This is a genomic window from Paraburkholderia tuberum STM678 (assembly GCF_902833905.1).
Taxonomy (GTDB): Bacteria; Pseudomonadota; Gammaproteobacteria; order Burkholderiales; family Burkholderiaceae; genus Paraburkholderia; species Paraburkholderia tuberum.
This window is the reverse complement of sequence record NZ_CADFGP010000002.1, coordinates 113,187-228,529: the sequence shown is the minus strand read 5'-3', so window position 1 is coordinate 228,529 and position 115,343 is coordinate 113,187. Positions and strand designations below refer to the sequence as shown.

General features: G+C 64.0%; 101 protein-coding genes and 3 pseudogenes (2 of these 104 cut by a window edge). 45 read left to right on the top strand and 59 right to left on the bottom strand.

The window, feature by feature from the left end; translation table 11 throughout:
* From HWY30_RS02670 to HWY30_RS02655, 4 genes are all read right to left on the bottom strand, one after another.
* On the bottom strand, positions 1-673 hold the 5' portion of the coding sequence (locus tag HWY30_RS02670; RefSeq protein ID WP_090807956.1) for an ROK family protein. Its footprint begins 128 nt before the window's first position; only the first 673 of its 801 coding nucleotides appear in the window; its start codon is at positions 671-673; the stop codon falls past the left edge of the window.
* An 87-nt stretch (positions 674-760) separates the two neighbouring features.
* Positions 761-2,380 carry a glucose-6-phosphate dehydrogenase gene (zwf, locus tag HWY30_RS02665; RefSeq protein WP_090810314.1) on the bottom strand — a complete coding sequence of 540 codons (1,620 nt, stop codon included), beginning with the start codon at positions 2,378-2,380 and terminating at the stop codon, positions 761-763.
* Between the two features lie 110 nt (positions 2,381-2,490).
* Positions 2,491-5,313, bottom strand: a complete 2,823-nt coding sequence (locus HWY30_RS02660) for an MGH1-like glycoside hydrolase domain-containing protein (RefSeq protein WP_090807958.1) — start codon at positions 5,311-5,313, stop codon at positions 2,491-2,493.
* Positions 5,314-5,364: 51 nt separating this feature from the next.
* A complete protein-coding gene (locus HWY30_RS02655) occupies positions 5,365-7,335 on the bottom strand; it encodes an amylo-alpha-1,6-glucosidase (RefSeq protein WP_090810316.1) in 1,971 nt (656 codons plus the stop codon).
* Positions 7,336-7,535: 200 nt separating this feature from the next.
* Here HWY30_RS02655 and HWY30_RS02650 point away from each other — a divergent pair, with 200 nt between their 5' ends.
* Both HWY30_RS02650 and HWY30_RS02645 read left to right on the top strand, forming a co-directional pair.
* Positions 7,536-7,889 (top strand): hypothetical protein, encoded by a 354-nt coding sequence (locus tag HWY30_RS02650; protein ID WP_090810319.1) that lies wholly within the window; start codon positions 7,536-7,538, stop codon positions 7,887-7,889.
* A 99-nt stretch (positions 7,890-7,988) separates the two neighbouring features.
* Positions 7,989-10,142, top strand: a complete 2,154-nt coding sequence (locus tag HWY30_RS02645) for a phosphocholine-specific phospholipase C (protein WP_090807960.1) — start codon at positions 7,989-7,991, stop codon at positions 10,140-10,142.
* Between the two features lie 109 nt (positions 10,143-10,251).
* On the opposite strand, the gene HWY30_RS02640 is transcribed toward HWY30_RS02645, so the two are convergent.
* From HWY30_RS02640 to HWY30_RS02630, 3 genes are all read right to left on the bottom strand, one after another.
* Positions 10,252-11,169 (bottom strand): dihydrodipicolinate synthase family protein, encoded by a 918-nt coding sequence (locus tag HWY30_RS02640; RefSeq protein WP_090807963.1) that lies wholly within the window; start codon positions 11,167-11,169, stop codon positions 10,252-10,254.
* Positions 11,170-11,426: 257 nt separating this feature from the next.
* On the bottom strand, positions 11,427-12,542 hold the full coding sequence (locus HWY30_RS02635) for a succinylglutamate desuccinylase/aspartoacylase family protein (RefSeq protein ID WP_090807965.1): 1,116 nt from the start codon (positions 12,540-12,542) through the stop codon (positions 11,427-11,429).
* 37 nt (positions 12,543-12,579) lie between these two features.
* Complete coding sequence (locus HWY30_RS02630; protein WP_090807967.1) at positions 12,580-13,347, bottom strand: transporter substrate-binding domain-containing protein; 768 nt, start codon at positions 13,345-13,347, stop codon at positions 12,580-12,582.
* A gap of 114 nt (positions 13,348-13,461) precedes the next feature.
* Here HWY30_RS02630 and HWY30_RS02625 point away from each other — a divergent pair, with 114 nt between their 5' ends.
* A complete protein-coding gene (locus tag HWY30_RS02625; protein WP_090807969.1) occupies positions 13,462-14,382 on the top strand; it encodes a LysR substrate-binding domain-containing protein in 921 nt (306 codons plus the stop codon).
* Positions 14,383-14,411: 29 nt separating this feature from the next.
* On the opposite strand, the gene lysA is transcribed toward HWY30_RS02625, so the two are convergent.
* Complete coding sequence (gene lysA, locus HWY30_RS02620) at positions 14,412-15,668, bottom strand: diaminopimelate decarboxylase (RefSeq protein WP_090810321.1); 1,257 nt, start codon at positions 15,666-15,668, stop codon at positions 14,412-14,414.
* Positions 15,669-15,788: 120 nt separating this feature from the next.
* On the opposite strand from lysA, the gene HWY30_RS02615 reads away from it, so the two are divergent.
* Positions 15,789-16,727: a LysR family transcriptional regulator gene (locus HWY30_RS02615; protein WP_090807971.1), complete on the top strand. Its 939-nt coding sequence runs from the start codon at positions 15,789-15,791 to the stop codon at positions 16,725-16,727.
* A gap of 132 nt (positions 16,728-16,859) precedes the next feature.
* Here HWY30_RS02615 and HWY30_RS02610 read toward each other — a convergent pair whose 3' ends face one another.
* From HWY30_RS02610 to HWY30_RS02545, 14 genes are all read right to left on the bottom strand, one after another.
* Entirely contained in the window at positions 16,860-17,150 is a 291-nt protein-coding gene (locus HWY30_RS02610; RefSeq protein WP_090810323.1) for an H-NS histone family protein, read from the bottom strand.
* A gap of 491 nt (positions 17,151-17,641) precedes the next feature.
* A complete protein-coding gene (locus HWY30_RS02605) occupies positions 17,642-17,998 on the bottom strand; it encodes a hypothetical protein (protein WP_090807973.1) in 357 nt (118 codons plus the stop codon).
* A gap of 448 nt (positions 17,999-18,446) precedes the next feature.
* Positions 18,447-19,337: a peptidylprolyl isomerase gene (locus HWY30_RS02600; protein ID WP_090807975.1), complete on the bottom strand. Its 891-nt coding sequence runs from the start codon at positions 19,335-19,337 to the stop codon at positions 18,447-18,449.
* A gap of 19 nt (positions 19,338-19,356) precedes the next feature.
* Complete coding sequence (locus tag HWY30_RS02595; protein WP_244144751.1) at positions 19,357-21,177, bottom strand: ShlB/FhaC/HecB family hemolysin secretion/activation protein; 1,821 nt, start codon at positions 21,175-21,177, stop codon at positions 19,357-19,359.
* A complete protein-coding gene (locus tag HWY30_RS02590; protein WP_090807977.1) occupies positions 21,162-23,231 on the bottom strand; it encodes a two-partner secretion domain-containing protein in 2,070 nt (689 codons plus the stop codon). The genes HWY30_RS02595 and HWY30_RS02590 overlap by 16 nt, the downstream gene beginning before the upstream one ends.
* A 166-nt stretch (positions 23,232-23,397) precedes the next feature.
* Complete coding sequence (locus tag HWY30_RS02585; protein WP_090807979.1) at positions 23,398-24,006, bottom strand: tetratricopeptide repeat protein; 609 nt, start codon at positions 24,004-24,006, stop codon at positions 23,398-23,400.
* Positions 24,007-24,224: 218 nt separating this feature from the next.
* Positions 24,225-24,839: a tetratricopeptide repeat protein gene (locus tag HWY30_RS02580; protein WP_143037233.1), complete on the bottom strand. Its 615-nt coding sequence runs from the start codon at positions 24,837-24,839 to the stop codon at positions 24,225-24,227.
* Between the two features lie 5 nt (positions 24,840-24,844).
* On the bottom strand, positions 24,845-32,254 hold the full coding sequence (locus HWY30_RS02575) for a beta strand repeat-containing protein (protein ID WP_244144750.1): 7,410 nt from the start codon (positions 32,252-32,254) through the stop codon (positions 24,845-24,847).
* A 421-nt stretch (positions 32,255-32,675) separates the two neighbouring features.
* Positions 32,676-33,110: a rubredoxin gene (locus tag HWY30_RS02570; protein WP_090807985.1), complete on the bottom strand. Its 435-nt coding sequence runs from the start codon at positions 33,108-33,110 to the stop codon at positions 32,676-32,678.
* Positions 33,111-33,180: 70 nt separating this feature from the next.
* Entirely contained in the window at positions 33,181-33,306 is a 126-nt protein-coding gene (locus tag HWY30_RS42425) for a hypothetical protein (RefSeq protein WP_260321012.1), read from the bottom strand.
* Between the two features lie 225 nt (positions 33,307-33,531).
* Positions 33,532-34,722: an aromatic ring-hydroxylating oxygenase subunit alpha gene (locus HWY30_RS02560; protein WP_090807989.1), complete on the bottom strand. Its 1,191-nt coding sequence runs from the start codon at positions 34,720-34,722 to the stop codon at positions 33,532-33,534.
* A gap of 213 nt (positions 34,723-34,935) precedes the next feature.
* Positions 34,936-36,387, bottom strand: coding sequence for a glycosyltransferase family 2 protein (locus HWY30_RS02555; RefSeq protein ID WP_090807992.1), 1,452 nt, complete (start codon positions 36,385-36,387; stop codon positions 34,936-34,938).
* 77 nt (positions 36,388-36,464) lie between these two features.
* Entirely contained in the window at positions 36,465-37,064 is a 600-nt protein-coding gene (locus HWY30_RS02550; protein WP_090807993.1) for a cytochrome b, read from the bottom strand.
* 357 nt (positions 37,065-37,421) lie between these two features.
* Positions 37,422-38,336, bottom strand: coding sequence for a LysR substrate-binding domain-containing protein (locus HWY30_RS02545; RefSeq protein ID WP_090807995.1), 915 nt, complete (start codon positions 38,334-38,336; stop codon positions 37,422-37,424).
* A 100-nt stretch (positions 38,337-38,436) separates the two neighbouring features.
* Between HWY30_RS02545 and metC the strand changes: the two genes are divergently transcribed.
* From metC to HWY30_RS02525, 4 genes are read left to right on the top strand one after another with little or no spacing between them, the layout of a single operon-like run.
* Entirely contained in the window at positions 38,437-39,600 is a 1,164-nt protein-coding gene (gene metC, locus HWY30_RS02540; protein WP_090807998.1) for a cystathionine beta-lyase, read from the top strand.
* Between the two features lie 38 nt (positions 39,601-39,638).
* On the top strand, positions 39,639-40,478 hold the full coding sequence (locus HWY30_RS02535; protein WP_244144749.1) for an ABC transporter substrate-binding protein: 840 nt from the start codon (positions 39,639-39,641) through the stop codon (positions 40,476-40,478).
* A 2-nt stretch (positions 40,479-40,480) separates the two neighbouring features.
* A complete protein-coding gene (locus tag HWY30_RS02530) occupies positions 40,481-41,131 on the top strand; it encodes an amino acid ABC transporter permease (protein ID WP_090808002.1) in 651 nt (216 codons plus the stop codon).
* Positions 41,128-41,898, top strand: a complete 771-nt coding sequence (locus tag HWY30_RS02525) for an amino acid ABC transporter ATP-binding protein (protein ID WP_090808004.1) — start codon at positions 41,128-41,130, stop codon at positions 41,896-41,898. The genes HWY30_RS02530 and HWY30_RS02525 overlap by 4 nt, the downstream gene beginning before the upstream one ends.
* A gap of 129 nt (positions 41,899-42,027) precedes the next feature.
* Here HWY30_RS02525 and HWY30_RS02520 read toward each other — a convergent pair.
* Positions 42,028-42,816 (bottom strand): annotated as a pseudogene (locus HWY30_RS02520) (LysR family transcriptional regulator substrate-binding protein); the annotation flags it as partial.
* 93 nt (positions 42,817-42,909) lie between these two features.
* On the opposite strand from HWY30_RS02520, the gene HWY30_RS02515 reads away from it, so the two are divergent.
* From HWY30_RS02515 to HWY30_RS02505, 3 genes are all read left to right on the top strand, one after another.
* Entirely contained in the window at positions 42,910-43,065 is a 156-nt protein-coding gene (locus tag HWY30_RS02515; protein ID WP_244144748.1) for a hypothetical protein, read from the top strand.
* Between the two features lie 187 nt (positions 43,066-43,252).
* Positions 43,253-44,515, top strand: coding sequence for a multidrug effflux MFS transporter (locus tag HWY30_RS02510; RefSeq protein WP_090808007.1), 1,263 nt, complete (start codon positions 43,253-43,255; stop codon positions 44,513-44,515).
* A gap of 55 nt (positions 44,516-44,570) precedes the next feature.
* A complete protein-coding gene (locus tag HWY30_RS02505) occupies positions 44,571-45,980 on the top strand; it encodes a DHA2 family efflux MFS transporter permease subunit (protein WP_090808009.1) in 1,410 nt (469 codons plus the stop codon).
* A 23-nt stretch (positions 45,981-46,003) separates the two neighbouring features.
* Here HWY30_RS02505 and HWY30_RS02500 read toward each other — a convergent pair whose 3' ends face one another.
* Positions 46,004-46,723: an SDR family oxidoreductase gene (locus HWY30_RS02500; RefSeq protein WP_090808012.1), complete on the bottom strand. Its 720-nt coding sequence runs from the start codon at positions 46,721-46,723 to the stop codon at positions 46,004-46,006.
* Positions 46,724-46,805: 82 nt separating this feature from the next.
* Here HWY30_RS02500 and HWY30_RS02495 point away from each other — a divergent pair, with 82 nt between their 5' ends.
* Together HWY30_RS02495 and HWY30_RS02490 are read left to right on the top strand one after the other, a co-directional pair.
* Positions 46,806-47,756, top strand: coding sequence for a LysR family transcriptional regulator (locus HWY30_RS02495; RefSeq protein ID WP_090808014.1), 951 nt, complete (start codon positions 46,806-46,808; stop codon positions 47,754-47,756).
* An 83-nt stretch (positions 47,757-47,839) separates the two neighbouring features.
* Positions 47,840-48,244 (top strand): DUF3224 domain-containing protein, encoded by a 405-nt coding sequence (locus tag HWY30_RS02490; RefSeq protein ID WP_090808016.1) that lies wholly within the window; start codon positions 47,840-47,842, stop codon positions 48,242-48,244.
* Positions 48,245-48,324: 80 nt separating this feature from the next.
* Here HWY30_RS02490 and HWY30_RS02485 read toward each other — a convergent pair.
* From HWY30_RS02485 to HWY30_RS02470, 4 genes and pseudogenes are all read right to left on the bottom strand, one after another.
* Positions 48,325-49,608, bottom strand: a pseudogene (locus tag HWY30_RS02485) (glycoside hydrolase family 3 C-terminal domain-containing protein); the annotation flags it as partial.
* A gap of 26 nt (positions 49,609-49,634) precedes the next feature.
* Positions 49,635-50,189, bottom strand: coding sequence for a hypothetical protein (locus HWY30_RS02480; protein ID WP_143037234.1), 555 nt, complete (start codon positions 50,187-50,189; stop codon positions 49,635-49,637).
* Positions 50,190-50,685: 496 nt separating this feature from the next.
* Positions 50,686-52,011: an MFS transporter gene (locus tag HWY30_RS02475; RefSeq protein ID WP_090808020.1), complete on the bottom strand. Its 1,326-nt coding sequence runs from the start codon at positions 52,009-52,011 to the stop codon at positions 50,686-50,688.
* A gap of 177 nt (positions 52,012-52,188) precedes the next feature.
* Positions 52,189-53,283, bottom strand: coding sequence for a tartrate dehydrogenase (locus HWY30_RS02470; protein WP_090808021.1), 1,095 nt, complete (start codon positions 53,281-53,283; stop codon positions 52,189-52,191).
* Between the two features lie 124 nt (positions 53,284-53,407).
* Here HWY30_RS02470 and HWY30_RS02465 point away from each other — a divergent pair, with 124 nt between their 5' ends.
* The 6 genes from HWY30_RS02465 (at position 53,408) to HWY30_RS02445 (ending at position 58,443) form a co-directional block, all read left to right on the top strand.
* Positions 53,408-54,334: a LysR substrate-binding domain-containing protein gene (locus HWY30_RS02465; RefSeq protein WP_090808023.1), complete on the top strand. Its 927-nt coding sequence runs from the start codon at positions 53,408-53,410 to the stop codon at positions 54,332-54,334.
* Positions 54,335-54,557: 223 nt separating this feature from the next.
* A complete protein-coding gene (locus HWY30_RS02460; protein ID WP_090808025.1) occupies positions 54,558-54,944 on the top strand; it encodes a BPSL0067 family protein in 387 nt (128 codons plus the stop codon).
* A complete protein-coding gene (locus HWY30_RS42860) occupies positions 54,913-55,275 on the top strand; it encodes an STY0301 family protein (protein ID WP_410452549.1) in 363 nt (120 codons plus the stop codon). Before HWY30_RS02460 ends, HWY30_RS42860 begins: the two co-directional genes overlap by 32 nt.
* Before the next feature lie 826 nt (positions 55,276-56,101).
* Complete coding sequence (locus tag HWY30_RS02455) at positions 56,102-57,400, top strand: TAXI family TRAP transporter solute-binding subunit (RefSeq protein WP_090808027.1); 1,299 nt, start codon at positions 56,102-56,104, stop codon at positions 57,398-57,400.
* 235 nt (positions 57,401-57,635) lie between these two features.
* The gene (locus HWY30_RS02450) at positions 57,636-57,839 is read left to right on the top strand and encodes a DUF3562 domain-containing protein (protein ID WP_090808029.1); all 204 of its coding nucleotides are present in this window, start codon (positions 57,636-57,638) and stop codon (positions 57,837-57,839) included.
* Positions 57,840-57,981: 142 nt separating this feature from the next.
* A complete protein-coding gene (locus HWY30_RS02445; protein WP_018423974.1) occupies positions 57,982-58,443 on the top strand; it encodes a GNAT family N-acetyltransferase in 462 nt (153 codons plus the stop codon).
* 98 nt (positions 58,444-58,541) lie between these two features.
* Here the strand turns inward: HWY30_RS02445 and HWY30_RS02440 are convergent, their stop codons facing one another.
* From HWY30_RS02440 to HWY30_RS02375, 14 genes are read right to left on the bottom strand one after another with little or no spacing between them, the layout of a single operon-like run.
* A complete protein-coding gene (locus HWY30_RS02440; RefSeq protein ID WP_090808031.1) occupies positions 58,542-59,945 on the bottom strand; it encodes an MFS transporter in 1,404 nt (467 codons plus the stop codon).
* Between the two features lie 25 nt (positions 59,946-59,970).
* The gene (locus tag HWY30_RS02435; protein WP_090808033.1) at positions 59,971-61,236 is read right to left on the bottom strand and encodes an NAD(P)/FAD-dependent oxidoreductase; all 1,266 of its coding nucleotides are present in this window, start codon (positions 61,234-61,236) and stop codon (positions 59,971-59,973) included.
* Positions 61,229-62,194: a VOC family protein gene (locus HWY30_RS02430; protein ID WP_090808035.1), complete on the bottom strand. Its 966-nt coding sequence runs from the start codon at positions 62,192-62,194 to the stop codon at positions 61,229-61,231. The genes HWY30_RS02435 and HWY30_RS02430 overlap by 8 nt, the downstream gene beginning before the upstream one ends.
* A 21-nt stretch (positions 62,195-62,215) precedes the next feature.
* A complete protein-coding gene (locus tag HWY30_RS02425) occupies positions 62,216-63,706 on the bottom strand; it encodes an aldehyde dehydrogenase (protein ID WP_090808037.1) in 1,491 nt (496 codons plus the stop codon).
* 52 nt (positions 63,707-63,758) lie between these two features.
* Positions 63,759-64,589: an aspartate dehydrogenase gene (locus tag HWY30_RS02420; RefSeq protein WP_090808039.1), complete on the bottom strand. Its 831-nt coding sequence runs from the start codon at positions 64,587-64,589 to the stop codon at positions 63,759-63,761.
* The gene (locus HWY30_RS02415) at positions 64,582-66,240 is read right to left on the bottom strand and encodes a thiamine pyrophosphate-binding protein (RefSeq protein WP_090808041.1); all 1,659 of its coding nucleotides are present in this window, start codon (positions 66,238-66,240) and stop codon (positions 64,582-64,584) included. The genes HWY30_RS02420 and HWY30_RS02415 overlap by 8 nt, the downstream gene beginning before the upstream one ends.
* Positions 66,233-67,042, bottom strand: a complete 810-nt coding sequence (locus tag HWY30_RS02410) for an SDR family oxidoreductase (RefSeq protein WP_090808043.1) — start codon at positions 67,040-67,042, stop codon at positions 66,233-66,235. The genes HWY30_RS02415 and HWY30_RS02410 overlap by 8 nt, the downstream gene beginning before the upstream one ends.
* A complete protein-coding gene (locus HWY30_RS02405; protein ID WP_090808045.1) occupies positions 67,042-67,926 on the bottom strand; it encodes an IclR family transcriptional regulator in 885 nt (294 codons plus the stop codon). The genes HWY30_RS02410 and HWY30_RS02405 overlap by 1 nt, the downstream gene beginning before the upstream one ends.
* Positions 67,923-68,828, bottom strand: coding sequence for an alpha/beta fold hydrolase (locus HWY30_RS02400; RefSeq protein WP_090808047.1), 906 nt, complete (start codon positions 68,826-68,828; stop codon positions 67,923-67,925). Before HWY30_RS02400 ends, HWY30_RS02405 begins: the two co-directional genes overlap by 4 nt.
* Positions 68,829-68,877: 49 nt before the next feature.
* Positions 68,878-69,408 (bottom strand): cupin domain-containing protein, encoded by a 531-nt coding sequence (locus tag HWY30_RS02395; RefSeq protein WP_090808049.1) that lies wholly within the window; start codon positions 69,406-69,408, stop codon positions 68,878-68,880.
* 26 nt (positions 69,409-69,434) lie between these two features.
* On the bottom strand, positions 69,435-70,202 hold the full coding sequence (locus tag HWY30_RS02390; protein WP_090808051.1) for an SDR family oxidoreductase: 768 nt from the start codon (positions 70,200-70,202) through the stop codon (positions 69,435-69,437).
* Complete coding sequence (locus HWY30_RS02385) at positions 70,195-71,280, bottom strand: aromatic ring-hydroxylating oxygenase subunit alpha (protein ID WP_090808053.1); 1,086 nt, start codon at positions 71,278-71,280, stop codon at positions 70,195-70,197. Before HWY30_RS02385 ends, HWY30_RS02390 begins: the two co-directional genes overlap by 8 nt.
* Before the next feature lie 48 nt (positions 71,281-71,328).
* Complete coding sequence (locus tag HWY30_RS02380) at positions 71,329-71,640, bottom strand: recombinase-like helix-turn-helix domain-containing protein (protein ID WP_090808055.1); 312 nt, start codon at positions 71,638-71,640, stop codon at positions 71,329-71,331.
* A gap of 1 nt (position 71,641) precedes the next feature.
* Positions 71,642-71,956: a non-heme iron oxygenase ferredoxin subunit gene (locus tag HWY30_RS02375; protein ID WP_090808057.1), complete on the bottom strand. Its 315-nt coding sequence runs from the start codon at positions 71,954-71,956 to the stop codon at positions 71,642-71,644.
* A 441-nt stretch (positions 71,957-72,397) separates the two neighbouring features.
* Here HWY30_RS02375 and HWY30_RS02370 point away from each other — a divergent pair, with 441 nt between their 5' ends.
* A complete protein-coding gene (locus HWY30_RS02370) occupies positions 72,398-73,471 on the top strand; it encodes a porin (protein ID WP_090808059.1) in 1,074 nt (357 codons plus the stop codon).
* A 107-nt stretch (positions 73,472-73,578) separates the two neighbouring features.
* Here HWY30_RS02370 and HWY30_RS02365 read toward each other — a convergent pair whose 3' ends face one another.
* Positions 73,579-74,553, bottom strand: coding sequence for an IclR family transcriptional regulator (locus tag HWY30_RS02365; RefSeq protein ID WP_090810327.1), 975 nt, complete (start codon positions 74,551-74,553; stop codon positions 73,579-73,581).
* 160 nt (positions 74,554-74,713) lie between these two features.
* Between HWY30_RS02365 and HWY30_RS02360 the strand changes: the two genes are divergently transcribed.
* The 12 genes from HWY30_RS02360 (at position 74,714) to HWY30_RS02305 (ending at position 85,070) form a co-directional block, all read left to right on the top strand.
* Entirely contained in the window at positions 74,714-75,010 is a 297-nt protein-coding gene (locus HWY30_RS02360) for a hypothetical protein (protein ID WP_090808061.1), read from the top strand.
* A gap of 101 nt (positions 75,011-75,111) precedes the next feature.
* Positions 75,112-76,824 carry an acid phosphatase gene (locus tag HWY30_RS02355; protein ID WP_090808063.1) on the top strand — a complete coding sequence of 571 codons (1,713 nt, stop codon included), beginning with the start codon at positions 75,112-75,114 and terminating at the stop codon, positions 76,822-76,824.
* A gap of 217 nt (positions 76,825-77,041) precedes the next feature.
* Positions 77,042-77,401, top strand: a complete 360-nt coding sequence (locus HWY30_RS02350) for a DUF3564 domain-containing protein (RefSeq protein ID WP_090808065.1) — start codon at positions 77,042-77,044, stop codon at positions 77,399-77,401.
* A 321-nt stretch (positions 77,402-77,722) separates the two neighbouring features.
* Entirely contained in the window at positions 77,723-78,472 is a 750-nt protein-coding gene (locus tag HWY30_RS02345; RefSeq protein ID WP_090808067.1) for a DNA/RNA non-specific endonuclease, read from the top strand.
* The gene (locus HWY30_RS02340) at positions 78,465-78,725 is read left to right on the top strand and encodes a hypothetical protein (protein ID WP_090808069.1); all 261 of its coding nucleotides are present in this window, start codon (positions 78,465-78,467) and stop codon (positions 78,723-78,725) included. The genes HWY30_RS02345 and HWY30_RS02340 overlap by 8 nt, the downstream gene beginning before the upstream one ends.
* Before the next feature lie 310 nt (positions 78,726-79,035).
* Positions 79,036-80,151, top strand: coding sequence for a SpoIIE family protein phosphatase (locus HWY30_RS02335; RefSeq protein ID WP_090808071.1), 1,116 nt, complete (start codon positions 79,036-79,038; stop codon positions 80,149-80,151).
* 12 nt (positions 80,152-80,163) lie between these two features.
* Entirely contained in the window at positions 80,164-80,727 is a 564-nt protein-coding gene (locus tag HWY30_RS02330; protein ID WP_090808073.1) for a SiaB family protein kinase, read from the top strand.
* 19 nt (positions 80,728-80,746) lie between these two features.
* Entirely contained in the window at positions 80,747-81,142 is a 396-nt protein-coding gene (locus HWY30_RS02325; RefSeq protein WP_090808074.1) for a DUF1987 domain-containing protein, read from the top strand.
* 1 nt (position 81,143) lies between these two features.
* A complete protein-coding gene (locus HWY30_RS02320; RefSeq protein WP_090808076.1) occupies positions 81,144-81,869 on the top strand; it encodes a GGDEF domain-containing protein in 726 nt (241 codons plus the stop codon).
* Between the two features lie 136 nt (positions 81,870-82,005).
* Positions 82,006-84,000 carry a putative bifunctional diguanylate cyclase/phosphodiesterase gene (locus tag HWY30_RS02315; RefSeq protein WP_244144747.1) on the top strand — a complete coding sequence of 665 codons (1,995 nt, stop codon included), beginning with the start codon at positions 82,006-82,008 and terminating at the stop codon, positions 83,998-84,000.
* 148 nt (positions 84,001-84,148) lie between these two features.
* A complete protein-coding gene (locus HWY30_RS02310; protein ID WP_090808080.1) occupies positions 84,149-84,511 on the top strand; it encodes a hypothetical protein in 363 nt (120 codons plus the stop codon).
* A 241-nt stretch (positions 84,512-84,752) separates the two neighbouring features.
* Positions 84,753-85,070, top strand: a complete 318-nt coding sequence (locus HWY30_RS02305; RefSeq protein ID WP_090808082.1) for a hypothetical protein — start codon at positions 84,753-84,755, stop codon at positions 85,068-85,070.
* On the opposite strand, the pseudogene HWY30_RS02300 reads toward HWY30_RS02305, so the two are convergent.
* A pseudogene (locus tag HWY30_RS02300) lies at positions 85,067-85,375 on the bottom strand (Crp/Fnr family transcriptional regulator); the annotation flags it as partial. The gene HWY30_RS02305 and the pseudogene HWY30_RS02300 overlap by 4 nt on opposite strands.
* Positions 85,376-85,411: 36 nt before the next feature.
* On the opposite strand from HWY30_RS02300, the gene HWY30_RS02295 reads away from it, so the two are divergent.
* Positions 85,412-85,939, top strand: a complete 528-nt coding sequence (locus tag HWY30_RS02295) for an Mpo1 family 2-hydroxy fatty acid dioxygenase (RefSeq protein ID WP_090808084.1) — start codon at positions 85,412-85,414, stop codon at positions 85,937-85,939.
* Between the two features lies 1 nt (position 85,940).
* Here the strand turns inward: HWY30_RS02295 and rarD are convergent, their stop codons facing one another.
* Positions 85,941-86,837: an EamA family transporter RarD gene (gene rarD / locus HWY30_RS02290; protein WP_090808085.1), complete on the bottom strand. Its 897-nt coding sequence runs from the start codon at positions 86,835-86,837 to the stop codon at positions 85,941-85,943.
* A 560-nt stretch (positions 86,838-87,397) separates the two neighbouring features.
* Here rarD and egtD point away from each other — a divergent pair.
* Positions 87,398-88,381 (top strand): L-histidine N(alpha)-methyltransferase, encoded by a 984-nt coding sequence (gene egtD / locus HWY30_RS02285; protein ID WP_090808087.1) that lies wholly within the window; start codon positions 87,398-87,400, stop codon positions 88,379-88,381.
* A gap of 103 nt (positions 88,382-88,484) precedes the next feature.
* Here egtD and HWY30_RS02280 read toward each other — a convergent pair whose 3' ends face one another.
* Complete coding sequence (locus HWY30_RS02280) at positions 88,485-88,778, bottom strand: acylphosphatase (protein WP_090808088.1); 294 nt, start codon at positions 88,776-88,778, stop codon at positions 88,485-88,487.
* A gap of 138 nt (positions 88,779-88,916) precedes the next feature.
* Here HWY30_RS02280 and hpnA point away from each other — a divergent pair, with 138 nt between their 5' ends.
* Both hpnA and HWY30_RS02270 read left to right on the top strand, forming a co-directional pair.
* Positions 88,917-89,927 (top strand): hopanoid-associated sugar epimerase, encoded by a 1,011-nt coding sequence (hpnA, locus tag HWY30_RS02275; protein ID WP_090808090.1) that lies wholly within the window; start codon positions 88,917-88,919, stop codon positions 89,925-89,927.
* Between the two features lie 134 nt (positions 89,928-90,061).
* Positions 90,062-90,628, top strand: coding sequence for a hypothetical protein (locus tag HWY30_RS02270; protein ID WP_090808092.1), 567 nt, complete (start codon positions 90,062-90,064; stop codon positions 90,626-90,628).
* A 92-nt stretch (positions 90,629-90,720) separates the two neighbouring features.
* Here HWY30_RS02270 and HWY30_RS02265 read toward each other — a convergent pair whose 3' ends face one another.
* Positions 90,721-91,893, bottom strand: a complete 1,173-nt coding sequence (locus HWY30_RS02265) for a glycosyltransferase (protein WP_090808094.1) — start codon at positions 91,891-91,893, stop codon at positions 90,721-90,723.
* Positions 91,893-92,759 (bottom strand): squalene synthase HpnC, encoded by an 867-nt coding sequence (hpnC, locus tag HWY30_RS02260; RefSeq protein ID WP_090808096.1) that lies wholly within the window; start codon positions 92,757-92,759, stop codon positions 91,893-91,895. Before hpnC ends, HWY30_RS02265 begins: the two co-directional genes overlap by 1 nt.
* A 376-nt stretch (positions 92,760-93,135) precedes the next feature.
* On the opposite strand from hpnC, the gene ispH reads away from it, so the two are divergent.
* A complete protein-coding gene (gene ispH, locus HWY30_RS02255; RefSeq protein WP_090808097.1) occupies positions 93,136-94,080 on the top strand; it encodes a 4-hydroxy-3-methylbut-2-enyl diphosphate reductase in 945 nt (314 codons plus the stop codon).
* A 10-nt stretch (positions 94,081-94,090) separates the two neighbouring features.
* The gene (gene hpnH / locus HWY30_RS02250) at positions 94,091-95,245 is read left to right on the top strand and encodes an adenosyl-hopene transferase HpnH (protein WP_090808099.1); all 1,155 of its coding nucleotides are present in this window, start codon (positions 94,091-94,093) and stop codon (positions 95,243-95,245) included.
* A gap of 142 nt (positions 95,246-95,387) precedes the next feature.
* On the opposite strand, the gene HWY30_RS02245 is transcribed toward hpnH, so the two are convergent.
* A complete protein-coding gene (locus tag HWY30_RS02245) occupies positions 95,388-95,990 on the bottom strand; it encodes an MlaC/ttg2D family ABC transporter substrate-binding protein (RefSeq protein ID WP_090808101.1) in 603 nt (200 codons plus the stop codon).
* A gap of 211 nt (positions 95,991-96,201) precedes the next feature.
* Here HWY30_RS02245 and hpnN point away from each other — a divergent pair, with 211 nt between their 5' ends.
* A complete protein-coding gene (hpnN, locus tag HWY30_RS02240) occupies positions 96,202-98,817 on the top strand; it encodes a hopanoid transporter HpnN (RefSeq protein ID WP_090808103.1) in 2,616 nt (871 codons plus the stop codon).
* Positions 98,818-98,819: 2 nt separating this feature from the next.
* Positions 98,820-99,839 carry an MlaA family lipoprotein gene (locus HWY30_RS02235; protein ID WP_090808105.1) on the top strand — a complete coding sequence of 340 codons (1,020 nt, stop codon included), beginning with the start codon at positions 98,820-98,822 and terminating at the stop codon, positions 99,837-99,839.
* A 126-nt stretch (positions 99,840-99,965) separates the two neighbouring features.
* On the opposite strand, the gene HWY30_RS02230 is transcribed toward HWY30_RS02235, so the two are convergent.
* The gene (locus HWY30_RS02230; RefSeq protein WP_090808106.1) at positions 99,966-100,451 is read right to left on the bottom strand and encodes an acyl-CoA thioesterase; all 486 of its coding nucleotides are present in this window, start codon (positions 100,449-100,451) and stop codon (positions 99,966-99,968) included.
* A 296-nt stretch (positions 100,452-100,747) separates the two neighbouring features.
* Here HWY30_RS02230 and HWY30_RS02225 point away from each other — a divergent pair, with 296 nt between their 5' ends.
* Entirely contained in the window at positions 100,748-101,206 is a 459-nt protein-coding gene (locus HWY30_RS02225) for a hypothetical protein (RefSeq protein WP_176078835.1), read from the top strand.
* A 273-nt stretch (positions 101,207-101,479) separates the two neighbouring features.
* On the opposite strand, the gene HWY30_RS02220 is transcribed toward HWY30_RS02225, so the two are convergent.
* The 7 genes from HWY30_RS02220 to HWY30_RS02190 all read right to left on the bottom strand — a co-directional run bounded on the left by HWY30_RS02220 (position 101,480) and on the right by HWY30_RS02190 (position 108,600).
* Entirely contained in the window at positions 101,480-102,238 is a 759-nt protein-coding gene (locus HWY30_RS02220; RefSeq protein WP_090808111.1) for a phosphorylase, read from the bottom strand.
* A 3-nt stretch (positions 102,239-102,241) separates the two neighbouring features.
* The gene (shc, locus tag HWY30_RS02215) at positions 102,242-104,320 is read right to left on the bottom strand and encodes a squalene--hopene cyclase (protein WP_090808112.1); all 2,079 of its coding nucleotides are present in this window, start codon (positions 104,318-104,320) and stop codon (positions 102,242-102,244) included.
* Positions 104,317-105,585, bottom strand: coding sequence for a hydroxysqualene dehydroxylase HpnE (gene hpnE / locus HWY30_RS02210; protein WP_090808114.1), 1,269 nt, complete (start codon positions 105,583-105,585; stop codon positions 104,317-104,319). Before hpnE ends, shc begins: the two co-directional genes overlap by 4 nt.
* Before the next feature lie 4 nt (positions 105,586-105,589).
* Entirely contained in the window at positions 105,590-106,438 is an 849-nt protein-coding gene (hpnD, locus tag HWY30_RS02205) for a presqualene diphosphate synthase HpnD (protein ID WP_090808116.1), read from the bottom strand.
* Between the two features lie 233 nt (positions 106,439-106,671).
* Positions 106,672-107,622 carry a sensor domain-containing diguanylate cyclase gene (locus HWY30_RS02200; protein WP_090808118.1) on the bottom strand — a complete coding sequence of 317 codons (951 nt, stop codon included), beginning with the start codon at positions 107,620-107,622 and terminating at the stop codon, positions 106,672-106,674.
* On the bottom strand, positions 107,619-108,242 hold the full coding sequence (locus HWY30_RS02195; RefSeq protein ID WP_090808120.1) for a chemotaxis protein CheC: 624 nt from the start codon (positions 108,240-108,242) through the stop codon (positions 107,619-107,621). The genes HWY30_RS02200 and HWY30_RS02195 overlap by 4 nt, the downstream gene beginning before the upstream one ends.
* Positions 108,235-108,600 carry a response regulator gene (locus tag HWY30_RS02190; protein ID WP_090808122.1) on the bottom strand — a complete coding sequence of 122 codons (366 nt, stop codon included), beginning with the start codon at positions 108,598-108,600 and terminating at the stop codon, positions 108,235-108,237. The genes HWY30_RS02195 and HWY30_RS02190 overlap by 8 nt, the downstream gene beginning before the upstream one ends.
* Before the next feature lie 606 nt (positions 108,601-109,206).
* Between HWY30_RS02190 and HWY30_RS02185 the strand changes: the two genes are divergently transcribed.
* Together HWY30_RS02185 and HWY30_RS02180 are read left to right on the top strand one after the other, a co-directional pair.
* On the top strand, positions 109,207-111,501 hold the full coding sequence (locus tag HWY30_RS02185) for a hybrid sensor histidine kinase/response regulator (RefSeq protein WP_090808124.1): 2,295 nt from the start codon (positions 109,207-109,209) through the stop codon (positions 111,499-111,501).
* A 235-nt stretch (positions 111,502-111,736) separates the two neighbouring features.
* Entirely contained in the window at positions 111,737-112,906 is a 1,170-nt protein-coding gene (locus HWY30_RS02180; RefSeq protein WP_090808126.1) for a hypothetical protein, read from the top strand.
* A gap of 104 nt (positions 112,907-113,010) precedes the next feature.
* Here HWY30_RS02180 and HWY30_RS02175 read toward each other — a convergent pair whose 3' ends face one another.
* Positions 113,011-113,565, bottom strand: coding sequence for an NADPH-dependent FMN reductase (locus HWY30_RS02175; protein ID WP_090808128.1), 555 nt, complete (start codon positions 113,563-113,565; stop codon positions 113,011-113,013).
* A gap of 291 nt (positions 113,566-113,856) precedes the next feature.
* Here HWY30_RS02175 and HWY30_RS02170 point away from each other — a divergent pair, with 291 nt between their 5' ends.
* Positions 113,857-114,072, top strand: a complete 216-nt coding sequence (locus tag HWY30_RS02170) for a hypothetical protein (RefSeq protein WP_013092833.1) — start codon at positions 113,857-113,859, stop codon at positions 114,070-114,072.
* A gap of 153 nt (positions 114,073-114,225) precedes the next feature.
* Here the strand turns inward: HWY30_RS02170 and HWY30_RS42420 are convergent, their stop codons facing one another.
* Positions 114,226-114,360: a hypothetical protein gene (locus HWY30_RS42420; protein WP_018424013.1), complete on the bottom strand. Its 135-nt coding sequence runs from the start codon at positions 114,358-114,360 to the stop codon at positions 114,226-114,228.
* Between the two features lie 441 nt (positions 114,361-114,801).
* On the opposite strand from HWY30_RS42420, the gene HWY30_RS02165 reads away from it, so the two are divergent.
* Positions 114,802-115,343 carry the 5' portion of an RNA polymerase factor sigma-70 gene (locus HWY30_RS02165; RefSeq protein ID WP_090808130.1) on the top strand. 67 nt of this gene lie beyond the right edge of the window, so 542 of the gene's 609 nt are visible here — the first part of the coding sequence; the start codon lies at positions 114,802-114,804; the stop codon falls past the right edge of the window.

Genomic DNA, 115,343 nt, shown 5'->3' with positions numbered 1-115,343 from the left:
TCGCCGGCAGCGAAAACTTGATGCGCGCCGCGTTGCCGCCGCCGATCCACAGCTTGTCGTAATTGACCAGTGACTCGAGAATGCCGATCACCTTCTCGACACGCCGGCTCCAGCGCTTGTTGCCGATCTGCTCGCGCGCGGCCTCGCCGATGTATTCGTCGTACGCCACGCCCTTCTTGCTGACCGGATGATGCGCGAGCTCCAGATGCGGCATCAGTTCGCCATCGCGAAACATCGCGGTGCCGGCGCCGGTGCCGAGCGTCAGCACGAATTCGAGGCCGTGGCCTTCGATCGCCGCGAAGCCTTGCATTTCGGCGTCGTTGATCATCCGCACCGGCAGTCCGCCCAGGCGCTGCGCGAGCGAATCCGCGAGCGCAATGTCGTGCCATCCTTCGATGCCGAAGTGCGGCGCGGTCAGAATGCGGTTGTTGCGCACGACACCCGGAAACCCGATCGAGATACGGACGGGCCGCACCTGCTCGATGAGCGGAGCCACGAGTTGCGCGAGCGCGTCCACCAGTTGATCCGGCGTGCACGGATGCGGCGTCGCAACGCGCACGCGCTCGGTTTTCATCTGCCCGTCGGCGTCGATGATCGCGGCCTTCAGGCCGGTGCCGCCGACATCGATCGCGAGGATGTGCTCGCTGCCGCTTGTCGGCGCATTCCGTTTCATTGCGTTCTTGTTGCGTGTTGCCACGATGTCTCCCGATTGTGTTGAGGCGGTTGTGACGCGGGTCTGCGGGTTGGTTCAAAGTTGCCGCTACGACTTGCCGCCGGGCGCTTTCTGCTGCAACGGGCGCCACGCGTGGCCATCGCGCGCGAGCAGCGCGTCGGCTTCGGCCGGCCCGTCGCTGCCGGCCGCATAGCCGCGCACGGCAACCGCGCCGCCACTCCTCGGATGCAGCACGTCGTCGACCGCGCACCAGCTCGTCTCGATGCTGTCGGCGCGCTGAAACAACGTCGCGTCGCCAAACATGCAGTCGTACAGCAGCGTCTCGTAGCCGACGTTCGCGCTTTCCGCAAAGAAGTCGCCATAGTTGAACGACGACTGTACCGGACCGACCTGCATCACCGGCCCCGGCACCTTCACGTTGAAATCGAAGCTCGAGCCGTGCTCGGGATCGATGCGAATGGTCAGCACGTTCGGCGTCAATGCGTTGACCGGCGTATCGCGGAACAGGCGGAACGGCACCGGCTTCAGCTGCACCGAAACCTCGGTGCGGCGCACCGCGAGCCGCTTGCCGGTACGCAGATAGAACGGCACGCCGGCCCAGCGCCAGTTCTCGACGAACACGCGCGCCGCCGCGTAGGTTTCCGTCGTGCTGCCGGGCGCGACGTCGGGCTCCTCGCGATAGCCCACGCCGGCTGGCCCTTTTTCGTACTGGCCGAAGACGACGTCGGCGGACGTCAGCGGCTGGATTGCGTCGAACAGCTCGGCCTTCTTGTTTCGCACGGCTTCGGCCTCGAACGAATTCGGCGGCTCCATCGCGACGATGCCGAGCAGCTGGAACAGGTGGTTCGGCACCATGTCGCGAAACGCGCCGGTCTGCTCGTAGAACCTGCCGCGCCCCTCGACGCCGATCGTTTCCGCCGCCGTGATCTGCACGCAATCGATGTACTCGCGCCGCCAGATCGGCTCGAACATCGCATTCGCGAAGCGCACCGCGAGGATGCTCTGCACGGTGTCCTTGCCGAGAAAATGATCGATGCGGTACACCTGCGACTCCCGCGCATACGACAGGATGTGCGCGTTCAGATCGCGCGCCGATGCGAGATCGGTGCCGAACGGCTTCTCGATCACGAGACGCCGAAAGCCGCCGTTCGCGCCGTCGCCTTCCTTCAGCAGGCCGGCTTTGCCGAGCCGGTCGGTGATCGGTTTGAAAAAACGCGCGCCGACCGCGAGGTAGAAGATCGCGTTACCGCCTTTCGACTGATCGAGCTTCTGCTTCAGCTTCGCGAACGTATCGTCGGATTCGAACTCGCCCGCCATGTATTCGAGGCGCTGCGCGACCCAGTTCCACGCGTTGTCGTCGAGCTTGCCGGCGTGAAAGGTGCTGGCCTTGTCGGCGGCGAACTTCTGCAGCGAGGTATGCAGTTCGTCGCACCATTCGCGCGTTTCGCGCTCGCCGTGATTGACGCCGATGATCTTCATGCTGTCGTCGAGCAGGCCATCGACCGCGAGGTTGTAGAGCGCCGGCATCAACAGACGTTTGGTCAGATCGCCGCCTGCGCCGAAGATCACGAGCGTGCACGGCGGCGCGGGCTTCTTGCCGGCCGGCGACGACAAGGCGTCGTACCGGTCCGCGCTGAGCTTGCAGCTCAGGGCGGGCGTTGCGTTGGGTTGATCGGGAGAAGCGGAAGGGTTCGGTGTGGTCGACATGGGATTCACTTGGACCTCGGTAAGCCAATAGAACGAACGCGGCAATACATGAAAGACCACGGGCGCTGCCGCACAGTTCAATCGCGTTCGCGCGTGAGCGCGCGGCGTGCTTATTTCGTCGTCGTGGCCGCGAGCGACGGTACCGGTTCTTTCGCCACCGCCGGCGTTACCGCGGAGGCAGAAGCCGCCGGCACCGGAATCGGCGCGGGTGCGGGCGCGGCCACCGGCGCCGGTTCCCCCGCCAGCGGCACGTTGCCCGATGCCGCCATCGCGCGCGGCTGCAACAGCAACGCGACGAGCCCGGTCCAGCCGGTCTGATGCGAAGCCCCGACGCCACGACCGTTATCGCCATGAAAATACTCATGGAACAGGATCAGATCCTGCGAACGCGGGTCCGCCTGCAGCAGCGGATACGCACCCATCACCGGCCGCTCGCCGTTTTTGTCCTTCAGGAACAGCGTGGTCGCGCGGCGCGCGAGTTCGTCGGCGATTTCGCTCAACGAGAACTTCTGGCCCGACCCGGTCGGATACTCGACGCGGAAATCATCGCCGTAATAGCGATGAAACTCGTACAGCGATTCGATCAGCAGATAGTTGACCGGCATCCACACCGGCCCGCGCCAGTTCGAATTGCCGCCGAACACACGGGTATCGGATTCGGCCGGCAGATACTTGACGCAGAAGCTGTTGCCGTTGTGCTGGTACACGAACGGATGATCGCGATGGCAACGCGACAACGCCCGCACGCCGTGATCGGAAAGAAATTCACTTTCGTCGAGCGTGCGCCGTAACAACGCCTTCATCCGATGCCCGCGCAGCAGCGACAGCAAAAGCGCGTTGCCCTTGCCGGGCTCGTTCCAGCGCGACACCAGCTTCGCGAGATCGGGCCGATGCTCGAGAAACCACACGAGGCGCTCGCGCAAGCTCGGCAAGCCGCCGTGCAGACGCTCCTCGAGCACGTGCACGGCGAACAGCGGTATCAGTCCGACGATCGAGCGAACACGCATCGGCATGCTGCTGCCGTCGGGCAGGCGCAGCTTGTCGTAGAAGAATTCGTCCTCGCTGTCCCACAGGCCCGTGTCGCAGCCGTCGTCGCAACTGACCGCTTCCGCGATGTACAGGAAGTGCTCGAAGAACTTCACACCAATATCGACGAACACATGATTCGCGTAGGCGAGTTCGAGCGCGATACGCATCAGGTCGAGCGCATACGCGGCCATCCACGCGGTGCCGTCGGCCTGGTCGATGTGGCCGCCGGTGGGCAGCGGCGACGAGCGGTCGAAGATGCCGACGTTGTCGAGCCCGAGAAAACCGCCCTGAAAAATATTGTGGCCGTCGGCGTCCTTGCGATTCACCCACCACGAGAAATTCAGCAGCAGCTTGTGAAACATGAGCTCCAGAAAATCGCGGTCCGCCTTGCCGGTCAGCGCGCGGTCGATCTCGTACACGCGCCACGCGGCCCATGCATGGACCGGCGGGTTCGCGTCGCTCAACGCCCATTCGTAAGCGGGCAACTGGCCGTTCGGGTGCTGATAGCGGTCCTTCACGAGCAGCAGCAACTGCTTCTTGGCAAACGCCGGATCGATCAGCGCGAACGCGGCCGCATGAAACGCGAGGTCCCACGACGCGTACCACGGGTACTCCCACTTGTCCGGCATCGACACGATGTCCGCGTTGCACAGATGCCGCCAGTCGGTGTTGCGGCCGTGCTTGCGCGCGGCGGGCGGGCTCGGTTGCAGCGGATCGCCGTCGAGCCAGCGCTGCACGTCGTACTGGTAGTACTGCTTCGACCACAGCATGCCGGCGAGCGCCTGACGTTGCACGAGACGCGCATCGGGGTCGGTGATCTCGTGTTGCAACGCGCCATAGAATTCGTCGGCTTCGGCGCGGCGGCGCGCGATCAACGCGTCGGCATCGAATGGCGCTTCATCGGTCGCCGATTGCGGGTGCCAGCGCAGATACACGACCGCGCGTCCGTGCGGCCCGAACTCGAGCGCCGCATGCGCGGCGGCCCGGGTGCCCGCGTCGTGACGGATCGCGTTCGCGTCGCCGTGCACGAGGTAGTCGTTGAAGCCGTCCTTGAACGGGCCCGCGCCGTCCATGCCGAACAGCCGCTTCACGTTGGTGTCGTTCTCGCAGAACAGCCATGCGAGTTGCGGCGCGTCCTTCGACCACGCGGTCACGACGATCGGTTCGTGCACATGGTGATGGCCCAGCAGACGCACCGCGCCGTCATGACCGGTACCGGCGACGAGCTTCGGCTTGTCCTTGTTCTCTTTCCACGACCACGAGTTGCGCGCCCAGATCTGCGGCAGCACATCGAGCGACGCCGCTTCGTCCGCGCGATTTTCGATCGTCACACGCATCACGATGTCGTCGGGCGTGTGCTTCGCGTATTCGATCTGGACTTCGAAATAGCGCTGATCGTCGAACACGCCGGTATCGAGTACTTCGTACTCTGGCATATCGCCGCCGCGGCGCGCGTTTTCGTCGATCAGGTCCTGGTAGGGATAAGCCGCATGCGGGTACTTGTACAGCATGCGCATGTAGGAATGCGTGGGCGTGCCGTCGAGATAGAAGTACAGCTCCTTGACGTCCTCGCCGTGATTGCCCTGCGAGTTGGTCAGGCCGAACAGGCGCTCCTTGATGATCGGGTCCTTGCGGTTCCACAGCGCGAGCGACACGCACCAGCTGAGCCGGTCGTCGCCGAAACCGGCGATGCCGTCTTCGCCCCAGCGGTAGGCGCGGCTGCGCGCATGGTCGTGCGGAAACGAGTCCCAGGCGGTGCCGTTCGCGCTGTAGTCCTCGCGCACCGTGCCCCACTGGCGCTCGCTCAGATACGGCCCCCAGCGCTGCCAGTGGCCGCATTCGGGCGAATGCAGCCTGGAACCTTCGATCGTGGCGAGCAGATTGGCAGCGCGCAGCGGTGGCATGAAAACGTCCTTGCAACAGGCCCGGCGGTGGGACCCACATCGTAGCGCGGTTTACGCGCCGTTGTGCTCGAACCGGGCAAGCAGACTTTCGACGCGCAGCAATTCGCCTAGCGACCAGGCCTGGAACGGCGTGCCGGCGGGCGCGTGCGGCGCGTCGCCGGCGGCGATCTCGGACAGGTGATCGAGGCCCGCGTGATCGAGATGCGCGTACAGCGGGGCGAGAAAGCGCGCCCTCGCCTGCGCGAGATTATCGGCACTCGCGCCATTCACTCGCAGCCACGCTTCGACGAACGGGCCGATCAGCCACAACCACGCGGTGCCCTGATGATAGGCGCCGTCGCGTTCGCGCGGCGCGCCGCCGTAGCGGCCGCGATACGCGGGATCGGACGGCGCGAGCGTGCGCAGGCCGAGCGGCGTCAGCAATTGCGCTTCGACCTGACCCACCACCGCGCGCGCCGCCGCGCCTTCGAGCAGCGGAAACGGCAGGCCACCGATCGCGAAGATCTGATTCGGCCGGATCGAGCGGTCGACCGTGCCCGGCACATGATCGACGTCGACGTTATCGAACAGCGCCTGGGTGGCCGGATCGACGAAGCGCCGGCGAAACGCGAGCGTCGCGCGCTCGGCAGCTTGCCGCCACTGCGGGTTCCATGCTGACGCGATTCGCAGCGCGTTGATCCACAGCGCCTGCACTTCGACCGGCTTGCCGATGCGCGGTGTGACGACCCAGTCGCCGACTTTCGCATCCATCCACGTCAGTTGCACGCCGGGCATGCCGGCGCGCAGCAGGCCGTCGTCCGCGCACACGCCGATGTTGAAGCGCGTGCCGTTCGTGTAGCCGGTCAGGATCGTTTCGGCGGCCTGCTGCAGATGCGCGCGCGTTTGCGCGCCCGCATGCGGCGTCGCCAGATAGTCGTGAACCGCGACGATGAACCATAGCGACGCGTCGACCGAGTTGTATTCGGGCGCGTCGCCGTAGTCGGGGAAGCGGTTCGGCAGCATGCCTTCGGACAGCGTGCCGGACCATTCGAGCAGGATCGCTTCGGCATCGTCGAGACGGTTCGACTCGATCAGCAGGCCGCGCATCGCGATGAACGTGTCGCGGCCCCAGTCGGTGAACCACGGAAAGCCCGCGAGGATCGTGCGGCCTTCGTTGCGCGTGACGACGTAGGCGTCGGCCGAGCGTTGCAGGCGCGAGCCGAGTGCGGCGCGGCGTTGTTGTTCGGTGTGGGCGAGTTGGGCGGCGTGGGCGGTGGTTTGGGCTTTATCGTTCGCGCATTCGGTGGCGGACGTGCTCGACGCGCTCAGAATCATCACGGCGTCGCCCTCCGCGAGATCGAAGCTGAACACGCCGGGCGTCGCGAGATCTTCGCTGCAATCGAGACCGCGCTCCTGCTCGCGCACGTAGCAGAAGTTGCGATACCAGTCGGGCGCATGCGTATAGGCACCGTTCGTCGCCGCTCGCACGACCGGCAGTCCGCCATACGGTTGCCAGCTCGCGCACGATTGATCGGCGCTGACTTGCACGCCGAAGTTGAAGGCCGGATTCTCGTGATGCAGCGCATGATAGTCACGGCCCGACAGCAGCGGTCTGATCTTCAGCACGGGCGCATCGAGTTCGCCGCCTTCGAGCCGCCAGCGCAATACCGTTTCGCACGTCGCTTTGCTGACGAACACGTCGGCGATCATCGCCGCGTGCGCACCGAGTTGAATGCGCCACGTCGGCCACGGCGCGGTGTCGAAGCCGGCAAGGCGGCCGCGCAGATCCGGATAGATCACGTCAGGCCCATAGCGTTGTATGGTCAACGCGAAGCGCTCGCCGCCCGCCTCGACCCACGCCTTGATACCGTTGACGAGCACCATGCGCCCGCCCGGCGCGCGCGTCGCGGCTAGCAGCAGCGCATGGTAGCGGCGCGTGCGCAACATGCCGAGCGTGCCCGAAGCAAAGCCGCCGAAGCCGTCGGCTTCGAGCCATTCGTCTTCGAGTTGCGAGATGTCGATGGGTGAATCGATGCGAGTCATTGGATCGTGCCCATGCGCGAACGATAAAGCAGCAAACATAGCGCAGATGGCAGCGCCATGAACATTGACCTTCCCGATACTTTCCATTTTCTTTCGATCAACCGACGATTTATCGAAAGTTATGCCGGGCGCAAACGTTTCACAATTATTTCTTGAAAGGAATGGAGACTGCACCCGCTTTCATCGAACCGGATGCAGACATGAGAACAATCAGTTGCATCGCGAGCGCCGCATTGCTGGTGCTTGCCACGATAGCGTTGAACGGTTGCGGCGCGGACGACTCCTCTTCCACGAGCATCGCGACGACCACGAGCCTTGCGCCGAACGACGCGGCGCAACGACCCGCAATGGCGGCAGCGGCAGCGGCAGTGGCGACTCCCAACGCCTCAGCGCCATTCGCGGACAACGCGGCGAACAACACGGCGAGCAACGCGGCAAGTGGCGCAACCGCCACCGACGCGATCACGCAAAACATGCAGGCCAGTCTCGCGGCCGACAGCCAGCAGGTCGCGCCGGTCATGCGCTACGCGCCCGGCGACAGCGCGAACAACTAGTTCGCAACTGATCAGCAAGAGCAACGCGTAACCGACCACGAAACACCCCAAGGCACGCTCACGCGCGCTATTCTTCCCCTACGCAGAAGGTGATATTCGATGACATCAACTAGCCGTCGCCGTTTCCTGCAAACCGTGGCTTCATCCGCGGGCGCCGCCGCCGCGATGACCGCATTGCCCGAGTCGATCCGCAACGCGCTCGCCGTGCCCGCGTTTTCGCGCACGGGCACGATTCGCGATGTCGAGCACATCGTCGTGTTCATGCAGGAGAACCGCTCGTTCGACCACTACTTCGGCCACCTGCGCGGCGTGCGCGGCTACAACGACCGCTTCCCGATTCCGCTGCCGAACGGCCTGCCGGTGTGGAATCAGCCGTCGAAGGAAGATCCGACCAAGCCGGTGCTGCCGTTCCATCTGGACACCGCGACGACGAGCGCGCAGTGCGTCGGCGATCTCGATCACTCGTGGTACAAGACCCAGTACGCGATCGACGGCGGCCGCTACGACCAGTGGCCCGCCAATAAGACCGACATGACGATGGGCTACCACCTGCGTAGCGACATCCCGTTCCACTACGCGCTCGCCGACGCCTTCACGATCTGCGATGCGTACTTCTGCTCGTTGCCGGGACCGACGCACCCGAACCGCGCGTATCTGATGACCGGCATGGTCGACCCGACCGGCACGATGGGCGGTCCGCTGCTCGACAACAACGACTGGGTCGACGGCGACGGTCCGCCGAACTATCAGTTGCTGTCGTGGACCACGTACCCGGAGCGTCTGCAGGCCGCGGGCATTTCGTGGCAGATCTATCAGCAGGGCACGTCGGGCGCCGATCCGCTGAATGGCAATTACGGCACCAACATCCTGCAGAACTTCACGAACTTCATCAACGCGCAACCGGGTTCGCCGCTCTACGAGCGCGCGCAAACCGTGCGCACGATCGACGACCTGAAAGCCGACGTGCTCGCGAACCGGCTGCCGCAGGTGTCGTGGCTGTGCCCGCCGGCCGCCTACTCGGAGCATCCGAGCTACACGCCCGCGTACGGCGCCGAATACACGTCGCAGATTCTCGACGCGCTGACGTCGAACCCCGAGGTGTGGAGCAAGACCGTGCTCTTCATCATGTACGACGAGAACGATGGCTTCTTCGATCACCTCGTGCCGCCGCAGCCGCCGACGACCTCCACCCAGGGCAAGTCGACGGTGACGACCGACGGCGAGATCCACAATGTCGTCAATCCGCTGCGCGGCGGCAGCTACACCGCCGACGGCTATCCGTACGGCCTCGGCCCGCGCGTGCCGATGACGATCGTGTCGCCGTGGACCAAGGGCGGCTTCGTGTGCTCGCAGGTGTTCGATCACACGTCGGTGATCCGCTTCATCGAAACGCGCTTCGGCGTGCATGAGCCGAACATCACGGCATGGCGTCGCGCGGTGTGCGGCGACCTGACCACCGCATTCGACTTCCGCACGCCGGATGCGAAGATGCCGTCGCTGCCGGACACCAGCAACTACACGAGCATGGCCGACAACCAGTGCAAGACGCAACCGAAGCCGACCGTGCCGACGACGCCGACTCCGGTCGATGCGCAGGAAGCGGGCATCCGTTTCGCGCGCGCGTTGCCATACGAACTGCATGTGAACGGCGCGGCGAACGCGGGCAACGACACGTTCGAAATCACGATCGGCAACACCGGCGACCAGGGCGCGCACTTCTACGTGTACGCGACGAATCGCACCGACGGTCCGTGGCGCTATACGGTCGAAGCGGGCAAGTCGCTCAGCGACACGTTCGACCTGAGCACGACGAACGGCGTGTATGCATTCGACGTGTTCGGCCCGAACGGCTTCGTGCGCAAGTTCGCGGGCAACACCCAGGCGAGCACGCAAAGCACGCAGAATGGCCATGGCAACGGTCATGGCGACAACCAGCCGGCGCGGCCTGAAGTGAGCGCGCAATACGACGTCGCGAACGGCAACGTGTTCCTGAAGTTCACCAATAGCGGCGGCATCGCGCATCTGACGGCGATCGACAACGCGTACGGCGCGCGCCCGCGCACCGTGGTCGTGCCGGCCAATGCGCGTATCGAAGAAGGCTGGGTGCTTGCGTCGAGCCATCACTGGTACGACCTGACGGTGACGAGCAGTGACGACGCAAGCTTCTCGCGCCGCTTTGCCGGTCACGTCGAGAACGGCCGGCCGAGTATCAGCGATCCGGCTGCGGTTGCGCCGGTGCTGAGCGCGAGTTGAGGCAACCACCGCCAGCGCCGCTTACTCGCAGCAAGATTCGGCATCCTGTCCCGCCAACGTGGCGGACAGGGTGCCGATGTTTTTTAAGGCTCGTATTGAAACGCGGTGCTTAGAGACCGACGTCCGGCAGCGCCGGACGCGTGGCGAGCGCCTTGGCGACGATGTCTTTGACTTCGGCGAGCGCGTCGCCTTGCAGCGCGAGGCGCGGCGGACGCGTGACGGCGCTGCCGCGGCCGAGCAGTTCCTCGCACAGCTTGATGCATTGCACGAGGTCGGGGCGCGCGTCGAGGTGCAACAGCGGCATGAACCAGCGGTACAGCGACAGCGCTTCATCGAAACGCTTCTGCGTGGCGAGGCGAAACAGCGTCTCGCCCTCCTTCGGGAACGCGTTCGACATGCCCGACACCCACCCTTGCGCACCGACCGCGATGCTTTCGACGACGACGTCGTCGAGGCCGGCGAACAGCACGAAGCGGTCGCCCACCGCGTTGCGCAGATCGATGAAGCGTCGCGTATCGCCCGACGAATCCTTGAAGCAGACGATGTTCTCGCAGTCCTGCAGTGCGATCAGCACGTCCGGCGTGACGTCGTTCTTGTAGATCGGCGGGTTGTTGTAGATCATCACCGGCAGATCGGTGCTGGTCGCGACCGAGCGGAAATGGGCGGCAGTTTCGTGCGGCTTCGCGGAATAGACGAGCGCCGGCATGACCATCACGCCATCGACGCCGACACGCGCGGCTTCACGCACCGTCTGCCGCGCGAACTCGGTCGTGAACTCGGCGACACCCGCGACGACCGGCACCTTGCCGCCAGCCGCGTCGCGCGCGGCCTCGATCACCTGCAGTTTTTCCGACGTGCTCAGCGAGGTGTTTTCGCCAACCGTGCCGCAGACCACCAGACCCGACACCCCGTCCTTGACGAGATTGCTGACCACGCGGTGCGTCGCGTCGATGTCGAGCGAAAAATCCGGCTTGAACTGGGTGCTGACGGCGGGAAACACCCCGCTCCATTGGATAGCCTTGCTCACTTTGTCCGTCTCCTTCAAAAAGCCGGCCGCGCCGACACACGTTGAGTATGACGACGAGTATCGGCCTTTATCCAGAGGCGGGCTTGGGCTTTTTCGTGGCTGAAAGAGATTAAATCCGCACAACAGGCGAGGCGCCGGATCGCCGGCCGGGCGGCGCCGGCTACTTCGCAGCAAGGCGGCTGAGGCGCACGTCAGCACCGTCGCGTGAGGCTTCGAGGCGGCCCCTGGATGCCGAGTCCGGCATAGCCGCTACGCGATCAGGCGCCCAGCAACACGCCCGTTCGGATCGGCCGTGTGCCGGTCACGCGACCGAGCGGCGCACCGGCCGTCGCGAAACGGATCGCGCGCCGCATGTACAGCACCCCTTCGGTCTGGCTCGCGATCGTGGTCGTCTCGTCGGTCAGCGGATCGACGATATCGAACAGCGGCTGGCCGACGCGGATCTTGTCGCCGATCTTCGCGCGGTGCACGAGAATGCCGCTCACCGGCGCATAGAACTGCTCGCTGCCCGCGAGCGGCGTCGCCGGCGACAGCAGCGGCGGCAACGGTTTGGCCTCGCCCCGAATCGCGCCGCGCCACACCAGATAGTCGACGAGCGCGTCGGCATCCTGCTGCGCGACTTCATACGACACGTCGCGCTGGCCGCGGCATTCGACCGTCACCGCGATCGAGCCGGTCGGCACCGGCTTGCTCGCCGGCATCTGCTGCTGCAACGTCCACCACAGCAGGCTGTGGGTTTCGTCGAATGCGCCGCCGCCCGAATCGGTCGCGAGCAACGACGCCTCTGCACCGAGATAGCGCGACAGCGGCTCGAACTCGGCCCAAGCGGATTCGCTCGTGTACACATGCATCGCCGCTTCGAGCGAGCAATGCAGATCGATCACGACGTCCGCGTCGCACGACAACTTCAAGAGCGCCAGTTGCAGCGACTCGAATTCGGTCAGCGGCTTCTGTTGCGCGAGTTCGGCCGCGAGCAGCTCGCGCACGATGCGGCGGTTCTGGTTCGCGTCGGCGCCGAGCGCCTCTTTCGCATTCGCGACGAGCTTTGCGAACTGCACGAAATGCCGGTTGAAGTTCTTGCCACTGCCGAGATCGAAGCGGCCGATGAACTGCCCGAGCACGTATTGACTGAGCCCGACCGGATTCGACACCGGCACGAGCACGATTTGAGCGCTCAGCGCGCCGGCTTCCTCGAGCTCCCGCAGACGCCGCTTCAGCAGCACCGTGGTCAGCATCGCGGGCGTTTCGTCGGCATGCAGCGACGCCTGGATGTAGATCTTCTGCCCGCTATTGGCCGGGCCGAAATGAAACGACACCAGTTCGCGGTGCGTGCCGATGGCTGGCGACACAAGCGGAATCGATTGCCTGTTCATGAATGGAAAGCCGTGAAGATAATGTTGGAAATCTGCATCAATTGCCGTACGGATCGAAGTCGAAGTACTTCTTCGCGATCCGTGCATAGGTGCCGTCTTTGCGCATCGACGCGATCGCCTCGTTGATCGATGCCTGCACCGCGGTTTCGTCCTTGCGCAAGCCGATGCCGACGCCGCGATCTCCCATCGAAAGCGGCTCGCCGACAAACGCGAAGCCCTTGCCCGCGGGCGTGCGCAGGAAGCCATAATCGGCCTCGACGGTGCCGAGCAACGCGCCGTCGAGCCGGCCGTTCTGCAGATCGGCGAACACCTCGTCCTGGCTCTTGTAGGCGACCACGTTCGCGCCGAGCGGCGTCCAGTTCTTCAGTGCGTAGCTCTCGAACTGCGTGCCCGACTGCACGCCGATCTGCTTGCCGGCAAGTCCGCTCGCCGTAGGCGCGAGCGACGAGCCTTGCCGCGCGATCAGCCGCGACTTGAACTGGAACAGCTTCGACGAAAACAGAATCTGCTGCTCGCGCTTCTCGGTGATCGCCATCGACGACAGCACCGCGTCGATCTTGCGCGCCTGCAGCGCCGGAATCATGCCCGAAAACTCGAGTTCGACCCACTGACAATGCGCGTGGATGCGCCGGCAAATCTCGTTGCCGAGATCGACGTCGAAGCCCTTCAGGCTGCCATCGGGCGCCTTCGAGTCCATCGGCGGATAGGTCGGGTCGATGCCGAGGCGCAACGTGGTGGCGTCAGCGGCGAACGCGCCGCTGCTGAAAGCCAGCGCGGCGCAGAGAGTCATCAGTGGAGTTTTCATGGAAGGCGACGATGAGCGGATCAGGACAGCGTGATGGTAAACCGCTGTGGCGCCTCAAAGAAGTCCCGTTCGGACTATCATGATCACTTTTACCGATCAGCAAACCCTGTCGCCATGGCATTGACGATTTCCCAGCTGCGCGCGTTCACGGCGGTCGCCGAGCATGGCAGCATCCGCGCGGCCTCGCGCGCGCTCGGCATCGCGCAAAGCAGCATCACGCAGCAGTTGCAGAACCTCGAATCGATGCTCGGCGCGACGCTGTTCACGCGCACGAATCGCGGCATTGCGCTGACCGCGCTGGGCCAGCGGCTGCTGCAGCGGGCCGGCGCGATCCTCGGTGAATGCGAGCGTGCCGAGGAGGACGTGCGGCAACTGCGCGGCGACTACGTGGGCGAGGTCACGTTCGGCATGACGACAGAGCCGCTCGTCGACGCGTTCGCGCCCGTGTTGATGGAATTTCGTGCGCGCTTCGAGCGCGTCGCCGTGCATCTGCGCACGGGCACGTCGCGCATGATGATTTCGTGGATCCGCGAAGGCACGCTGGATTTCGCTGTCGCGCTCGTATCGAAGCAGACCGACACCGCCGATCTGTCCGTCACGCCGCTCTATCCGTCCGACCCGGTGATCGTGTGCCGGCGCGGTCATCCGAAGGCGCGCGCGAAGTCGCTCGCCGAACTCGTCGATTGCACGTGGGTGACGACGCGCTCGCCGAATCTGACCGAGGAGCCGCACGTCAACCGGTTGAGCCATCTGTTCGACAGCTACGGCTTGCCGCCGCCGAAGATCGTCGCGACCGTCGAGGGCTTGTACGAGACGCTGCACCTGGTAGCCGCGACTGATTGCCTGTCGCTCGAATCATCGGTCATCGCGAAGCGCGGGCCGTTCGCGGACGTGCTGACGACGATCCCCGTGCGCGAGCGCGCGTTGCAGCAGAACGTCTGTCTGCTGCAACGCGCCGCGATTCCGCTGACCCCAGCCGCGCAGGAGTTCGCGACGATGATGGCGTCGTACACGCGCGCGGTGCGGGCGCATTGAGCGTTGAGTGTTGAGCTCCAATGCGCCGCTCAAGCCGCCGTTGCTTCGAGCGCTATCAGTTCTTCGATGCGCTGCCTGCGCCGGATCAGCCGCGCGTTGCCGCGCTCGATCAGCACCTCGGGCGCGAGCGGCCGGCTGTTGTAGTTCGATGACATCGACGCGCCGTACGCGCCTGTGTCATGGAACACGAGCAGGTCGCCCACTCGAGGCGCGGGCATCGACCGGCTCGTGACGACACCGCCTTGCGCCTGCGTGAACACGTCGCCGGCTTCGCACAGTGGCCCCGCCACGCTGAACGAGCCGGCCGGCGCATCGCTCGGCGTGCCGTTGCGCCGAAGCACGCTGATCTCGTGATAACTGCCGTAGTACGACGGCCGCACCAGGTCGTTGAAGCCCGCATCAAGCAACGCGAATTGCCGCGACGGCCGCCGGTTCAGCGCGTGCACTTCGGCGACGAGTACACCTGCCTGCGCGACCAGAAAGCGCCCCGGTTCGATTTCGAGTCGCACGCGATGCCCGACGCGTGCTTCGATGCGGCGCCGCGCGTCGTCCCACAGCCGGAAATAATGCGCGGTATCGACACTCAGCTCACCATCGCGATACGGCACCGACAAACCACCACCCGCGGAAATCGCCTCGATATCCTGATCGAGTTGCGACACCGCATCGACCATCGCATCGCACACTTTCGCGAGATGCGCGTAATCGACACCCGAGCCGATATGCATATGCAGCCCGACGAGCTTCAGCCGATAGCGCCGCACCAGTTCGAGCGCGCGTGGCAGTTCATCGCGCCAGATGCCGTGCTTGCTGTGCTCGCCGCCTGTGTTGGTCTTGCTGCTGTGGCCGTGACCGAAGCCGGGATTGATCCGCAGCCACACGCGATGGCCTTCGCTGGCGTGTCTCCCGAGCCGTTCGAGCATGTCGGGCGAGCCGGCGTTGACCGTGATTCGCTCGTCGAGCACGGTGGCCAGCGTCGCGTGGTCGAGCACGTCGGCGGTGAAGACGACGCCTTCGGGCCCACCGTTCGATGCGGGTTGAGCCGCATAACCCGCGGCAAAACCGCGCGCGAGTTCACCCAAAGAGACCGCATCGACCATCACGCCTTCGTCGCGCATCAGCTTCAGGATGTGCACGTTCGAACAGGCCTTCTGCGCGTAGCGGACCGTGTCGAAACTGCGCAACTGCGCGATGCGCCGGCGGATCGTGTCGGCGTCATAGACCCATAGCGGCGTGCCGTGCTGGCGCGCGAGGTCGGCGAGTTGATGGGAGTCGAATGGCGTCATGGTCGGTTGCATGTCGAAGCTTTGCGAAAGCGATAGCCGACATGATGATCCGTGGCGATCATTCAGTAAAATACCAATCTATTGCTCGACTATTCACTTTTGATATAGCACGGACCCACCATGGCGCTCACGCACCGGCACATCGAAATCTTCCGCGCGCTGATGACGGCCGGCAGCGTGACCAAGGCAGCCGAGATGCTGTTCACGTCGCAGCCCACCGTAAGCCGCGAACTTGCGCGCATGGAACAGAGCATCGGCTTCGCGTTGTTCGAGCGAGTGCAGGGCCGGCTGCGTCCCACGCAATCCGCGCTGACGCTGTTCGACGAGATCAAGCGCGCGTATGTCGGGCTCGAACGCGTCGCGTCGACCGCGGCCGCGCTGCGCGAATTCAAGGGTGGCCAGCTGTCCGTGATCGCGCTGCCGGTGTTTTCGCATTCGATCCTGCCGGGCGCCGTCAAACGCTTTCACGATGTGCAGCCGGGCGTCAGCGTATCGATCGCGACGCAGGAGTCGCCGTTTCTCGAAGAATGGCTGAGCGCGCAGCGCTACGACCTCGGCCTCACCGAGCACGACGCGCCGCCGCCCGGCACGCGGCTCACGCCGCTCATCGCCGTCGATGAAGTGTGTGTGCTGCCCGACGCTCACCCGCTGCTCGCGAAACGCGTGATTGCATTGAAAGATTTCGCCGATCAGGCGTTCATCAGCCTGTCCGCGAACGATCCATACCGGCTGCAAATCGACGAAGCGTTCGCGCGAGCCGACATCGCGCGCCGCCTGCTGATCGAAACGCCGACCGCGGTGTCCGTGTGCAGCTTCGTGCGGCAAGGGCTCGGCATTGCGATCGTCAATCCGCTGACCGCGCTCGATTTCGCGGGCCACAATCTGCATATCCGGCCGCTCGCGTCGTCGCTGCCGTTTCGCGTCAGCGTGATCCGTCCCGAGCACCGGCCCGCGCATCCGCTCGCGGACGCGTTCGTCGGCGCACTGCAAAGCGAAGCCGCCGCGCTGCGACTACAATTGAAGCGCCGCACCAGCCCCAAGCGGTCATCGCATTCATAGCAGTCACGGCGGCGTCCCCGCTTCATCGCCGGGCGAATCCGCGCAGCGCCACGCGCGTTCGCGCGGGGCCATCGCCGCCCGGTGGAGGCTCGGCTGGGGGCCACTGCGCCGCCGTGAGAATGGGGCTGGCGTTCAGCCTTTGATCTCGAAGCGCTCCCGCGTCTTCCCCCTGATCCACGCCGGCGGCCTGCCGCGGCCCGACCAGGTGGCACCGGTCTGCGGATCGCGGTATTTCGGAGGCCGAGGTTGATGTTTTCGCGGCCGGCCGCGGTGAGCGGGGAAGATGTCCTTCTCCGTGATGCCGTACTCGGCCACCATCGCCCGGATTTCATTCACGACACTCAGGAATTCCGTCGCGCGCACGGCGTTGGCATGGTCTGTGAGTGCAGCAATCTGCTTCTTGAGTTCGCGATATGTTGTCATGATGTGCCCTCGTCTAGCGTAATACGAGTCGCGGCCGCGCCGGGAGATCCCGTAGATGAACACGGCTATCAGGATCGACTCGACACTCCAATTCAGCCAGCCGCTGGCCATGAACGTATTCTCGTATGGCATCAACGGCCAGTCTTCTCCCTCGTGGCCGCCTGCGGCGATGCTGTCCAGCACCGGCCACACAACGCGCCAGCCGACCACCAGATAGAACGCCGCACCGATGAAGAAATAGTCCTTCAGCCACCACAGGGCACCGCCGACCACGACAGCCAGCCCGATCAGCCCAAAGGCGGACTTCATCACCGAGGCCAGACTGGCACCGGAAATCTGCGCGATCCAGAAGCAGAAACCAAGAAACGCGGCGGCACCTGCCAGTATCGGGACTTCAATTCCGTTCGACGGCGAACGGTGAGACGACATATTTTGGTTTCCTCCTCTGGTTGGCATCCGGTTCTGCATCGGTGCTGGTCAGCAACGCGGTCTCAGGCGTCCGCCTCATCCGGACGGACCGGAGCCTTCTGCATCGGCCCGATCACAGACCGGATGGTCTGACCCGCCGGGCGCGGCGGCCGCGTCGCCATGCAGAGATCCTGAAACCGGCGCATCGTCGCCTCGTATCCTTGGAGGGTCGCCTGCGGCGACGCATACCGCTTCGCGTCCGGCTGTTCGTTCTGGATTTCCTCTTCCGTGGGAACCCAGTAGACGGCGCGCTTGCCGGACATCGCTTTCCTGAGTACTCCTCGCGCGACGCAATCTGCCAGTGCTGCCTGGACATTGGGAATACTGCCGTCGACGCGCTTCGTGATCTGGTGCAGCGCGTAGCGCGTGCCGGGCACCATGCTCCCGATTACGGCGGCCCGGCTCACTGCGGTTGGGCGACGTGCGTTTGTCATTTCATCTACCGGCTGGGCTGGCGATTCACGGCAAAAGCCGCAATCGGGTCGGACGAGGCTGATCGTGGCTGATGATTCGACCGCCCTGCCGCACTGACGGCGGTCGATCTGGACCGGCCCTGCACACCATGATTGGGCACCCGCGCGGCAGACCGCGCGTGGACTGCCGCCGCGTCGGTCTGAGCCAGTTGGCGTGCGTTCAGCCATTCTTCCCGGTAGACGGCGAGCGCAGCGGTGCCCGGGTCCAGCAGGACAATTGCGCCACAGATTGCCGGCAGGGTTCGTCGTATCAGCATGTTGTTCCAACGTTTCCTGAACGTTGATCGCGCTGCAGCGACGTGGAGGGAATTGTTCCCTCCCGACGCTGCATGACGCTTCTGGCGCTTACCGGACTTCACTGCTGGATCGTCGCGTTCTTCATCAGGCTACCGGTGAACTGCGCAGCGGCCTTTTCCAGCGCCAGCGCCTGCAGTTGCTGCCGGATCGTCTCTTTCGCCTGATCGAACGCGGGCACCTGGGTGGGCCGCTTCGCCTCAAGCTTCACGATCACACGCGCATTGCCTGCCGGGATCGCTGCCGGTGTGACGCCGCCCGCAGGCAACTGCGTGATCGCCTGCGCGACCGGCAGCGGCAGCCCCTGCGTGTTGCCCTCGGTCAGGGGTGTCTTGAAGCCGACCCACGGCAGCTCGCCGCCTGCCGCCTTGCTCGGTGCCACGCTGTACTGGCGCGCCAATGCGTCGAACGCTGTGCCGGACTTCAGCGCCGCCAGCACGGTTTTCGCGGTCGCGTCGTCCGCCACCGCGATGAGGCGCGGCTTGTATTCTTCCTTGCCGAGCGACGCGACGATCGCGTCATAGCGCGCTTTCACCTGCGCATCCGTGACGGGCTCGGGGTGAATGTTGTCCCTCAGATAAAGCTGCGTTTCCGCGTTGAGCTTCGCGGCACTCATCGCCTGCAGGACTTCGGGCTTCGTATCGTAGCGCCCCTTCTCGGCACCCTGGCGGAACAGTTCACGCGTAATCAGTTGCGCCTTGAGCGCCTGCCGCAGTTGCGGCGTATCAGGCTGGCGTGATGTCTGCACGGCGACGCGCACTACCTCGTCGAGCTGCGCCTGCGGGATCGCCACGCCGTTGACGATGGCCACCGTGCCGGCAGGCAGTGCACTGCTGGCCGACGGCGCAGCCGCACCGGCAGCGTGCACCAGTGTCGGCATGGCCGTGCCCAGCGCGACGGAGGCGAAAGCGGTTACGCACAGCGCGCGGATCGTGGTGGTCGTGAAAGACATAGGATTTCCTTTTCCATCTTCAGAAGTTGAGATTGGCGGTGGCCAGCACGAGCGTCGCACGCGGCCCCAGGCTGGCAGGCTGGCTCAGGGCGCGGCCGACGGTCACCTCGCCCGACACCATCCGCGCATGCCATTGCCACTGCGCGCGCAGACCGGCGCCGACACCGGCCAGCGTCGGGAAGCCCGGCACCGCGATGAGGCTCGCCTTGCCCGCGTCGAGAAACACGTACGGCTCGATCCGTCCGTCGTGCCAGGCCGGTGTGTTGACCCACGCGATCTCGTTGCGCGAGTAAAAGCCCCGGTCGCCGACGATCTCGCCGGAACGGAACCCGCGAATGGTGTCCATGCCGCCCAGATAGAGCTGCTCGGAGCCGAACAGCGCCATATTCGTGTACTGGCCACCCAGCACGCCACGATAGGCGAACGCCGCACTGCCCATCTTCGGCAGCGGCACCGTGAAAGTCGCGGTCGCATCGAATTTGGTGAACTGGCTGTGCGCGTCGTCGCGCGTAATGTCATGTGCGTCGTGGTCCGCTTCGAGCCACGGCAGGCCCTGCGAAATACCCGCATCGAGCGTGACGTTGCCCGGTGCGTCGTTCAGCACGAACTTGCGCAGCCAGTTGCCGCCCACCCGCAATACCGCCACACGCTGCGGATCGAGGTCGATGTTGTTCACCTCGCGATCGGTGCGGCGCCACGACAGCGTCGCGTCGATATTCGTGGCGCCCGCCTGGCTCAGATCGAGTGCGTAGTTCCAGCCGAAAATATGGCTCAGCGTACGGCCGTACTCCAGCGCCGTCGTGCCGATCACCTGCTGGTATTCAGAATCAGCCAGCGTGTAGCTGAAGGAGTGACGGCCGAACGGCACCGCGAACGAGCCCACGAGCGCGTTGCTCTCCAGACTGTCGATGAAATTCAGGCTGAGCGACTCCTGCAACCCGAGCACGTTGTCGGCTTCGACCCCGGCCCGGTAGCGGGTAACGCCGGTCGCGGAACTGCCGTAGTTGTCGACGCCCAGCGTGTACGACAGACGGTCGCCGGGCTGATTCGCGATCGCAACCACTGACTCGCCCGGACTCTGGCCCGGCAGGATCTGCACCTGCGCCTGGTTGCGGCGCAGGCGGTTGATCTGCGCCACGCCCTGGTCGAGATCCGCGAGCCGGAGCGGATCGCCCGGAGACGCTGGAAAAGCGTTCTGGTAGCCGGCGTCGGTCAGCCAGCCTCCACCAGCCGACGTCGGGTCCTTCGAAAGGCGCCGGATGGGCTGGCCGTTCACTGTGAACGCCTCGATGCGGCCCACCTGCACGGTCACCGTGAGCGTGCCCGTACCAAGGTTCTGCGGCCCCAGCAGGGCACGCGTGGTTACATAGCCCGCCGACACCAACGCATCGGTCAGTCGCTTGAGCAGCACATTGATCCGGTGCGAGCCCAGCGCATGCCCCGTGAACGGCGCGATGATTGCATCGAGCGTCGCCTGCGGCACCCGGGTCGGGTTCGCGAGCGGGCTGCCGTTCGGTCCGGCCAGCACGATCCGGTTGACCTGGAAAGTCGGCCCCGTTTCGGCGATCTGGTCGACGGGCGTATCCGGCGGAATGTCCAGCGTGGTCTCCGCCTCTGACGCCGGCAATGTAATGGATGCGGGCGGCTGGTTCAGTTGCTGCTGCCGTGCGCGCTCGCGTTGCTGGTCGATGAGCTGTTGCGCCGGATCCTGGACCGGGCGGGGTGCAGTCTGGGCGAGGGCTGGCGGGCCTGACAGGATCAGGGTTGCAAGACCTGTCAGCGCCAGCACGGGAATCCACTGCTGCGGGTTGAACGTCTCCCGCATCAGTACCACCCCCATGTCGTCAGGCCCAGATGCTGGCCGATCTGCACCGGTGTGCTGGACGGTGCACGCACGGTGGTGATGCCGCCGGTGGCGCTGGCTCCCTTGCCGCCCGAAATGTAGCCGCCATCAATGATCGCGTCGCCCGTCAGCGTGATCAGGCCATCGGCCGTGAAACCGCCACCCACATCGGTCGCAAGGATCTGTGCCCAGGTGCTACCGAAAAATGCCTTGAAGCCGCGATCCTGGTTGATCGCCGAATAACCGGTGACGCCCTGCGCGTAAGTAACGGGCGCGGTGACGCTGAGGTCGCCGCCGGCAAGCACGGTGCCACCAATGTTGCTCGCGCTCGTTCCTGCCGTAATCGCGATCCTGCCGCCGGTCTGGATTGTGCCGCCATTTGCGGTGACGTTACTCGACGCGTTCGCGTGGCAGAAGATCCAGCAGCTCTGCGCATAGCTCGCCTGGCCAGCAAACACGGCTGCGTTGGTGAAGGCCTGTTGCGCGTTGATCGAAATAGCGCCGTCGTTCGACTGGATCAGGCCGCCGCTATTGGACACGTTGCGGCCGGAGATCGTGACCGGGCCGCTGTCCGACGCGATGAGCGCCAGCTGGTCGGGCTGGTCGACGCTGCCGTAGTCGACATCGAAGCCGCTCGTGGTATGCGTAAAGAACAGGAAGCTGCCGCCCGTGTGCGAATACGCGACCGGCTGGCCGTTATCCGTGCCGTCCGTGTGGTCGATGATGTTGGAGACGTCGCCCTGCGCGGTGAGGTTCACGCCCTGGTTGCCGAGTATCCGGGCGTTGTCGTTGGTGATGTCACCCGCGGCGTTCAGCGACAGGACACCGCCAGCCGCGAAGATGATCCCGAGGTTCTCTGGCGTCGAGCGGTTGATGATGCTGCCGGTCGCATTCAATGTCAGACCGTTGCCGCTCAGGGTGCCATCCTCTGCCACGGTGCCGGCCTGGATCTGGCTGCCCGTGTTCGCAATGTCGCCCGCGCTGGTCAGGTTCATCGCATTGCCTGCGCTCAGGATCGACGGGCCGGTCGCGTCGTCGGCCAGCGTGATGCCGTTCGCGTTGACCGTCACATTATTTGCTGCGCTGACCTGTGCGCCCTTCAGCGACAATGCACCTGAAGTCGAAAGGCTGACATTGCCTGCGGCCTTGACGAGGCCATCGATGACACCAACATCGCCATTCGCCGACACCACGACGTCGCCCGCCGTCGCATAAAGCGTCCCAAGATTACGAACGCCTGCGCCCCTGTCGGTGACGATCAGCTCGACCCGCCCGGCCGTCAGGCCACCCAGCGCCGTAATATCGACCGCAATACCCGAACTGTTCGTGCCGGGCGAGGTCGAGCTGGCGAGCCAGTCGTGGCCGTTGTCGCCCGCCGAAAAGCTCGTGTCATAGGTGTTGGTGCCGTTCCCGACGATCGCCCGGATGCCGCCCGTCGAACTCGTATAGGGATTTGTCACCTGTCCGTTCACAACCAGCTGTTTTGCGATCAGATCGAGATTGACCATCGCGTCACTCAGGTTCCCCAGGCCGCCCGGACCGATCGTGATCGTGCCGCCGTTCGTCGTCAGCACGACGTTGCGCTGCGTGACGCCGGGGGCCAGCGTCACGTCATTGAAACTCACCTGCCCCGTCGACAGCACGACGTGTCCAGCGTTCACGAAGCTGCCGCCATCGACCGTGATGCCGTTCGCGTTCGCCAGAATCACATTCGCGCGCGGTCCCAGCACGCTGACCGCCCCCTGGATCAGCGACGGATTCGTGCTCGTCACCTGGTTGACGATCGTGCCCGCGTTGATACCCACGTTGTTCAGGTCCGCGCCCGCTGCCGAAACGTTGAACGAGCGGTACGTGTTGTTCGACACGCCGCCCACCGCCGGCGCGATCGACACGGTCTGGTGGCCGTTTGCTGCGGTCGAGACGATTGTCGCGGTGCCGCCGTCAGCGACAATCCCGGCCGCATATGCGCCCGGGATTGTCAGTGCGAGAGCAACTGCGAGGCACAGCGGACGCAGCACGCCACGCCGCGCTAGCTTTGTTGTTTTCTGCATCTTTCTTTTTTCTTCAGAACCGGGTTGTCGCACTGCATTGGCCGAAACCGCCCCTGTTGATCGCCAAGCCCCCGCAGCCCGAAACCCCACATCGGCCCAGCATCAAAAAACCGCCCGTGAAGCAACGATCGGGAAACGTGATCGATCTTCTGCCACATTTAAGTTCTTATTTTTTCAATCTCTCACTAAGCGGCTCGCGCCATTTTTGAAATCTAATTTGAATGCCAGCAAGTGCGACCATCACATACCCTTTACATCTCACCCAAACACTACTAGCGAGACTGGCAGTCATCGCTCCGAGAGCGGCTTTGGCCCAAAGGTTCCCATTTTTGGCAGCCCGTTTATACAACTCTTTCGCGCGGTCATAGTCTTTCTCGACTCCCAATCCGTGAACATACAAATCCGCAAGCCGAACGATGGCAGGCGCATAGCCACGGTCCATGCCAACCGAGAATATTTCACGGGCCTTCTCGTAATTCTTTCGGCGCAAGTAAAAATAGCCAGCGTTGAAGGTTGCGACGGCGGAACCACTCTCGACAGCCTTTTGGTACCACGCTTCCGCAGAGACTAAATCAGGTCCGCCATTTTTCGCACGCCTATATTCGTAGAAGTGAGCGAGATTTAACATACTCAGGATCGATCCCCTTGCAACGAGATCTTTGATGTGGCGCTCCCTTTCATTCGAATCAGCGATACTAGCTGTCTTTACAAGTCCCTCTTCATCAGGCTCCAGATCCCATTCCAGCCTTTCCTGAGAGATTGCTTTCTTCTTCATGCCACATTTTTTCACTTTGGAGGTTTCTGGACCACACTGGCACCCGGTACAACGATGGGTTCAACACTTTCTTTCAATTCATCTTTGCGAGACAAGACCGTAGCGCATCGCATCCGCAATACCCACGCGAGAACTTGCCTCTTCGGCAATGAGCCAGTGGAGATGTGAGACCTTCAATGTGTCCGGCAGTCAAAGCATTCCAAGATCTCGGTTGATCACTATTTTTTCAATTTTTCGCTACGCGGCTCGCGCCAATTTTGATATTTAAATTCTAGATTCGACAATCCAATCATTATCGATCCAAGAATTTTTTCGACTACATTTTTACTTCGCCTCATATTCAAAACCGCAACCGTCTGTTTTGCCCAGATATTTCCCATCTTAGCGGCCCGCTTGAATAAATCCTGTGCAGTGTCGTAATTTTGTTGAACACCCAACCCCTTAGCATACAAGTCTCCGAGTCTAAGAATGGACGGTGCGTAACCTCGCTCCTTACCAATCAAAAATACAGACCGCGCTTTTTCATAGTCTTTACGTCGCAAATAAAAATAGCCGACGGGGAGCGTCGCCACAGCCGATCCAGCCTCAATCGCTCTCTGATACCAGATCTCGGCCTGTTCGAAGTCCGCCCCCCCGTCGTCTTTGGGGCGAAGCTCATACCAACGCGCCAAATTCACCATGCTCAATATCGAGCCTTGGTTAATGAGTTGCTTGTACGCTGCTTCAGCTCCGGCAAAATCTTGAATTGCTCCCGCCTGCTCCAGCCCCGCAGTGTTGGGTTCCTTATGCCATTCCGTCCACTCGACGGAAACGTTACCTTTGCGATTGCTCATGTCCTTCACTTTTTAGGAGGTCCTTGCGTGAAAATCGGAGGCTGAACCAAGGGCTCAACATTGTCCTTCAATTCCTCCTGCAACGCATCCGAAGGCAGTGTCTGCCCCCAACTAGGATCATCATTAATAGTAGGACCATCGGCAAAGGACGTGATAGCGCACAGCAAGCAAAGGATGTGCTTAGCTCCACCGGCGTTGTTCAGTGCCTCGCTCTGCGCCGCACTGATCGCGCCCTGCACGTTCGTACCCGTCAGGACCGCCGCACCGCCCCCCATCGCCGTTGCGAACGCCGCCAGCACCGCCTGCTGCCCCTGATTGAGATCTGCCCCACTCGGGTCCATCGCGCTCACGAAGCCCGGCGAGAGCGCCGCGCTCACGGCACCACCCACGGCACCGCCACCGCAGCCTTCACCCGAGGCCGCACCCGCTGCACAGCCGAGCACCGCATGGCTCGCGACACTGGCCAGCATGTCCGGATCGGTACTGTTCGGACCAAACAGGTCGCCAATCCCGTAGTTCGCCGACGCCGCCACGTTACTGACGGCATCGTCGCGCAGGTTGGTCAGGAAACTGCCGCCCTCGATCGCCGTCTGCGCCCCTGCCTGAATCCCTGTCACGGCCGCCAGCGCAAAACCCGCGACTAGCGGATCCTCTGCCGCCTGTGTCGCCGTCGGCACCACCACGCCACCGACGGCCTGCACCCCCGCCAGTGCCGCCAGACTGTTCGATGACGCCTGTGTCGTGAAGCCGAGCGCACCGTTCGCATACGTGATGCCGTTGGTCAGCCCCGCGGTGAGGAACGCCGTCGCCCCTGCCTCGAACAGTTGACCGACATTGAAGCTCCCGTTACCGAACGCCTCCTGCTCCAGCGAATCGCTGACCATGCCACCTATCGCAGCCGAGAGCGCCGTATTACCCACGCCAGCTGCGATACCGCCGCCGGCCGCTGCGAATGCCGATCCAGAGCCTGCCGTGGCGCCCGCAGCAACTCCGATGGCTGCGGAAGCGGCACCCGCTGACATGATCGCCATCCCGACGATAACTGTCATCATGAAGACGTTATCGAACGCGGACGGCTGGTACATCACCGTCGTCGTCAGGTTATCGCTGACCGTGCTTTGCGTGAAGTTGCCGCCCAGCTGGTTCTGCAGGCTGGCGAGCAGCGCCTGGGTGCCCGCCACATCGACGCTGCCGTCCGCATTGACCTGCTGCAGTGCGCCCCCAATCTGGTTGATCGCCTGCGCATTCAGGTCATAGTTCGCGGCCGACATGAAGCCGCCCTGCTGCACGACCGTACCGGTCGTCTGGGTGATGTTGCCGTCGAGCTCCGCCTGATACTGGTAGATCGTGCCGACGTTCACGGAACGTTCTTCGTTCGTCAGCGTGCCGGTGTTGACCGTCAGGTTCTGCGCGTTGACCGTCCCGGTATTGAGGATGCTGCTGGCGTAGTCCAGCGTGACGTTCGTCCCGCTGATCTCCCCATCCGCGTTCACGGCCGCATAGTTCTGCGGCAGCAGCACTTCCGGCATCAACGCCTGCACGGTCGGGCACGCGCCGCTACCGGTGGCCGTGCAGCCCGGCTCGGGCACGGTCTGCTCGACATACCAGAGCATCGGCGCATTCACGAGCGCGAGCTGTGCCGCGCTCAGCTGGGTGCCGAGCGCCACATTGTTCTGTTCGGCGTACTGCAGCGCGGCACCATAGAGCGCCTGCGTATCCTGGTTGCTGATCGACGCCTGGCTCGTGCTGTCGGTCGCGCTGGTGGTGCTATAGAAGCTCGCCTTGCCGGTCGCCTGCAGCGCCGCCTGCTCCACCTGCTGCGCCTGCGTGTACGGGTCGTAGTAGAACTGCGTCGTACCCGGCTGGAGGCTCGCCGGCAAGGCGGCCAGCAGGGCCGCGGGCGACAGGTCACCCGATACCAGCGAGGCTGGACTGTTGACGAGATACGAAGGCGTTGATGCTGCGCCCCCGGTCACCGTCTGTACTGGCGGGACAACCGGTTTGCCAACGGTCTGCACACCGACCGGCACACCTGCGGGAACCCCCGCCGAACCGGTCACCGATACCGGCTGGCCGTTCGCATTCGTCACCTGCCCTGCGGCATTGACAGTCGTCGTCGCGCTGCCTGGCACCGCCGGCGGCCCGAGCGTGATCACCTGCCCCGTCACGACGGGCGGCGGCGTATAGACGTTGGGATCCGTCAGCCCGTTCACGAGTTGCGAGCCGGACAGTGCAACAGTCTGGCCAATCACGTTACCGGTATTCGTCAGCGTCGGCGAATTCACCGACAGCGTATTGCCGGCCTGGATCGTCGCTGGCACGAAGTCGGGCAGGCCGACTGCTGACGGCAGCCCCGCCGGGTCCTGGATGTCGGCCGACGAATACGCGCTGCCATACAGCGTCGAACATAGCGACGCGTCCCCCGCACAGCCCCACGTGTTGCTGACCAGGTTGGCATGCCAGTAGGCATTCAGGTACTGGTTGTCACTTGACGCGCTGCTGGCCGCATTGATGGTCACGTTGTTCAGCGCGGTAACGAGACTGCCGGTGTTGCTGAACACCCCCGCCTGCAGGTTGACGTCGTGGCTGGCGGTGATCGTCGCGGGGTTGGCCGACTGCACATCGACGTACGCCTCGCAGTCCTGTCCGCAACCACCGAACGGAGTCGCGCTGCCGTAGTTCTGATGAACCTGTACGGGTGCGGCAATGGTGTTCGTAAGTGTCGCGGCATTGATATCGACGTCATTGCCCGCCGCAATCGCCCCAGACGTGTTGGTGACGCTCGCGGCCTGGGTCGGCGATGTCGACGTGGTGCCCGCGCCGCCGTTCACCACGTTGTTGGCCGCCACCAGATTGCCGTATGTGTTACTGACGGTATTCGCCGCGATCACGATGTCGTGGCCCGCCGTCACGTTGGCGTTGATCTGCTGGTACGCGTAGGTCTGCGAATTGGGATTCGTCGTGCTCGCCGGCGAGCACCCCGAGAAGCCGGCCGCACAGCCAGCCGTCGTCGTCATCGTGCCGGTGTTCGTCCCCTGGTTCGTGAAGCTGTTCGCGGTGATACTCACGTCATTGCCGGCAGCCAGGGTGCCGGCGTTCACCAGATCGCCACCCGACAGGTTCAGGTTGTGGCCCGCGACGATCTGCCCGGCAGCACCCTGAACGGTCATGGTGGACGACGTGGACAGGGGCGTGACCGTTCCCGGCGCGGCAAGCTTGATGCCCGACGGATCGATACAGTCACCCGCCGTGCCGAACGGACAGCCGTTCAGACCGTTCGGACCGTTGAACGTGTTCCACAGCGATATCGTTGATGGGGCCTGCGCCAGGAAACTGTTGATCGAAGCCACATCGATCGAGTCGGTGACCGTCGAGGTATAGACCGAACTGCCATTGTTCAGCGACTGGACGTTGACACTGGCATCGTTGCCCGCGCTGACCGTGCCGCCCTGATTGTTCAGGCTGCTGGCGTTGATATTGACATTGTGGCCCGCAGCGATCACCGAGGTGCCGCCTGCGGTGCCGCCGGTGGTCGTGGTCGTCTCGGTCGCGCTGGGCAATGCGACCGTGATTGTCGCGATGGCCTGGGCGGCATTGTCCGGCGTCTGGACGAACCAGAGGTTCTGGATGATGGAATTGCCGGTGTTCGAGGTCCCCGTGACCGTCGGAATCTCGACGAACGTGACCGTATTGCCGTTCGTGACGGGCGGGCTGACATTGCTCGACGGCCATCCCGATCTCGGTCCCAGAATCGCGTCAATCGACGTCGGATCGGCGACGCCGTCGACCGACAGCGCGTCGGCCAGCGTGACCTGATTGGTTCCAAGACTGGAGACATTGCAGCAGAAGCGGTTGCCATTGCTCCCCCAGGAGACAGCTTCGTCAATCGTGTCGGAGCCGACAATAAGCCCCATGGCAAGCCCGGGGTTGTCCACCGTCGTGGTGGTCGTGGTCGTCGCGCCGGTTCCAGCCGCCGAGTTGATGACGTTGGCCGCCGTAATCGCGAGGTCGTTGGTCGCCGTCAGCGTGCCGCCCGCATTGGTCAGATCCCCCGACAGGTTGACGTTGACATTGCCGCTGCCCGCCGGGCTGCTGCTGTTGCCCGCCTGCGTCGTGCCGTTCGAGTTGTCGTAGCTCGACCCGCTGACGTTCAGCGTGTTGACCGCCTCGATGGTGCCGGCGTTGGCGCCCGAACCGTTCAGTGTGAACGCGTCGTTTGCCTGCACGGTCGCGCCAGTCTGGTTCGCGAGCGAGCCGTTGATCGTCACATCATTCGCCGTGACAGTGCCGGAATTTGACACCGCACCGTTGAGCGCCAGCGTGCCTGCGCCCTGACTGATCGTCCCGCTGTTCGTGATTCCCTGAGCGGCCGTCACGGTCACGGCCGTGCCCGGCAGCGTCCATGCGCCGGTGTTACTGATCGCCTGCGCCGACAGGTTGAACGCGCTGCCGCCGTTCAGTGTACCCATCGAGGCGGCCGACGGATCGATCGCCTGGTTCGGCAGATTCACACTCAGGCTGTTCTGTCCGAGGATCTGGCCATTCGTGTTGCTGAACGTGCCGTTGCCGCCATTGACGTTGACCGTCACGTCGCCCACCGCCGACGTCGGATTGTTCACATCGCCAGCGAAGATCAGCCCGTTGCTGTTATCGAGTCCATTCGTGGTCAGCGTCAGCGCATTCGTTGCGAGCAGCGCGCCGGTATTGGTGGTGCTGTTCATCACGCCCAGATTCGTGGTCGGGCCGTAGATCGAGCCGCTGTTCGCGAGGTCCGTCGCGTTGACCGTCATCGTCTGCAGCGACGACAGCGAACCCTGATTGTTCACCGTTGAACCCGACACCGTGAGGTTGCCCGCCGCCATCTGCTGGCCGACGTTCGTCACCGTCCCACCGGCGAGCGTCGCATCGCCCTGATAGGCAGCGGTGCCGCCGGTCGTCAGGCTGGTCGAGCCGGCGACGCTGTAGGTGCCACCAATCGCCGCATTGGCAGTGGTGACATTCGCGCCGGAAAGCGTCGCGTTGCCGTTGATCGTGAGCGCGGGCGCGTTTGCGTCAAAGGCCGCACCCAGCTGACCCGCCGACGTATCCAGGCTGTTCTGCGCGGTCGCCGTCAGGTTGCCGCCGACCGCCAGCCCCTGGGTCGTGATGTCCGTGCCGGTGAGCGTCGTGTCGCCCGAAACGGTGGCCTGGCCGCCCAGTGCGAGGGTCTGCCCGGCGTTCAGCGTCGCATTGCCTGCGGCCGACACCGGTGCCGTTGCGGTGAGGTTGCCACCCTGCGCATTGACACTCAGGTTGCCCAGCGTCTGCACACTGCCCTGCGCCGTCACGTCCGTGCCGGCCGTCACGGTCATGTCGCCACCCGACAGCGCATTGCCGCCGAGCGTCGCGCTGCCACCGGCCGCCGTGAGCGTTTCGGTGCCGACCGCGGTGGTCGCACCGACCGAGAGGTTCTGCGCCGCTGTCGCGCCCAGGTTGTTGCCGGTCTGGATCGCGCCCGTCATCGACAGGTTGCGGCCTGCCGTGAGCGCCGTGTTGTTCGCCACGCTGATCGCGCCGCTGCCGGCCAGGTCGCGCCCGGCATTCACCGACGCGTTGCCCGTGCCGTCGACTTCCATCCCGCCGTCGAGCGTCACATCGCGCGCCGCCGTAATCGTGCTGCTCTGGCCACTGTGAACCTGGCCCGCCACCGACGCATCCTGTCCGGCTGCGATGGCAATCTGGCCTGGGGTCGACAGCGAGCCGCCGACGTCAACGTTACCGGCGCTGGACGTAATGGTCGCATTGCCCTGCGACGACACCGTGCCGCCGAGGCTCACACCCTGCTGACCGGCCACCGCCAGTTGCCCGTTGGTCGTGACTGCCCCGGTGGTAGTCGCCGTGCCCGTCTGCGCAGCCAGCGAAACGTCGCCCACGCCTGCGACGGAACCGTTGACGGTCGCGTTCTGGCCGCCAGTCAGGGCGACGGTGCTGCCACCCAGCACGGCACCGTTGACCGTCAGGTTCTGGCCCGCGACCGCCCTGATCGTGCCGGGCGCCGTAACGGCCGAGTTGAGTGTCAGGTTGCCGTTCGTTGCCTCGATATCGAGTGCATTTGCCGACACGGAGCCCAGCGACATCGACTGGCCCGCGATCAGGTTCGCACTTGCGCCAGCCGCGACCGATGCCGCGTTCAGGTCACCGCCCGCATTCAGGGTAACGTTCTGGCCGGCCGAGACGGCACCCGTCGCGTTGATGTCGCCGTTCGCCGCGACCATATAGTTCTGGTTCGCAAGGCCCGCGCCGGAAATCGTTGTATTGCCGACGCTTGCCAGGTTGACGTTCTGGTTCGCGAAGGTTGAACCCACCGTGATGTCACCGTTCGAGTTCACATTGACGTTACCGGCAGTGGCCGCGAGCGCGCCCTGCTGGTTCACGCCCATCCCCGCTGCGGTGGCGACGATAAAGATCTGCCCACTCGTGACGGAGCCATACTGGCTCGCGTCGATCGCGATGCCGTTTCCGCCGATGGCAGCCGAGGTGTTGGCGGTTCCGTTCGACGCCGTGCCGTAGGCCGTACCGCTTGCGTCCAACGCGCCCGGGCTGACGAGCTGGTTACCCGTAATCAGGTTGACACGCTGGTCGGCGCGCAAAGGCGCATTGAGGTTGATCGTTTGCGCGATCACGTCGATATTACCCACCGTGCCATCGATGCCGGCACCCGGCCCGTTCACCCCGGCCGGCCCGTTGATGGTCACGTTGCCCGAAGAAACGCTGTACGCCACCGCGCCCGCATTCGCGAAACCGGTGGCGCTGCCGCCCGGGCCGGTGATGAACTGCGGCACCCCCGTGGTCAGCACGAGGCCCGGGGCATTCGTCAGGGAAAGTCCGTTGACCGATATTCCATTTGGATTGCTTACGATAATTGAGGCAGGTGACCCGAACACCTCGAGCGGGCCCGCCAGCGTCGAGGGCGCGGTCGAGTTAACCTGGTTGAGAATCGTGGTGGCCGCGCGCCCGTTCAGGTTCGGATTTGCGCCGAGCGTGCCGCCGAGCAGCGGCGTGCCGGAGACCAGGCTGTTATTGAGCACCAGGCCTGAACTGTCAACGCTGAACGAACTGTACTGGTTCGAGCTGAGGCCATTTGCATTCGGCGCGGTAATATTAACCGCAGGGATCGCCGTGCTGGTCTGCGTAATCGTGGGCTGGAACTGGACGGGCGCACGCGGATCGACAATGGGCGCGGCGTGCGCGGTCTGGTCGGCCAGCAGCACGGCGGGCGCGAAGTACATCACCACCGTCATGACGGTGGCGGTGGTGCGCATCCACAGCGGACGGACAACGGCCTGCCGCTCCCCGGACAGGCGGATGAAGCGGCGGCATGCAAACGCCGCGTCATGTGCAGCGAGTTGTTGTGAGAAGCGCGAGATTCTTGCCATTGTTTTTATGTAGCTGCAACGGTTCATCCGGCGCGCAATCTATCACTACGGGCGATCCATTTCTTTAAAGAATTGTCAAATTTGGACTGCGATTTTTTGAGATGGACTGCGAAATGATGCGATTTGAACCAGCCCGCAACGATCAACGCATGCGCGAGTGGCGCAAAAGCGGCACGACCGGCTCGCGCGTAGGAAATGGCCAGTCCCGGCGATCCTGATAACGCGGTGCGCGGGAGCGCACGGCAACGGGGTGAGTGAAATGGGCGCCCCATTGATTGAAAGGCGCGTTCCTGCACCCTGTCAGCACAGCGCGTCGGGGCAGTTCGCGATGAATGCCCGGTCGTGCGCGACGAGCGAGGGGGCGGATTATCCGGAAGGGACGGCGTAGAGCGGGTTTATCAGGCGAGCCTCGGCCCGCCGTTTAAAACTCCACCAGCGCAAAATCTTCCTTGCCCACATCGCACAGCGGGCAGCGCCAATCGGCCGGCACATCGGCCCAGCGCGTGCCCGGCGCGATGCCCTCTTCCGGCACGCCTGCGGCTTCGTCGTAGACCCAGCCGCAGATCACGCAGACCCATTGCTTGAAGTCGTCGGCTGTGGCGACGTTCGCGGCCGACGGCGCATCGGGCGTACCGGTCGCAGCGGCATCCGCCGCGCACGTGCGCGCCGTCGCATCGAGGCTCACGACGAGCGGCGCGACCGTGCCGCTACCGGTTCCCGCGAGCCGCGCCTTCAGGCTGTCGAGCAGGCGCTGCGCTTCGTCGTGGGTCAGATCGATCCAGTACGGATCGCCGGCGCCGTCGTTGAGCCGCTCGGGGGAAAACTGGATTTCTACGGCTACGCCCTTCTTGTACATGGCAATCAAAAATCTCGAGAATGCCGGCGACGCGCCGGCATATGGCCGCCCGCGCGACGCGGGCGCTGCTTCAGTGCGCGTGGACCAGCAGATTCAGCGCGATCGAGGCGATCAGGCCAGCGGCGCCGATCAGGCCAAGCAACTGCAGCAAAGTGAGGGATTTACGCGAGTTGGTGGGGGTTTGTTGCGAGGTCACGAGCGAGTCTTGAAGTTCGGAAAAAGCGCAATGGTACACGGGTGCGGACGCGACGAATGTCGATTGGCGCAAACTCGCGCGCAATCAAAGTACCGGGCGATATTATCGCCGCTCGCGCGCCGCGCATTGTCTACCGTGGGGAGATGGATTAATTCCAGGCGAGGGGGAAAGCCGTGGCGGGACGGGGTGCGCGGCGCCGGTGAACACATCCGCGCCGCGCCGCGCTCAGGTCTTGGCGAGCGGATCGCCGTGACGCGAATCCCAGAAACGGATCACCGCCGTATCGCCAGTGCCCGCGCCGACCACCTGGTCCGGCGCGCCGCACTCGCGCAGCAGCGCGCGCAAGTCGTTGATGACCGGGAACACCTCGTGATTCCAGTCCGCTCCCTGCGAATCGTGGGCGCGCTGCTCCGCCTCGACGATCTCGCGATCCTCCTTGAAAATGCGTTCGGTGAACCACACCAGCAGCGGCCATGCGAGATTCATCACACCCGGAATGCCGGGCTTGCGGATCGACAGCAGCCCGAACGTTCGGTTGGTGCGCTGCTCGCGGTCGAGCGGCACATAGACGATCCACAGGTCCATCACCAGCGTCTGCTCGTCGTTGCGGATTTGCAGCGTCTGGAACGGGTATTCGGTGCGGATCGTCATGACGTCTTTGTCGCCGGAGCCACCGGTCTTGCGCCTCTCGCCGAACACCATCGCCTCGCCTAGCGGCTGCTGCCCCTCCATGCGCGCAAACGTGTAGTCGACCTCGACCCAGCCCTCACCGCGCCGCCGCCCGAGCGAACGCGCGCGCATGCGCCCCATCTGGCGGCGATGCAGGAACTGATGATTCATGTCCATCAGGTTCTCGTGCATGAACGAATAATGACACTTGACCGGACGGCCGAAGCGGCGCGTCTTGTACTTCGGGTCGGACACCGAGCGAAAGCCCGGCAACGGCCGCTCCTGCGCGAGCGCGGCGTCGCCGGGAAACACGAAGATCAGCCCCTCCACTTCCTGACACGGATACGAGCGCACACCGTTCGGTAGACGCTCGCGGCCTAGGTACGGCACGTCGATGCACTTGCCCGAGCAGTCGTAGGTCCAGCCGTGATAGCCGCAGCGAATCGATTCGCCGTCGACCACGCCCTGATGCAGCGGCACCTGCCGATGCGCGCAGCGATCTTCCAGCGCGAACACTTTGCCGCTCCCGGTGCGCGCGAGCACGATCGGATCGCCGGCGAAGGTCACGCCGAGCGTCTTGCCGCGCTTCACTTCATGCGACCACGCGAGTGGGTACCAGTAATCCGGATGAATGGCGACGCGGCGCAGATCGCGCACCGGCGCCTCGTGAGTGGCTTGAGCAGGCGCGGCAGCGAGCGTTGCGCCTGCGGATTCCTGTTCCTGTTCGAGCGGGGGAACTGCATGCATAGGTCAAGCCTCCGTGCACCAGCGGATGGAAGGTTGCCGCGCTGCAGGGCAGTGCGGCATCTTCATCAGTCTACTTGATGCAGCCGCCGCATGGCACTTTCGCCGGCATGCGCGATGCATCGCAGCACACATTGCGCGGCAGCGCGCATCAGGGTGACGAGCTTCCTTTACCACACCCGCCCTACGGAAACATTGACCTGCACTTCGAGCTGCTCAATCCTCGTCGACCGCGACGAGCCCGGAGCGCCGTTGCACGCCCCACGCGCGGCCGCCGCGCAGAAAATGCAGCCAGCCGAGCGCGGCGCCCAGGTGACGCGCGAGCTGGAACGAGAACGGCTCCGCAACGGCCGCGAGCATCGCCATGCCGAGACTGTTGCCACTGCGCTCGCCGGTCCAGCGCCGGTAGAGATGGATGCTCCACAGGTAAAACGCCAGATCGATCGCCGTTTTCAGGCCGATCACGCTGAAGATCGACACGACGATTGCCCCGTGTCCGCCGAACAGAAAACCGAGTAGCAATGCGAATGCCGTAAGGCCGTAGATCGGCTGCATCGTGTCGACCGCCTTGACCGGCAGCATCAGCATGCCGAGCGTACCGTAGCGCGGATTGCCGGTCATGTCGCGGTTCCAGTACTGCGTCTGCAGGAAGCCCGCGAACCAGCGGCGGCGCTGGCGCAGAAAGCTTGCGAGGGTGTCGGGCGCATCGGTGCGCGCATGCGCTTCGCCGACCACGCGCACGTCCCAGCCGAGCTCGTGATCCACCGAATAGCGGCGCAGCCGGTGAATCAGTTCGTAATCCTCGACCAGACACTGCGGATCGAAGCCGCCGACCGCGACGAGCGCATCGCGCCGGAACGACGCGAATGCGCCCGAGATCAGCAGCAGGCTGTCCGCGCGCATCCACGCGAAACGCGCGATGAAGTTGCGCATGTACTCGTAGGTCTGGAACCACTGGAACACGCGGCCCGACAGCGACTTGCCGCAGACCGGCACGAGAATGCCCGCTGCCGCGACGAGCGACGGCTCGCTCGCGAACGCGGCGCGCATCGCGTAGGTGGCGTCGTCGTCGAGCATCGTGTCGGCGTCGACGGTCATCACGGTGCCGGTCGTCATCACGGTGATCGCGGCGTTCAGCGCGCGGGCCTTGCCGCCGTGCGGCACGCGCAGCCAGAACAGGTTCGGATGCTGCGAGCTCGGCGCGCTCAGCACGCCGTCGGCGGCGGGCGTGAGGCCGAAGCGTTGCGTGAGCAGCTCGGCGGTGGCGTCGGTGGAGCCGTCGTCGGCGATCACGATCTGCGCGGGGCCGTGCGTTTGCCGCAGCAGCGCGGCGAGCGTGACCGGCAACACGGCCGCCTCGTTACGCGACGCGACGATGACACCCATGGCCGGCAACTCGCGCCGTTCGTGGTCGGCTTCGAGCGGCGCCGCGCGGCGCGTGAGCGGCAACGACTTCCACGTGACGAACGCGAGCAGCAACGTGTCGTATGCGACATACGCAATACCGGTCGACCACGCGAGCGCGCCACGCAGAAAGAATGCTCGCGCGAACAGCAGTGCCCACAGCACGACGACGCTGGAATGGATCAGCGTGCTCGATAGCGTCGCGCGACGCGGCAGAATGCGCGGCGACGCGACAGCGAGTGCCTGTTCTAGGGTCTTCTTCAAGGTGAGTGTTTCAGGTTCAACTGGGTTGCGGTTAGTTGGCGAAGCTGTGTTCGCGCCATCAAAAACACGCGGCGGCTTCACGGCGTCATGCGCTTCAACACCGATTTGCGATCGAGCCACTCATGCTTGAGCGCGCCGCCGATATGCATCGCCAGCAACGCATAGAGCGCATAACCGAGCCACGCATGCAGCGCGCCGAAGCGATCGTGCAACGTCTCTTTCAGCGTCGGGTCGAGATGCATCACATAGCCGAAGCGCGGCCATTGGAACAGGCCGAACCACTGCATCGGATGCGTGGCCGCGTCTTTCCAAGCGGAATCGTGCAGCCAGCCGGACAGCGGCAACGCAATCATCAGCAAATACAGCGCGAAGTGCGCGAGGTGCGCGGCAATCTTTTCCCACGACGGAAACTCGCGCGGCAACGGCGGCGGCTTGTGCGACACGCGCCACAGGATGCGCAGCAGCGCGAGCCCGAGCACCGTGATGCCGATCGATTTGTGTGTGTCGATCACCGGACGCACCCAGTCGTCGGGCAGCGAATCAGCGGACAGAGCGAGCACGACATTGACGCACATCAGCAACGCGATCAGCCAGTGCAGCGTCATCGCGGTGCGCGTATAGCGCGGCGGGCGAGAGGCATCGGTCGAATCGGTCAGGGAATTCGCTTGGGTGTTCATGGGGGTTCCGTTCGCGAGGGCGATGAATGCCGTGAAAGCTGTTTGAAAATCGACGCTACTGGTATCAGGCAAACGCCCAAGTGTGCCGTTTTATTCCGCAAAGCGCTTAACCTGCGTGTTTCAGTTTGTTTCGAGCTTTGGAGGCACGACACGCGCGCAAATCGCACTCGCGTGGCTGCTTTTTAGCTGGTGTTTTGGCCCATGTTCTGGCTGGCGTCCCGCAGATCAGCGCGGGACGCCCGGCAGCATCGAGTTCACCTCGCGCTTGCGCGCGTTCGAGCCGTCGCTCGAACGCGGTGTCGAACGTGACGAGGCCAGGCGCGATGTAGCGATCAAGCGTGTCCGATTTCTATCCGATCAATTCGCCAGCACCCTTTTGAGCGCCTTCTGGTCACGTTCGAGCTGCATTCTCATGTGCCGCATGAACTGCCTCGCGGTTTCCGTGAGTGGGGTACCAGGGCGAAACACCAGCACTCCTGTGAACATTACCTCGATGTCGATCGGCTTCACGACGAGTCCCCGCTCGGCGAAGTCCAACGTCACGAGCGGATGAGCGATTCCTATACCGACTCCCGCGAGCGCCAGTTCGCAGATCGTGTGCGAATACGGCGTCTCGACGACCGGTTTGAGACGGATTTCGCGTGCCGTGAGTTGCGTTTCCAGGCGTAGCCTGGTGCTGTCTTCGGGATTCAGCGCGATGAAAGGAAATTCAGGCAGGTCCGCAACAGCGATGACAGGACGCGTGGCCAAAGGATGATGCGAGTTCATCACTGCGACAGCCCGCATACGCGCGAACACCGAGTGTTCGAGGCCGGCCATCGACATCTCGTCGGACATCAGGCCGAAATCCACCTGTCCAGCCGAGACCTTCTCATGCACTTCGCGCGAACTCATCACCTGTAGCGAAATTTGCACGTTTCTGGACGGGGCATCGAACGCCGCAATGACACGTGGCAGAAAGCCTGTGCCCAGTGCCGGCAGAGAGGCGATCGCCATCCGGCCCAATCCGTAGGAGCGCAAACTACGGATTCGATGCTCGATGACCTCAAATCCGCGAAAGTACAGGTCAACCTCACGCATCAGGGCGACGGCTTCCTGGGTGGGAACGAGCCGGCTGCGTATCCGCTCGAACAGGCCGAAGTCCGCCATGGTTTCCAGACGCCTGATGGCCTGACTGACAGCCGGTTGCGAAATGCCGAGCAGGGCCGCCGCCTTGCTCGTGCTTCCTGCGTTCATGACCGCCCTGAACACTTCGATATCCCTGATCCGCATAACCTATACTTATTGAGCTAATTATTTCCGATGTTGATGCAATCCCGGGTAAAAGTAAACTTCGATCATCAATCCACCACGAGGCATCGCCGGGAGCAACATGACAAGCAATCCCCAGAAAGCGCCGCAGCCGTTCCGCAGCCTGTCCCCATCCGTCATGCGGGCATCGACAGTTGTATTCGATTCTCTGGCCGAGTTTTCGCGCCGCAAGGAGCGGCAACCGGACGGTTACAGCTATGGCATCACCGGAACGCCAACGGCTCGTGAACTGGAGCACCGCATCGCCGAACTCGAAGGTGGCGCGCATTGCGTGGTGACGCCTTCCGGTCAATCCGCGCTGATGACGACCGTGATGGGCTTCGTGCGCGGCGGCGATCACCTGCTGGTGTCCGCTGCCTGCTACGGCGCGCTCAAGACATTCGCGCATAAGTGGCTGGCGCACTTCAACGTCGAGGTCGAACTGTATCCGCCGGCAATCGGGGCTGCGATTCAAAAGTACATCAAGCCCAACACCCGCATGATCTGCATGGAGTCGCCGGGGACGGTGACGATGGAGATGCCCGACATTCCGGCGATCGTCGAAGTCGCGAAACGTCACGGCGTATTGACGATGATGGACAACACCTGGGCAAGCCCGCTCGCTTTCAAACCGCTCGAACATGGTGTGGATTTCAGCGTCGAAGCCGCGACGAAATTTTTTGGTGGTCATTCGGATCTACTGGCGGGCTGCATCAGCATGAACGACGCGGATTACTACGCGACCTTGCGCGAGACGCAGAGCGTTCTCGGCCAGCAGACCAGCCCTGATGACTGCTTCCTCGTCATGCGCGGCCTGCAAACCCTGAAGGTCCGCTTCGCTGCCCAGAGCGCCTCAACGCTGCAGATTGCGAGGGAACTAGAACGTCACCCGGAAGTGAGCAAGGTGCTGTTCCCGGCACTGCCGTCCGATGCCGGTCATGCCATCTGGAAGCGGGATTTTGCGAGCAGCGGGTGTCTCTTCTCCCTGATCCTCCAGCCCGCGGCGGAGGACGCGTTCAACGCATTCTTCGATACGCTCCAGTATTTCCCCATCGGGGCGAGCTGGGGAGGCGTGCATAGCCTCGCTGCCTACTACCCGGCCCCGTTGCAGGCCGAGCGTGCGTTCCCGCTTACCGACCAGCCTATCGTGCGCCTTTCGATCGGGTTGGAGGACCCGGCGATGCTGCTTGCGGATCTGAATGCCGGTCTTGACGCATTCGGACGCGCCCGGGCAACCGCTGCGTAGATTTTTTAATTCAATTTACCTGGATGAGTGAGTACGAGATGAAATCAATCAATGGATGGAGACGCTTTGCCACTGTAGCGAGTTTCGTGACGCTTTCCGCGGCATTCAGTTCACCCGCTACTGTGCAGGCAGCGGATCTTCTCGCGCAGGTGAAGGCGAATGGCACATTGCGCGTGGCCAACACCCAGAGTAGTCCCCCATGGAGCATGCTTGACGAAAACAATCAACCTGTCGGCTATGACGTTGCAATTGCAAAGGAAGTCGGCAAGCGCATTGGCGTGCCGAACGTAGTATTCGTCGCCGATTCGTTCAAGAACTTCGTGGAAGGGTTGAAGACGGGCAAGTACGACCTTGTGATGAACGATCTCACGCCTACACCTGAACGGCAACAACAGGTTGATTTCGGCGAACCATACGGCGTGGAGGATTTCCGCATTTTCGTACCCGCCGGCAACACAGACATTAAGGGCAAGGAAACCCTTAAAGGCAAGCGAGTGGGAGTGGTCACTGGCTCGAGCAATGAAACTTGGGCACGAGCACACCTGCATGACTCCGACATTCGTTCGTACGATAACGGGGGACTCGTCTTCAGCGATCTGGGCAATGGACGTATCGACGCAGTCATCATCTCGCACTTCGGCGGCATGAAGTACGCCAACGTCAACCATTTACCGGTCAAGGAAGTGGGCGAACCCTTGATCTACCAGCTATCAGCGCCGGCTTTGCAGAAAGGCCAACCGGCCCTGCTCGCAGCGGTCGATAAGGCGATTGCAGACATGATGGCTGACGGGACGATCGAGGCCCTTGCCAGGAAGTGGGTCGGGCAAGATTACGATATGGCCGGCACGATCACCAAAGCGAAGGCACACAAGGAGTAGTCATGATCGAGCTTTTCATGCGCTCGCTTCCGCTGTTAAAGAGTGCGGTGCTGATGACACTCTTTCTCGGTTTGTTGTCGTTTGTGCTCGGTTCGACGCTAGGGTTGCTTGTCGCCTTGGCTCGTATCTCCAGCATAGGCGCACTACGCGCCTTCGCATTCGCATATGTATCCATCTTCCGTGGCACGCCGCTGCTCGTGCAGATACTGCTGATCTATTTCGGTTTGCCCCGGTACGGTCTGACACTTGACCCGGTTCCCGCCGCGCTCCTCGCGCTCACGCTGTTTTCGGCCGCGTATCTGAGCGAGAACTTCCGTTCCGGCATCAACGCGGTGGACAAGGGCCAGTGGGAAGCTGCGATGTCGCTGGGCATGGGTTACTGGAAAGCCATGTCGCGGGTTATTCTTCCCCAAGGACTACGCATCGCCATTCCGCCTGTCGGCAGCCGCATGATTGCACTCATCAAAGATACATCCCTCGCTTCGACAATTACGGTGGTAGAACTGACCCGCGTCGCCGACCAGGTCGGCGCCTCCACCTTCCGCTACATGGAAATGTTCCTGATGGTCGGCCTGATCTACTGGGGCATCAACCAGATTCTCACGATCGTCCAGACCGTCCTCGAGAATCGCATTTCGAGGCGTTTTGTATGAATACTGATATCAGGACGATTGAAGTCCGTGGACTTTCGAAGGCATTTGGCGACAACCATGTCTTGCGCGGCGTCGATTTCAGCGTATCGAAAGGCGAGGTTGTCGTTGTAATGGGTCCCTCCGGGTCGGGCAAGACCACGCTGCTGCGCTCGCTGAACTTCCTCGAGGTACCGGATGCCGGCAGCGTGACAGTATGCGGCATTGATGTCGAATGCAACGGTTTGTCAAAACCGTCACGCCAGAATCAGAAGAAGATCCGCGCGATCCGCCAGCGCACCGCGATGGTGTTCCAGTCGTTTAACCTCTTTCCGCACAGGACAGCACTGGAAAACGTGATGGAAGGTCCGGTCAGCGTCAAGGGTGTCCCTCGTGCGCAAGCGTCGGAGCGCGCAATTCACCTGCTGACACAGGTTGGGCTGGCCGCAAAAGCCAACGAATATCCGGCACGGCTGTCCGGCGGTCAGAAGCAGCGCGTAGCGATCGCGCGGGCGCTCGCGATGGATCCAGAGGTCATCTTCTTCGACGAGCCCACGTCTGCTCTCGATCCAGCGCTGCGGGAGGATGTCCTGACCGTCATGCGCGACGTTGCCAAAGCGGGCATGACGATGCTGATCGTCACGCACGAAGTGCGGTTTGCGCGAGATGTAGCGGATCGGGTTGTTTTTATGGACGGCGGCGTAGTTGCCGAAGACACGACACCGCAAGCCTTCTTTGGTGAAGGCAGCAGTCCACGGGTAAGGCAGTTTCTGCACCTGATCGAGACCTGAGTATTGAGTACGCCGCGACACCGCCTTGAATCACGCGTAGGGCTTCCGTTGCAAAAGCGTTGGCGGAAGAGTTCGTGCTTTATCGCGAGGAGGAGAGGCGGAAAGCGTCGGCGACGTAACACAGCCCCGCTAGCTCAACCGCAAACTCCGCAATACGTCGAGCACATGCTGAGTCGGACGCTCCACGGGACCCGCGCGAAAGGCCAGGCCCAGCTGTCGCCATAACGCAGGGCGCAGCGCCCGTGTGACGATGCGCGCGTCGGCCGACGAGCGGCTCGGTTCCTGCGGCAGCAGCGCGGCGCCGTATCCCGCTGCGACGAGACTCTTGATCGCATCCGAGTAGTTGAGCTGGATGCGCGGCGTGGGGTGCTGCCCCGCCGCGCTGAACCATTCCGTCGTCAAACGCGAAAGCCGTGTGGTCGCGTCGTTCAGAATCAGCGGCTTCGCGGCGATCCATTGCGGCGTGATGCGAGCTGGACACGTCCACCCGGCCGGCATGAACGCGACCACCGGATCGCGGCGCCATGTTTCGATCGATAGCCCTCGTAGCGGCGCTTGCGGCAGCGCCACGATGCCCACGTCGAGCGACTCCTGGGCGAGTCGCGTCAGCGTTTCCTGCGAAGTCAGCACGGCGATTTGCACATCGATGCCGGGATGCCCGGCGGCCAGTCGTTCCAACGCCTGCGGCAGCAGATTCGCGATGGCCGCGGTGGAAGCGCCGAGCCGAACCCGTCCGCCGAGCCCTTCCACCTGTCGCCGCACGTCCTCCAGTGCCTGCTCGGCATTGGCCAGCATCTGACGCGCATAGGCCACCAGCGTCTCGCCGATCGCCGAGGCCCGCACCTGACCGCGTTTGCGCGACAACAGCGGCGCGCCGACGCGGCTCTCGAGATCCGCGATATGCATTGCGGGCCGCGGGAGGCTTCGCATCGGCTAGACGCAATATCGGACGACGCCAGGTCCTTACTGCTCGGGCTCGTCTTTACAGGCGTCGTGCTGGCTTTCGCCGTGATGGCGATGATCTGGACGGCGTCTCGCCCCCCGCTCAAAGGCAAGGACTGCTCCGGCCGCATCGCAAACGACGAGCATGCGAGCTTCGTCGCGTTCTTCCAGGACCCGGCAGACCAGGGCGCGTTGCTGCGGTCGATCGAGGACTGCGCGAAATGAGCCTCGTTGCGGCGGGATAGCGCGCTCGTCGGCCGCGCCATTCCACACCCCCGCCAGGGACTATCCCACTTCCTGCCATACGACGGGCACAATACCCGGCGATAATGCCGGGGGCATTCGCGCCTTTTCCGTTCGATATCCGAACGCATCGATGCCCGCGCCGCCAGTGTTCCCTTTCGATGCACCCATGAGCCACGCCACCGCCGACCACCCCGCTTCCGCCGACTCCGCCCCGAACTCGCCGCGCTTCCTGCTATTCCTGATCTGCCTGTTCGCGTCCGCCGGACAGCTCGCCATCGACATCTACGTGCCCGCGCTGCCCGCGATGGCGCGCTACTTCGGCACCTCGCCGCAAGCGATCCAGATCAGCGTCACCGGCTACATGGCCGCCTACGCGTTCGGTCAGCTGATCTTCGGTCCGATCGCCGACGCGTATGGCCGCAAGCGCGTGCTCGCGTTCGGTCTGACGGTCTACACGGTCGGCTGCCTGCTGTCGCTCGCGGCGCCCAATCTCGAGACGTTCATCCTCGCCCGCGCACTGCAGGGCTTCGGCATCGCGAGCACGAACCTGCTGGCGAAAGCGATCATCACCGATTCGTTCGCGGGTCAGGCCTTGCTGCATGCGTTCACGTACATGTCGATCGCGTGGGGGCTCGCGCCGATCGTCGCGCCGGTGATCGGCGCGCATCTGCAGACCGCGTTCGGCTGGCGCGCGTGCCTCGTGTTTCTGCTGATCTATTCGCTGGTGATGTGGGCGCTGCTCTGGCGTTATCGCGAGACCTTGCCGAAGCCCGTCCATCTCGAACCGCGCACGCTGACCGCGAACGCGCGCAAAGTGCTCGCGAGCCCCGTGTTCCAGAGCTGCTTCCTCGCGCAGGGCCTGTGCTACAGCATCCTGCTGGTGTTCAACATCGTCGGGCCGTTCATGGTGCAGACCACGCTGCACAAGCCGCCGACCTTCTTCGGCTACCTCGCGCTCGGCATCGGCATGATGTACTTTCTTGGCGGTCTGTCGAATCGCCTGCACGGTCCGGGTCTGCCGAGCGCCGAGCAGCGGCTGCGCATCGGCGCACGGCTGATGGCGGCCGCGTCGCTTGCGATGCTGCTGCTCGCGCTGACGGTCGGTCTACGCGTGTGGACGCTCGCGACGCCTGTGCTCGTGATGGGCTTCTGCGCCGGCGCAATGTATCCGACGCTGATGGCGAAGGGCAACTCGCTGTTCCCGCACATCGCGGGTCTGACGAGCGCGATTCTCGGCTGCGCGCTGCTGCTGGTTTCATCGGCGATGATGGGGTTGGCCGGCTTCGTGTCGGTGCAGGTGCTCACACCGCTCGCGCTGTTCTTCGTGGTCCTCGCGTTCGTCGTCGTCGTGATGGTAACGAAGCTGCTGCGCCATCTCGAGCAGGTACAGCCTGCGGCCGCGGCGAGCGCGAGCGGCAAGGCAGCGTGAGCCGGCACATGAGCTCGACCGAACGCCAGACCTTCATCTGTAGACGCGCGGACCGATGAGCGGCATGCGCGAGCGCGCCTGCGCATCCGCTTCCACGCGGATCGATCCGACCGTGTGGAAAGTCGCGGCGGTCGTGTCGATCGGCTCGTTCATGTCGCAGATGGACTCGACGCTGGTCAACGTGTCGCTGTCGGCGATCGGCCATACGCTCGATGCGTCGATCGCTACCGCGCAGTGGATCATCAGCGGCTACCTGCTCGCGATGGCGTTGATGTTGCCGCTCAACGGCTGGCTGGTCGACCGCATCGGCGCGAAGCGGCTGTACCTGTTCTGCTTTTCGACGTTCACGATAGCGTCGATGCTGTGCGGCGCGGCGCAGACGATCGGCGAGCTGATCGGCGCGCGCATCTTCCAGGGCCTCGTTGCCGGTGTGCTCGGGCCGATGGCACAAATGATGATCGGACGCGTGGCCGGCAAGAACCTCGAGCGGGTGATGGGCTACACCGCGCTACCCATTCTGCTCGGTCCGATTCTCGGCCCGGTGCTGGCCGGCCTCGTGCTCGCGCACGCGAGCTGGCCCTGGCTGTTCTTCGTCAATGTTCCGGTGGGCGCTTTCGGCGTCGCGATGGCGGTGTTGCTGCTGCCGCGCGATGCCGCCGGGTCGCAGAAGCGACCGTTCGATTTCACCGGCTTTGCGTTGATCTCCCCTGGGCTCGTCGCGCTTGTCTATGGACTTCAGGACGCGTCGCGAGCGGTGGGCTTGGCGTGTCTGCTCGCGGGCGTCGCGTTTCTCGCCGGCTTCGCGCTGTACGCGGCGCGCAAAGGCCACACCGCGCTGATCGACGTGCGCATGTTTGCGACACGTACGTTCTCGGTCGCCGCACTCGCCCAGTTCTTCGCGAACGCGATCATGTATGGACGGCAGCTCGCCGTGCCGCTTTTTCTGATCGCGGGCTGCGGTTTGTCGGCCACGCACGCGGGCGGCCTGCTCACGGCAACCGGCGTCGGCATGATGTGCTCGTTTCCGCTGCTCGGATGGTTGACCGAGCGGCTCGGCTGCCGCGCGCTCGCGGCGGGCGGCGCATTGCTGGCGTTTCTGAGCACGCTCGTGTTTCTGTGGCTGAGCGTTGATTCGTTCTCCGCCGGATGGGCCGCGGTCGGTCTGTTCTTTGCGGGCGTCGGTCAGGGGACGATCAGCGTGCCGTCGATCTCGGCCGCGTACTCGTCGATCGGGAGAGAAAGGCTCGCGGTTGCGAATACTGCGTTGAACATCGCGCAGAGAGTGGGCGGTCCGTTCGCGACGACGCTGCTTTCGATGGTGATAGCGTCGACGTTGCACGGTGTTTCGGGTGCACAGCCCGGCCGATTTCTGCCGACGTTCGTGCTGCTGGCCGGGCTGCATTTGTTGTGCTTCGCGGCGGCGATGTTTCTGCCGGTTCGCGTTCAGCGGGCGAAGAACGCCTGACCACGGATTCCCGCGCCCGTACTTCACAGTAGCCGCAAGCCGCCATCACACTCGATCACCGCCCCCGTCATAAACGTGTTCTCCAGCAGAAACTGCAGCGCGTGCGCGACATCGTCGGCCTGCCCGACGCGCCGCACCGGTAACGTTTCGCTTTGCTGCCGAAACAGCTCACTCTTCACGCTCGCGGGAAATCTGTCCCACCACGGCGTATCGATCACACCCGGCGACACCGCGTTCACGCGCAGCGGCGCAAGCTCGCGCGCCAGCGTGCCGATCATGCTTTCGAGCGCGCCGTTGATCGCACCCAGACCCGCCGTGCCCGGATTCGCGATGCGCGCCGAAATCGCGGTCAGAAACGTCAGGCTGCCGTCGCGACGCAGCGTGGGTAGCGCGGTCTGCGCGGCTTCGAGCTGCGGCCAGAACTTGGCCTCGAAGCCACGCCGCAGCGCGGCCAGATCCAGTTCAGCAAACGGCCCCGCGCCTTCACCGCCCGACAGCGTCATCACCAGATGATCGATCCGGCCGAGGCCGCCGAAGAAGTGTCCGAGCGCCGCGCGATCGGCGCAATCGAGCGCCTCGCTCGTCACCTGTCCGCCGATGCCAAGCAGCGCATCGTCCAGTTTGGCGCGGTCGCGCCCCACCGCGACGACGCTCGCGCCAGCCGCCACGAGCCGCTTCACCAGCGCGAGCCCAATGCCCGACGAGCCACCTAGCACCACGACCTTCTGATTTTGCCAGTCCATGTCATTGCTCCTGAGTGTGAACGGGAGACCCCGTGGCAGTAGAATGCGCGGTGCGAGCCCATCACTCAAATCGTTTAATGTCATGGCCAACATCATTGAAAATGATTTTCGGCGCTTCGACCTGAACCTGCTGCTGACCTTCCGCGCGCTGCTGGAAGAGCGCAGCGTCACGCGTGCCGCGCAGCGGCTGTTTCTTGGGCAACCGGCCGTCAGCGGCGCGCTCAAGCGCTTGCGCGAAACGTTCGGCGACGAGTTGTTCGTGCGCACGCCGCAAGGCATGACGCCGACGCCGCGCGCGCTCGAACTCGCGCGGCAGATCGAGCCGTTCCTGCAATCGCTGCATCAGGCGCTCACGCAGCCATCCGTCTTCGATCCGGCCCGCGCGCAGCGGGTGTTCCGCATCGGCCTTAGCGATTCGCTCGAACTGCTGCTGATGCCCGAGATCATCGCGCGCCTCGCCGACACCGCACCCGGCGTGAAGCTGATCGCGCGCTCCACAGATTCGACGCGCGCCGCCGCGATGCTCGACGATGGCGCGATCGAACTCGCGGTCGGCGTATTCCGCGAATGCGTGCCGTGGCAGCGATTCACGCCGCTGTTTTCATGGCGCTTCGTGAGCGTCTACAACCCCCAGCTCGTCAGGACGCGCCGCAAGCATTTGTCGATGGACGAGTTTCTGCGCCACCGTCATGTGCTGACTTCGTTCAGCGCCGAGCTGCGCGGCTTCATCGATGAACGACTCGAGATGCAGGGACTGAAGCGCGACGTCTTGTTTTCGAGCTCGAACTTCGCGACCAGTCCGTTCATCGTGCAACGCACGGCGGCGATCGCGACGGTGCCGGAGTTCATCGGCCGCGTCTGGCGCGATACGCTCGGTCTCGCGCTGAGTCCGCTGCCATTCGAGGTGCCGGGCTACGAGGTTTCGCTGATGTGGGCCGCGGCGCACGACCAGGACCCGGCGCTCGCGTGGTTGAAGCGCGAGTTCGCGGACGCGTTCGGCACGAGCGACGGCACTGCGCGTGCAGCGCCCTGACAGCGACGTGTGCTACGGTTCGCAAGCGTCACGGTTCGTTTCGCCGCTTCGCCGTCGCCCGTTCAAGCCCGGAGGAAATCCCGATGACTCACCACGTCGCAAAAGGCACCTTCATCGTCTCCCTTCAACCGATGCCGTTTGAAAACGCGGAGGCCGAATCGAAGCTCGGCCGCATGTCGATCGACAAGCAGATCTCCGGCGATCTCGCCGCGACCACCCAAGGGCAAATGCTGAGCGCGATGACGAACGTCAAAGGCTCGGCCGGCTATGTCGCGCTCGAACAGGTCACTGGCACGCTGGCGGGCAAGCAGGGCACGTTCGTGCTGCAGCATATCGGCGTGATGAATCGCGGCGCAGCGGCGCTGGCGGTGACGGTCGTGCCGGATTCAGGCACGGGCGAGCTGAGCGGCATTGAAGGCGAGTTCAGGATCGACATCGTCGACGGCGCGCATTCGTACGAGTTCGCTTATCGTCTGCCCGGCGACTGACATGCCGAACGCGTGCCGGCGGGATACGGCGCTCGACCCCGTACCCCGCTACCAGGCCTTCCAGTTCAAAACCTCAGGGCTCAATGCCCCGCGATCGTCACCGACGCCGTCAACGCATTCGGATCGCGCGAAGAAGCCCCCGCGATCATCTGATAGACGCCGCCGTTGAGCTTCCACACGTGGTTGGTCGCGTCCCACGTCGACAGCAGCTTCGGCGCAATCGATACGCTGACCTGCTGCGACTCCCCCGCCTGCAGCGCGACCTTTTGCCAGCCGACCAGACGCTTCGGCGGTTCGCCCAGACCGCTCGGCAACGCGGCATAAACTTCGGCGATTTCCGCGCCCGCGCGCGAGCCCATATTCTTGACGGTAAAGGTCACCTTCACGTTGCCGCTCGCATCCACTTGCGCGTTGAGGCCCGAGTAGCTGTAGCTCGTGTAGGACAGCCCATAACCGAACGGGAACAGCGGCGCGATCTGCTTGCCGTCATACCAGCGATAACCCATGAAGAGTCCTTCGCTGTAGGTAACGGTGGTATCGGTGGCCGAGATCGTCGGTTGCGGGAGATCCGCGTCCTGCATCGGGAACGTGATCGGCAATTTGCCGGACGGGTTCACGGCGCCGAACAGCAGATCGGCAATCGCCTGGCCGCCCTGCACGCCCGGATACCACGCTTCGAGCACGCCGTGCACGTTGGATAGCCACGGCATCAGGACCGGGCTGCCGTTCTCGAGCACGACGATCACGCGCTTCGCTTGCGCCGCGACCGCGCTGATCAGCGCGTTCTGATCGTAGCTCTGGTTATAGCTGTCAGTCGTATTGCTCGGCAGGCTCAGGCTCGGCAGATCCGCGCCCTCGCTTTCCCATTGCGTCGCGAACACGATCGCCACGTCCGCCTTCGCGGCGGCGGTCGCCGCTGTCGCCGCGTTCGTGCCGTCGACGAAGGTCACGCTTGCGTTCGGCGCCTTCGCCTGGATCGCGGCCAGCGGTGCCGACTTGTACCACGTCGCGCAGGTGCTCAACAGCGGCGACGGCGACACGCAACCGGACACCGCGTTGCCCGCGGCCGCCGGCACCGCGCCCGAGCCGCCGCCCGACAGCACGCCTGCATCCGCGTGAGCGCCGATCACCACGATCGACGACAGCCCCGCCGCGTTCAACGGCAGCACCGGCTGCGAATCGCCGCTCGCCACCGCGTTCTTCAGCAATACCGACGATTGTTGCGCGACCTGCAGCGCGAGCGCATTGCCCGCGGTTTGATCGACGCTTCCTCCGGTGGTTGGCGGCGAATCGAAGACGCCGTAGCGGATCATCGTTCGAAGCTTGCGCTGGAGCCTCCTTCTGCACGTGTCTGCCGACACCGAGTGAGACGTCACGCCCCTCCCGCAGACTAATGACGGAAGCCGAAGGCCTCTACCTTGCGCCCCTCAAGGCTGACCTGCACTGCTTCGCTACAAGAAGTCGTAGTACAGTTCACGGCATCGACGGTCGGGCCGACTGACGGCACCGTCTCGCTGATGATGATGGCCTTGATCAATCTGGCATCATCGGTCACAACTATTTCAAGGCCTAGCACCACCCCGCTGTCGTATTTGATAGTCATCGTTCCGGTGCAATCGGGGTTCACGGTGTAGGCGCCACTCTGGGCCCCGGTGAAACTGGTCACTCCGTTCTTCGGCGCACCATTGGTCGTGCCGACGTCAATTCGCGTGAAATGTTTGGAACCGTCGAACGTCACCAGGGAGACATCGTTAAGCGCCAATTGGGTCACAAATTGATGCACCCCCGCTGAGTCGATCAGTCCGATGACCTGCCCCACGGCACTGAAACCGTATGCGCCGTTCAGCAGAGAGGCTGAACATGCGCTGCCGGCGTGAGCCGCACCATTGAGCGAAAGAAGGGCAATAGCCGTTGCCGACAACATGCTTAAACGCTGGCTATTCATGTTCGTCTCCTTGTAATCAAATGAGGTGCGCAGGTACGCACCGTCTTTCGACATCCTAAGTTAAGAGAAAACATCATTTACAGCGATCTGACAGATACAGCCATGCGTAAGCCATGCGTAGCCATTCCTGCTCATGCAACGAGCGGAGGACGGACGATAGGCCGGTTAGGACCAATCGTCCTTCGAAAAGGTGGCGGGCTGGCGTCGGTGTTCGATCAGCGCGCGGAGGTGGCACGCCGGAGACCGACATTCGCATTGAGAGTTGCTGCACCGGGCTGGATTTGCAGCGAGGTGTCGGCGGACACGCGCAAAGCGTTCGCGCGGAAATCCGCACAGAGGTGACTTTGTGAGTCAGCAGCGCGAATGGTGCGCCGCACGGTTCAGTATAGGCCGGGAGACCGGTAATGTCGGACAAAGGCGCGGCGGATTATCGCTAGCGTGTATTGGACCTCGAGCGTCGGCCCCATTACCTGCTGGACCTGACGCGCAAGCTCTGCTATCTGCGCGCGTTCGAATGCCCGTGCCGTTCGCCCACCGCGGCAGGTGCAGACTTCGTCTGCCGGCTCAACATCAGCGTCACGACCGCCGACAGCGCCAACGTCGCCCCGACCACATAAAGCCCTGCCGTATAGCCGCCCGTGACGTGCTTGAGCCAGCCGATCGCAAACGGCCCGACGAAGCCGCCGAGATTGCCGATCGAGTTGATCATGGCAATGCCCGCCGCCGCCCCGGCGCCCGACAGGAACATGCTCGGCATCGCCCACAGCGGCGCCTTCGCGGCGCTGATTCCGACGTTCACGACGACGAGCGCAAGCACGATCATCAACGCGGTGGTCGCATTACCGGCGAACACGAAGCCGATGCACGCAAGCGCGCACGGAATCACTACGTGCCACGTCCGTTCGTCGGTGCGATCCGAGTGCTTCGCCCATAGCACCATCGCGATCACCGCGAGCACGCTCGGCACGCCGGCGAGCAACCCGGTTTCGAACGTGCCGAAACCGTATTGGCGGATGATCAGCGGCGCCCACAAGCCGAGCGTATAAAGTCCCGCCGAGGTGCCGAAGTAGATCAGCGCGAGCGCGAGCACGCGCGGATCGCGCAACGCGCTGAGCGCGCCGGCCGTGTGGCCCGCATGCGCGTGCCGCGCGTCGGCTTCGAGCTTCAGCCTCGCGATCAGCCAGTCGCGCTCGTCGGGCTGCAGCCACTCGGCTTGCGCGGGCTTGTCGGTCAGATACTTGAGCACGCAGAAGCCGAGGATAATCGCGGGCAATGCTTCGAGTATGTAGAGCATTTGCCAGTCGACGAGTCCGGCAATCGGCGGCAGTTTCATGATCGCGCCGGAAATCGGCGAGCCGATCGCAGTCGAGATCGGCGCGGCGGCCATGAACCACGCCGCCGCGACCGCACGCTGCCGCGCCGGAAACCACAGGCTCAGATACAGGATGATGCCGGGAAAGAAGCCCGCTTCCGCGACGCCTAGAATGAAGCGCAGCGCGTAGAAACTGTTCGGCCCGACGACGAACGCCGACGCGAGCGACACGAGCCCCCACGACACCATCACGCGAGCAATCCAGCGCCGCGCGCCGACCTTGTGCAGGATCAGGTTCGACGGCACTTCGAACAGAAAATAGCCGATGAAAAAGAGCCCGCCGCCGAGGCCGAACGCGGTCGGCGAAAGACCGATCGCCTTGTTCATCGACAATGCGGCGAAGCCCACATTCACGCGATCGAGAAAGCTCACGAAGTACAACAGCATGACGAACGGGATGATCCGCAGCATCAGCTTGCGGGACACCCGGCTTTCGAGTTCCGAAGTCATTGTCTCCTCCTGCGGCGCGCGGCTATTGACCGCGCGCGAGCCTCGCGCCGGCCGACATTGGGCCGAGCTAATCGAGTCAAGGTTGTGTGCCGGCCACGTCGTGGCCGGGGCGCAGACCGCGCGCCTGATTTGCGCGCGGTTCCGCTCAGTCCGGTTCAGTTCGCGCGAAGCCGGCGCTCAAGCCGCGTTCGCCGCGGGCGTCGCCGCCTGCTCGATGAACGCGCACACGGCCGCCGTCACCTGCGCGGTCGTGGCCGTGCCGCCGAGGTCGCGCGTGTGCAGCGCTTTGTTCGCGGTCACCGCTTCGACGGCCTGCATCACGCGCCTGGCCGCGTCGAATTCGCCGAGGTGTTCGAGCAGCATCACGACCGACCAGAACGTGCCGACCGGATTCGCGAGCCCCTTGCCCATGATGTCGAACGCGGAGCCGTGGATCGGCTCGAACATCGACGGATAGCGGCGCTCCGGATCGATGTTGCCGGTCGGCGCGATGCCGAGGCTGCCGGCGAGCGCGGCCGCGAGGTCGCTGAGAATATCGGCGTGCAGATTGGTGGCGACGATCGTGTCGAGCGTCGCGGGACGGTTGACCATGCGCGCGGTCGCCGCGTCGACGAGTTCCTTGTCCCACGTGACGTCCGGAAACTCCTTCGAGATTTCGAGCGCGATCTCGTCCCACATCACCATCGCATGACGCTGCGCGTTGCTCTTCGTGATCACGGTCAACAGCTTGCGCGGACGCGACTGCGCGAGGCGGAACGCGAAGCGCATGATGCGCTCGACGCCGGCGCGCGTCATGATCGACACGTCGGTCGCGGCTTCGATCGGATGGCCCTGATGCACGCGGCCGCCGACGCCCGAATATTCACCCTCCGAATTTTCGCGGACGATCACCCAGTTCAGATCCTCGGGCTTGCAGTACTTCAGCGGTGCGTCGATGCCGGGCAGGATGCGCGTCGGGCGCACGTTCGCGTATTGGTCGAAGCCCTGGCAGATTTTCAGTCGCAGACCCCACAGCGTGATGTGATCGGGAATGTCCTTGTCGCCCGCCGAGCCGAACAGGATCGCATCTTTGTTGCGGATCGCGTCGAGCCCGTCGGCCGGCATCATCACGCCGTGTTGACGATAGTAGTCGCCGCCCCAGTCGAAGTTCTCGAACTCGAACGTGAAGGCGCGCGTGGTCTTCGCGAGCGCCTCGAGCACCTGCGCGCCGGCCGGCACGACCTCCTTGCCGATGCCGTCGCCGGGGATGGTTGCGATGCGATAGGTCTTCATGTCTGCGTCCTGTGCTTGGTGAATGGCGTGAGTGGACTCTAGCGCGATCCCACGGGTAAAAACCGGTGCTAAACTCAAAGCATCTTTAACTTGCATTCACAAATGCGAAGACGCGGAAAAGACGATGCGCGACACCGTCCAGCCAGCCGATCTGGGCTTTTTCTCGACGCTCGCCGCGAGCGGCAGCCTCAGCGCGGCCGCACGCGAACTGGGGCTGACCGCGGCGGCCGTCAGCAAGCGCCTGACCCAGATGGAGCAGCGCGCGGGCGTCGCACTCGTAACCCGCACGACGCGCCGCATGATGCTGACGCCCGAAGGCGAGCTATACCTCGAGCGCGCGCGGCGGATTCTCGACGAGATCGACGAACTGGCCGAACTGCTCGGCTCGGCGAAAAAGACACCGAAGGGCTTGCTGCGCGTGAACGCGACGCTCGGCTTCGGGCGCAGCCATGTCGGGCCGGCGATCTCGCGCTTCGTCGCGCGGTATCCGCAGGTGTCGGTTCAACTGCAGTTGTCGGTCACGCCCCCGCCGCTTACCGACGACAGCTTCGACGTCTGCATCCGCTTCGGCGAGCCGCCCGATACCCGCGTGGTCGCGCGCCGGCTTGCGCCGAACCGGCGTCTGCTGTGCGCGGCGCCGTCGTATCTCGCGGCGCACGGCATGCCGCTCACGGCGCACGATCTGACGCGCCACAACTGCATCGGCATTCGTCAGGGCGACGAAGCGTACGGCGTGTGGCGGCTGACCTCGGGACGCGGCGCCGCGCGCAAGACCGAGGCGGTGCGGATCAAGGGCACCCTGACCACCAACGACGGCGAGATCGCCGTCAAATGGGCGCTCGAAGGACACGGCATCCTGATGCGCGCGGAATGGGACATCCGGCAGTATCTGACGGAAGGATCGCTCGTCCAGTTGCTGCCCGATCACGACACACCGAATGCGGATATCTTCGCGGTGTATTCGCCGCGGCATCAGATGTCGAATCGTATTCGCGCGTTTGTCGAGTTTATTGCGCGGGAGTTGGGGGGTGAGGTGGGGGTGGGGGCGTAGTGCAGCACAGCGGTCGACTCGAGGTGGAGCTACCCGACACATTGCGACACAATGAGCAGCAGGGCTGTTTCTCGCTCGCGAGAAGCTGAATCGCAATCTGGACGGACTAATCAGTGGATCGTCAATTTCTGAAAACTCGAGTACTGCTTGTTCGGATGGGCTGGGCTCGCTAGTGTGTGCGTTGAGTCTTGTCCCTTTTACTGGCAAAGGAGAAGCAGAAAAGATGCGCTATGTCGCTGATACGGAAAAGGCAGATGATCTGATCAACCAAGGGCATCTGGTCGGGAATGGCCAGTGCGTTACGCTAGTTCATGCTGTTGTGAAAATTCCGCCGTCTTCCTTGTGGAAAAAGGGAGACCGGGTCCAGGGCAATGTCCTCATCCACAAAGGAACCGTAATAGCTACATTCGACAACAATGGACGCTATGGAAATCACACGAACGGAACCAGCCACGCGGCAATTTATCTCGGACAAACACTGGCTGGAATCACTGTGATTGACCAGTGGAACGGACATACCAAACAACCTCCGCATCGGCGTACTATCCATTTCCGTCGCGGCAAGGGCTCGCCCGTTAATGATGGCAGCCGATATTATGTTGTCGAATAAGGTGCTTTTCCTGGCAGTTTGCCTCCTGGCAACAAGCGCCGCGTGCGCGTCGCCAACACAGGTCCAATTCAAATGCCCAAACGCGCTTTCCGCAGGAGGGCAACATCATGTTCTGGATAACGCATCCCTGTTCGATGGCCCTCCAGAGCACGAGGCAGACCTTATTCCTGCGTCAGGAAAAACATCTGACCAGTGGGATTTAACGGGCGTTGACCCCTATCTGGTATGCCGCTACCACGGCACTAACAGCACTGTTGTGATTCATGCTGTTGGGGCTCGGACCTGCGAAGCCACGAGCAGACCCTTTGCTGTTCACTGCACCTCTCGTTAAATGGATTTGGATAACGAAAAATGGCAACCCGGCTTATAGCTGCCGCGGTTCGTGCAGACCATTGCAGCGCGCGGAGTGAGTGAAGGGCATGAAGCGGAATGCATTGCGAAGTACGAGCAGGATATGATGGCGTACGACACGATCGGCGCTACATTCAGAGATTCCCGAACGTACCTACTGTGCAAGCGAAAAGCGTTCTCCAACTACCAGACTTGCAGAGCTTTCTAGTGAGTAACGAATCCGCCTTCATTTCCTATTACGACGAGCAAACGCAGCAAATCAAATTTTGCGTCGTTCAGCGTGCGCACGTGCAATCTGCGATCGATCCCGCGCTGCGGATGAAGACGCACGGAAGCTCGGAAGCATGGCGATGCTCTGCCACACTAAGGCGCACCCCGAGCTTCGGGCACGCCTGCAAGTGACGACTGAAGCACCACTAGTCTGGACGCAAGTGAAACCGTCTGCCGAATAGTGCAATCAACGCGGACGCAAGTCAGAACGATCCGAGGCGCAACGCGTGACGGTCCAGATGATGATCGGCAGCCGGGGGCAAGCAGGAATACATGGTCCCGAATGCCCAAGGCGGCAGCAACGGCGTAGTTACCGGAATCTTCGACATCAGGGCCAACCGACCTGTGCCCCGATGACAGTGTCAGCCAGACCTTTTCAATGCACATCACTGACTATCCAATAAAACCCTCTGATATCGTAAAGTTGAGGAAATAGAGACCGCCTCCATCCCATCAGTCACCAAGGCCGGACCTGACCAAACCGGGTAACGATGCCGAGACCAGACCCCGCGCTGTACCGCAACCCGAGAACCCCGATGACGCGGCGGCGCCGGCGTCTTCTGATCGTCGGCGCGATCGTGCTCATCGCCGCATTCGGCTGGATGCTCGCGCTCGTGCTCGAGCCCGCGTTCCAGCGCACGATCGTCATCACCACCGGTGCGGACGGCGGCATCTATCGCGGCTTCGCCGATCGCTACGCGCCGCTGCTCAAGCGCGAAGGCGTCAAGCTCGACATCCGTAGCTCGTCGGGCTCGGTCGAAAACTACCAGCGGCTCGCGGACCCGAACAGCGCCTATCAGGTCGGCTTCATCCAGTCGGGCACGACCAGTCCGAATGACACCGACAATCTGGAAACCATCGCCGCCGTGTCGTACGAACCGATCTGGGTGTTCTATCGCGGCGATGCGACGATCGACCGGCTGTCGCAACTGCGCGGCAAGCGCATTTCGATGGGCGTGCCAGGCAGCGGATTGCTCAACGTCTCGCAGGTGCTGCTCGGCTATAGCGGCGTCACGAGTCAGAACTCGACGCTGCTGCAGATGGATGCGAACGCCGCATACCAGGGGCTCGAAAGCGGTCAGGTCGACGCGGCATTCTTCATTGGCCGGCCCGACGCCGACATGCAGCACACGCTGCTCACCAGCAACCTGAAGCTGATGAGCTTCGCGCAGGCCGATGCCCTAGCGCAAAAATTCCCGTCGCTGTCGAAGATCATCTTGCCGCGTGCCTCGACGAGCGTCGCCGACGATCTGCCGCGCAGCGACGTCACGCTGCTCGCGGCGACGGCGCTGCTCGTGTCGAAGGACACGCTGCATCCGGCGCTCGTCTATCTGCTGCTCGACGCGGCGCGCACGGTGCACGGCGGCGAGGACTACTTCACGCCGCTCGGCACGTTCCCCAACCTGAACACCGAAGAATTCCCGATCTCCGACGAAAGCGTGCGGTACTTCAAATCGGGCCGGCCGTTTCTGTATCGCTACCTGCCGTTCTGGCTCGCGAGTCTGATCGAACGGCGGCTGCTGATTCTGGTGCCGTTCCTCGCGCTGCTGATCGGCCTCGCGCAGGCGCTGCCGCGCATGCTCGAAGCGCGGATGAAGAAACGCCTGATCGTTTGGTACCGCGCGATCAAGGCGCTCGAGGACGAAGTATGGAAGAACGCCGAGCCGTCTCGCGCGCAGATCGCGCAATGGAGTGAGGAGATTGAAAGCATCGACGCGAACGCTAGCCAGATCCGAATTCCGTACCGCTACTTTCAGGATGTTTACGCGCTGAAGCAGGCGATCGGCGTCGTGCGCGACCGGATCGCGCATGTAGCGCAGAAAGTGCAGAAGTAGAGACGGCGGTCGCTTAGCCCTGTGCGTTTCCCGGGTATTCACCACCGCGCACCCAGTTGATTTTCCGCACGTCCTCACCGCGTGGGTGCTTGCCGCAGCGCAAGAAAAAAATCTCTGTGAAATCAGTCGAACGATAGGTCGATTCAATTGGCGCGCTCGCGATTCGCATCCTGTAATGGACTCCTGCCGTCCGCGTACCGTCCATCCAGCCTGCCGTCCTACCCGGAGAGAGACCATGTCCCAGCCTGAGCCGAATGTAGACGAAGTGGTCCGAAGCATCGCCGAGGAAACCGACACGCCGGCAGAAACGGTGTCGCGCATGTACGCCGATACGCTCGCCGAATTCCGGAACGAGGCGCGCGTGTTCGACTACGTGCCGCTGTTCGCCGCGAAGAAGGTCCGCAACGAGTTGCGTCACAAGCAACGTCGCGAGCACTGACTCGCGGCATGCGGTGATTCATCGGCTCACCGCACTGTCGCACGCGTCGTGGCTCCAGATTTTGCGAGCATGGTGGAGCTAACAATCGCGTCGCAAATTTTTTATGCTGGCGGTTCCACAGCTTTTCAAAGGAGCCGTCCACATGTCCGCCCCGCTGCAGATTCGCGCCGTCACCCGTGACGATTTCGATGCATGGCTCCCGCTATGGGACGCCTACAACGCGTTTTATGGCCGCTCGGGCGAGACCGCGTTGCCGCGCGAGATCACGCAAATCACGTGGAATCGCTTTTTCGATGGCTACGAGCCGATGCATGCGTTCGTCGCAGAACGCGCCGGGCAGTTGCAGGGCATCGTGCATTTTCTCTATCACCGTCATACGACGATGGCGGGGCCGATCTGCTATCTGCAGGACCTGTACACGCTCGATAGCGAGCGCGGCAAGGGTGTCGGCCGTGCGCTGATCGAGGCCGTCTATGCGCGGGCAAAAGCCGACGGCGCGCAACGCGTCTACTGGCAGACGCACGAGACGAATCACACCGCGATGCAGCTCTATGACAAGGTCGCGGATAAGTCCGGCTTCGTGGTATATCGCAAAGCGCTTTAGCGCTCAGCGCTTCATCAGAGAGGCCTATCAACGGCGAAAGGCGCACCACCCGGTGCGCCTTTCGTTTTACTGCTCAAGCGGTCATCACGCAGTCCCGGTCAAGCCTCGAGCTGCTCCAGCACCTTGCCCTTGGTTTCGATACCGAGGAAGTGCACCGCGACCGCCGCGATGAACGGCACGGCGGCGAGGATATAGAACGCCACTTCCAGGTTGCCGCCGATCATCGTCTTCGACACGATCGCCGGCGCGAAGATCGCCGCCACTTTCAGCCACGCGCCGCCGACACCGCAGCCCATCGCGCGGATACTGGTCGGGTACAGCTCCGGCGTGTACACATAGGCCGTGATGAAGCCGCTGGCGAGAAAGCCGAGCGCCAGCGCGCAGCAGGTTGCGACCACATACACCGACGAGCCGTGAAACACGCCCGCCATGGCCAGCGACAACGCGCACAGCACGAACGAGATGCTGATGATCGGCTTGCGTCCCACCTTGTCGACCAGCAACGCGCAGGCCAGCGATCCGAGCACGCCGAGCACCGACGCCGCGACCGCCAGGTTCAGCGCGAGTTGCAGCGGCGCGTGATAGATCGTGCGGTAGATCGTCGGCAGCCAGGTCGACAGGCCGTACTGGATGAAGCCGCAGGTGACCCACAGCATCGCCACGGCGAGCGTGCGCTTCAGATAGGCCGGGCCGAACAGGTCCGCGACGCGGCGCTTCGGATGGCGATTGACCATCTCGTCGAACTCCGACGCCTGCGCGACCGGCGGCAGCGGCACCTTGGCGGCACGTTCGAACGCGAGCACGGCGGAATCGGCTTCGGCCATCCGGTCGCGCACGGCGAGCCAGCGCGGCGATTCCGGCACGAGCTTGCGCAGCACGAAGAACAAAATCAACGGCATGCCGCCGATGAAGTACATCGCCTGCCAGCCGAAGCGCGGCACGATCCAGGCACCGAGCGCGCTCGACGCGAGCAGCCCGATCGGGAACACGATTTCGTACAGCAGAACGAAGCGTCCGCGGCCGTGCGCGCGGCTGATCTCGTTGATATAGGTCGCGGCCACCGGCAACTCACCGCCGAGGCCCAGGCCCTGGACGATACGCAGCGCGACGAACACCGCGAAGGTCGGCGCAAAACCGCACGCGATACTGGTGATGCCGATAATGCCCGAGCTCAGCGCGATCGCCTTCACGCGTCCGCCGCGTTCCGCGTACCACGGAAACAGGAACGCGCCGATCAGTTGTCCCACGGCGCCCGAGCCAAGTAGGAAGCCGACGTCCCACGGCGTCAGATTCCATTTCGCGATCAGCAAGGGCAGCGTCGCCGCGATCGCGATGACGTCGAAGCCATCGAAGAACGTCGCGAGACCGATCAGTATGCGCGCCCGCACCTGCATCCGGTTCCTCGGCAAGCGCTCCAGACGCGCGATGATCGAGCCTTGCGTCACAGCGCCTGAAACACCGGCGCTGCTGCGGTCTCCTGTTGTGTTTTCGATGGTTCTCATGCCGAGGTGCCGTCCGTAGAAATGATTAGGCAAGCGCCGTGGAGGCGTCAGTCAGGGTGACAAGGTCGATGGTCCGGCCCTGGTTCATCCACTTGCGCGAAAGCTTCAGCTCACGCGGGGTGTTGATCGCGATCACGCCACGAATCGTGTTGTCTTCCAGATAGAACAGCGTTGCGCGTTTGCCGGGCAGATCACCGCGCACCGCGAGTTCCGCGTTGGCCGGAATGTCGCCGAGAATCTGCAGGTTCACGTCGTACTGATCGGACCAGAACCACGGAATATCCGCGTACGGTTCGAACGTGCCGAGCAAGGCCTTCGCCGTGGAGATCGCCTGGTTCTGCGCGTTGGCCCACGATTCGAGCCGCACGCGGCGCTTCAGCCACGCGCTCGGATGATTCGCGACGTCGCCGCACGCGAAGATGCGCGGGTCGTCGGTGGCGCCGAAGTGATCGACGACGATGCCATCCTCGACCTTCACGCCCGCCGCTTGTGCAATCGCCGTATGCGGTGCGAGACCGATGCCGGCCACCGCGAAATCGGCGTCGAGCGTCGAGCCGTCCTTAAACGTCGCGCGCAGCCGGTTCGCGTCGTTCGGATGATCTTCGAGCTTGATCAACGCCGCGTTCAGACGCACGTCCACGCCGTTCGCGCGATGCAGCTCCAACAGGAAATCGGACACCAGCGGCGGCAGCGAGCGCACGCACAGACGCGGCGCGCCTTCCACCACGCACGCCTCGACGCCTAGCTTGCGCGCGGTCGCCGCGACTTCGAGACCGATCCAGCCGCCGCCGATCACGAGCACGCGCTTGCTTGAGCGCAGCCGTTCGCCGAGCGCGACCGCTTCGTCGAGCGTGCGCAGATAGGCGATATGCGAGGTCTTCACGAGCGCGTCGGGCAGACGGCGAGCCGCGCCGCCGGTCGAGATCACGAGGCGGTCGTACCGCACTTCGCGGCCCGACTTCGTGCGTACGATGCGCTGCTCGCGATCGATCGACGTCGCGCGATCCGGTTGCCATGCCTCGACGTTCAAGGCGTCGAAATCGTCGGGCTTCACGAGCCGCACCGTGTCGATGTCCGCGTCGCCGGCCAGCACGGCCTTCGACAGCGGCGGACGCTCGTACGGCAGATGCACTTCGTCGGCGATCATCACGAGGCGGCCGTCGAAGCCTTCCCGGCGCAATGTCTTCACGACCCAGCCGGCCGCCTGGCCGCCGCCGATCACGACGATCGTGCGCGGCGCCTCGAGCCCCGCATGCGCGGTCTGGGCCTTTTCGGCGGCAACGTCAGTCATTCTTGCGCTCCGTCATGAACTTGCCTTCCGGCGCCTTCGCGTCTTTCTGGCGCCGTGTGTTGCCGTCGATGCCGCCGTCGATCGCCCATTCGGCGAACACGGTCGGGCCCGGCTCGAAATCGCGTGGCTGCCAATCGGGCGTCAGCTGATCTTCGTCGGCGTAGTACTCGATCAGGCCGCCGGCCGGATTCTTGAAGTACCAGAAGTACGCCGACGACACCGGATGACGTCCCGGGCCGAGTTGCGTTTCCCAACCGCAGCGGCTGATGTGCATGCCGCCGCCGAACACTTCGTGGATGTCGCGCACGGTGAACGCGACGTGGTTCAGGCCGCGTTTGCCGTTCGGCAGGGCCAGCAGGAACAGGTCGTGATGGCCGCCGTGCGGCGCGCAGCGCATAAACGCGCCGCGGCCCGGATAACGGTCCGAGGTCTCGAAGCCGAGCAGCTCGTGATAAAACTTTTCCTGCTCGGCGAGCCTGTTCGTGAAGAACACGACGTGGCCCACTTCGACCGGCTCCGCGCGCTCATAGACCGGCGACGGCTGATCGACGCGCAGCGTCTGGCCCCACACGTTCGACGGCGAACCGTGCACGTCGACCGCCCACTTACGCGTGACTTCGACGCGCACCGCCATGCCGTTCGGGTCGATGCAGCCAACCGCGTCGTCGGTTTCGTAGTGGCCCGGCTGGCCGGCGAAGCGGCCACGCAGCGCGTCGAGCTCCGCCTTCGTCGCGACGCCCCACGTCACTTCGCGCAAGGTCGGGCCTTCTTCGAACGCGGGCGGCAGCGACGCATCGTTCGCCTCGACGACGAGGACCGTGCAGCCGTTCAGCGTTTCGAAGCGCGCGTGGGTTTCGTCGTGGGCGGTCTCTGTCATACCCCAATCCGCGAAAAACTGCCGACAGGTGGCGAGATCCGTCACGCCGTAAATAATCTGTTCAATGCCGAGAATCGTCATAACGTGCCTCTTCGTCCCGCTTCAGTTCGCCCACGCCAACGGCGCGTCGTTCAAGCCCCAGTAGAGGCTCTTCTGTTGCATGTATTCGCGAATGCCCACACGGCCTTTTTCGCGTCCCATGCCGCTCTCCTTCCAGCCGCTGAACGGCGTGGAGATCGAGAACAGCTTGTAGGTGTTGATCCAGATGGTGCCGGCTTCGAGGCCGCGCGCGATCCGGTAGGCGCGCTTGTAATCGCGCGTCCAGATGCCGGCGGCGAGGCCGAACACGCTGTCGTTTGCTTCCTTCAGCAGCGACGCTTCGTCGTCGAACGGCATCGCGACGAGCACCGGGCCGAAGATTTCTTCCTGGCAGATGCGCGCGTCGTTGGTCAGGCCTTCGAGAATGGTCGGCTGGAAGTAGGTGCCGGCTTCGCGGTTATCGCCGACCGGACGTTCGCCGCCGCACAGCAGACGCCCGCCCTCTTCTAGACCGAGCGCGACATAGCGTTCGATCGTCTCGCGATGCGCCTGCGTGATCAGCGGACCCATCTGCGTGTTCTCGCGCGACGGATCGCCGACGCGCAGCTTGCGCGCGCCTTCGATCAGACGCTGCATGAACGTGTCGTAGATCGAGCGCTGCACGAACAGGCGCGAACCTGCGATGCACGCCTCGCCCGACGAGCTGAAAATGCCGTACAGCACGCCGTTCACCGCATGATCGAGATCGGCGTCGTCGAACACGATGGTCGGCGACTTGCCGCCGAGTTCGAGCGACACCGGCATCAGCTTGTCCGCCGCGATGCGCGCGATGCCGCGGCCCACTTCGGTGCCGCCCGTAAACGACACCTTCTTCACGAGCGGATGGCGCACCAGCACGTCGCCGATCACCGAGCCCTTGCCCGGCAGCACGCTGACCACACCCTTCGGCACGCCCGCTTCCTCGCAGATGCGCGCGAGCGCGAGCGACACCAGCGGCGTGACTTCGGCGGGCTTCAGCACCACCGCATTGCCGCCCGCGAGCGCCGGCGCGAGCTTCTGCGCGTCGGACGCGATCGGCGAATTCCACGGCGTGATCGCCGCGACCACACCGATCGGCTCGTAGATGCTCATCGTCAGATAATCGCCGCGTGACGGCGTGACGTCTTCATCGAGCGTTTCGAGGCAGGCCGCGAAATAGCGGAACGTGTTCGCCGCGCTCGCGACCAGCACGCGCGTCTCGCCGATCGGCTTGCCGTTGTCGCGGCGCTGCAGGTTCGCGAGCGCTTCGTGGCGCGCCATGATCAGATCGGCGATGCGATACAGGATCAATGCGCGTTGATGCGGCTTCAGACCCGACCAGTTGGACTTGCGCCACGCCGCGTCGGCGGCTTCGATGGCTTCGCGCGCGTCGTCGGCGCTGGCCGTCGAGATTTCCATGTTGACCGACTGATCCGCCGGATACAGGCTTTTGTACGGGTTGCCGCGCCCCTGCCGCCATTCGCCGCCGATGAAAATATCGCCGTTGGGCACGAGGCTGGTATCGAAGTGAGTCATGTCGGTCGTTCCGGTTCTTTCAAGCCAGGGGCTTAACGGGTCTTAACGGGTCTTAGATCACGCAGCGCGCCGCGCGATTGCGCAGTGCGCGGATCGCGCTATAGGCGGTCAGCGCGGACGTCTTCGGGTTGTCCGGCAGCGGCTTGCCGCTCATTTCGAGCGCCATCTCGCCGAACGCGCCCCGCGCGACGATGCGATGCACGTTGCGCGTCACGTTCGGATCGGCGATCAATCGCACTGTCGTGTTGTCGAGGCCGAGGCCCGCGAGCGCGATCGTCGCGGCGACGTTCGCGTTCTTCGGATAGAGCCGCGCGGCCTCGCGCGCGCTGCCCTCGAAAATCACTTTCTCTTCGGCGAGCGTGGCCAGATCGCAAACCGCTTCGGCCGGCGTGCCGAGCCAGCCGACCGGCGGCTTGCGGCCCGTGTACAGCACTTCGTCGAGACCGCCGAAGCGCGCCGCCGAGATCGCGTCGACACCGCCGATCGCGCCCGACAGCAGCGTGACCGTCGCGTCGCCTTGATCGGCCGCGGCCGCGAGCGCATCGAGCAGGCCGACATCGGACAGCGCGCCGATCGACGCGACCGCACAATCGGTGCCCGCCTTCAGCAACGGCACGACGTGAGCGACGAGCGCGCTGTGGCCCGCGCATTCGAGCGCGAACTGCGGCTTCGTGCTCAGCGCCGCCACCGACGACACCACGTCGACGCTCGCGCCCACCACTTCACGCACCGACGCCACATGACTTTCAGGCACGATCACATGCGACACGCGCACCGCCGGATCGGCGGCGACCGAGCGGTACACCGCCTGGCCGATCGCGCCGAAGCCGATCATCGCGATGTCGATGGGCGCGTGATGTCCCGCGTAGCCGGCCTCATGCATGTTGCGGCTCCTCTTTCTTGACCGGCGGGCCCGCGAACGCGGTGGCGAACGAGCCGACCGACAGCATGTCCACTTCGACCAGCACCGGACCCGTCTTCGCCATGCCTTCGCGGATGATCGCGGCGGCGTCGTCGAGCGACTTGATGCGGTAGTGCGGGAGCTTCAGGCTTTCGCAGAACTGCGCGAAATCCGGCTGATGCAGTTGCACGTAGCAGCGGCGGCCGCCGTACTGCGCGTCCTGAATGTTGCGGATCACGCCGTAGCATTGGTCGTTCATCAGCACGATCATCACGTTGGCGTTTTCCTGCACGGCCGTCGCGAGTTCGCCGACGTTGACCATCAGGCCACCGTCGCCGCACAGAGCCACGGTCTTCGCCGCATTGCCCGCGAGCGCCGCGCCGATACCCATTTGCATACCCTGGCCGATGCCGCCGCCGAGCGCGTGCACGCCAGCGCGCGGCGTGAAGATCTTCAGCAGGCGGTTGCCCCACGTGCTGTTCGAGATCGTGACGTCGCGCACCCAGTTGTAGTCGCGGCCCACGGCTTCCTGCAGCGCGTCGACGAGACGCTTGTAGGGCCCAAGACCCTTGCTGACGTCGGCGACCGCGCTTTCGCGCGCGGCGGCCAGGTCTTGCGCGAACGCCGGATCGATCTTCAGCTTGCCTTCGAGCAGCGTCGCGAGTTCGTCGAGCACCGCGGCGGCGTCGCCGTGGATGAACATGTCGTTGCGATAGCCGCGGTTGTCGGCGAGCGCGTCGGCGTCGATGCGATACAGCGGCTGCGGCAGCGCGAGCTTGTACTTCAGCGTTTCATTGCCACGCAGACGCGAGCCGACCACGACGAGCGCGTCGCAGGTCTTGTAGAAGCTTTCGACCGCCGGGTGCACGTTGAACGCGCCGAGCGTGGCCGGGTGATCTTCGGGCAGCACGCCGCGACCCTGCACGCTGGTCACGACGCCAAAGCCGAGCGCGACCAGACGTTCGACCGCCGCGCGCGCGTGGCGCGTGCCGCCGCCCAGCCACAACAGCGGGCGCTTCGCCTTCGTCAGGTGCTGCGCGAGTTGCGCGACGCGGTCCTTGCAATGCGTGAGCGTACTCACGTGCGGGGCGCCGAGATCGCTCGGCCATTCGACTTCGGCGGCCTGGATGTCGATCGGAATCTCGACGCTGACCGGGCCGCTCGGCGCGGCTCGCGCGACACGCACGGCTTCGCGGATCGTCGGCAACGCGGTTTCGACCGAGCGCACGCGGAACGCGGCCTTCGAGATCGATTGCAGCATCGACAGCTGATCCGGTGCCTCGTGGATGTACGCGAGGTCCTGATCGAGATAATCGGTTTCGATCTGGCCGGTCACGTGCAGCAGTGCCGTGCCCGCCGTCAGCGCTTCGACCATCGCGCCCGCCGCGTTGCCTGCCGCGGTGCCGGTGCTCGTGAAGGCGACGCCGAGGCCGCCGGAGACGCGCGCAAGCCCGTCAGCCATGTTCACCGCGCCGGCTTCGCCACGCGCGCCGACATAACGGATCTTGCCGCGCGTGTTGATTGCGTCGAGGATCGGCATGTTGTGGATCGAGATCACGCCGAAGGCGGTTTTAACGCCGCATTGCTCGAGAAAGGCGGCGATCAGTTCGCCAACGGTGGTTTTGTTAGACATGTCGTGCAACGCCTCCAGAAACATCGATGTGACTGCCAGTCGTGTACGACGACAGCGGGGTAGCCAGATAAAAGAGCGCCTGTGCGGCTTCTTCGGGACGGCCGAAGCGGCCGAGCGGGATGTTTTTCTTGCGCGCGAGTTCGCCGGTCCAGTCTTCCCAGCTCTGTCCGGGCTCGGCCTGGGTGGCATAACGGCGGCGCCATTGACCCGATTCGACGATGCCGATCAGGATCGAATTGACGCGCACGCGCTGCGGCGCCAGTTCGACCGCGAGCGACTTCGTCAGGCTCAGCAGGCCCGCGCGCGCCGACGACGTCGCCACCATATGCGGCTCCGGCTGCAGCGCGAGCAGCGAGTTCACGTTGACGATCGCCGCGTTGCAGCCGGCGCCGGCCGTGTCGCGCAGCATCGGCAGGAACGCGCGGGTCGGGCGGATCACGCCGAAGTATTTGAGGTCGAGTTCCTCGCGCCAGGCCTCGTCGGTCGTATCGGCGAAGGTCGACACGCGGCCCTGGCCCGCGTTGTTCATCAGCATGTCGGTGCGGCCGAAGCGCTGCTGCACCGCCTGCGCGAACGCGTTGACTTCGTCGGCGTCGAGCACGTCGCAGCGCTGCGCGAGCAGTTGCGCGCCGGAATACTTCTTCGTGAGCGCGGCTTGCGCCTGTGCGAGCCGCTCGCTGTCGCGGCCGCAGATCGCGACCGAAGCGCCGGCGCGCAAAAACAGTTCGGCGGTTGCGAGGCCGATGCCGGACGAACCGCCCGTCACCACCGCTACCTGTCCGGTCAAATCGATTTGGATCATCAGAGCCCCAGTGCCTTCATGTACTTGTTGCCGCTATTCGGCCCAGACTTCGGCCGGTAATTGAGCCGCTGCGACAGCTCGTCGGCCGCGCGGCGCACCTTGTCGACGAGACCGCCGTCGAGCAGCGATGCATCGATCTCGCGGCGCGGAATCGTCGTCGTGATCACCGCGACGATGCGGCGCGAGTCGTTACGCACCGGCGCGCTGACCACCGAAATGCCGCGCTCGAACGAAGACTCGCTGATCGCGAAGCCGCGCCGCGCGTCGTCGCGAATCCGTTCGTACAGTTCGTCGACCGTGGCCGGCGTCTGCGTCGTGAAGCGCTCGAGTTCCGGCTCCGGATAGAGCTTCTTCAGTTCCTCGAACGTCAGATCGCCCATCAGCACCTGGCCATGGGTCGTCGCATGCGCGGGCAGGCGCGTGCCGACGTTGACCTTCACCGAACTGAAAATCGGCGCATGGCTTTGCGCCTTCGCGACGAACACGACGTCGCGTGCATCGCGAATCACGATGTGGCTCGTGAGGCCAGTCTCGTCGCGCAGCTTTTCGATGATCGGCAGACCGAGATCGGTCAGTTCGAGCGAGCTCAGATATTCGAAGCCGAGCCGCAGCACCGCGACGCCGAGGCGATAGTTGCGGTCCTTGTCGGCGCGTTCGAGAAAGCCGAGGAATTCGAGCGTCTGCAGCAGACGGAACACCGTCGTGCGCGGAATGCTCAGGCGCCGCGACAGCTCCGGTGCGCCGAGCACCGGCTCGCGCGGCGAGAACTCCATCAGGATCTTCAAGCCGCGTTCGAGACCGGGCACACGGTAGCCCGAATCGCTGCTCGTTTCGTTGCCGTCGGCGGCGAGGTCGCGGTCGGCGTCAAGAGTGTCGGGCGTCATTGATTGGCTCCGCTTTGGCTCAATGGGCTGTCGCTTGCGCGGCAGAACGTATCGACGATCGCGGTGTACGCGGCGGGTGCTTCGATATAGCCGGCGTGTCCCGCGCGCGGCACGATCTGCAGACGGGTCCGCGCGGCCAGAGCGATCTTTTCGCAGGCCTCGGGCGTCGTGATCGTGTCTTCGGCGCCGACCGCGACGTTCACGCGACCGTCGTAGCGCGCGAGGTCGGCCGCGAGATCCGCGTTGGCGAGCAGGTGCGTGGCCTGCGCGTAGCCATGCGGCATCACTCGTGACATGTTCCAGCGGACCCATGCGCGTGCTTCGTCGCTCGCGTGGGCGGACAGCATGTTTGCGCTGCGCGTGTTGGCGAGACCCTGGGGCCCCAGTTCGTTCAGCATCGCGAGCCGTTGATCGCGTTTGGCGTCGCGCACCTCGGGCGCGGCCGCACCGTAGCCGCCCGCGGGCGACAGCAGCAACAGACCCGCCAGATAGCGGGGATGCGCGGCGGCAAACGCGCCGGCGACGATCGCGCCGAGCGAGTGCCCGACCAGCACGCAGCGTTCGATACCGAGTGCGTCGAGCCATTCCTTCAGTACGACTGCGTAATCCTGCGCAACTGGCGAAGCTGCCGCGACCGGCGAGGAAGCGCCATACCCCGGCGCGTCCCAGGCCAGCACACGGCGCGTCGCGCCGAGCGCGTCGAGCTGCTGCACCCACGAAGCCGCGCCCGAACCGATGCCGTGCAGCAACACGAGCGGCAGCGCGTCGTGGCCAGCGCGATCGACTTCGCGATAGCTGAGCACGCGTTGCGCGGCGAGGCTGCCTTGCTGCGCCGGATAGCGTGCGAGACGCGCTTCGAGCGCGGCAAGCTGTTCGGCGTTGACGGACGGGACTGCGGACATGATTTCCTTTGCGGGTGAAGTGGAACGACGTGGACGGCGTGGCAGCGCGTTAGCCGCGCTTGATCTTCGCGAGCGGCGAATCCGGCGGATACGTCGGCGTAATCGGCTTCGGCGAACCGAGCATCACGCACATCAGCGCGTCTTCCTCGCCGATGTTGACTTCCGTGCGGTACACGCCGGGTGGCACCGAGATCAGGTCACGCTCGCCGAGCACCGCTTCCCACGTCTCACCGTCACGCTCGCAGATCACTTTCATCTTGCCGCGCAGCACGAAGAAGATTTCTTCGACGTCTGTATGAATATGGCTCGGGCCGATGTTGCCGGCCGGGATCACCATCGTCGAGAACGTGAAGTTGCCTGCGGGCACCGTGTTCATGTCCTTCGCGACGCCGGTACCGCCGGTACCGACATAGCGCATCTGCGCACGTCGATACTTCGGATCGTAGTCGGCCTGGAACTTCAGCGCGTCCCAGTCGTAGCGACGCGTCTCCAGGCGTGCGACGCGGCTGTCCAGCCATTGCTGGAAGCTTGCGTCCGCGGGTTGGTCCCAGGATTTGCGTTCGTTGTCGGCGTCCGCCATCTCTTTCTCCTTTCGATTCGACAAGATCAATTCATCACGAAGCCGCCGTTGACCGGCAGCAGCTGGCCGGTCACAAAGCGAGCGGCATCGGACAACAGAAACAGCACCGGCCCGGTCACATCGTCGGGCACTTGTGGGCGCGTGAGCGCGCGGCCTTGCAGGTAGTACTGGTGACGCTCGGCGGGCACGTACGCGGTTGCCTCGACTTCGGTCAAGCCCGGCGCGATCGCGTTGACGGTCACGCCGTGCGCGCCGAATTCGCGCGCGAGCGAGCGGGTCATCGAGATCACGGCACCCTTGCTCGCCACATACGCGAGCAGCTTCGGCGCGCCCCACATCGCCGTGTCCGACGCGATGTTGACGACGGCGCCGCGGCCCGATTCGCGCAGATAGGGCAGCGCGGCGGTGCTCATCAGCCAGGTGCCGCGCACGTTGACGTTCATCACGGCGTCCCACGTTTGAACGGACAGCTCATCGGCGAACTTGCCGCCGGAGTTCGTGATCGCCGCGTTGTTGATCAGCGCGTCGAGACCGCCGAGCTGGGCCGCGCCCTCTTGCGCGAACTGCTTGACGCTGACCGGATCGGCGAGGTCGAGCGGCAGATAAGTTGCCGCGTGGCCCTGCTCGCGCAGCGATGCCGCGAGCGCGCGGCCTTCGTCGTGCAGCACGTCTCCGAACACGACCTGTGCGCCAGCTTCGACGAGCGCACGGACGAACGCCGCGCCGAGACCGCGCGCGCCGCCCGTCACGAGGACGCGCCGGCCCTTGAGCGCTGCGAGTGCGTCGTTATGCATGGCTGTGACCGGCTTCGTTGGCGGCGGGCGTCGCGTTGGCCGCGCGATGCGCTTCGAGCGCGGCGAGATCCTGCTGTGCGCGTTGACGCAGCATGCGGCGCACACGCGTCATGCCGACGTCGTGCTGATAGAGGAACTCGTGATCGCGCGCGTTCGGGGCGAGGCTTTCGAGGACGTAGCGGTCCTGCTCGAGCACGTCCCAGTGCAGACCTTCGAGGCGGTTGCGATACAGGAAGCGCCATGCGTCGCGCTGCCAGCCCTGCACCTTGCGGGTGCGCCAGAAGTACACCTGGCAGTTGTCGCCATCGACCGGAACCGCGAAGCCGATGATGCCGAAGCTGCCGCCCGGGCCGAACTTCTTCTTGTACGGAATCGCGAGACGCATCCACAGCGCGCCGGTGTCACCGAGTTCGACCCAGTCGAAGTTCACGTCGCGCTGGCCGATCTTCTCGAAGATCAGACCGGTTTCGGTCTTGCGCACGCGCATCTCGGCCTGCTTGTCGCCTTCGGCCATCGAGTGCGACGTCGCGTGCAGATAGGCGCCGTGCATCGGGTCCATCACGTTGTCGATTGCGTACTGGTAATTGCACTTCCAGTTCGACATGCACAGGAAACTTGCGTATTCCTCGCCGACGAGTTCGTCAGGCAGCACGAGCGGCGCCGGTTCCTTGTGCGCGTCGTCGCCGAACCACAGGAAGATCGCGCCGGCGTGTTCCTCGGCCGGGTACGACTTCACGCAGGTCTTGCCTTCGAGCGGACAGCTCGACACGGCGGGCACGTTGATGACGGTGCCGCTGCCGTTCACTTCGACGCCGTGATACCAGCACGCGACGCGATCGCCGAGGTTCCAGCCGAGCGACAGACGCGCGCCGCGGTGCGGGCAGCGGTCTTCGAGTGCGTGGACTTTGCCTTCGCTATCGCGCCACAGCACGATCTGGTCGCCGAGACGCGTGACGCCGATCGGCGCGTTGCCGACCTGCCAGCTCGGTGCGACGGGATACCAGTAGTTGCGCAGGCCGCGGTCCAGATACGACTTGACCGGATCGGCCGTGCCTTCAGTTGTAATGGGGGACGTCATGAAGAGACTCCAGTACGAATGCGGTGAAACGTGTTCGGAAAAGCGCGCCTAGTCGGCGAGCTGACGGAATTCGGCGGCCAAACGCTCGGCGTTCCACTGAGTGCCTTCCGGGGTGCGGAAACCGTCGCGATTCAAGCCCTCGACGACCTCCGGCAGTTCTGTTGCGCCGGCTTCGAAAACGCGTTCGAGCGCATCGCCAAAGTCGTTTTCGTACTGGGTCGGCTCGGCCTTGCGGTTCTGCCAGACCATGTTGCTGCTCTCGCCCGGCTTCTCGATCACGCCCTTGCCTGCGACGTTGTTCGGTTGCGGCGCGAGCCACGGCTGCAGGAAGGGATTGAAATTCACGGCTACCTCTCGCATGTCATTCCACCTTGATCTGGATTTCTTCGCCTGCGAGACGTACCGAGTACATCTTCAGGTCGCGGCCGCCCGGCTCTTTCAGGCACTTGCCGGTCGGGATATGGAACACGGCTTCGTGCAGCGGACATTCGACGGTGTCGCCGTCGACGAAGCCCTGCGTCAGCAACGCGTACGCGTGGGGGCAGACGTTTTCCATCGCGTAGATCTCGTCGCCCACCTTGTAGATGCCGATCTCCGTGCCGTCGAGCTTGAACTCGAGCGGGGAGTCTTCGGACAGGTCACCGGCATGTCCGGCACAGCGCCATGGTTCGGTCATTTCTCACGTTCTCCTGAGACTTGATGTTCCATATACGGAACATCAGTTCGTGTATGGTCGATTATAGGAGTCGGTCTACGCCGAGAAAATAAAAAAATGAGCTCTTAGGGGAAAACACCGACTGTCGTTTTTGGCACACATCGGCGCGCCGTGCCGGGCGCACAACCTTTAACCACGCGGGCCTTTGCTAAGCATGGCCTAGCCGGAATCCCAGACGTGGGACGATCGGCAACAGCGGGTTTGTACTGATCTCAAAATTTATTTTGGATGATTTCAGCTTCACTATACTTTCCATAGGCGATACATGTGTCCATAGGTGGAACGCAGACGTAAAGCCGATGTGGTTCTGGCGCAGAAACCAGAACGGAATTAACCCCAGAGAACAGATCAGGGACGGCGCATTCGGCGAGTGTCTACGTCGTTTGATCAGGAGGACCAACGGTGAAGCAAATCATTGCGGCCGGTTTGACGGCAGCTTGCATGACCACGGGCGCGTGGGCGCAGAGCAGCGTGACGCTATATGGCAGCCTCGATGCAGGTGTCGCGTACATCAGCAACGTGGGCGGCAGTTCGAAGTGGATTCAGGAACAGGGCAACATGCAGCCTGACCGTTGGGGCCTGAAGGGCGTCGAAGATCTGGGTAATGGCCTGAAGGCGGTGTTCCAGCTCGAAAACGGCTTCTATACGAACACGGGCGCGATGGCGAAAGCGGGCGTGCTGTTCAACCGTCAGGCTTACGTCGGTCTCGCTTCCGACCGGATCGGAACGCTGAGCTTCGGTCATCAGACGCCGTTCAGCTTCGACGTGCTCGGCCCGTTCAGCACCGGCTACCAGGCGGCGAGCTGGTACGCGTTCCACCCGGGCAACATCGACGCGCTCGCCAACACCGCGGTCGTGCCGTACGACAACTCGGCGAAATTCCGTTCGGCGTCGTTCGACGGCTTCACCTTCGGCGCGATGATGGGCCTAGGCAATCAGACCAACTTCGCGATCGGCCGCTCGTATGGCTTTGCGGCGACGTACGCCAACGGCGGCTTCAAGGCAGGCGCAAGCTATTCGAACGAGAACAACCGCACGCCGTCTATCGTGACGACCGGCATCACGACCTTCCAGGGTCAGCCCGCCGCGACCTACACGGCCGACAACCTGCAGAACATGGGCCTGGGCCTGTCGTACCAGTTCGGCAGTGTGCTCGTACACGGCCTGTACACCCGCGTGAAGCTCGAAAGCGCCGGTCACTCGGACACCTATCAGAGCTACGACGCTGGCGCGAACTGGCAGGTCACGCCGTTCAACACGATCGCAGGCGGCGCCGCGACGACGACGCTGGCCGGCCATCGCTGGACGCAGTTCATGATCGGCAACGTCTATGCGCTGTCGAAGTCGACGCAGGTGTATATCAACGCGCTGTATCAGCGCGCCGGTTCGAACACCGACGCGGCGTTCTTCACCGCGGGCGTATCGAGCGGCCGCAATCAGGCGATCGTCCTGAGCGGCATCCATCACTCGTTCTGATGATTTGACGACGTGACACGGCGAGTCCGGCTGTGCAATGCAGCAGGACTCGCCGACAGATATGAAATAAGTATTTGAAGTAGTCGCGCCGTGAAGTCAGCGCGCACTCAATGCGCGGCAACCGATCTGCGGCGCGCCTGCATCGCGGTCGGATCGTCCGGCCTCGGGTGATAGCTCAGGCGCTCGGACAGCTCCAACGCCGCCTGGCATACGGCGATGATCAGCGGCTCGCGCTCGGCGGTCTCGCCGATATCCGAACGCGGGATCGTCACCGTCAACGCGGCGACGATCTTACCGCTCTGGTCACGCACCGGCGCGCTCACCACCGAAATCCCCCGCTCGAACGACGCCTCGCTGACCGCATAGCCAAGCGCCGCGCTCTCGCGCACCCGTCCATACAGTTCTTCGACGGTCGCCGGCGTGCGCTCGGTGAAGCGTTCGAGCTGCGGTTCCGGATACAGCTGGCGCAACTCTTCGAAGCTCAGATCGCCCATCAGCACCTGGCCATGCACCGTTGCATGCGCGGGCAGGCGCGTGCCGACGTGCACCTTGACTGAACTGTACATCGGCTCGTGCGTCTGCGCCTTCGCGACAAACACGACGTCACGCTGATCGCGGATCAGCAAATGCGTGCTGAGCCCGGTCGCGTCGCGCAGGCGTTCGAGAATCGGCGTGCCTACGTCGGTCAGCTCGAGCGAACTCAGATACTCGAAGCCGAGCCGCAGCACCGCGACGCTGAGCCGGAAATAGCGGTCGCCGTTGACGCGTTCGAGGAACCCGAGCGCCTCGAGCGTTTGGAGTAAACGAAACGTGGTGGTGCGCGGGATGCCGATCCGCTTCGATAACTCCGGCGCGCCGAGCACCGGCTCGCGCGCGCTGAATTCGGCGAGGATGCGCAGGCCGCGTTCGAGGCCGGGCACCAGATATGTGGATCCGCCGGCGCTGTCGTCGTCGTTGGCGGAAGCGGACACGTCCGCGCTTTGCGCGTGCGACTGCGCCGGTTCGTGTTGTGCCGCGGAGGCTGCCGCCGCACGGGGTTTGGCCTGCCTGCGTCCCACTCCTGTCTGCTCTTCTTTTGCCATCTTGGCTGCCGTCTCTATGCGGTTCATCGGGTTCAATTCAGGATGATAGCGCGAAGCACGCGGCGAATCGGCCATGGGCGGTGCTATGCTTTGATCCGGTCCGACGGCGCGGTGTATTCCAGCCGCTCGCTCGCGCCGCCCAAGCGTAGGAGGCCACGTCATGTCCAGCGCGGTCCAAATTCAGGTTGCCGACTCGCATCTTTATCCGGGCTGCGCGGTGCGCATCGCGAATCTTCCCGAGCCGGCCTGCGCGTCAAACGTCGCCGAGGCGCGCGTCGAATTCGCGGACGGTTCCGGTGCGCACGCCACCTGCCATCGGCGCGCACATGACGAACTTGAATTGACCGTCGAGCGTTATGCGACGCAAAAACGTCATCCGATCGACGCACGGCACTGGCTACTATTGGCCGTCGATGCCACGCATCACAGTTGGCGCGTCAAGCGTCGGCTGCCGTAAAGCCGCGAGGCCTGCCGCCCTCGGCGGACCCGTAACCGGTGTCGCGCGCGCCGCTTCGAGCGGCGCCGATGCGACCGTCACGTCTCCTTCGGAACTCACCGATGACCGACCACGATCCTCACCTGCCGCCGAAACTGGACAACCCCGATTCAATCGATAACACCAACGACGCCCCCGACGATCCCGAACGCCGGCGCGTACTGACCGGTCTCGCGGCGGTCGGCCTCGGCCTTGCGCTGACCGGCTGCAAAACAGGCGAGGGACTCGCTGGCAACGGGCCGCCGCGCAGCGCCGCCGACTTGCGGCTCGACGCTGCGCTGCACGATCAGGTGAAGAACATCGTGGTGATCTACGCGGAGAATCGCAGCTTCGCGAACCTGTACGGCAACTACCCGGGCGTCCAGCATCCGCTCGACGCGCTCACCGCCCAGCAATACGTCCAGCTCGACCGCGACGGCAAGACGCCGCTGCCGCGGCTGCCGGCCATCTGGGGCGGGCTCGTGCCGCAGGCGCAGGAAGTGGACGGCAAGCGCTACATGATCGGCGAAAAGGATCTCGATCATCTGCGCAACCGGCCGTTCCGCATCGTCGATGCGCACGGCGCGCCGCTGCCGACCGGCGTGATCACGCGCGACCTCATCCATCGCTTCTATCAGAACCAGATGCAGATCAACGCGGGGGGCAACAACCAGTTCGCCGCGTGGGGCGATTCCGGCGGCCTTGTGATGGGGCACTACCGCAATTCCGCCGACACGCTGCGTCTGTGGAATCTCGCGCAGCAGTACACGCTGTGCGACAACTTCTTCATGGCCGCCTTCGGCGGCTCCTGGCTGAACCATATCTTCCTGATCTCGGCGCAGGCGCCCTACTATCCGGACATCCACAACAGTCCGGCGAAGAAGATGGTGTCGGTCGTGGAAGGCGACGATCCGACCGGCACCCGTTTGAAGCTCGCGCCCAATTCGCCTGCGTCGGCGCTCGACGGTCCGCCGAAGTTCGTCAATGACGGCGCTTTCACCGCCGACGGCTACGCAGTCAACACGATGGCGCCGCCGTATCAGCCGAGCAGCGTGCGTCCGGCCGAAGGCGGCGACCCGGCTTTCGCGGATCCGTCGAACCCGCGGGTAATGCCGCCGCAGAATTACGCGACGATCGGCGACCGGCTGACCGGCAAGGGCATCGACTGGGCGTGGTACAGCGGCGCGTGGCAATTCGCGCTCGATCATCGCGATACGGGGTCGATGCCCGACTTCCAGTACCACCATCAGCCGTTTAACTACTTCGCCAATTACGCGCCGGGCACCGCCGCGCGCCGCCGCTATCTGCGCGACGGCGGCATGGGTAACGACGCGTCGACCAATCGCCTGATTGCCGACATCGACGCGGGACGTTTGCCGACCGTGACGTTCTATAAACCCCAGGGCGACCTGAACATGCACGCGGGCTATGCGGACGTCGCCTCGGGCGACCGTCACATCGCGACGCTGATCGAGCACATCCAGCGCGGCCCGCAATGGCAGAACACGGTCGTGATCGTCACCGTCGACGAGAACGGCGGTTGGTGGGACCACGTCGCGCCGCCGATCGGCGATCGCTGGGGTCCGGGTTCGCGCGTTCCCGCGCTCGTGATCTCGCCGCTGGCGAAGAAGGCTTATGTCGATCACACGGTGTACGACACGAACTCGATTCTGCGTTTCATTAACCGTGTGCATGGACTCGCGCCACTCGATGGCGTGGTCGCGCGCGACAAGGCATTCGCAAGCAACGGACTCGCGCCGCTCGGCGATCTGACCGCTTCGCTCGATCTCGCTTGAGCGCCTCTCGGCTGCGTTGATTTGTCGCGGCTCGCGGTCTGCATGTGGTCGTTACTGCATGCATATCGCGTACGCCGCGGCGCAGTAAGGATTCACCGTACCTCGCCACACCTTTTGGCGACCTGATTTTCCATTCGCACATCATGCCTTTGTCTTGCATAAAGCGCCGCGCCGCCTAGACTGATAAAGCGCTTCGCAATTTATGAACGGAACTGATATGCGACTGACCATCCTGATTAACGGTTCCGATCCCACCGTAAGCCATGATTACGCTGTGCTCTGGCTCGATACCGATGAACATCGGTGGTCGAGAGAAGCGCATCAAGGGATCGACCTGCCCCCATGGGGCGAACTGCGCGACGAAAACGGCGTGACCACGCTGTGCGCACCGAGCGCCGAGGCGCCGCTTTGTACGTTGCGCGGTCTGCACGTCGATCGCAAGGAGCGAGTGAGCGCCGCGCAAGGCGCCGCTGCATGGACCGCGCTGCAAACACGCAAGGCGACTAGCGGCTTCTGGCGTTTGCAGGCGGTGGATCGTCAAAAAGTGCGCGCTGAAAACAGCGTGTTCGGTAATTAAGTTCTGGCGCGATTCGTCGCGCTTCTCTTTTCCGGTCGAAACTTCCGGCTCATTGCACGAGCACTGTTCGTACGCGTAAATCTGTTCGTGCGCAATCGAACATAACGTGCCGCGATATCGCACAGCCTTAAGACATTCTTAAGATTGCGTGCGTAGATTCAGAAGTCCACGCATTCGGGTCGCTGCAAAGCGGCCCACTTTTTTGTCCGGCGCACGCCGCCTCTGCCGTTTCCAATTCCCTTCCTTCGATTCGCATTGTGCAGTCGCTCGATGCGGGCCACGACGCTATACTTGCGTCCCCGTTCATCGAACCACCGACCCATGAAGAAGTGGCTTGCCTGTCTGTTACTCGCCGTCGCCGCTCATGCGAGCGCGGCGCCTTCCTGCACCGGATTCACGCCGAATGCGCAATGGCCCGTCCTCACCAATCAGAAGATGGCGCCGAAAACGCGCCTGCTTTGTTATAGCGATTTCGCGGTGCTGCATTCGGGTATCACGCACGGTCCGCTGTGGTCTGCCGAGCATCTGACGCGTGAGCACATCGAAGAAGCGAAGGACATGGTGCGCACCAACAAGTTCTTCGAAGACGCGCGTCTGCCCGAAGGCGAAGGCGCGACACTCGCCGACTACAAACGCAGCGGCTTCGATCGCGGTCATATGAGTCCGGCGGGTAATCGGTGGAACGACGAGGCGATGGCGCAATCGTTCTCGCTCGCGAACATCGTGCCGCAAAATCGTCAGAACAACCAACGATTGTGGGCACGCATCGAAACTGCCGTGCGCAAGATCGCACTCGCCTACGACGACACGTACGTCGTCACCGGACCGCTGTTCACCGGCCAGCAATTGCAGACGATCGGCCCGACGCGCGTGTTCGTGCCCACCCAGTTGTACAAGGTCGTCTACGTGCCGTCGCGTCAACTGGCCTTCGCAGTCGTGGTTGATAATGTAGCGACCAACCGCTACGACATCCGCACGATTCACGAACTCGAAGCGATGTCGGGCATCCGCTTTCCGGGCATTCCGGACAACCTCAAGGACCAGCGGCCAGGAGGACTGAAAGGTGTTTAAGCCCTATTCGAACGATGACGACCTGCTCAACATTCAAGGCGATGCGCTCACGCTCAGCAATGGCACGACGCGTGTCGTGCTGAACGGCACGCTCGAATTGACGCGCGATCAACGCGGACTGAAGGCGGCGCTCGCGTTGAAGGAAGCGCTCGATGCGATCGTCGCGAGCCTGCAGGCGCAGAAGGATTTACCGGCAAAGGTGCAGGACGAGCCGGATGCTAAACCGGGTATCGTGCAGAACCCGTTTCAATAACGGATTCGGCAGCGTTGCATTTGCGCAACTTCGCAGATCGTAAGTTTTACTGATGTCGGTCACGCAAACCTTTGCGTGACCGCTAGTTTTTCTAATCTCGCGCCAATAGAGCGGATCGCCTCCCCTCTGTCACATAATGTACATAGAGAAACCTTAGCGTGCGAGGTTTCTTCACACATCGACTGGCGTCGCCATGCATGCTGCGTTCTCGAGATTTCGCCGTTCTTCCGCACAGGGTAATCCGCGCACTGCCGGAGACTTGTGCCAGGAAGTTCCATCCGTAGACGTTGAAGATCCCAACTCCGTGGTCATGGAGATCTTCTCGGCGCGCCGCGACATGCAGAGTCTCGCTGTCATCGACGACCACCGTCCCATCGGCCTGATCAACCGCGATATCTTCATGTCGCAAATGAGCAAGCCGTTCCATCGAGAGCTTTACGACAAGAAGAGTTGCATAGCGTTCATGGACAAGGAACCGCTCGTCGTCGACGCCGACGTGAGCATCGAAGCGCTGACGTTCAGGACCGTCGAGGCGGGAGAAAAAGCGCTGGTCGATGGTTTCATCGTGACGCGTGACGGACTCTTCTCGGGTCTCGGCAGTGGTCTGCAGCTCATCAGTGCGGTCGCGGAAATGCAGGCGGAGAAGAACCGCCAGATCATGCAGAGTATCGAGTACGCCAGCGTGATACAGCGCGCCATGTTGCGTGCTTCCAGCGAGACCCTGTCGATGAAGCTGCGCGACGCGGCGATGGTCTGGGAACCTCGCGACGTCGTCGGCGGCGACTTCTATCATTTCGCGGCCTTTCCGACCGGCTGGTTTGGCGCTGTTGCCGATTGCACCGGACATGGCGTACCGGGCGCCTTCATGACCTTGCTTGCTTCGGCGTCACTGTCGAAGGCGCTCGAACAGATCGGTCCGCGCGACCCCGCCGCGCTACTGGCGGCCGTCAATCAAAACGTCAAGGGCTTGCTTGGGCAAGTGAACAGTGCCGACGAAGGAACCCAATCCAACGACGGTCTGGATACCGCACTCTTCTGGTTCGACGCCACGCAGAGCGTGCTGCATTTTGCCGGCGCGAGGATCGCTCTGCACATCCTGTCACCCGATGCCGCGGAGTTCGAAACGATCGGCGCCGACCGCATGGGTGTCGGTTATGTGGACAGTCGCGCCGACTATGCGTGGAGCTTGCGCTCGATTCCGGTCAGGGCGGGCAGCCTGCTGTTCATCTATACCGACGGCCTCGCCGATCAGATCGGCGGCCCGCGCAACATTTCTTTCGGCCGGCGCCGTGCGCTCGACCTGATACTCGAAAACCGCGCCGAAACTCCGGCGACGATTTGCGAGCGCGTCCGGCTCGCGCTCGCGGAGTGGCAAGGCCAGCAACCGCGCCGTGACGACGTCACGCTTTTCTGTGCCCGCATTTAGCGAATTCCCAGAATGTCCCAACTACTAGAACAAGACAGCGCCTTTTTCGAACTCGCGCAGCGGCGCAACGTGCTCTTCTATCACAAGGGCTACTTCTCCCATAACATCGTCGCGTCGATGGGCGAAGTCGTGAAACTGCAGCTCGAAGTTGCCGGCGTCAGCGGTCCTACTCGCCGCAAACTCTTCTCGTCCTTTATCGAGCTGGCACAGAACATCGTTCATTACTCGTCGAACGCGCTGGAGCCGGGTGGCGAACGGGCAGGCGAGATACGCGAGGGCGCGGTGTGCATCTCCAGGCACGGCGAACATCACGTAATGTTGTGCGTCAATCCCATCGCGACCGCCGAAGTCGAGGACCTGCGAAGCAGGTTGGAGCCTCTGCGCAACATGTCACTCGAAGAAATCAAGCAAGCATACAAGGTTTCATTGCGCACCGATGCTCCGAAAGACAGCAAGGGCGCCGGGCTCGGCTTCCTGACGATGGCGCGCGATGCGAGCGCGCCGCTTGAATTCGCTTTTCATCCGCGTGCCGACGAACCGGGCACCACGCTGTTTTGCCTCATGGCCATCATCTGAGCAGGAAGGCACACGAACAATGGAAAACCTACACATCCCGGCGACGACGACGTCGCCCGAAGTCGATTTTCGCTTCGACCAACACGCGTTGTCGATCAGGGGAGAGTCCTACCCCGAAAACGCAGCCGCCTTTTACGCGCCGATCATCGAGCAGATGCGCAAATACCTCGCCGCGAACGCCGGGGCCGAGATCACCATCGACGTCGCGCTGACGTACTTCAATAGCTCGAGTACCAAAATGCTGTTCAGCATCTTCGACGCGCTCGATCAGGCGGCGGAATCGGGAAGCCGCGTGTCGATGAACTGGTATCGCGACGAGGAAGACGAGACCATTGCCGAATTCGGCGAAGAACTGAAAGCCGATTTCCGCGCGATCGAGTTCACCGATCGTCCCATTGCGCAGCAGGGAAAGTAAAGTGCGTTCGACCTCTTCCCTTGACGTGTCCTCGGGCGGCGCACCCGATCTGTTCCAGAACGAAAGCACCGCGCTGGCAAAGGCTCGGGCCATGCATTCGATCATCGATGCGGACCCCGCGGAGTATCGCCAGTCGTTGGGCGAACTGATCGAGCACTTCCAGCGCCTGATGCGCGAGACACGGCGCCTGATCGGCCGCAGCGACCGGGCCGAACGCGAGATGCAGGCGCTGGCCCAGCAGTTGGCGTATCGCGCATCGCACGACGCGTTGACGGGCGTACTGAACCGCAGTGCCGTGATCGAACGGACCACCAAGGTCTTGCGCATCAGCAGCGCGGTGATGATCATCCTCGACATCGACGAATTCAAGCGGATCAACGACGACTACGGCCACCCCACCGGAGACGCGGTCATTTCGGGGGTCGTCGATTGTCTGCGCAGAATCGTCGGGGACCAAGGCTTCATCGGGCGAGTGGGCGGTGAGGAGTTCACCGTGCTGCTGCCCGGTCATGAACCGGCCAGCGGTGCCATTCTTGCCGAGCGCATGCGAGAAGCCATCGGTGACTCGCTGGTCGTTCCACCCGTCGAGCGCCGCATCACGGCCAGCTTTGGCGTCAGCATCAACGAGGTCGGAACCTGTTTCGACACCGCATATGGCCTCGCCGATGCGGCTCTGTACCGCGCCAAGCGAAGCGGGCGCAACCGCGTGGAATTTGCCGATCGATAGGCGGATAAGCAGACCCATCGCGCGCCGTTACAGGCAGATCCGCAGCGCCCTAAGGCAAGTCATGCAGCCACCTAAACATTCACTATCCGGGCGGGTCGGTGTTCGCCCGCGCCGGGTTGACGGAAAGGGAAGGGCCTTGGGACAGGAAGCAACGCGCAAAGCCGGTACTGTCATAGCCGTACTTGCCATTCTCGCTGTCATTGCGACGAGTACCTTCCTCGCAATCCGCCAGAGCAGCGAGCAGGACAGTTCGCTTCGGACGATCCAGGCTTCCGGGCGGCTGCGCCACGACCTCGACCGGGTTCAGCAAGTCATGCTCGATGAGCATGCGACGCTCTACACCTCGATCGCAACGGTGCCGCTTTACAACCGCGCCGCTTATAGCTTTCCGATGCTGGAACTGCTCGCGTTGACGCGCGACGCGCGCGAGAGCTGCAGCGAGAATCAGGAATGCATATCGAGGCTGTCGGATCTGGACGACATGATCGGCAGACTTAGCGAGCTGAGCTTTGGTCTTGCGCGCAAGATCGCGGAACATCCCGGCAGTGTGGCAGTGGGCGACCCCAGACTCGAACAAATCGACGCCTATTTCTATAGCGTTCTCGGGCGGGTCGTCGACGTACGACTCGCGGCCGACGCCAAGGTCGCTTTAGTCGTCAGCAAATCCTCGTTGGATGGGAAGTGGTTTACGCGCATGCTGTTGAGCTGCGGCGTCGCTTCGGCCTTGTTGCTGCTTTCGCTGATTCACTGGAACGGGCGCATCGGAGCGCATCTTCGTCGTTCGCTCACAAGACTCGAGCATCAAGCCAGATACGACGCCCTGACCGATCTGCCCAACCGGGTGCTGCTCGGCGAACATCTTTCAGAGTCGCTCGTACGCGCGGCAGCGACAGGTCAGAACGTTTCCGTCCTGTTCCTCGATCTCGATCGTTTCAAGGACGTCAACGATTCGCTCGGACACCGCATTGGCGATTTGCTGCTACAGGCCGTGGCGCGAAGGCTTCAGCGTCTGCTGCGCGCGACGGATTTCGTCGCGCGCTACGGGGGCGATGAATTCGTCATCGTCGCGGAACGGGCCGACGCGAAGCAACTCACCGAAATGCTGGACACGCTCATTCACGAGATGAGCGAGCCGTATCGCATCGGCGAGCACGAGCTTTATCTCGAAGCAAGCATCGGCGTCAGTACTTTTCCACAAGACGGCGCCCAGCCGGAACTGCTCACGCGAAATGCCGATGCCGCGTTGTACGTGGCGAAATCGCGCGGGAGAAACGGCTATCAATTCTACGAACCGGAGCTGAGCCGGGCGGCCGCCGAGAAGTTGCGGCTCACGACGCGACTGCGGCGCGCGGCGAAAGCCAATGAGTTGTATCTGGCGTATCAGCCGCAAATCGACATGAAAACCGGATGCATCGTCGGTGCCGAGGCACTTTTGCGGTGGCACGACGACGAACTCGGTGAAGTTTCGCCGGCCGTCTTCATCCCGCTTGCCGAAGAAACCGGTCTGATCCAGAGCATCGGCACGTGGGTATTGCGGCAGGCGTGTCTGCAGGCGAGCGCATGGGTACGCTCGGGGCTTCCGCCCGTGCGCATATCGGTCAATGTTTCGCCACTTCAACTCGAACGGGCAGACCTTCCAGGCGTAGTGCGCTCGGCACTCGACGATGCCCATTGGCCCGCCGAACTGCTGGAGCTCGAAGTCACCGAGGGCACGTTGATGCGCAACGCTGAAGAAGCGCAACGGGCTTTTCGCGAACTGCGCGAACTCGGTGTGTCCATCGCTATCGACGACTTCGGCACCGGTTATTCGAGCCTCAGCTATCTGAAACGCTTTAGCGTCGATCGCATCAAGATCGATCGCGCCTTCGTTTGCGAAATCGGCAGAGACAAGGAACTCGAAGCTCTGTCGCTTGCCATCATCGCGATTGCTGAAACGCTGAGCTTCGATGTCGTCGCTGAAGGGGTCGAGCTCGATGTCCAGCGCGAGTTTCTGGTCCGTCACGGATGCACGGTGGCCCAGGGTTTCCTGTTTAGCCCAGCGGTCTCGCCGGAGGCTTTCGCGCAATTGCTCGGCAAGACCGCGGTCGCGTCTTCATTGAGCGTGGCGCCTTTCCGGGGATTCGCTTGGTGAGTCGCAACATGTATCCGCGCTGACGCACTACTTACGTTTTGTCACCAGCGCGGCGTCAACTCCTGTATTCCGCCCTACGTTAAACCGGCAGCGCTGAAATGATTCAGCCGCGACAAACGAATCCACCGATTCAACCTGGAGTCACATCATGAAGACGCTTTTCGCCGCTGTTGCTTCCGCACTGCTCGTGTCGACCGCCTTTGCTCAAACGGCCGCACCGTCTGCCGCACAACCCGCGCAAACCACGCAGTTGCCAGCCACCGGCCAGGCGAATCTGAAGGCAAGCACCGCGGTACAAGCCGGCGCGACCGCAACGAAAGCGCCTGCCGAAGCCGCTACGCAAAAGCACGTGAAAAAGACTTCCGCCCATACGAAGAAGGCCCACAAGTCCACGGCCAAAAATGCCGTCGAAACGAGTGCCGCGAAGACTAAAACGGAGAGTGCGAAAGAGGCCAGCACTGCCCCGGCGAAAGCCGACGGCGCACAAGCCGACACGACCAAAACGCAATAACACGTGATCGGTTTCGGCGCTGACCGGCCATGCAGGTGCTGTTCAAATAGAAGTTGATCGAAGCCGGACTGTGCCGTTCAGGGAGGGCGAGTCTTATGACTCGCCTTTTTTTATGCCGCGTGTCATTCCCCGTCGTATCTTTTTGCCGACAAACGCGCGAATTTTTGCACCGTCTTTACTCGCGGCCGACTACTCTCGAATTGTTCCAATTCACCATCGCGTCGCACCAACGCCGCATCACATGGCTCTTACCCAATCGCTCGACAAGCTCTCGCCGCAACCTGCCAGCAAGCAGGTTCAACACAGCAACGTCATTGCGTTTCCGTCGGCGCGCGCGGCTCTACTCGTGACGCTGCCGCACGCTCACTTGCGCGCACTGCTTCATTCGCCGCTCGGCGTCTATGTAATCAACACGGAAACCGTGCGCGAAGAAGACCGCGTGCAACTCGACATCGCGCGCGAAGATCTCCACTTCACGTTGCACATGCTGCTCACCACGTTGCCCGCCGCGACGATCGGTCCATTGAAACGTCGCGTCAGGCACCCGAGCGCGCGTTAAATGCGCTCGACGAGAGACTGTTCACGCAGCTTGTCGGCATCGACGATTTCGATCTCCGCATAACGCAGCTTCAACGCGCCCTGCGTCTCGAAGTGCTTGAGCACCTGATTGATCGTCTGCCGCGACAACGCGAGCATCATCGCCAGGTCTTCCTGCGGGACCTTCAGCACGTTGCGCAATGCGCCGGGTTCGCCATAGCCGCCCGCCATCAGCAACAGGCGCCGCGCGACACGCGGTGCGGCCGGCAATAGCGCGGCTTCCTCGATCGCCTCGAACGCCAGACGCAACTTGTGCGCGAGCAGCACCGCGATTATGCTGGCTTTGACACAGGAGCGGCACTGATGAGAACGCTGACGCAGCAACTGACGCAATACGCGGCCTACCATCGCGACCGGCGCAATATCGCCACGCACTTCGTCGGCATTCCGATGATCGTGCTCGCGCTCGCGGTGTTGCTGAGCCGCCCGTCGTTTGGCGCCGGGATGTTCCCGGTCACGTTGTCGCCGGCGTGGTTGCTGTTCGTGGCGGCGACCGTCTACTACCTCGCGCTCGACGTGCCGCTCGGCGTGCTGATGGCCTGCGTCTCGGCGCTCTGTGTCGGGTTCGGCGAGTGGATCGCCGCGCAAACGACGCTCGTGTGGCTCGCGACCGGCATTGGGCTGTTCGTGGTCGGCTGGGTGTTCCAGTTTGTCGGCCACGTGGCCTACGAACATCGCAAGCCGGCATTCGTCGACGACGTGATCGGCCTGTTGATCGGCCCGCTATTCGTGCTCGCCGAAGCGCTGTTCGGTGTCGGCTGGCGCCCCGAACTGCGCGATGCGATCGAGGCTGAGGTAGGCCCGACGCGCATCGCTGAGCGAGCGCCGTAGTTCAGTTCGACGCGAACCGAACGAAGCGCACGCTGTGCAGCGCGGTCAGCGCGACGGCGATCCAGATCGGCACATAGGTCGCGAGTTGCGCGACGCTCAGCGTTTCGCGCAGCAGCGCGATCGACACGAACACGAGCAGCACCGGCTCGACGTAGCCGAGAATGCCGAACAACGCGACCGGCAACAGTCGGCTCGCCTTCAGATACGAAGCGAGCGCGAGCGTGCTCAACGCACCGAGCCCCGGCAATAGCAGACACCACATTTCGGCGCGGCCGGCGATCGCTTGCAGCGAGCCGCCGCTGAGAATGCACACGGCGGCCACCGGCAGCAGCAACGCCATCTCGACGGTGAACATTGCAAGCGAATCCTGATTGATCTGACGACGCACCACGAAATAAGGCGGATAACCGAGCGCGACGACGAGCGTCGGCCACGAGAACGCACCCGTCACCCACAGTTCGTGAGCGACGCCAACCGCCGCGCACGCGACCGCGAGCCACTGCAACGCGTCGAGCCGCTCGCGATAGTGGAAGCGCCCGACCAGTACCATCGCGAGCGGCAGCAGGAAATAGCCGAGCGACACTTCGAGCATGCGCCCATGCAGCGGCGCCCACAGAAACAGCCACAGCTGTACGCCGAGCAGGCCCGCAGCCACGGCCATCGCGGCACCGAGCTTCGGCTGCGTCATCATTTGGACAACGAGCGCGCGCAGAATCGGCAGGCGCTTGCGCACCGCGACGAGCAGCAGCGCGCCAGGCACGGTCCACACGATGCGCCACGCGAAGATGTCGAGGCCCGACAGCGGTTTGAGCAGCGTCGCGTAAGCGGACAATAATGCGAACATCGCCGACGCGCCGACCGACAATGCGATCCCGCGCCTGAAGTCGTTGTGATTCATTGCGCGGTCGGGGCTCGGTGTGACGCGTGGGCTTGCGGCGCGCGACGCAGGCTCGCGGCGTTCGTTGTCGTCATGAATATGATGTCTCGTGAGCAGGCGGCCACGCGGGCAAAGCGGCAGACGCTGCGTTGTTGTTCTGAAGCGGCGGTGCAAAACCGTAGGAAAACGGGCATTCTAGACGGGTTATTCGCCAACGGGCTTGCGCTTTTTCGTCAGTCGGCTGCAATTAGTCGTGCGCGTCGCGCGTCGATGCACTAGAACATAACTTCGTGCGCCGCGGCCGGCGAAGCCATTTCCTGCTCGTCCTCGCCTCGCGCGAATCTTGCTAGCCAAGTTTTGCACGCTGTGGCCGCATCACTCGCGACAACGACGTCCACAGCGGCACGCAACGAGCAGCAACCACGAGCCGGGTCGGCGAATGCAGCCTCGTGCGCAGTCTGTCAGGCCGCCACGAATCACCGCCCGCGCATCTCGCCCACGGCATGCCTCAACTGCGTTTCGTCGCGCATGCCACCGCCCGGCAGCAATCCCGCTCATCGAATGTGACTACTGGAGCCAGCATGACCCAGCCAGCCCTATCGCTCAGCAACTCGCCTTCCGAACTGCGTCGCGCCTTCGCCGCCGACGTGTACGCCGGCCTCACCCATACGCCGCAAAAAGAGCTGCCGTCGAAGTATCTGTACGACGAGGTCGGTTCCGCACTTTTTGAAGTGATTACCGTATTACCCGAATATGGCGTCACGCGCGCCGAAGAACGTCTGCTCGCGAAGCACGCGGCCGACATCGTCGAGCATTTGCCGCATGACGTCACGGTCGCCGAACTCGGCAGCGGCAGCGGCCGTAAAACGCGGCGCATTCTCGAGGCGCTGTGTAAAAAACGCCCTACTTCCTACTGCCCGATTGAAATTTCGCGCAGTGCTTTGCAGTTGTGCCGGCGCGAACTCGGTGACATCGAGCGGATTTCGATCGTCGGTTATGAGCGCGACTATCTGGCCGGTCTCGCCGAAGTGAGCCGGCAGCGCGCGCCCGACGACCGCTTGCTCGTGCTGTTCCTCGGCAGCACGATCGGCAACTTCGGCAGGCTCGCGGCGACGCGTTTTCTGCGCGAGATCCGCAACATGCTCGCGCCCGGCGACGCGCTGCTGCTCGGCACCGATCTGATCAAACCGACGCCGGTGCTGGTCGCAGCCTACGACGACGCGATCGGCGTGACCGCGTCGTTCAATCTGAACCTGCTCGCGCGCGTCAACCGCGAACTCGACGGCGACTTTCCGCTCGATGAGTTCGAGCACGTCGCGCGCTTCAATCCGGACGCGCGCAGCATCGAGATGCATCTGCGCGCGAAGCGCGATATCACCGCTCACGTGCGCGCCGCAAAGCTGACGGTGTCGCTGACGGAAGGCGAGACGATCTGGACCGAAAGCAGCCACAAGTATCGTGCGGAAGAATTGCCCGCGATCGCCGATGGCGCCGGCTTCGTGTGCAGCCATCAATGGATCGAGGATGAGTGGGGATTCGCGGAGAGTTTGTTGGTGGCCCGGTAAGCGCTGACCACGCGGCAAATAACGGCCGATAAAGTCATAAACGAAAAAGCGGCGCGCCCTCCTCTGGACGGCGCGCCGCTTTTTTAACTCACGCAGCTCGAGCTCAATGCTGCTCGAAGCGCTCGTAACGCCTGTCCGTCACGCGCTCCTCGCCGCTCACTTCGGTCACGCGCGCCGCCGGCGGTCCGTGACGCAGCCACGACAACATCCTGTCGATCTGATTGGCCGGTCCCTGCAACATCGCCTCGACCGAACCGTCGTCGAGATTCGCGACCCATCCCTTGATGCCGAGCGCGTGCGCCTGGCGCACCGTCGCAAGGCGAAAACCAACGCCCTGCACGGTGCCGCGCACCCGCGCGTAATACGTTTCGATCCGCTCATCCAGATCCGGGGCCATGCCGCTACCTCCTTTTAATGCCTGACAATCTTTCAAGCCGGCATTCTAGTCGCGTCGCGGCGAGCGCGCTCGGCAACGCCCATCCTTTGCGCGCGCCACGTACAATCCGTCGACCGTCACGCCGGAAATGGAAACAGAATGACCGAACAGAATCGCGATCTCGTGCTCGTGACCGGCGCGTCCGGCTTCGTCGGATCGTCGGTGGCGCGCATCGCGCAGAGCAAGGGCTTTCGCGTACGCGTGCTGGTGCGCGCGACGAGTCCGCGCAAGAACGTCGAATCGCTCGACGCGGAAATCGTCGTCGGCGACATGCGCGACGAAGCATCGATGCGCAACGCGCTGCGCGGCGTGCGCTATCTGCTACATGTGGCCGCCGATTATCGGCTGTGGGCGCCGGACTCCGGCGAGATCGAGCGCGCGAATCTCGAAGGCACCGAGGCGACGATGCGCGCGGCGTTGAAGGAAGGCGTGGAACGCATCGTGTATACGAGCAGCGTCGCCACGCTGAAGGTGACGAGCTCCGGCCAGTCCGCCGACGAAACCTCGCCGCTTCGCGCCGACCAGGCGATCGGCGTCTACAAGCGCAGCAAGGTGCTCGCCGAGCGCGCGGTCGAGCGCATGATCGCCGAGGACAGTCTGCCCGCGGTGATCGTCAATCCATCGACGCCGATCGGCCCGCGCGACGTGAAACCGACGCCCACCGGGCGCATCATTCTGGAGGCAGCGCTCGGCAAGATTCCCGCATTCGTCGATACGGGGCTGAACCTCGTGCACGTCGACGACGTCGCCGCCGGTCATTTCCTTGCGCTCGAACGCGGCAAGATCGGCGAGCGCTATATTCTGGGCGGCGAAAATCTGCCGTTGCAGCAGATGCTCGCCGATATCGCGGCATTGACCGGCCGCAAGGCACCGACACTGAGCCTGCCGCGCTGGCCGTTGTATCCGCTCGCGATGGGCGCGGAAGCGGTCGCCAAATTCACGAAGCGCGAACCTTTCGTCACCGTCGACGGACTGAAGATGTCGAAGAACAAGATGTATTTCACGTCGGCGAAGGCGGAACGCGAGCTGGGGTATCGGGCGCGGCCTTATCGCGAGGGGCTCGCCGATGCGCTCGAATGGTTCCGGCAGGCGGGGTATCTGAAGCGGTGATCAAGGGATAAGTGAACGGTCAGGTGAAAGGCTGAACAGCGGCCGTAAGCATTTTGTTACAAGTCCCGCGCCGGCGACGGGTCCAAGCCTGCGCGCAGCGGGTAAAATCGCGGGTCCTACCTGAGAAACCTCGCATGAACCTTCACGAACAGCTCGGCGCGCTGGAAATGGGCGTCGATCAGCTCATTCAGGCTGTCGTGGCCACGCAGGCCGAGAACACTCCCGAGACAAGCGCTGACGCTGCGGCATTGCCCGCGGCGGTGGAGCATGCCGCGCACGAAGCAGCGGCGCAAGCAGCAGCGGAACAGCCCGCGAGCACCGAAGCAAACGCAGAAACGCACGCCGAAGCGATCGATACGCCGGCCGCCCCGCAATTGCAGCCGACGCTCGAAATCAACCGCCCCGCGCGCGACGAAATCACGATGACGATCGGCGATCAGACCGTCGCGCTACGCCCGGACCAGATCAGCCGGCTGATCGAGGAACTGTCGAACGCACGGGCCTCGATGACGCCGGAGCAGCCGCAAGGCATCCCGCCAGGCTGGCAATTCGTCTCGACGAAGAATCCGACGATGGCCGTGCAAAAGCAATCGAACGGCGACCGCTTGCTGGTGATGCGCCACACCGGCCACGGCTGGGTGCCGTTCACGTTCTCGCCGGACATCGTGATCCAGATGTACATGATGCTGACGAACGCGTGATGAAACGCGCTACGTAGAAAAAGCGGCCTGGAGCCGCTTTTTTTTTACGTCTGCCTTCTGCATCCGACGAGCGCATCGGCCATCGACAGACTTCAGCGCTCCTGCACTGGTGCCTGCACGCGCGCCTTCCACTGCCCACCCTTGCCACGCCAGTAGCGCACCGCCGATGCGAACGTTGCGCCGACATAGAACAGCGCCACGAGTGGCAGAAACGGCGCCCACAGCGGTGAGCGCCGGTAGTAGACGAGCATCGGCGCATAGGCGCAGCACATTGCCGCCCACGCGATCCAGGCCGGCCAGCCGAGTGGCCCGAGGATCAACGCCGCGACCGGCGGCAACAGATAGATGATCGCCATGCCGACGAGCGTGCCCGCGAGCAGCAGCGGCGAGTAGCGCAGCTGCGTGAACGCAGTGCGCGCGATCATGTTCCAGATGTCGCGCCAGCTATCGTAGGGACGCAGCGACACGCTCTTCGCCGCCACATCGAGCCGGATCGGATGACGGCCGGTGCCACGATGCTTGATGCGCGCGGCAAGACTGCAATCGTCGATCAGCTCGGCGCGAATCGACTCGATGCCGCCCGCTTCCTCGAGCGCCGCGCGGCGCACCAACATGCAGCCGCCCGCCGCGGCCGCGGTGCGGTTGCGTGGATTGTTGACCCACGCGAACGGATACAGCTTCGCGAAGAAGAACACGAAGGCCGGAATCAGCGCCTTTTCCCAGAACGAATCGCAGCGCAGCCGGACCATCAGCGAGACGAGGTCGCGCTTTTCGGCATCCGCGCGCGCGACGAGCTGCGTCAACGCCTCGGCGGGGTGGCCGATGTCGGCATCGGTCAGCAACAGGAATTCGGCCGGCAGATCGAGCGTGCGCACCGCCTCGATGCCCTGCGACTGCGCCCACACCTTGCCGGACCAGCCTGGCGGCAACGGCTTCGCGCTCAGCACGGTGAGGCGCTCCGGACATTGCAGCCGCAGCGCTGCGGCACGCGCGGCGTCGGCGGTGCCGTCGGTGCTGTGATCGTCGACGACGATCACGTGGAACGCGCCTGCATAGTCCTGCTCGAGCAGCGACGTGACCGCCTCGGCGATCACATCGACTTCATTGCGCGCCGGTACGACGGCCGCGACGGCCGGCCATGCGTCGCGCGCCGCGATGGCCAGCGGCGCGGCGGGACGCGCGCGCCAGAAGCCGCCACGCGCGAACAGCAGCACGCACCAGATCAGCAGGGAAACACACGAAAGAACGAACAGGACCGCCGCCATTAAGCATTACCCTCGATTGAGCGCGCCGCCATGCCGACGCGTCTGGATAGTCGCATTTTCAGGGTGCGCGCCGCCACCACGCACCAGTCGAACAGATTGAGGACCGGGCGCGCGCGGAATACATCGTAATCCGCGCGCTCGATGCGCTCGAGAAACCGAAAGCCTGCATGCACCGCGCCACACAGCTCGATGCCGAGCCGCCCCGGCATGCGCAGCGCGAGCGGTGCGCCGCGGACCAGCGTGGCGCGCACGAACGCGATTTCATACGCCATCAGCGCGCGCCACGCATCGTCGACGACACCATCGGCAATCTGCGCCTCGGTCACGCCGAAGCGGCGCAAATCGGCTTGCGGCAGGTACACGTGCTGTCGTTGCCAGTCGGCGGCGACGTCGAGCCAGAAGCTGATCAGCTGCGACGCCGTGCAGATCGCGTCGGCGTCGGCAAGATTGTGCGGCGTCGCCGCGCCGACCAGATGCAGCAGCAGATGCCCGACCGGATGCGCCGAGCGGCGGCAATAGTCGACGAGCGCGGCGCGATCCGCATAGCGATTCGTATCGATGTCCTGCGCGCAGCCCTCGAGCAGATCGTAGAACGGTTCGAGCGGCAGCTCGTATTGCGCGATCACGCCAGCGAGCTTGCCGAACAACAGCGCATGCACGGGCGCGGCGCGCCGTTGCGCGATCGCGTCAAGCCCGGCGCGGAAATCGGCCAGCCGGGCATGCCGCTCGGCGGCGCTCCACTGGCCTTCGGCGGAGATATCGGCCGCAGTGCGCACGACCTGATAGATAATACCGACAGGCGCGCGTAGGGCCTTAGGCAGCAACACGCTCGCGATCGGAAAGTTTTCGTGCTGATCGACGTCCATCCAGCGAGCCTCGAAACCATTCTGTAATACAGCGCGATGTCCGCGCGGCAAGGATCGGTAGTTTAAGGGTTCCGCCGTGACGGTGCAGTGTGCGGTCATGGTCGGGCGCGTTACGAGGCAATCCCGCGCTGACTCCTTACATCGTTGTAACGCTCGCCGCCCCGGTCGTCCGCACGGCCCAGCGGGTGCGGCAAGCGGCCAACACACGGGCCGCAGCAAAAAGCAAAGTGGCCCCGATAGCGTTAGAATGCGCGTTTGGTTTTGCTGTACCGGCCGGTCGCCGGGGCTCAAGACGTCAACTAATCAAGATGAGCGCGGCGATAAAGTCAGTTTCACGACTTCTTCGAAACCCGCGTTAGTCGGAGTTCGCCAACTTATGCGAGTCATCCTTGCTCAGCCGCGCGGCTTTTGTGCGGGCGTTGTCCGCGCAATCGAAATCGTCGATCGTGCGTTACAGCAACACGGCGCGCCCGTGTATGTCCGCCACGAGATTGTCCATAACCGTCACGTGGTCGACAATCTGCGCCAGAAGGGCGCGCGTTTCGTCGAGGAACTCGATGAAGTGCCGCAAGGTGCCGTCGCGATATTCAGCGCGCACGGTGTTGCGCAAACCGTCGAACGTGATGCCGAAGCGCGCGGCCTCGACGTGCTCGACGCAACCTGCCCGCTCGTGACCAAGGTGCACGTACAAGGTCGTCAGTACGTGGCCGCCGGCCGCACGCTGATCCTGATCGGCCACGCCGGCCATCCAGAAGTGGAAGGCACGATCGGCCAGATCCCCGGCACGGTGCTGCTCGTGCAGAGCGAGGCAGAAGTCGCGAAACTCGAGTTGCCGGTCGATGCGCCGCTCGCCTACGTGACGCAAACCACGTTGTCGGTCGACGACACGCGCGGCATCATCGACGCGCTGCTGCGCCGCTTTACCGACATGGTCGGTCCCGACACGCGCGACATCTGCTATGCAACGCAGAACCGCCAGGCGGCGGTGCGCGAATTGAGCAAAGAGGTCGATGTACTGCTGGTGGTCGGCGCGACCAACAGCTCGAACTCGAACCGGCTGCGCGAAATCGGCAGCGAGAGCGGCGTGGCGAGCTACCTCGTCGCCGACGGCTCTGAAGTGAAGCCGGAATGGTTCGCCAACGTGCACACGGTCGGCATCACGGCCGGCGCGTCGGCGCCCGAAGAAATGGTCGAAAACGTAATCGATGCGCTACGCGCATTGGGGCCCGTCGATGTCACGACGATGGCGGGCCGTGAAGAAAAAGTCGAATTCAAGTTGCCATCGAAACTGATGCAACCACTCGCTGCACGCGAAGTTTAAGGAGGACGCCTTGTCTATTCCGCTGCTACAGAAAGTCCGCGTCGGCGCATACATCATGCGCCAGCATCTCTCCGGCAACAAACGCTATCCGCTCGCCCTGATGCTGGAGCCGCTGTTTCGCTGCAATCTCGCCTGCAATGGCTGCGGCAAGATCGACTATCCGGATCCGATTCTGAACCAGCGTCTGTCGCTGGAAGAATGCCTGCAGGCCGTCGACGAATGCGGTGCGCCGGTCGTGTCGATCGCGGGTGGCGAGCCGCTGCTGCACAAGGAAATGCCGCAGATCGTCAAGGGCATCATGGCGCGCAAGAAGTTCGTGTACCTGTGCACGAACGCGCTGCTGATGGAAAAGAAGATGGACGACTACGAGCCGAATCCGTACTTCGTGTGGTCGGTTCATCTTGACGGCGACAAGGAAGCGCACGATCACTCGGTGTCGCAGGAAGGCGTGTACGAGAAGGCCGTGGCCGCGATCCGCGAAGCGAAGCGCCGCGGCTTCCGCGTGAATATCAACTGCACGCTGTTCAACGACGCGCAGCCGGAACGCGTGGCGAAGTTCTTCGACACGTTGGGCCCGATGGGCGTCGACGGCATCACGGTATCGCCGGGTTATGCGTATGAGCGCGCGCCGGATCAGCAGCACTTCCTCAACCGCGACAAGACCAAGCAGCTGTTCCGCGAAATCTTCAAGCGCGGCAACAACGGCAAGAACTGGTCGTTCAGCCAGTCGGCGATGTTCCTCGACTTCCTCGCGGGCAACCAGACCTACGAATGCACGCCGTGGGGCAACCCGGCGCGTACCGTGTTCGGCTGGCAAAAACCGTGCTATCTGGTCGGCGAAGGCTACGTGAAGACCTTCAAGGAACTGATGGAAACCACGGACTGGGACAAGTACGGCACCGGCAACTACGAGAAGTGCGCGGACTGCATGGTCCACTGCGGTTTCGAAGCGACGGCCGTGATGGACACGGTTGCGCATCCGCTGAAGGCGCTGAAGGTCAGCATGCGCGGCCCGAAAACCACGGGCGCGTTCGCGCAGGACATTCCGCTCGACAAGCAGCGTCCCGCCGAGTTCGTGTTCTCGCGTCACGTCGAGATCAAGCTCGAAGAAATCACGCGCGCCGGCAAGGGCAAGAAGGTGGAGACCGCGACGGCCGCGCACTGAGGCGTTCGACAGGAGAGCGGCCGCGCGCCGCCTCTGTATTGCGCCAGATCGTTAGCGCAAGCAACTCGAAAAAAAGCGCGGTGGCCAATCAAGGCCACCGCGCTTTGCTTTTACCGATTGAAACTTCTGTCGACCGACCCGCTTACGCGCCGCGCGCATTATGCGCGGTCAGGAATTTGATCAGCCCGTCGATGCCGCCTTTGGCGATCTGGTCGGCGAACTGCGTCTGATACACCTGGATCAGCCACGCGCCCATCATGTTGATGTCATAGATCTTCCAGCCCGACGGCCCCTTGGTGAGCCGGTAGTCGATCGCGTCATCGCCGCCGTTGCTGATCACGTGCGATTGCACGACGGTGTCGGTCGCGCCGCCTTGCACGCTGACCGGCGCGAACTGGAACTTCACGTCCTGGTCGCGCAGTTGCGACAGCGATGCGGCATAGGTACGCGTGAGCAGCAGCGTAAACTGCTCGTACAGTTGCTTCTGCTGCTCCGGCGTCGCGGTCGCCCACGGCTTGCCTACCGCGATACGTGTGGTGCGCTGAAAGTCGGTGGCGGGCAGGAAGTGCGTCTGGACGACCTGGGTGATCTGCGCCATGTCGCCGCCGCGCGCCTGCGGGTCAGCCTTCATTGCAGCCACCGTGCCCTGGACTGCACTTTTTACCACCGCGTCGGGTGCGCTCTGCGCAAACGCCGCCGTGGATACCACGGCCGCAGCCACAAAAGCAGTCAGATATCGTTTCATACGCTTGTCATGACTCGAAAGAAGTAGCGCCGACGGGCCGCAGCCCCGCGGCTAAAGAGGGGTACACCAGTATAGCGGGGATTACGTTCCCATCCGGACGAAGCCGTCAGGAGCCGTACTTGCTACCGAAGTCGGGCTTGCTTGCCCAGGCTCTGTATACTTATGCACCTTCGTCAAAAACAACACTCGTGATAAGGCCACGTCCGCCTACATGCTGAAGTCATCTATCGTCCGTCTCGTCGCGTATTCGGTGCGTCATCCGCTGAGGATCATCGCGCTGTCGATCGTGCTCGCTGTCCTGAGCGGCATATACGTCGCGCATAACTTCAAGATCAACACGGACATCAGCCGTCTCATCGAGACCGACAAGCAATGGGCGGCAGTCCAGAACGCGCTCGACGCCGCCTTCCCCGACCGTGGCGATACCGTGCTGGTGGTGGTCGAGGCGCGCGCGCCCGAATTCGCCGACGCCGCCGCCAACGCGCTGACCGCCGCGCTCAGAGCCGATCCGAAGGAGTTCACGTCAGTCTCGCAGCCCGCCGGCGGCCCCTTCTTCGAACACAACGGCCTGCTGTTTCTGTCCACCGACGAGGTGATGTCCACCACCTCGCAACTCGTGCAGTCGCGCCCGCTCGTCAATCAACTTGCGCATGATCCGAGCCTGACCGGTCTCGCCGGCACGCTGACTACGACCCTGCTGCTGCCGCTGCAACTCGGCCAGGTCAAACTCCCTGACATGAGCCGGCTGCTTGCGCAAAGCGCGAACACGCTCGATCGCGTGCTGGCCGGCCAGCCCGCCGCGTTCTCGTGGCGCGCTCTCGTCGATAAAAGCGTCGCCACCAATCCGGCGCGTTCGTTTGTCGTCGTGCATCCGGTCGTCAACTACGACGCGCTGGAGCCGGGCGCGAGCGCGTCGAGGGCGATTCGCGCAACCGCGGTCTCGCTGCATCTCCAGCAGCGCTACGGTGCGACGATCCGCCTGACCGGCGAGCAGCCACTCGCCGACGAGGAGTTCGCGTCAGTGCAGGACGGTGCGGTGCTGAACGGCATCGGCACTTTCATCGTCGTCCTGATCATTCTGTGGCTCGCGCTGCGCTCGGGCCGCATGATCGCGGCCGTGTTCATCACGCTGCTCGTCGGCCTCGCGATCACGGCCGCGCTCGGCCTGTTGATGGTCGGCGCGCTCAACATGATTTCGGTCGCGTTCATGGTGCTGTTCGTCGGGCTCGGCGTCGATTTCGGCGTGCAGTTCGGCGTCAAGTATCGCGAGGAGCGCAACCGCGACGACCGGCTGTCGGCCGCGCTGATGCACACCGCGCACAGCATCGGCGTGCCGCTCACGCTCGCGGCCGTGGCAGTCGCGCTGAGCTTCTTCTCGTTCCTGCCGACCGCTTATCGCGGCGTGTCGGAGCTTGGCCAGATCGCGGGCGTCGGCATGTTCGTCGCGTACTTCACCAACATGACCTTGCTGCCAGCGCTGCTGAAGCTCTTCAATCCGCCGGGCGAAGTCGCCTCGCCCGGTTTCAAGCAGCTCGAGCCCGTCGACGACTTCCTCGACCGCCATCGCAAGCCGGTGTTGATCGGCACGCTGCTTGTCGTGATCGGCGCGACACCGCTGCTCACGCACCTGCGTTTCGACTTCAATCCGCTGCATCTGAAGGACCCGCATACCGAGTCGATGGCAACGTTGCTGTCGCTGAAGGATTCGCCCGAAGCCGCGGTGAACAACGTGCAGGCGCTGGCGCCGTCGCTTGCCGACGCCGACGCGATGGCCGAGCGACTGCGCAAGCTGCCGGAAGTGGGCCGCGTCAACACGTTGAGCACCTTCGTGCCGGCCGACCAGCAGCAGAAGATGATGCTGATCGCGAGCGCCGCGCAACAGCTGCTGCCGGCGCTGCAACAGCAGCCCGCGCCGCAAGCCACCGACGCGTTGCGCGTCGCCGCATTGAAGCGCGCGGCGAATCAGTTGTCGCTCGCGGCCGAGGACCATCCGGGCCCGGGCGCGGCGGACGCGCAGCACCTGTCCGCGACCTTGCAAAAGCTCGCCGCCGCCAACGCCGCCACGCGCGACCGCGCCGAAGTCGCGATGTCCGACACGCTGCGCATCGCGTTGAAGCAGCTTGAGAACCTTCTGCAGCCGACCGAAATAACCCAGCAGACCCTGCCGCCAGGCATCACCGCGATGTGGATCGGCAAGGGCGGTCATGCGCTCGTCGATATCGCGCCGAAGGTGCCGCCCGGCGTCGATCCAAACGACGACCAGATGCTCGCGCGCTTCGCGCACGCGGTGAAGAGGGCGGAGCCGGGCGCGATCGGCGGACCGATCTCGATCCTGCATTCGGCCAACACGATCATCAAGGCGTTCCTGGAGGCGGCCCTCTATGCGCTGCTGTCGATCGCCGTGCTGCTGTGGATCGCGCTGCGCCGTGTCGGCGACGTGCTGCGCACGCTGGTGCCGCTGCTGGTGTCCGCGATCGTCACGCTCGAACTGTGCGTGGTATTCGGCATGCCGCTGAACTTCGCGAACATCATCGCGCTGCCGCTGATGCTCGGCGTCGGCGTCGCGTTCAAGATCTACTTCGTGATGGCGTGGCGCCACGGCCAGACCGGCCTGTTGCAGTCGAGCCTCACGCATGCGGTGCTGTTCAGCGCCGCCACAACGGCCACCGCGTTTGGTAGCCTGTGGCTGTCGCACCATCCGGGCACGTCCAGCATGGGGAGGCTGCTCGTGCTTTCGCTGTTCTGCACGCTGATCGGAGCGGTGGTTTTCCAGCCGGTGCTGATGGGCAAGCCGCGTCAACGTCGCGGGAAGCAAAAAGGAATATAAGCATGAAGCTGCGTAACACCGCGCTGGCGCTCACCGCCGCGGGTTTCATTTCCGGCTGCGCGACCGCTCCGGATCGCAAGCCGGGCGATCCGTTCGAGCCGGTGAACCGGGTGATCTTCAATTTCAATGACGGAGTCGATCGCTATATCGCGGTGCCGGTCGCGAAGGGCTACCAGAAAGTGACGCCGCAGCCGCTGCGCACCGCCGTCAGCAATTTCTTCTCGAACCTCGGCGACCTCACCAACGCCGCAAACGCGCTGCTGCAACTGAAGATCACCGATGCGACCGAAGACATCATGCGCTTCGCGTTCAACTCGGTGTTTGGGATTGGCGGCCTGCTCGACTGGGCGACGCCGGCGGGTCTGCCCAAGCATCATCAGGACTTCGGTCTGACGCTCGGGCATTGGGGCATTCCGTCGGGTCCGTATCTGGTGCTGCCGCTGTTCGGGCCGAGCACGGTGCGCGACAGCATGGGGCTCGTCGTCGATGTGAAGTTCAATCCGCTGAACTATATCGAACCCGCGACCCGCAATCCGCTGTACGTGCTGCAGTTCGTGAGCACACGTGCGGATCTGCTCGGCGCGACCAGCCTTCTGGAGCAGGCTGCGCTCGACAAGTACTCGTTCGTGCGTGATGCCTATGTGCAGCAGCGCCTCGCGCGTCTGCGCGGCACGAGCAATAACCCTCCGCCGCTGCCGAACTACGACGATAACGGCGATACGGGCCCGGCTGCTGCCCCAGCGGCAGGCGCGCCGGCGCGCGGCCTGCCGAATTACTCCGATCCGGGCGATGTGGGCGAGACGCCCAATGGCGCTTCGGGAGCGGGCGGCGCGGCCAAGGGCGCGCCCGGCGCGCTGCCGAATTACAACGATCCGGGTGAGTCCTCGCCGGCGCCCAATGGGGCTTCCGGTGGAGCGACCAACGCGCCAAGCAGGGATCTGCCGAACTACACCGATTCGGGTGACAGTGGCGCGGGCGCTACGCCAGCCGTGCCTGCTGAGCCGGCGTCGGCCCCGCAATAGCGCTCCAGGGGTCTGGGCACGTCGATCCAGCGCTCCAAGGCACAGCGGGCGCCCTCGATGGGTGCCCCGCGTGGAAGTACAGCCAAACGTCGCCCGACCAAGCCCGCGGGCATCGCTGCAACCCGCTCAGTGCAGGCTCTCGACCTCGCTGCGCGCCGCGCCCCGATCTTCCTCGACCGCCGCGACTGGTGCCGTTTGCGGCACTGGCTTGGAGTTCGCGCGATAGTGAGCGAACTGCTCGTCCGCATAACGGATACGTGTGCGGCCATGTGGCACCGGATCGCCGTTTTCGTCGAGATTGACGAATACCATTTTCTCGACCGTCAGAATGCTCTTGCGTGTGATCTTGTTGCGCACTTCGCAGCGCAGCGTGATCGACGTGCGGCCGAAATGCGTGGCGGTCATGCCCAGTTCGATGATGTCGCCTTGGCGTGCCGAACTGACGAAGTTAATCTCTGACATGAACTTGGTCACGACGCGCTGATTGTCCAGCTGAGAGATCGCGTAGATCGCGGCTTCTTCGTCGATCCAGCGTAGCAGGCTGCCGCCGAACAATGTCCCGTTGGGATTCAGGTCTTCGGGCTTGACCCATTTTCTCGTGTGGAAATTCATTTGGTACTCCGTGTCTGAGGCTCCCGGGAGGGCGCGTCATGCGCTGGAACCTAAGGGTTAACACCAAGATTGTACCAAAAGTAAGGGTTTTCCCTAATATTTCAAAATTGCATAATTAATCGTGCTGATAGTCTTGGGGGCCCACGATGGACCACCGCTAGTGGTCAACCGCTTCGGGCGATGGCTAGGAGGCACGTCCATCACGATCCCCGCAATTTTTAAGAAGTCGCTGATTGGTTCGGGCTCTGTCGGTCCCTAAAGTTGGCATCCCCAACTACGACGGAGGCAGACAATCTATGAATTCGGTCACTTGTGGCAACTTCAGGAGTGCATTTGCAGCAAATATGAACGCGTTGGGCCTTCCTTCGCCGAGCAGCCTGTTCGGCACTCTCGAGACGGCGACGTCCAATATTACGGCCATGCTCCATGCGCTGAAGACACTGGGACCTAGCGCAACGGTTGCCGAGTTGATCGGCGCAACAACGACACTGGAGGCGCTATCCGTCGCTGGCGCGCTAAGTGCGGCGTTCTACGTCGGTGCATGCATCGGTTCGCTGATCGTCGCGACCAAGGCAGCGATAACGTGCGGCACCAGCAGCGCGGCGGTCACTGCGCGAATTGCAACGGCCCGCCTCGGATTGGTCGTTCCAGAGTCGATGCTGGCATTCATCCGTCGCCATCCGGAAGTGCTGACAAACAGGCCAGCGCGCCGGCACTACGCCTGTCTGGCGCTACATCGAGCTGAATTGGTATGAATTGGATCGTCGATAAAGTGGCGCTTCTGCTCGCCGCGATCGCCTGTGCGGCGGTCGCATGGGCGCTGATTCGCTACAGCGGCCAGTGGTTTCCGCTGCTACTGTTCATACTGGCATTTGCGGGGCTTTACGCAGATAACCAGCGGCTGCGCAACCGCCTAAGGGACCTGGGCGAAGACTCGAGTCGCCGCTCCAGGGGTAGGTCACGCCCACGCTAGCGACTTGCTGCCGGCCCCAGACGCAGTCAGGATGGCTAACCGCCATCCCCGTCGCTCAACTGCTGACGCCCGCGATCCGCAGCGCGCCGCCCTTCCCCAAGGCCTCCCGCGCCTCGACCAGCGTAGTCCGCGCGGCGCGCGCATCGCCGGCGAGGCGCAGCAGCGCGCCGAGTTGCGACGGCTGCCGCAGCAATTCGCGCAGAATTGGCCCGAGGGCGGTGCTGCCGTCGTCGCGCAAACCAGCGGTCGCGGCCGGCGGCAGCGTGCGCCAGGCCGGATCGACAATCGCGCGACACACGGCGAACGGCAGACCGTGCGCGGCAGCGGTCGCGCCAGCGATGTGCGATTCCATATCCACCGCGAGCGCGCCGGTCGATTCGTGCAGCGCGCGTTTATCTTCGGCGGTGATCAGCGGCGCGGCGACCGCCGCCATCGCGCCACGGCGCAGACGTCCCGCGAGCCCTTCGGCCGTCCTGACGTTGGTCACGGCGGCGGCAATCCGCTCCGCCCATTGCCGATCCGTGTCGATACGCCCGAACGGCCCATGCACGGCATCCGCGACGATCAGCGCGCCCGGCTGCAGATCCGGCGCGAGCCCACCCGCCGTGCCGAAACTGACGATCCCCGCCGCGCCGCGAGCGACCGCGGCGTTCAGCGCGCGCTCGAGCAGATCGGCGCGCGCCGCGTACACGACTTCGACGCGCTCGCTGCCGTCGCCGCGTGCGATGCGCGCCTCGAACGCCATGCCCGTCACGACGATCACCGGCAAGCTGCTATCGCCCGTCCCCACGGACGGCGTCATCGACACGGACATCCGTCACATCCCGACCGTGACGCGCGTGAGCCCATTGCGCTTCAGATGACGGAAGCGCGCGAGCGCCCACAGCGGGAAGAACTTGCGATAACCGTGGTAGCGCAGATAAAACACGCGCGGAAAGCCGGTCGCGGTAAACCGGGTTTCGTCCCACAGCCCATGCTCGCGCTGCTCACGCTGCAGATAGTCGATACCGCGCGCCACCGCCTCGTGATCGACCTCCCCCGCCGCCATCAGTCCGAGCAGCGCCCAGGCTGTCTGCGACGCGGTGCTCGGCGCACGCTCGTAGCCGCGATAGTCGAGCTTGTAGCTCTCGCCGCCCTCGCCCCAACCGCCGTCGTCGTTCTGGATCGACACGAGCCATTGCACCGCGCGCCGCATGCGCGGGTCGTCGTGCGGCATGCCGGCCGCGTTCAGCGAGCACAGCGCGGTCCATGTGCCGTAGATGTAGTTCAGGCCCCAGCGGCCGTACCAGCTGCCGTCCGACTCCTGCTCCTGCAGCATGTAGTCGAACGCGCGCCGCGCCGGCTCGCTGCTTTGCGGCAGCTCGCCGATCTGCGCGAACATCGACAGACAGCGGCCCGACACGTCCGCGGTCGGCGGATCGAGCAGCGCGCCGTGGTCCGAGAACGGAATGTTGTTCAGGTAGTACTGCGTGTTTTCCGGTTCGAACGCGCCCCAGCCGCCGTCGCTGCTTTGCATGCCGACCACCCATTCGCGCGCGCGGGCAATTGCTTCGCGATCGACATCGGATTGCGTGAGCGCCGCCGAGCGGTGCATCGCCATCGCGACCACCGCGGTATCGTCGACATCCGGGAAATGCGCGTTGTTGTACTGGAACGCCCAGCCGCCCGGCCGCACGTTGGGGCGGCGCGAAATCCAGTCGCCGCGCACGTCGAGAATCTGCAGCGGACGCAGCCACGCGAGCCCGCGTTCGGCCGCCTGTTCGGCGCGCGCTTCGCCGGTTTCGAGCAAAGCGTGCGCCGCGAGCGACGTATCCCACACCGGCGACAGACACGGCTGGCAATACGCTTCGTCGTCCTTGATGACGAGCAGCTTGTCGAGAGATTTGCGAGCGATCGCGCGATGCGGATGATCGGCCGGATAGCCGAGCACGTCGTACATCATCACCGAGTTGGCCATCGCCGGGAAAATCGCGCCGAGGCCGTCCTCGCCGTTCAGCCGTTCGTCGACGAACGCGACCGCCGCGCGGATCGCGCGCTCGCGGGTCCCCTTCGGCAACAGCCCATCGACCGCGCGCAGCACCGAATCGACACAACGGAACAGGCCGAACCAGCCCGCGTGCTGATGCGGTGCGCGCTCGTTCATGCCGGTGTTCACCGGCGCGCCGCGGAACAGCTCGTCGATGCGCACCTTGCGCGGATTACGCGCGAGCGGCCGCTTCGCGTTGAGCACCAGCAGCGGCACGATCACCGTGCGCGCCCAGTACGACACCTTCGACAGATGGAACGGGAACCACACCGGCAGCAGCATGATCTCGACCGGCATCATCGGCACCGCGCGCCACGACACCACGCCAAAGAGGGCGAGCAGGATTCGCGTGAACACGTTCGCGTGTTCCGCGCCGCCGTGCGCGAGGATCGCATCGCGCGCGCGCGCCATGTGCTCGGCATCGACCGGGTCGCCGATCATCTTCAGCGCGAAGTACGCCTTCACGCTCGCGCTGATGTCGAGCGCGCCGTCGGTGAAGAGCGGCCAGCCGCCGTTCGGCAACTGGATGCGGCGCAGATAACGCGCGATCTTCTGTTCGAGTTCGAGGTTCGGCGTTTCGCCGAGATAGTGGACCAGCAACACGTATTCGGCCGGAATCGTCGCGTCGGCTTCGAGTTCGTAGACCCAATGGCCGTCCGGCTGCTGCGCGGCCAGGATCGCATCGGTCGCGCGCGTGATCGATGCGTCGAGCGCGTTCGCGCCCTGCACGGGCGCCGGCGTTGCGGTTGCCAATGCGTCCGCCACGGCGGGCGCGTTGGCAACCACGGCAGCTTCGGCCAGGTCCGGCGCCGCATCGGCGGCTTCGGGCAGCGCCGCGTCGAGCGGCTGGGTGTGAGATAAGTCGTTCATCTGCGTTCCATCGGTTGATTCAGCAGCGTATCCGCGGCCTTCTGGCCGGAGCGGACCGCGCCTTCGAGCATCGCGGGCAGGCCGGTGGCCGTCCAGTCGCCCGCGAGCAGCAAATTGTTCCAGCGAGTGCGCGTGCCCGCCCGCAATGTCTCCTGCGCGGGCAGCGCGGCAAACGTCGCGCGCGATTCCATCACCACCCGCCAGCGCGGCAGCGGCGCGGCCGGCAGATTGACCGCCTGCGCGACCTCGGCCCAGACGGTCGCCGCCAGCACGTCATGCGGCGTGTCGAAGAGCCGCTCGGCGCCGTTGAGCGTCACCGACAGGCGGTCGTCGAACGCAAACAACCATTCGGCCGTTCCGTTCAGCAGCGCGGTGATCTGCGGCAGGCCGAACGGCGGCTCGACCGCGAAATGCACGTTGAGCACGGCCGCGAAACGCGTCGGCGCGCGCAGGCCCGGCACGAGAGCCACCGCGGCTTCGGGCGGCAGCGCGAGAATCACCGCCTCGTTCGCGCCGAGCGCGATGCTCTCATCGTCGAAATGCAGCGTCTGCACACGGGCCGGGTCGGCCGCGAACGTGATGTCGCGCAGACGCGAACCGAGCCGGATCGTCGCGCCGCCATGTTGCAGCAGACGCAGCGCCGGATCGACGAACGCGCTGCCAAGACCATTACGCGCGACCAGCGGCCGGCACGCGAGCCCGCCCGCGAGCAGCGTTTCGCGCACGAGCGCGCCGGTCAGCTCGGCCGACGCGTCGCGCGGCTCCAGATTCAGCAGCACATGCAGCAGCGGCCGCAGCAGCCGTTCCCACAGCGGACCGTGACAGCGCATCGTCTGCGCGACGCTGCGGCCCGGTTTCGCAAACAGCAGCGGCACGAGCGACAGGTAATCGGTCGGGCCCGTGTTCGGCACGCGCGCGTGCGCATCGAAAATCCACCACGGCAAACTCCCCGGCGACAGACGCACGCTCCAGCGCGAACGCGTGGCCAGATCGACGAACGGATACTCGGGCTGCGTGGGGCCGACCAGTTCGTCGGCGGCGCCGATCGCGCGCACGTAGTTGAGCGTCGCGGCATTGGCCGACAGCACGATGTGATTGCCGCTGTCGAGCGTCGCACCAAGCTTCGCGTCGTAGTACGAACGGCAGCGGCCGCCCGCGTGATCCTGCGCTTCGTGCAGCACGACCCGCGCTCCGCGCCGCTGCAGTTGCACGGCGGCGGCGAGCCCGGCCACGCCCGCGCCGACCACGTGGACGAGCTTCGGCATCAGCTCAGAAAAGCGCGTAACGCGCGACGATCCACAGCAGGCGCAGCTTCGGCTTGCGGACCTTCGTGCGCGGAACGTCGAAGCCGCGCTCCAGCGCGCGCTCGAGCAGCACGCGATAGACGCCCGACATGATGCGCGGCGCGCGCACCTGAGCGCGGGGCTCGCGATCCATGATCGCGTCGGACTCGGCGAAGTGCTGCTTCGCGCGCTCGGCGAGCGTCGCGCAGACGCGCGGCAGCGTCGGATCGTCAGCGATCTGCCGCGGGTCCGTGGCCGCGATGCCTTCGCGCGCGAGCAGCTCGCGCGGCAGATAGCAGCGGTTGATGACGGCGTCTTCGTCGATATCGCGCAGGATGTTGGTGAGCTGCAGCGCGCGGCCGAGATGGTGCGCGAGCAGCCGGCCCGGCTCTTCACGCATCCCGAATATCCTCACCGACAGACGGCCGGCCGCGCTCGCGACGCGGTCGCAATAGAGGTCGAGCGTGGCGTCGTCGGGCGCGCAGATGTCGGCGACGGCATCCATCGCCATGCCGTCGATCATTGCGTGAAAATCCTCGCGTTGCAGATGAAACGTGTGAATGTGCCGCGTCAGCGCGCGCAGCGACGCGCGCGGCTGGCCGGCGTAGCAAGCGTCGAGGTCGGCGCGCCATTGCTCGAGCCCGGCCGCGCGCTCGGCGCGCGGCCGGTCGCTGTCGGCGATGTCGTCGACGGCGCGGCAGAAGGCGTAGACCTGGTACATCGCATCGCGCTGCGCCGCCGGCAAGATGCGCATCGCAAGATAAAACGAGCTGCCGGACGTGGCGGCAGCGGCGTCGGTTTCAGTATCGTCCACGACAAGATTGGAAACAGCCAAGACGATCTCCGCTGGAGGCGCCCGCTGAAAGGCGTTCAAAGAGGTTTTTATGCCGACCCGCAGGGCAGTGGGCCCGCGCGCGCGGACACGCGCGAAACATCCGGCTGGGCGGCCGGAAACGGCGAAAAGTATAGCAATCTTTGCCGGTGACCGCAGTTTCGCCGGTCAATAGGGGGACGGGAAGGAAGGCCGCCGGGCGCGGCGGCCTCGACCGCGCCGCCCCCGCTGGCGAATCAGGCTCCCGCGAGCCGGAACGCGACCGCGCAGTTGCGGCCCTGACGCTTTGCGCTATAGAGCGCCGCGTCGGCCTCGTTGATCAGCACGTCGTAGGCGGGCACCCCGGCGCGCGCCGTCGCGCCGCCGAGGCTCGCCGTGACCGGCACGCTGGTGCCGATCAGCTCCACCGGCGTTTCCTCGATCACGCGACGGATCTTCTCGGCCACCAGCATCGCGTCGTCGAGCGGCGTGCACGGCAGCAGCAGCGCGAACTCTTCGCCGCCGAAGCGCCCGAACGTGTCCTGTGCGCGCACCACGCCGGCGACGCGCTGCGCCATCACACGCAGCACCGTATCGCCGACGCCATGACCGAACTGGTCGTTGATCTTCTTGAAGTGATCGAGGTCGAACAGCAACATCGAGATGTCGCCGCCGTAGCGCTGCCAGCGCGTGAACTCGTCGCGCAGCCGCGTTTCGAAAAAGCGCCGGTTCGCGATGCCGGTCAGTCCGTCGCGATTCGCGTACTCCTGCAGCTTCGCAACTGCCTCCTCGCGTTCGCGCTGCACGATGCTCACATGCGTCACGTCGGAGATCGTCACGCACACGGCCACCACTTCACGACCGCGCATCAGCGGCATGAACGTGCAGTCCTGCTGCATGAAGTCGACCCCACCGGTGATCGGCCGGTCGTGATCGAACTTGAACAGATACGGGCGCTGCTCCCACGAGCTGAACGCAAAGCTGCCGAGCTGAAACACGCTCTCGATCTTGCGCGACAGCCACACGCGCGGCAGCTCCGGAAAGTTCTGGTAGATCGAGTGGCCGACCACCTGCTCCGCCGACAGGCCGCTATGGTCCTGCATGAAGCGATTCCACATCAGCACGTTCAGTTCACGGTCGAGCACGAAGATGCCAAAACCGACCCGCTCGACCACGAGGTCGCTCAACGATTCCACGGAGACGTTCATAGACTGGACAGCAGCGCATCGAGCGCTTCGTTCATGTGACGGATTGATTCTTCGGCCATCAGCATCACCAGATGCGCGCGAAAACTCTGATGTTCGAGCGCGAAATTCACTTCGACGAGCAGCGCCACCTGCCATTGCAGCACGCCGGGCTGGAACACTTCGTCGAGCGTCAGCGTGTCGCCGAGCATGCCCGGCGCGGAAAACACCGGCGTGCGGCCGAGCTGGTCGAGTATCGACGACACGCACGCGCCGGACAGCAGGTTCGCGACGTCGAGCATCAGTTCGCGCTCGCCGACCTCCTCGTAGCTCGAACGCGCGTACGGGTCGCGGACGAGCGAACACAGCTGCGCGATGCTGTCGCTGCGACAGATCACCAGCACCTCGCCCTTGATGTCCGAGCGAAAGCCCTGACGCACCGCGCTGACCGTGTCGTCGATATGGGTCATCTCGCGCAGCGTGCGCGCCGCGTCGCTCACCGCGACCATCCGCACGCGCGGCACCGACAGTTCGATGAACGAATCGAGCAGGCCCGCGAGCCGCGTCGCGGCCCGGCCCATCGCGAGATTGGCGATTTCCTGTAGCGCGTCGCGCTGGTCTTCGGTGAAGGCGGGCTCAGACATACAAGCCGTACTCCTTGAGGATGGGCAGGACCGCCTCCGGCGTCACCGGCTTGGCGATGAACGCGATCGCGCCGAGCTCGCGCACGCGCTGCTGGGCGAGCGGCTGCACGTCGGCGGAAACGACGATCACGAAGGTGTTGAGGTCCTCGTGCTGCAACGCTTCGAGGACCTGGTAGCCGGTCATGTCCGGCATCGTCAGGTCGAGGAACATCACCGATGCCTTGCCCTCGCGATATAGCGTGAGCGCCTCGTGCCCGTTCGTCGCGTAGGACACGTCGACTGCCCAGTCGGGCGGCAGTGCCTTCGTGAGCAACTTGCGGGCGAGCAGCGAATCGTCGGCGATCACAATGGGGAGCATGGCAACGGCGGGTCGGGCGGTTTGGGCGGGTCGGATAAAGGAATCGGCTGGTTCGTCTGCGCGCTTTCCGCGCCTGGTTGTGTGCGTATTTCGTTCGTCACGACAGCGGAGGGTGGCACACCTTCGCGTGATGCCGACCAATGCGCGACCAGGTACAGTGGCGCCTGTCGAATTGCGATTGCCTTTGGCGAGAGGGGGTGCGAATGCAGCAGGACGCGTTTGGCGAACCTTGACGATCTGGCGCACAGAGGTGGCAACGGCCCTTTTTATCGTGACGAGGATTGTCGAAGTAAAGTCGCGCAAAAGCAACTCGCCAGAATAGCTGACGGTAACGATCTGTTTCTCTGCTAGGCGAATATCAGAAATAGATCTATCGTCGGGGCGGACATTCTTTTATCTTTATCCTTTTGTGTACGTTTGCGCTTCCCGATTCGTCGCTGTTTTAAAGCCGCTCTTAAAGAACGGCCGGCACGGCGGACGCCCATCTCCAACGCGTTGCGGCAAATTATTCCGTGCTGCGTCTATGCTTGTTCTGAAGGCGGCATGGTGCCGGCAACGGCCCGATACGGGGCTGCCACATCCGAACGACTTTTCGCGTCAACGACAATGACATCAGACCGGGTCGACTCCGCCCGCGCGGGCCGTCTTTCGCGTCGTCCTGCCCGCGAGCAGGACGACGCGTCGTTTCCCACCGTGCCGGAACAGAATTTCCAGGTGCGTCGCATCACGCTGATCGCGCTGCTGGTCGCGGCGATCGTGCTGCCGTTCGTCTACGTCGCGGCGATGGCATTCGCCGATCTGCGCTCGCGCGAGGCCGACGCGACCGATCTGGCGCTGCGCACGGTGCGGGTCGCCGAAGAACACGCGTTGAAGGTGTTCGACATGAACGAGACGCTGAACTCGCGCATCGTCGAACTGACCGACGGCCTCGACGACGACGGCATTCGCGCGCGCGAACACACGATTCACGACAAGTTGCGCACGATGGGCGGCGGCTATCCGCAGGTAGCCTCGGTGTCGATCTTCGGCCAGCAGGGCGCGCTGCTCGTGAGCAGCCGCCTGTATCCGTCGCCGGAAAATTCGGTCGGCCAGCGCGACGATTTCGTCGGCATCCGCGACGGCAACGTGCTGGAACGCGTGTCGAAAGTGATGACGGGACATGTGAGCGGCGAGCAGGTGTTCAACATGGGCGTCGAGCGCCAGGCGCCCAATGGCTCGTTCGCGGGCGTCGTGTCGATCGCGCTGCGGCCCAGCTATTTCGACGCGTTCTATCGCGAGTTGCTCGGCAGCAGCGACGCTACGCCGATCATCATGAGCCTCGTGCGCACCGACGGCGCGGTGCTCGCGCATTACCCGCGCGGCCCACGCGAGCCGACCGCGCTCGCGTCCGATTCGCCGTTCGCCGAAGCGCTCAGGCAGGGGCAGCGCTCCGGCGTCGTGCGGATGCGCTCGAGCTTCGCCGGCGGCAACCTGATCGTCGCCTTCCGGCACGTCGGTTCGTATCCGGTCTACGTGCTGTGCGGCTATCGCACGTCGGCGATCTGGGCCGCCTGGTACAAGCACCTGAGCGTGCTGGTCCTGTCGATGTTCACGCCGTCGATCGCGCTGTGGTGCGTGATCTGGCTGTCGCTGCGCCGCCTCGGCGCCGAAGAGGAAGCGTGGCAGCGTTGGCAGGCCGAGGCATCGATGCGCCGCTCGATCGAATCCGCGTACCGCCAGTCGCGCAAGATGGAAGCGCTCGGCAGGCTGGTCGGCAGCGTCGCGCACGACTTCAACAACCTGCTGATGATCCTGTCGGCCAACGTGCAGATCGTGCGACGGCGCGGCGTCGGCGGACTGGAGCGCGAACTGTCGGCGATGGAGCGCGCGCTGAAGAGCGGCCAGTCGCTGACGCGGCAGCTGCTCGGCGTCGCGCGCAAGCAGCCGCTGCGCACCGAGACGCTGTCGCTCGAACGCTGGCTGCCGTCGTGCCGCGAACTGCTGCGCGCGTCGCTCGGCGCGAAGGTGTCGCTCGTGATCAATAGCGGCGTTGATACCTGGCCGGTGCGCGTCGACGTCGCCGAGCTCGAGCTCGCGCTGATCAACGTCGCCGTCAATGCGCGCGATGCGATGGCCAACGGCGGACGCTTCACGGTGCGCGCGAGCAATGTCGTGTTCCGTCACGAGGACGGCTTTCCGCTGACCGGCGAGTTCGTGCAACTGTCGCTCGAGGACACCGGCGGCGGCATGGCGCCCGACGTGCTCGCGCGCGCGTTCGAGCCGCTTTTCACGACCAAGCCCAAAGGCATGGGCACGGGACTCGGGTTGCCGCAGGTCTTCGCGTTCTGCGAGGGCTCGGGCGGGCTCGCGGCAATCGACAGCGCGATCGGCGCGGGCACCTCGGTGCGGCTCTATCTGCCGCGCGCGTCGACCGAGCCGCACACGGCCGGGCCTGCAGAAGCGCTAGCGACCGAAAGCGGCGTGCCACAGGGTCTGCGCGTACTGCTCGTCGAGGACAACGAAGAAGTCGCCGCCGGCACCGAGGCGCTGCTGCAGATGATGGGTCATCAGGTCACCTGCGTGTTCAACGCCGACACGGCGCTGCATGTACTCGACGACGCCCGGGCGAAGCGCGCGAGCACCGGCGAGCCGCTGCCGTTCGATCTGGTGCTGTCGGACATCCACATGCCCGGCAAGATGAACGGCATCGATCTGGCCGAAGCGGTGCTCAGGTTCGACCCACAGCTGCCGGTCATCCTCGTCACCGGCTACGCGGAAGAACTCGACCGCGCGCGGCACGCGAACGTGCGCGTGCTGTCCAAGCCGTTCGATATCGGACTGCTGGAGCAACTGCTCGAAACGATCCAGCACGACGCCGTGCAAACGAACAACGATGCCGCCACGCATCCGGCCGATACCTGATGTCCACGCCGTGCCGGCGTCATTTACCGGGCCTTGTAAAAAGCGCGGCGTTTACACGCCGCGCTTTTTTCATCGTGAGCCCGCGTCATGCGTAGCACGCCGGGCAGCGCGGCTGGGCATGGGACGCGGCGGCGCCGCGCGGCGGTGCAGGGCATGAAGGTTGCTTGCCTGCACACGGCAAGAGGACGACGCCGCGAGGGTCGCCCTTTCCAGCAGAACATGTCGGGAGACAACCATGCAACATACCGTGATTGGTTTATTCGACACTTACATGCAGGCCGAAACCGCCCGCGACACGCTCGTGCAAACCGGCTTTGCGCGCGAGAAAATCGAGTTGCAGGCGAACGCCGAACCTTCGGTTGGCTCGGCCACCAGCGAAGTCGCCAACGCGGGCGTGCTCGCGAATATCGAGCGCTTTCTCGCCAGCCTGTTCTCGACCGGGCCGCGCCCATCGGACACCGCGCGTTATGCCGAGGCGATGCGGCGCGGCGCGGTGCTCGTGTGCGTCCACGCGGCAAGCGAGTCGCATGCGGAGCTGGCGCGCAATACGCTCGTGCGGCTCGGCGCGACGGATATCGGCGACCGCCCGCCCGAGGCGGACACGCCGGCCGCCACCGACCGCGACCACTCGATACTCGATGAGCTGGGCATCGGCGCGGTGATGCCGGGAACGCCGCGCACGTCGACCGTAACGACCGAGGCGGGTGCGACGCCCGGGATGCGGGACACCACTGCGACACCGGGGGCGGCGGGCGTGAGTTCGAGCAGCGGCGCAGCGGGTGCGGCGGCCATGACCGAATCGACCGGAATCGCCGGCGCGACGGGCGCCACTTCGGCGACCGGTACGACCGCACCCGACACCATGCCCCCTCCCGCCGCCCCGCGCCCTGATCCGCTGGCCGCCATGCCGCCGGCGGACATCGGCGCCGCCGCCAAGCCGTTCGCGCCGCCGCCGATCAGCGAACGGCCGATGAGCGATCCGGTCAACGAACCCATCGTCGATCCGCTCGCCGGCGATGCGGGACGCCGCGCGATCGCCGCCGGCTCGGTACCAGGTTCGGGCGCGGTGATGCAGCCGTCCGACATCGTCCCAGAAGGCGGGCAGCCGGGCACCGGTGCCGGCGCGCAGATGCCGAACGAATATCTGGAGTACGAAGAAGATTTCCGCGCGCACTACGACGAGCAGTACGCCGCCGCGAACGCGCGCTACGAAGACTATGTGCCGGCCTATCGCTACGGCGCGGAGATCGCTCGCGACGCGCGATTCCGCAATCGTCCGTGGGATGAGATCGAGCCCCAGGCACGCCGCCATTGGGAAACCACGTCGCCGGACAGCACGTGGGAGCGCTTCAAGCTCGCGGTGCGTCACGGCTGGGAGCGGGCGACCGGCCATCACCACGTGTAGGCGATGCGCCGAGCGACACGAGCGCGGCCGCCTTACGCGGCGCGCGCCGTGTTCGCGTTGCTTCGGCGGATGGTCAGGACGCGGTCAGCGGCGCTGAGGCTCGGCTACACCGCCCCGTGCCGCTTGATCCACGTGACGTAGCGGTCCATGAACGTCTGCAGGAACTTGCGCGTGCCGTCGTTGACGATCTCGCCCTTTTCGTTGATCACCGCTGGATCGTGCTTGATGAACACCTCGGGCTGCCCCATCGCCGCGACGTCGAGATAGGCGAGCACGTTGCGCAGATGCTGCTGAGCGAGCGCGCTACCGGTCGCACCGACCGAGGTGCCGATCACCGCGGCGGGCTTGTTGGCCCACGAGTTGGTGCCCCACGGCCGCGAGCCCCAGTCGAGCGCGTTTTTCAGCACGCCCGGTATCGAGCGGTTGTATTCGGGCGTCACGAACAGCAGACCGTCCGCGGCTTGCACGCGCTCCTTGAGCTTCTTGCCGGCTTCGGGATAGTCGGCGTCGTAGTCCTGGGAGTACAGCGGCAACGAGCCGATATCGATGTATTCGAAGGTGAAATCGGCTGGAGCGAGGGAAATCACCGCCTGAGCCAGCTGACGATTGAACGAATCCCGCCGCAGGCTGCCGACGACCACTGCAATGTGATAGGCCATGTTCGCTTCCTCAGGTAAGGCGCTCGACGCGCAGAGAGTACGAACTGTCCATCATAGGCAAAAGCCGCGCGAAACGCCCAGGCCCTGGCGGATGTGGCCAGCTCATAGCGGATCGGGAAGGATTCTTGCGGCACCTGACGGTGGATAACCTCGCGGCTCGAAAAGTTATCCACAGATTCGCTGAATAACCTTGTGGATAAGTGGAACTTTTGCCTTGCCAATCAAGCATGCCTTCGGGCCAGGGCGATCTGAGGCAAATGGGACATCATCGACATTCTGGAGGACCGGATCATGAGTCTCGACTACGCAGGAAAATCCCACGACGAAGCGGTCGCCGCGCGCAAGAAAGCGCGGCAGCGCGCGCAGGAGCCGGCGGGCGGCGAGATGGCCGTCGACGGCGTCGAAGCCGATGCCACGCATAGCTGCGGCGAGTTGTCGGAACAAGGCAAACAGGTGTGGCGCACGGGCGCCGGACTCGATGGCGGAGGGAAGGCGCCGAGCCGCTAGGACTCGCGGGTTGTCCGTCGGCCGTGGCTAGAAGGGGCCGCTTGACGCCGCCGTATCCCCATGCAGGCCGAACGCTGAATACTGGAATATGAAAGGGCGCCGTTGCCGGCGCCCTTTTCTCATGCTTCCTTGCTGCGTATTTCGACGTGCCGATCAGTTGCCAAAAAATACGTTGCAGTACGACGCCGGGCCGTTGCAGGTCGAAGCCGGAGCGTCGGCGTGAGCGACACCCGAAGCCGCTGCGAACAGCGCGGCCGAAGCGATCAGGGCGGAGAAAATGCGTTTCATGGTGTGCGTCCTCGTTTGTGTGTGGGTTGCGCGATCTGATGCGATCGATGGCGTGAAGAATAGCGAGCGAGCCCGCGTCCACAAACAGCGAAGATGAGAAGACATTATCTTATAAATTGAAATAATCGCTATTGTGCGATTGCGTTGAATTGGTGGTCGACTGCGACGCGTTGATCGGCCCGTATGGCGATCCAACAGCCTTGTCGCGCGCAGACTCGAAATATCATTTCTTGCAACAATTAATTTCCGGCGTCATAAGCGGCCGCGCCGCGCGACGAAGCTCCCCAGGCATCGATTGCCAAGGGGCATATGTTCAATACCGATTCGCTAGGGCAGGAGCGTGAGGGAGAATGGCGCACGCATCCGCAAACCGTGCGAGGACGACCATCCGCTCATGAATCACGACGTTTCAGGACGACACGCGCAGCGACGGAGCATGCCGTGACGCAGCCAGGCGCTCCCTCGCTGGACGATCCCATTTATCTCGCGCAATTGCGGCGTGACCTCGTGCGCTTCGCCCGTCTGCAATTGCGCGACGCCGCGGCCGCCGAGGACGCCGTGCAGGAAGCGCTGACCGCCGCGTGGACTCAGGCCACGCGTTTCGCCGCGCAGTCGGAGCACAAGACTTGGGTGTTCGGCATCCTGCGCCATAAGCTCGTCGACACGCTGCGCGCGCGCCAACGCACGGTCAATCTGTCGGCGCTCGAAGCCGAACTCGACGGCGAGGCGCTGCTTGATCGCGTGCTCTTCAAGGACAACGGCCACTGGTCGCGCGAGACCAAACCGCGTCCGTGGCCGACACCCGAAACTGCATTGCGCCAGCAGCAATTCTGGACGCTGTTCGAGATGTGCCTCGAGCATTTGCCCGAGCACATTGGACGCGTGTTCATGATGCGGGAGTTTCTCGACATCGACATCGCGGCGATCTGCGCCGAACTGCAGATCAACGCGAATCATTGCAGCGTGCTGATCTATCGCGCGCG

Bases quoted from the DNA above. Each gene is read 5' to 3' on its own strand.
- hpnA (WP_090808090.1), top strand. From the start codon at position 88,917: ATGACCGAACAGAATCGCGATCTCGTGCTCGTGACCGGCGCGTCCGGC.
- HWY30_RS02270 (WP_090808092.1), top strand. From the start codon at position 90,062: ATGAACCTTCACGAACAGCTCGGCGCGCTGGAAATGGGCGTCGATCAG.
- HWY30_RS02420 (WP_090808039.1), bottom strand. From the start codon at position 64,589: ATGCATGAGGCCGGCTACGCGGGACATCACGCGCCCATCGACATCGCG.
- HWY30_RS02190 (WP_090808122.1), bottom strand. From the start codon at position 108,600: ATGCTCCCCATTGTGATCGCCGACGATTCGCTGCTCGCCCGCAAGTTG.
- HWY30_RS02400 (WP_090808047.1), bottom strand. From the start codon at position 68,828: ATGTCCGCAGTCCCGTCCGTCAACGCCGAACAGCTTGCCGCGCTCGAA.
- HWY30_RS02445 (WP_018423974.1), top strand. From the start codon at position 57,982: ATGTCCGCCCCGCTGCAGATTCGCGCCGTCACCCGTGACGATTTCGAT.
- HWY30_RS02295 (WP_090808084.1), top strand. From the start codon at position 85,412: ATGAGAACGCTGACGCAGCAACTGACGCAATACGCGGCCTACCATCGC.
- hpnE (WP_090808114.1), bottom strand. From the start codon at position 105,585: ATGCCGAAGCTCGTCCACGTGGTCGGCGCGGGCGTGGCCGGGCTCGCC.
- hpnN (WP_090808103.1), top strand. From the start codon at position 96,202: ATGCTGAAGTCATCTATCGTCCGTCTCGTCGCGTATTCGGTGCGTCAT.
- HWY30_RS02600 (WP_090807975.1), bottom strand. From the start codon at position 19,337: ATGTCTTTCACGACCACCACGATCCGCGCGCTGTGCGTAACCGCTTTC.
- HWY30_RS02365 (WP_090810327.1), bottom strand. From the start codon at position 74,553: ATGGCAAAAGAAGAGCAGACAGGAGTGGGACGCAGGCAGGCCAAACCC.
- HWY30_RS02625 (WP_090807969.1), top strand. From the start codon at position 13,462: ATGGCATTGACGATTTCCCAGCTGCGCGCGTTCACGGCGGTCGCCGAG.
- HWY30_RS02355 (WP_090808063.1), top strand. From the start codon at position 75,112: ATGACCGACCACGATCCTCACCTGCCGCCGAAACTGGACAACCCCGAT.
- HWY30_RS02480 (WP_143037234.1), bottom strand. From the start codon at position 50,189: ATGAATAGCCAGCGTTTAAGCATGTTGTCGGCAACGGCTATTGCCCTT.
- HWY30_RS02450 (WP_090808029.1), top strand. From the start codon at position 57,636: ATGTCCCAGCCTGAGCCGAATGTAGACGAAGTGGTCCGAAGCATCGCC.
- HWY30_RS02605 (WP_090807973.1), bottom strand. From the start codon at position 17,998: ATGGTGCCCGGCACGCGCTACGCGCTGCACCAGATCACGAAGCGCGTC.
- HWY30_RS02430 (WP_090808035.1), bottom strand. From the start codon at position 62,194: ATGACGATTCTCGGCATTGAACAGATTATTTACGGCGTGACGGATCTC.
- HWY30_RS42420 (WP_018424013.1), bottom strand. From the start codon at position 114,360: ATGAAACGCATTTTCTCCGCCCTGATCGCTTCGGCCGCGCTGTTCGCA.
- hpnC (WP_090808096.1), bottom strand. From the start codon at position 92,759: ATGGACGTCGATCAGCACGAAAACTTTCCGATCGCGAGCGTGTTGCTG.
- HWY30_RS02350 (WP_090808065.1), top strand. From the start codon at position 77,042: ATGCGACTGACCATCCTGATTAACGGTTCCGATCCCACCGTAAGCCAT.
- HWY30_RS02460 (WP_090808025.1), top strand. From the start codon at position 54,558: ATGCGCTATGTCGCTGATACGGAAAAGGCAGATGATCTGATCAACCAA.
- HWY30_RS02330 (WP_090808073.1), top strand. From the start codon at position 80,164: ATGTCCCAACTACTAGAACAAGACAGCGCCTTTTTCGAACTCGCGCAG.
- HWY30_RS02650 (WP_090810319.1), top strand. From the start codon at position 7,536: ATGAGAACAATCAGTTGCATCGCGAGCGCCGCATTGCTGGTGCTTGCC.
- HWY30_RS02615 (WP_090807971.1), top strand. From the start codon at position 15,789: ATGGCGCTCACGCACCGGCACATCGAAATCTTCCGCGCGCTGATGACG.
- HWY30_RS02580 (WP_143037233.1), bottom strand. From the start codon at position 24,839: ATGAGCAATCGCAAAGGTAACGTTTCCGTCGAGTGGACGGAATGGCAT.
- HWY30_RS02515 (WP_244144748.1), top strand. From the start codon at position 42,910: ATGGCGATGATCTGGACGGCGTCTCGCCCCCCGCTCAAAGGCAAGGAC.
- HWY30_RS02395 (WP_090808049.1), bottom strand. From the start codon at position 69,408: ATGGCGGACGCCGACAACGAACGCAAATCCTGGGACCAACCCGCGGAC.
- HWY30_RS02645 (WP_090807960.1), top strand. From the start codon at position 7,989: ATGACATCAACTAGCCGTCGCCGTTTCCTGCAAACCGTGGCTTCATCC.
- HWY30_RS02545 (WP_090807995.1), bottom strand. From the start codon at position 38,336: ATGCGGATCAGGGATATCGAAGTGTTCAGGGCGGTCATGAACGCAGGA.
- HWY30_RS02410 (WP_090808043.1), bottom strand. From the start codon at position 67,042: ATGATCCAAATCGATTTGACCGGACAGGTAGCGGTGGTGACGGGCGGT.
- HWY30_RS02310 (WP_090808080.1), top strand. From the start codon at position 84,149: ATGAAGACGCTTTTCGCCGCTGTTGCTTCCGCACTGCTCGTGTCGACC.
- HWY30_RS02500 (WP_090808012.1), bottom strand. From the start codon at position 46,723: ATGGACTGGCAAAATCAGAAGGTCGTGGTGCTAGGTGGCTCGTCGGGC.
- rarD (WP_090808085.1), bottom strand. From the start codon at position 86,837: ATGAATCACAACGACTTCAGGCGCGGGATCGCATTGTCGGTCGGCGCG.
- HWY30_RS02535 (WP_244144749.1), top strand. From the start codon at position 39,639: ATGAAATCAATCAATGGATGGAGACGCTTTGCCACTGTAGCGAGTTTC.
- HWY30_RS02510 (WP_090808007.1), top strand. From the start codon at position 43,253: ATGAGCCACGCCACCGCCGACCACCCCGCTTCCGCCGACTCCGCCCCG.
- HWY30_RS02455 (WP_090808027.1), top strand. From the start codon at position 56,102: ATGACGCGGCGGCGCCGGCGTCTTCTGATCGTCGGCGCGATCGTGCTC.
- HWY30_RS02220 (WP_090808111.1), bottom strand. From the start codon at position 102,238: ATGTCCGTGTCGATGACGCCGTCCGTGGGGACGGGCGATAGCAGCTTG.
- HWY30_RS02360 (WP_090808061.1), top strand. From the start codon at position 74,714: ATGTCCAGCGCGGTCCAAATTCAGGTTGCCGACTCGCATCTTTATCCG.
- HWY30_RS02475 (WP_090808020.1), bottom strand. From the start codon at position 52,011: ATGACTTCGGAACTCGAAAGCCGGGTGTCCCGCAAGCTGATGCTGCGG.
- HWY30_RS02170 (WP_013092833.1), top strand. From the start codon at position 113,857: ATGAGTCTCGACTACGCAGGAAAATCCCACGACGAAGCGGTCGCCGCG.
- HWY30_RS02415 (WP_090808041.1), bottom strand. From the start codon at position 66,240: ATGTCTAACAAAACCACCGTTGGCGAACTGATCGCCGCCTTTCTCGAG.
- HWY30_RS02325 (WP_090808074.1), top strand. From the start codon at position 80,747: ATGGAAAACCTACACATCCCGGCGACGACGACGTCGCCCGAAGTCGAT.
- HWY30_RS02375 (WP_090808057.1), bottom strand. From the start codon at position 71,956: ATGACCGAACCATGGCGCTGTGCCGGACATGCCGGTGACCTGTCCGAA.
- HWY30_RS02660 (WP_090807958.1), bottom strand. From the start codon at position 5,313: ATGCCACCGCTGCGCGCTGCCAATCTGCTCGCCACGATCGAAGGTTCC.
- HWY30_RS02345 (WP_090808067.1), top strand. From the start codon at position 77,723: ATGAAGAAGTGGCTTGCCTGTCTGTTACTCGCCGTCGCCGCTCATGCG.
- HWY30_RS02630 (WP_090807967.1), bottom strand. From the start codon at position 13,347: ATGAAAACTCCACTGATGACTCTCTGCGCCGCGCTGGCTTTCAGCAGC.
- HWY30_RS02490 (WP_090808016.1), top strand. From the start codon at position 47,840: ATGACTCACCACGTCGCAAAAGGCACCTTCATCGTCTCCCTTCAACCG.
- HWY30_RS02185 (WP_090808124.1), top strand. From the start codon at position 109,207: ATGACATCAGACCGGGTCGACTCCGCCCGCGCGGGCCGTCTTTCGCGT.
- HWY30_RS02225 (WP_176078835.1), top strand. From the start codon at position 100,748: ATGAATTCGGTCACTTGTGGCAACTTCAGGAGTGCATTTGCAGCAAAT.
- HWY30_RS02200 (WP_090808118.1), bottom strand. From the start codon at position 107,622: ATGAACGTCTCCGTGGAATCGTTGAGCGACCTCGTGGTCGAGCGGGTC.
- HWY30_RS02380 (WP_090808055.1), bottom strand. From the start codon at position 71,640: ATGCGAGAGGTAGCCGTGAATTTCAATCCCTTCCTGCAGCCGTGGCTC.
- HWY30_RS02505 (WP_090808009.1), top strand. From the start codon at position 44,571: ATGAGCGGCATGCGCGAGCGCGCCTGCGCATCCGCTTCCACGCGGATC.
- HWY30_RS02525 (WP_090808004.1), top strand. From the start codon at position 41,128: ATGAATACTGATATCAGGACGATTGAAGTCCGTGGACTTTCGAAGGCA.
- HWY30_RS02180 (WP_090808126.1), top strand. From the start codon at position 111,737: ATGCAACATACCGTGATTGGTTTATTCGACACTTACATGCAGGCCGAA.
- HWY30_RS02230 (WP_090808106.1), bottom strand. From the start codon at position 100,451: ATGAATTTCCACACGAGAAAATGGGTCAAGCCCGAAGACCTGAATCCC.
- HWY30_RS02175 (WP_090808128.1), bottom strand. From the start codon at position 113,565: ATGGCCTATCACATTGCAGTGGTCGTCGGCAGCCTGCGGCGGGATTCG.
- HWY30_RS02610 (WP_090810323.1), bottom strand. From the start codon at position 17,150: ATGACAACATATCGCGAACTCAAGAAGCAGATTGCTGCACTCACAGAC.
- shc (WP_090808112.1), bottom strand. From the start codon at position 104,320: ATGAACGACTTATCTCACACCCAGCCGCTCGACGCGGCGCTGCCCGAA.
- HWY30_RS02465 (WP_090808023.1), top strand. From the start codon at position 53,408: ATGCGCGACACCGTCCAGCCAGCCGATCTGGGCTTTTTCTCGACGCTC.
- HWY30_RS02235 (WP_090808105.1), top strand. From the start codon at position 98,820: ATGAAGCTGCGTAACACCGCGCTGGCGCTCACCGCCGCGGGTTTCATT.
- HWY30_RS02595 (WP_244144751.1), bottom strand. From the start codon at position 21,177: ATGGGGGTGGTACTGATGCGGGAGACGTTCAACCCGCAGCAGTGGATT.
- metC (WP_090807998.1), top strand. From the start codon at position 38,437: ATGACAAGCAATCCCCAGAAAGCGCCGCAGCCGTTCCGCAGCCTGTCC.
- HWY30_RS02550 (WP_090807993.1), bottom strand. From the start codon at position 37,064: ATGAACACCCAAGCGAATTCCCTGACCGATTCGACCGATGCCTCTCGC.
- HWY30_RS02195 (WP_090808120.1), bottom strand. From the start codon at position 108,242: ATGTCTGAGCCCGCCTTCACCGAAGACCAGCGCGACGCGCTACAGGAA.
- egtD (WP_090808087.1), top strand. From the start codon at position 87,398: ATGACCCAGCCAGCCCTATCGCTCAGCAACTCGCCTTCCGAACTGCGT.
- HWY30_RS02655 (WP_090810316.1), bottom strand. From the start codon at position 7,335: ATGACTCGCATCGATTCACCCATCGACATCTCGCAACTCGAAGACGAA.
- HWY30_RS42860 (WP_410452549.1), top strand. From the start codon at position 54,913: ATGATGGCAGCCGATATTATGTTGTCGAATAAGGTGCTTTTCCTGGCA.
- lysA (WP_090810321.1), bottom strand. From the start codon at position 15,668: ATGACGCCATTCGACTCCCATCAACTCGCCGACCTCGCGCGCCAGCAC.
- HWY30_RS02440 (WP_090808031.1), bottom strand. From the start codon at position 59,945: ATGAGAACCATCGAAAACACAACAGGAGACCGCAGCAGCGCCGGTGTT.
- HWY30_RS02245 (WP_090808101.1), bottom strand. From the start codon at position 95,990: ATGAAACGATATCTGACTGCTTTTGTGGCTGCGGCCGTGGTATCCACG.
- HWY30_RS02585 (WP_090807979.1), bottom strand. From the start codon at position 24,006: ATGAAGAAGAAAGCAATCTCTCAGGAAAGGCTGGAATGGGATCTGGAG.
- HWY30_RS02425 (WP_090808037.1), bottom strand. From the start codon at position 63,706: ATGACTCACTTCGATACCAGCCTCGTGCCCAACGGCGATATTTTCATC.
- zwf (WP_090810314.1), bottom strand. From the start codon at position 2,380: ATGTCGACCACACCGAACCCTTCCGCTTCTCCCGATCAACCCAACGCA.
- HWY30_RS02495 (WP_090808014.1), top strand. From the start codon at position 46,806: ATGGCCAACATCATTGAAAATGATTTTCGGCGCTTCGACCTGAACCTG.
- HWY30_RS02590 (WP_090807977.1), bottom strand. From the start codon at position 23,231: ATGCAGAAAACAACAAAGCTAGCGCGGCGTGGCGTGCTGCGTCCGCTG.
- HWY30_RS02570 (WP_090807985.1), bottom strand. From the start codon at position 33,110: ATGTACAAGAAGGGCGTAGCCGTAGAAATCCAGTTTTCCCCCGAGCGG.
- ispH (WP_090808097.1), top strand. From the start codon at position 93,136: ATGCGAGTCATCCTTGCTCAGCCGCGCGGCTTTTGTGCGGGCGTTGTC.
- HWY30_RS02390 (WP_090808051.1), bottom strand. From the start codon at position 70,202: ATGCATAACGACGCACTCGCAGCGCTCAAGGGCCGGCGCGTCCTCGTG.
- HWY30_RS02265 (WP_090808094.1), bottom strand. From the start codon at position 91,893: ATGGCGGCGGTCCTGTTCGTTCTTTCGTGTGTTTCCCTGCTGATCTGG.
- HWY30_RS02530 (WP_090808002.1), top strand. From the start codon at position 40,481: ATGATCGAGCTTTTCATGCGCTCGCTTCCGCTGTTAAAGAGTGCGGTG.
- HWY30_RS02635 (WP_090807965.1), bottom strand. From the start codon at position 12,542: ATGAACAGGCAATCGATTCCGCTTGTGTCGCCAGCCATCGGCACGCAC.
- HWY30_RS02305 (WP_090808082.1), top strand. From the start codon at position 84,753: ATGGCTCTTACCCAATCGCTCGACAAGCTCTCGCCGCAACCTGCCAGC.
- HWY30_RS02470 (WP_090808021.1), bottom strand. From the start codon at position 53,283: ATGAAGACCTATCGCATCGCAACCATCCCCGGCGACGGCATCGGCAAG.
- HWY30_RS02575 (WP_244144750.1), bottom strand. From the start codon at position 32,254: ATGGCAAGAATCTCGCGCTTCTCACAACAACTCGCTGCACATGACGCG.
- HWY30_RS02435 (WP_090808033.1), bottom strand. From the start codon at position 61,236: ATGACTGACGTTGCCGCCGAAAAGGCCCAGACCGCGCATGCGGGGCTC.
- HWY30_RS02405 (WP_090808045.1), bottom strand. From the start codon at position 67,926: ATGACGCCCGACACTCTTGACGCCGACCGCGACCTCGCCGCCGACGGC.
- HWY30_RS02385 (WP_090808053.1), bottom strand. From the start codon at position 71,280: ATGACGTCCCCCATTACAACTGAAGGCACGGCCGATCCGGTCAAGTCG.
- HWY30_RS02560 (WP_090807989.1), bottom strand. From the start codon at position 34,722: ATGCATGCAGTTCCCCCGCTCGAACAGGAACAGGAATCCGCAGGCGCA.
- HWY30_RS02280 (WP_090808088.1), bottom strand. From the start codon at position 88,778: ATGGCCCCGGATCTGGATGAGCGGATCGAAACGTATTACGCGCGGGTG.
- HWY30_RS02335 (WP_090808071.1), top strand. From the start codon at position 79,036: ATGGAGATCTTCTCGGCGCGCCGCGACATGCAGAGTCTCGCTGTCATC.